We start from the raw sequence: 115,343 nt of genomic DNA, 5'->3' as shown, positions 1-115,343 counted from the left end.
TACCGTTGACTTCACCGATTTACATGCCTGGGCCGAAGTGTATATCCCGGGTGCCGGCTGGATTGGTTTAGATCCGACCTCCGGCATGCTGGCCAGTGAAGGGCATATTCCATTGGCGTGCACTGCGTTGCCCTCTTCTGCGGCACCAGTGACGGGCTTTACCGATAAGGCCGAAGTGACTTTCCACCATGAGATGACGATTACCCGCATCCATGAAGATCCGCGCGTGACCAAGCCGTATTCCGACGCCGACTGGAAGGCGATTGATCTGATCGGCCAGCAAGTCGATGCAGATTTAAAACGACAAGATGTACGGCTGACGCAAGGTGGTGAGCCGACCTTTGTCTCTATCGACGATATGGATGGTGCTCAGTGGAATACGCTGGCGCATGGTGATAAAAAACGGGAATTGGCCGGCGAACTGATGCACAGGTTGAAAAACCATTTTGCGCCTGGCGGCATGCTGCACTACGGTCAGGGAAAATGGTATCCGGGCGAACCTTTACCGCGCTGGGCTTTAAATATTTATTGGCGGATTGATGGTCAGCCGATGTGGCTGGACGCCAGCTTATTCTCGGATGAGAAAAAAGCCGATGGGTATACCAATGCCGAGGCATATCTGTTTATGACGGCGCTGGTTAAAGCGCTATCACTGCCAGAAGGTAGCCAGATTCCAGCCTATGAAGATGTGATGCAACAGGCGCAGCGCGAACAGGGTTTGCCCGTCAATTTAGATCCGCTGAAAGCTGATTTAAAAGCGCCGGAAGAACGTCGTCGTTTAGCACGTTTGCTGGAGCACGGCCTTGGCGAAGTGGTTGGTTACGTCTTGCCGCTGAAGCCAAAAGACACCGATCCGAGCATCTCTTTGGGGGTTGCCTGGCGGACCTCGCCGTGGCCAATTAAGCGCGAACATTTATACCTGATCGATGGCGATTCTCCGATGGGTTTACGCCTGCCACTGAGTGCATTGCCTTGGGTGCAGCCAGAAAAAGAAATCCATGAGTTTGATGTAGACCCGTTCGCCCCGCGCACGCCTTTGCCTTCTGCCAAAGACGACAAACCAGTGACCAGTAATAGTGCAACAAATGCCAGTGTTGCTGCTGACAAAACCAAGCCTGCTCAATCAGTGCCAACAATTGTTTCTTCAACTAAAACAGCCGCGAGCGGTACAAGCCCGGCACCGCTGACAGCCGCGATGGCAGCACATGCCGCAGTGGTAGCGGCTGCAACCTCGGCAGGAGCAACGCCAGCCGCCGTCGCTGCTTTGATGGCGAAATCTCCTGCCACTTCTTCTGCACCCGCCAAACCAGTTTCGCCAGCGGCGAGCGTAAACAAATCTGTGCCAGAGCCGCGTGATGTCATCCACACCGCTTTGTGCGTGCAGGTACGTGACGGCCGTTTGCATATTTTTATGCCGCCGGTAAAGCGCATAGAAGATTATCTGGCCTTGGTCAACGTGGTCGAATACACCGCCGCCAAGCTGAAGTTAAAACTCTGGATTGAAGGTTATCCGCCGCCACGCGACCCTCGTATCAAATTACTCAGCGTGACGCCAGATCCGGGTGTGATTGAAGTCAATATTCATCCAGCCGCAAGCTGGAATGAGCTGGTCTACAACATGTCTACGCTGTACCAGGAAGCGCGTCTGACGCGTTTGGGTACAGAAAAATTTATGGTCGATGGTCGCCACACTGGTACTGGCGGTGGCAACCATGCCACGCTCGGCGGTGCCACTCCAGAAGACAGCCCGATGTTGCGTCGGCCAGATTTGTTGAAGAGTCTGATCACCTACTGGCAAAATCATCCCGCCTTGTCTTATTTATTTTCGGGCACGTTTATCGGCCCGACCAGTCAGGCGCCGCGGGTGGATGAGGCGCGTGACGATAACTTGTATGAGTTGGCAATCGCCTTCCAGCAAATGGATCAGGCGCTGCCGACCATGCATCCGGGCGATAAACCTTGGATGGTCGATCGCTTGCTGCGTAATTTGCTGGTGGATTTGACTGGGAATACGCATCGTTCAGAATTTTCTATCGACAAACTGTATTCACCCGATGGCCCTACCGGCCGTTTAGGCTTGGTCGAATTCCGCGCGTTTGAAATGCCGCCACACGAGCGTATGAGCCTGCTGCAAATGCTGCTGCTACGCGCACTGGTGGCACGTTTCTGGCGTCAGCCTTATCAAGCCAAGCTGGTTCATTGGGGAACGTCTTTGCATGACCGCTGGATGCTGCCGCATTTTGTGGCGCAGGATATCCGTGATGTGGTGAAGGATTTGCGCGCTTCCGGTTATGCGTTTGAAGAGCATTGGTTTGATCCGTTTATTGAATTTCGCTTCCCGCGTTTTGGTACCGTGGTGTACGAAGGTGTCGAGATGGAATTGCGTCAGGCAATTGAGCCGTGGAATGTGCTGGGTGAGGAAATGACCGGTGGCGGCACTGCGCGTTATGTGGATTCTTCCGTCGAACGGATGCAGCTATTAGTTCGCGGCTTAACGGCTGGGCGTCATACGATTGCCTGTAACGGTCGTATGTTGCCGCTGCATCCGACCGGTATTCCGGGCGAATACGTGGCGGGCGTCCGCTTCCGCGCTTGGAGCCCTTGGTCGGCATTGCATCCGACAATCAAAATTCAGGCGCCGCTGACATTTGATCTGGTGGATACCTGGAGCGGCCGTGCGATTGGTGGCTGTACTTATCATGTGTCGCACCCTGGTGGTCGCAGCGAATCCAGTTCGCCGGTGAATGCCAATGCCGCAGAGGCACGCCGTTTTGCGCGTTTCTGGTCGCATGGGCATACGCCGGGACCGATGTTTGTCCATAAAGAAGATCTCAATCCTAGCTTCCCGATGACGCTGGATTTACGTCGGCAGGTATACTAAGGGCTCGCCAGAGCGCTGTCGGAGAAAGTAGAGCGAATCTACGTTCTCCGACTTGGCTGAATAGTGCAGGGAATAAACAAGATATCAGGACGAACAACAACACAATATGTTTCTGCACTTGTTAATCTGGACTAGAGTTAAATTAAATACTGGTAGTAAGTATATTTAGTTGTCCATATATTCACTGGGCTATATGGTCATTTTGTATAAAATTGAGGGGAGTATATTGCTGCGTGCTAAATTTAGAGATGATTTTCTGCATCCACGGCACCTTAAATTTTGCTCCTCCTTATTCAAAAAAAGAGATTCGTTGTGGATTGTCGATGCTGGGTAAGGTTCGCCAAAATCAGCAAATAGGTAATTTAAGTAGCTAAGTAATTCAGTAATTCAGTAATTCAGTAATTTAGTAGTAAGGAAGTGCAGATCAATACCGTCTGCGCTTTATCTCTGAAAGAAATCATTAGTCTTATGTCGAGTCAACTGCTTGCGAACTATCCTGTAGCACAAGGTAGTTTTGATGAAATGCTGGATATCACCCACCAGCCGCGCGCGCATTGGCGGATTTTGCTGGATAGTTTATCGGCAGAGCCGCCCGATATGATGCGTCAGCGCATCGAAACAGTGCAGCGTCAGGTACGCGAAAACGGTGTCACTTACAACGTCTATGCCGATGCCAAAGGCATGCAACGCCCATGGGATTTAAACGCACTTCCGCTGATACTGCCGCAAGACGAATGGGCAGGGATTGAGGCTGGAATTATCCAGCGCGCCACTTTACTTAACCGCATTTTGTTGGATGTGTACGGCGACCAAAAATTGCTCGCTCAAGGTTTATTGCCGCCAGCATTAATTCATGGCCATGCCGGATTTTTACGACCTTGCCATGGCATGCGTCACCGAGATGGCGTTGCTTTGCATTTTTATGCAGTGGATATTGCCCGTGCGCCAAATGGCCGCTGGTGGGTGGTGGGCGACCGCACCCAGGCGCCATCCGGTGCCGGTTATGCATTAGAAAATCGTGCCGTGATGGCGCGGGTTTTCCCTGATTTGTTGCGGGACCTGAAAGTACAAAATCTGGCAGGATTTTTTAGCACCATGCGCGACAGTCTCGCCCACTGGGGACGCCAGTGCGCCGCCAACACCCCGAATGCTGCACCTCTGCGCGACAGCGAACCGCCACTGATTGTGCTGCTCACACCGGGTCCGTATAACGAAACTTATTATGAGCAAACTTACTTAGCGCGCTATCTGGGTTTGCCGCTGGTAGAAGGTAGCGATCTGACCGTGCGCAATGGCATGGTCTGGCTCAAAACTTTATCTGGTATGCAAAGGGTGCACGTCATCATGCGCCGGGTCGATGATGATTTTTGCGACCCTTTAGAACTACGTACCGACTCTGCCTTAGGTGTGGCCGGACTCACGGAGGTCGCACGCCGTGGCAATGTGTTGATCGCTAATAGTTTGGGCTCTAACTTGCTGGAATCGGGTGCATTACTCGGCTTTTTGCCCTCGCTTTGTGAGCACTTATTAGGCGCGCCGCTCAAGATGCCATCGGTCGCCACCTGGTGGTGTGGTGAACCTGCTGCGCTGGAAGAAGCCATTACTAGACTCGACCAGTTGGTGATCAAACCGAGCTTCCCGCAGTTGCGTGAATTCCCTGTCTTTGGACAAGATCTGAAAGGCGAAGCGCGTACGGCATTTATCGCAAAAATGCACGCCAATCCTAAAAATTATGTAGCACAAGAATTGGTACGACTATCCCAAGCCCCAGTCTGGAAGCTAGGCACACCAGACAGCTTAAGCGCCAGCGCCGTCGGCTTGCGGGTCTATGCCTGCGCCACACCTAAAGGATATGTTGTCATGCCGGGTGGTTTGACCCGCGTGGCAACTGGCCCCGATGCGCGCGTGATTGCCATGCAGCGCGGTGGCAGTAGTAAAGACACCTGGGTGCAGGCCAATGCCCATATCGACACCCATCATTTATTAAAGCGCACTACCACTAGTCGTGATCTGATTCGTGACGATACACATTTATCCAGCCGCATGGCCGAGAACTTATTTTGGTTTGGTCGTAATGCAGAGCGTTGCGATAATGTGGCTCGTCTGACGCGTGTGTCGCTGAATTTTTTATTCAATATTTTGTTAGAAGATCGCGGTGCAGAATGGCCTGCGGTGAAAGCCTTGTGTGCATGGTTTCAACTGATTAATCTCAAGCCAGTTAAAGTCAAAGAAGTGCAGCCGGGAGTCACCTCCGCAGTAGTTAACGCACTGAGCCAAACGCTGGCTCAAGACCAAGGAAAAAGTCAGGCACAAAGCCAATCTCAAGGTCAGGGTCAGTCGCAAAGCCAGGGCCAATATGTAAACCAAACGCAAAGCCAAACCCAAACTCTGGCACTAAAACCCACCGCAGACATGGTGTTAACGGATGCCGAGATCGAAGCCGAAATGCTGCTCGGCGTGGTCTCGCCAAACGCGACTGGCTTGGCACGACAACAGCAACAGCTGTACGACATCGCCAGCAAATTGCGTGAGCGTTTATCCGTCGATAACTGGCGAGCACTCAATCGTATGGTGCAACGTGCTAGCACCGAAGGACGTGTTAACCGTACTGAGGGACGCGAAGGGAATGCCAGCACCGAAGCGCAGACACAACTAGGCCCACAAACCTTATCCCAAGCCGAAGTCATGAGCATATTGGATGACGCCGCAGCCACTTCTATGACCATGGTCGGCTTCGCCCTCGATGGTATGAACCGTGATTTGGGCTGGCGTTTTATGTCGGTTGGCCGGCGTCTGGAGCGATTGCAATTTCAGACCATCGTTTTACAACGCGCCTTGGTGATGGATGTCAACGGCGATCTTGATTGGGTATTGGAATTATCAGACAGTACCGTCAGCTACAACGCCCGCTATCAGTCGCAACCAGAGTGGTTGCCTGTACTCGATTTGCTAGTTCTGGATGACAGCAATCCACGTTCTATTGTGTACCAGGTCGACGGCATTTTAAAAAGCCTCAGAAAATTAGCCGTCACATATGGTCCCTGCGGTGCAGAACAGTTTGCCCCCATCAGAGAAGAGCTAATCGCGTTGGTGCCAGAGACTGATTTGTATTGCGGTAACGCACATTTGATCGACCTCTTATATCGCATCAAAATCGCCAGCGAAGCCATATCAGAACAGATCAGCGCACAATTTTTTAGTTATACCGGCGATCAGCAACCAAGATCCCAGACCGCATGAATACTTTAGTCGACAATAATAGTGCCCCAGTGCGCTACCGTGTAGTGCATGAGACCCGTTACACCTACCCAAGCCTGGTCACCTTATCTCAGCAGTTTTTGCACATGACGCCGCGGGATTTTGCGTACCAACAGACAGAGTTCCATCAGATCGTGATGGACCCAAGCGAAGACGACGGTGTCGATGGTGTTGATTATTTTGGTAACGGCACCCGTCACGTGACAATTACGGTGCCGCATAAAACCTTGCTCGTACATGCAGAATCTGTGGTTGCGCTCAGCCCGCGCCGCGATCTTAGCCAGATCCGAGGCACCATGGCGTGGGAGCATTTACGCGACATGATGCTGCAAGTCCGCAGCCCGGCAACCTTAGAAATTTGCCGTTATTTATATGCTTCGCCGCATATCAGCTGTGGCGATTTGTTGGCGCAATATGCGCGCGTCAGTTTTACCCCGGGAAGACCATTGCTGGATGCGGCAATGGATTTAACACGGCGTATTTTTGACGATTTTGAGTTCGACGACAAAGCTACTGAGATCTCTACAACCTTAGAAGAATTGCTGGAATGGCGGCGTGGCGTATGCCAGGATTTTGCGCATTTAATGATCGGTTGTTTGCGCAGTCTGGGTTTGCCAGCCCGCTACATCAGTGGCTACATTCTCACCCACCCGCCTGCCGGACAAGCAAGACTGATCGGTGCCGATGCATCGCATGCCTGGGTATCTTTATTTTGCCCGGGACTGGGCTGGATTGATTTCGACCCTACCAACCACTGCCTGGTCCAGCGCGAACATATCACCCTGGGCTGGGGGCGGGATTTTAGCGATGTCACACCGATGCGCGGCCTGGTGCTGGGCGGTAACGGTCAAGAACTACAAGTCAATGTCACCGTCATACCGCTAAACGAAGAGTTTGCAGAAGCCTTGCCAGCGTAGAAAACGCTCATCATATTGCTCAGATTAAGCTAGGTATTTTATTATACTGGTAGTATGTATATATAGATTGTCCAATCAATTATTGGACAATCAGCATTATTTATAAAAAATAATGGGGAGTATATGTATTTTGTATCTTATGTGTGTGGCGAAAATGACGTTGAATCAAGCTGATTTAACTCCGCTGGCTGACATGCTGGATTAATACGATTGTTTTATCCAAAACCGCCAATGCCTTCGCAATGACCTGTGATGCTTGTTGGCCGTGATTGGCTGTCGCTTCCACAATCAACCTGGCGCTGGCGCACAGGCGCAAAGCACTGACGGGCAATCCAGCCCGTTGCCCGCACAAAACCGGTTGTCCTAGCTGGCACTGCAATGCTACTACTTTACCAAATTCTTCAAGAAATTCGCCACCAAGCACGTCGCCAAATCCCAAATCAGAACGCCCGCTCAAATCAGGTAGTAACAGCCGGTACACCTGCATCGTTTGTTCCCGACTCAATAGCGTTGGATGGTCGCGATGATCCGGCGTTGCAGATGCACATAGCAAAAAAGGGAAAATAGTCTTGTATTGATCCCAACTTGTTTCACCATTCAACGCTTGTCTGTCCAATCGAGGTACTGGCACACTTTGCAGCTCCGGATGCTTCTCCAGATAGTCTGCAAATGCCGCTGAGAACTGTTCTAAAAATTGGACAATCGCTGTCTCAGGTACCGCCCGAAATGCGCGTAACTCCTCCAGCGCCGCCTCCCAGCGCAGCAATAATCCAAAGTTGGCCACATGCGCCAACGCATCTGCCGCCGCCCAATCCTGCGGCCAGTCTGCGCGACAAGAATAGGTACGCAAAGCAGGCGGCATGCTGATTCGGCGTAAGCTTTGTGCGATTTCTGGTGGGATCATTAGCACACCAGAAAACGTGGGCCCGGTTAAAAATTTAGAGCCGGTCAATGCCACCATAAAATGATGTAACAAATAGCCATGCAAGCTCGCATTCGATAATCTGAACTGGCAAGCATCCACTAATACCGTCACCGTATCAGGCAAGCGGCGGCTTAGTTGCTGTGCGCAGGCAATCGAGGGCGCTATCATTCCGGTTTTGGTGACATCAACCAAGGTCAATAAGACTTGTTGACCTCGCGTTGCGGCATGGTTGGCCAAGGATGCAACCTCGGCATCCACCTCGTCGATGGCTCTTGGTGTGCCGTCGGACAAGCGGATGGCCACCGTGACGACTTCAATCTGAGCTTCAGTTTCTACGACAGCATCGGTAACAGCATTAGCTATAATATTAGCGCCGACCGTGACCGATTCGCCCAAGGCAGAGCGGCTACTAAAGTGCCGCCCCGCAACTGCCATCGGCACGCCGCTACCGGTTTCTTCCGCTTCCATCATGATTACGAGTAGCGATGCCGCTTTGCTGAGGTCTTCGCTTTTTTCTTTATTCTTTTCTTTATTCGTTTCTTTATTCTGCCGCGCTCGTTGGGCAACAAGCTGAGCTGCAATTAAATGTAGATCGGTACCCGAAGCGGCAAAGATTAAATCGGTACCGGATACTTTATCAAGCTCACATAAGTGATTTAATTCTTGGCGTACACGATTAAGTTCATACTGGTAAATATTCTGCGGTGTTTCAGTATTCAGCGCTGCAAGCAGTCGTTGCCTTAAACCATTTGCCGCTAAAAAAGCGTGGGTAGAAATAGTCGACGCAGTCGACGAGCCATACGCCAGCAGTGCATCATTGGGCGACGATTGGCAGCCATATTTGTTAGATACACCATCCTCATCTTGCCCCACTGCGATTGCAATCCGCGCATCGCCGCCCTCCCGCAAAAGTTGCTCGGTTGGTGGCAACTTGGCAGGTGCAATAATCTGTTCAGCAACTGCTGCCAGATTCTTGGGTTTAATGGCAATAGATGGAATCATTCATTGGGCATTAATTAAAGACTCATTAAACGTTCGTGATGATCATGAACTTTGCTGGGGCGCAAGCGCCGCAGTTTTAGCAACCATAGACCGGAACGCGTTAAACAATTTTTGCATCTGCGGCTGTTTGTACGGATACAAATCAACCGGGTCCATCGAATGCACAATCATGTCGCTATCCACTTCAAAAATCAGTAACTGTCCGTCGCTGGTTTCTCCGCAATCAATGCCGACATAATCCAGACCTATGCGCTCGCTAATCGCTCTAAATGCAGCTTGATGACGCGGCACAAAATCAAACTGAAAACTGGCCATAAAGCGTTCTTCTTCCGCTCGTTTTTCCGGGCTGTCCGCCATGCCTGCATTCAGATAATGGATCATCCAATGAGAAGAAATTCCCATATGAGAAATAAATGGTTGACCATCAATCAGCATGATTCTGTATTTTCTAAAAAACCCATCCTCACTACGATAATCGACAAAACGAGCGATATAAAATTCATCGCTGAGCATGCCCATCAGATAATCGGCGATGGCGCTAGGAGACGTAATTTTTTCTAAGCCCTGACCGGCATGCGATCCCACTGGACGCACAATAATGGGGAAATCACCATCGGGTAGCAGACTGGTGATAGTCAGTTCTTCATTGGCGATCTTACGTAGAGTTTTGCGGTCTATTCGCACTGAGGTTGGCATCACAACGCCGTCTGCCGATTGTAATAAGGCACAGGCATTGTCGCGCCCCAGATGTGCAATCCGTCCGGGCATGTTCAGCACAGGTCGAGGCCAATCCAGTACGATATTTTCTAAGGCTTCTAACAGGGCGTGGTTATCATCCGACTCACCCACGGCGACAAACATCACATCATGCTCAGGCAAGGCGGGCAGGGCAGGGATACCATCGCCGACGTAGAGTAAATCCAGTGCGATATCGGCGTTTTCCAATAAAAATTCTAGCGGCGTATTCGCCATTAAATCACCGGCGGCCATCAGTGCCAGTAAACGGATTTTTGGAACAGTCGTGGTCGGCACAGAATACAGTTGCTGTATTTTTAGCGCCTCCATTTGGGTTGCTAATGCCGGTTCACTATGACCAATCAATAGCAGTAACGTCGCCAGGTCCATCATCACATTGCCGTCATTCGGATGCTTGGTTGCATACTCGATCAGCTCCGCGCCAAAGGGTTTTAAATCCACGCCAGAAAACGCTAATCGCATTAGCGGTGCCAGACCGATAAATGTATGTTGGCTGTCCTCTTGTGGCGCCGGTGCGCCAGCTCCATTTGCTGCGTTGTCTGTGTCGGGAGTTGTCATAATTTTTCGCGGATCTGATCCAAAATTAGAGAGTATTTAGTGGTATTAATTTGCGTTAGATGCTGCAAGTGAGTTACCAAACCGTATCGCTGCTGTGATGAGGGCATCGACATCTATTTCACGAGTGCGATGATTAACAATCGCTGCGCGGATGGCCAGTTGGCTGTTGATGATGGTGGTGGAAGGCGCTGCAATGCCGGACTCCTGGATGGCGACGACAATCTTCGCATTAATCTGGTCAATATTGTTTTTGTCGATATTGCTTCCGTCTGCCACATGGAGATCAAGCTCAGTGCCACGGTAGCGAAAACAAACAATATTCAACGACACCGGAGCTAGCAGTTCTAGCGCCGGGTTGGCTGCTATCTGTTGCCGCATGTATTGCGCTAATTTACAGGTGGTAGAAATCACCTGGCCTAGTCGTTCCGCGCCATACACTTGAATCGTGAACCAGGTTTTAAGTGCTCTGAATCCACGTGATAAATCAGGACCAAAATCACAAGGCCAGGGCGAACCTGCCGCCATGCCTTTGGCTTCGCGTCGCAAATAACTGGCTGGCGTGGCGAAGGTATCGTAGTGCGCCGCACCGTCACGCACCAGAATAAAACCGGCGTCATACGGCACTTGCCCCCATTTGTGGAAATCAAATGCGATCGAATCGGCGCGCTGTATTCCCACCAATTGCGGAGCAATATCGGGGGCCAACATCGCCAGCGCACCATAGGCACCATCGACGTGGAACCAAAGTTTTTCGTTTTGTGCGAGATCGGCCAGTGCCGCTAAATCATCCACCGCGCCAACATCTACGGTACCTGCAGTGCCAGCAATAAAGAACGGAGTTAATCCGGCCTGGCGATCAGCTGCAATGGCGGTTTTTAGTGCGGCAATATTTAATTGAAAATCGGCGTTCATCGGTATTAATCGCAAAGCGTTCATGCCAAGACCAGACAAATCCATGGCTTGCGCGATGCAACCATGCGCCCCGGCGGACGTGTAGGCAATCAGACGTTTCGGGCTGGCAGCGATGCCCGTATGACGAATCTCCGTGCCCAGTACACCAGTTCTGGCGACCAGCACCGCAATCAAATTTGCCATTGAGGTACCAGTGACAAATAAGCCGCTGGCGGTATCTGGGAAGCTAAATAATTCCCGCATCCACTGCACAACCTGGCGTTCTACTTCCAGCGGTATCTGGTCGCGGCCACCGAGATTGGCGTTGAGTCCGGCGGCTAGCATTTCTGCCACCGTACCGACCGGTGTGCCACCACCATGTACCCAACCCATAAAACCGGGATGCGTATTACCCACGGCATAGGGCAGTACATTTTGCATAAACGTTTGGTGTACATCGGTCAGTTCGCTGCCGTGCACCGGCAAGTTTTGCCGAAACTGCTCACGCGTCTTTGCTGGAATTGGCTGCCAGACCGGGCGATCGCGGATGTGCTCTGCATAACCCAAAATATCGTCCAGCATGCGGTGCGCTTGCGAACGGAATTCTTGCCACGCAAGCGGATCAGCAGGGTCAAGCGAATCGGGTAGATCAAGCGAATCTGCAGACATCTTTTGCATGCTTTTTCTCAGTTGTGAGGTCTGAACTTAGTTTTAACCCAGATTTTCCATTAGGCTGTTACCACTTCGCAAAAATTTAGACGGCATGCGCTATTTCAATGGAAATCTCGATTTAATTATCAATCAAAATAGAAAAGTCCAAGCAAAGAATAAGTGCTTTTTCTAAGCTCAAATCAAAAATCAACAGAAAATACGGCAGAAGAGGATGGTGAGGGAGTTGTTGCTAGGTGCAAATCAGCTTTTGAGCCAGCCTGTGCGTGGGAGGCTGTTTAGTGTTGTCGGCTTCGTGTTGTAGGTTTAGCCGACAAGGTTTGGGCTGGCGTTGGTGCTAGCGTTGATCCTAGCGTTTGTGAGGGGACGGATGTTTAGCGCTGGTTTACGCTTTATCGTTGATTAAGAGTCCCTGCAATTTAGCCAGATCTTTTGCCACTGCCAATACTTCCACTGACGGAATTTGTCGTAACACCGTGTTGGTCTGAGAATCAACGATTTTGATGACGACTTTTCCAGAGTCATTATCAATACTGAAATTGACACTATTGTCAGAGTTGATAAAGTTATTAATCGCATCAACCGATTTTTTCAGCTCCGCGCTGCTGACCGGCGCGGTGGAGGCGGCTTGATTGTCGGTGCTACTGGTCGCGGCGACAGTCGTGGCATTTGCAGATTTTGCAGCAGACGCAACGGTTTGTAGCACTGGCACAGGCGCACTGGAGACGGCGTTGCCGCTACCTGTTATTTGACTGATACTCATATCATTTCCAATACTAAATAAATACTACAAACCTGATTTGTGCCGCTGTATGCGCCACTTCATTTGCTGCATCAACGCAACTTTGTCCCTACAAAACGCAATTTTCTAGCTTGGGGCGGAATAAGGGATTACTAGGTTTATCGGTCGGTTTTCCGAAAAGTTGAGCTTATTTTTAGGTCTAAGCAAAATATTGTCTACTCAGCGATGCCGTGCAGAATCTAGCGTGCTAGTTTTCGGGTTTGCAATCTGATTTTGTGATTTTACAAATCGATTACCATGCTGATATCGGCTGATATGAATATACTCCCCATGATTTGTTAAAAAATTGGCTTATATGTGAGTAAATGTATGGACAACTTAAATATACATAAGGGGAGTATTAATTTAAGGAGGAGTTCAAGTAGTATTTCTGGTGTAATCACCAGCGTAAAGCAGCGTTACGGAAACGCTGCAGTAGCAGAATAGAGGCGCATGCACTTTTGTCATGTTTGCTGACATTTGCTCATACTGATTGACCATCTGATCGGCTAAATCTATTTAAATCAATTCAAACCAATTCAAGCCATACTCCCTCATCCACACAAACTCAGCCCCGCCGCTCTCACAAAAGAGTAAACTACGCCTCTTTGGCTGCGCATTCGCGGAGCTAGCCCTGATAAGAACTGAGAGCACTATGTCCGATACCCCAATCCCCTTATTTTCTGATTTGCATCTAAGCGAACCGCTGTTACGCGCTTTAAAAGATGTCGGTTACGAATCCCCATCACCGATCCAGGCTGCGACGATTCCGCCGCTGCTGGCAAATCGTGACGTATTGGGTCAGGCGCAGACGGGTACCGGTAAAACCGCCGCGTTTGCGCTGCCGATTTTGTCGCGCATTGATATCAAGCAAACGACGCCACAAGCTTTGGTGCTGGCACCGACCCGCGAATTGGCGATTCAGGTGGCAGAAGCCTTCCAGCGTTATGCCACGCATATTCCGGGTTTTCATGTATTACCAATTTACGGCGGCCAGAGCTATGGCCCGCAATTATCGGCATTACGTCGTGGCGTGCATGTGGTGGTTGGCACACCTGGTCGTGTGATTGATCATCTGGACAAGGGTTCGCTGGATTTATCCAAGCTTAAAACTTTGGTATTGGATGAGGCCGATGAGATGTTACGCATGGGTTTTATTGATGATGTAGAGCGTATTTTGCAAGAGACACCAGAAACTCGTCAGACGGCCTTGTTCTCCGCCACGATGCCATCCGCGATTAAGCGCATTGCCCAAACTTATCTCGACAATCCGGCAGAGATTACCGTCGCTGCCAAAACCGGTACCGCCGACAATATCCGCCAACGTTATTGGCTGGTCAGCGGCATGCATAAGCTGGATGCCTTGACCCGTATTTTGGAGGCAGAAACCTTTGACGGCATGATCATTTTTTCGCGTACCAAATTGGGTACGGAAGAATTAGCAAGCAAGCTGGAAGCAAGAGGCTTCTCGGTTGCCGCAATCAACGGTGACGTACAACAACAGCAACGCGAACGCACGATTCAACAACTCAAAGACGGCAAGATCGATATCTTGGTCGCCACCGACGTTGCCGCCCGTGGTCTGGACGTAGAGCGTATCAGCCATGTGATTAATTACGACGTACCACATGATCCGGAAAGTTATACCCATCGTATTGGTCGTACCGGTCGCGCAGGCCGCAGCGGTGAGGCAATTTTGTTCATCACTCCGCGTGAAAAAGGTTTATTGAAATCGATAGAGCGTTCTACCCGCCAGTTAATTTCACCATTAGAGTTGCCGACTATCCAGGCGGTGAATGATGTGCGGATTGCTCGTTTTAAAGAACAAATCAGTCTGACTCTGGCCTCTGGCGATTTGGCTTTATTCCAATCCGTGATTGAAGACTACGAGCGTGAAAATAATGTACCTGCGATAGAAATTGCAGCAGCTCTGGCAAAAATGGCACGTGGTAACGAACCGCTTTTACTCGATAAGAATAAGCGCCCAGCCAGCGACGATACCTGGAACAACGAACGTGCAAGCCGCACCAATCAATTTGAGCGTAATGACCGGGGTGACCGTGGTGACAGAGGTGACCGCAGCGATCGCTCTGATAGAGGCGACCGGGGTGACCGCAACGACAGAGCCGCACGACCAAGTTTCGCGCCAAGAGAACGTGTAGAACGTCCGGCCGATGCTGGTATGAAAACCTTCCGGATCGAGGTCGGCCATGCGCATGGCGTAAAGCCCGGCAATATCGTCGGTGCGATTGCCAATGAAGCGAATATCGATTCTAAACATATCGGTCGTATCGAAATCTATGACGATTACAGTGTCTTGGATTTGCCAGAAGATTTGCCGAAAGATTTGTTAGATCATTTAAAATCGGTTCGCGTCGCAGGTCAGCAATTACGCATCAGTGCTGATCGCGGCATTGGCGGTAATAGTGGCAACAGCACAAATGCAGCATACGAAAAACCAGCGTATGAAAAGCCAACGCATGAAAAACTAACTAAGCCACGCGCAACACCCGACAGCAAACTCACTGCTGCCGTCGAGCGCGCAGCCTATGCCGATAAGAAAGAAGAGAATCTTGCCGAGCGTTTTGGTGATGCCGCAGATCGTCCAGCCAAATCCAAAAAAGATCGTCCGGCCAAAGTGCAATTACCCGTGCAAAGCTACCGGATTGAAGTCGGTCGTGAGCATGCCGTCACACCAAGCAATATTGTCGGCGCCATCGCCAATGAATCTGGGGTAGAAGCCAAGCTGATTGGCCGCATCGATATTTTTGACAGTTACAGCCTGATCGATTTACCACAAGGCATGCCGAAAGAAATCTTAAAGCATCTGAAAACCGTGTGGGTCGCAGGCAAGCAGTTAGACATCAGCGAAGCAAGCGGTGACAGACCGGAGACTTTTCCAAAACCGGCAGCGAAGAAAACTGCTTATGCGGCAGACAAGCCTGAATCTAAGTCTGCCTTTAAGTCAGCAAGTGCAGCTCCTAGACGCGCAGCAGATGGCGGCAAAGCACCGTCAAAATCGCCTTCAAAGTCACCACGCAAGCCAGGCAAATTTGCCTGATCCTTGTTCAAACTTAGTTGCAACAGCTTAGCGACAACGCTACTGAGTTTGAATTCGATAAAAATAAAGGGCTACGATTTTTCGTAGCCCTTTATTTTTTCATAGCTTGTCACGAATATTTATTTTTGTACGACCAATGGCAAATCCAGATAAAAAGTTGAGCCTTCTCCCAGCTTGCTCTTGACGGTAAGTTGTCCTTGTAAAATCGATGTGACGATGTTGTAGCAAATATTTAATCCCAAACCGCTACCGCCTTGCCCAAGCTTGGTGGTGAAAAACGGATCAAAAATCCGCTTCAAATTCTCTTCCGCTATACCGACACCATTATCAGAAAAATGGATTAAAACCCGATGCGGATCTGGTTGTGATGTTGCCAGACGCATGATGCCAGGCTTGCCATGATCAAAGCCGTGCAAAATAGAATTTTCAATTAAGTTCGTAATCACCTGACCTATAGAACCCGGATAACTATCCATCCGTATCATCAGCGGTACGTCCGACAATATGGTGTGACCAGCGTGGCCGATACGAATATTTAAGGTCGCAATAATATCGTGTAATACCTGATGTAATTCAAACGGACGACGTTGCTCTGAGGTGCGGTCAACGGCGACTTGCTTAAAACTGCTGACCAAGGTAGCGGCACTGCTCAGACCGCGCATCATGATCTCTGAAGAGGTTTTGGCATCTTCACAAAACGCCACTAAATCTGAGCGGCGCAAATTTTGCTGATTGAGTTTACTGAGTAAATCAGTCGTGTTGTCTTGCAAGGTGCTGGCCACCAGCAGGCAATTGCCAATCGGGGTATTTAACTCATGCGCTACACCTGCCACCAAGGCACCTAGCGCGGCTAATTTTTCTTGTGCCACTAAGTGTTCTTGGGTCTGGGTCAGGCGCCGGTACGCATCTGCATTGGCAAGCGCAATCGCGCCATAAGCACAGAGGGTACGAAAGATCATGCGCTCTCTTTCGCCATACGCATGTTGTCTGGAGGACTGTATGGTCATCACGCCGAGTACCTTATCCGCACTCATCAACGGGGCAAATAATGTGCTTAATACCGGTTCGGTGCCAGGGAGTAAACCTGGATTGTCTTCGTCGGGCGATATCTCAACCAGAATCTCGCTACGTTCTTTGATACAGCGTGCAGAGTGCGAAATCTCGCTCGACATCAATACCGTATCATGCGCAATCGGCTCACCGTTTTCTACACCAAAGGCGGAGGTCATACTTTGCTGATCGGCGTCCATAATATAGATGACAAACGCGGTGACATGCAGCAGGCCGTGGACGTGGCGGTTGAGCGCCTGGAAGACCGCATTGGCGTCTAAACTACCGGTGATCTCTTGCCCGATCATCCCCAGGCGCTCCAGAATTTTGCTGGATTGTCGCAGCACTTCGGCGCGCTCTGCCTCAGCATCTGCCAACTGCCGCAAGTGTTCGCTTTCAGCGCGCATGCGCTCAGTCTGGTGACTAAGTTGCATGGCGGTCGCGCGGTTACTGGCTTCTTGATTATGAATTTTTTCGCGCGCGGCGATAGCAAGTCTGCCAAGCCCAAATGCATCTTCAAAATTACCAATTTCTGCCTGGGCGTCCGCTACTTCTTCCAGCAGTTCACCAGAAATAGTATAGCCAGTGATATTGCTGGCAATATCTAATGCGCGCTTTAAATAATGCAGTGCTGCGCTGGCCTCTTGCATGTCAGGCGGTGGCGGCAAGTGATGCCGCATATGAATCGCGGCCAATACCCGCAATACGTCTATCCGGCGATAACTGTCCTGACTATGCCGCGCCAGCAAGAGTGCCTGCTCGGCAATCGCCAACGCATCGGCAGGCTGACCCAGCATCGACAAGGCATGCGCTTGCCCGCGCCGTGCACCGATTCTAAAATCAAACTGATCACGGACATCAGCTTTTTCTTGCAGCAAGCGAAAACTGTCCAGCGCCTGTTGATAGTCCCCCAAATCCAGCGATAAATCACTCAGGTAACGTAGCGCCATCATGTACATGCGCGACTCTGACATCGGTGCCAGGATCGCGATGGTATCGCTTAACAATTCTTTGGCTGCCTCCAGACGACCCAGACGCCGCATGGTTTCTGCCATTTGCATCAGGCAACTGCCAACGCTGCCCGGCCAGTTAGTCGGCATCGCCAGATCGTGTCCGATCTGCATCCACTGTAATGCGGCTTGATGGTCGTTCAGGCTGTTGAAAGCATCGCCGATATTCGTCGTTAAGATGACTGCACGACGGATTTGGCCAGTTTGTAGCGCGTTCCCATAGGCTTGAATGCCGTAAGTAATCGCTTGCCCGAAATCGCTAGACAACGCTGCGGTTATACTCAAAAAATCACAGGCACAGCCGACAATATTCTGACGCGTATCCAGCATTGCTGACTGAAACTTGTCACCCCAGCGCTCCTGCGCTAGAGTCAAGTTGCTTAAGGCGGTTTGCGTCGCAAGAAAAGACTGCGCCATCACCTCGCGCTCAGCATCGTTGGCGGCCAATGCAGCGATTGTCGCCAGCTCCAGTTCAGCGACTAATAGCGTTCTGTCACCCCGCGCCAGCGCGATTGAGGCGAGCAGGTAATGCACATCACAGCAGCCTTTTTTTCCATCGTCGTTGTCAATAGCTAAAAATATCCGGAAGGCATCCGCGACTATTTGCTCAGCTTCTGTAAACTTGGCCATCAACCATTTGGCCTCCGCTCGCACTAAGAGCAAGCGTGCCCGTAATCGTGCTAACTCGCGGTGATCAATATCCCCTGAAGAAAAAGTGACCAGCAGTTGGTCGGCCTGATCTGCCAGTTGCAGTGAATAGTTAGTATCGCGCTGGCGAAATTGCCAAGCTAATGCCACCAACATCGTCAAGCGTTGGCTGCCATTTAGAAGTGGGAGTTGTTCCTCCCAATGAGTAACATCCTCATTGGGAACAAACATATCCATGGCGATATAACTATACAAATTAGTAACCTAGAAATTGGGATAAACGATATGAGGCAAAAGACTAAAGCACGAGGCTTTTTTTGCAATAGCACTTAATAGTACAGCGATTGGTAAGCTTTGCTCAAGCCAGATGGTGATGAACTGAGCGATGAATTAAGTGATCAATCAAGTGATCGCGTTAAAAAGCCTGAAACCAGCGTTGACGCGAATTAAGCAATCTATTGATTGGATTAACTCAGACATGAATAGACCAAAGTAGACCCGAATAGACCAACTAATTGGCAGCATAGAGCAACCTAGAACACCGCAAAGTTAAAAAAATGCGCCTTCGTTTTAGCAAAAAATCGAAGGCGCAATCTTGGTGTAGACCTAATATTAAATATACTCCCTACTTAAATACGATGAACTGCGCCTTTTCTCCATATTTTATATGGACGATTAAAATATACTCTATTGGAGTATATTTATTGCAAACAGTATTCTGTTACTTACTGCTCAGCTTGGGGGTATAGGCTGAGCTTATTTACTTGGCAGCAGGCAATACGGTCACGGTGATGGTTTTACTCATCTCCGGTCCATAAGACTGGTGTGCACCGTTGCCAAATTGCAGAGTCAGGGTGTGTTTGCCTGGAGGCAAAGTCAGTTCGGTTTCGGTCTGACCCTTGCCATAGAAAATATGCGTCGCGTCCATAGGGACAGAAGTACCGGCAGGGATAGCGCCGCCGTCGATGATCAAATGATGATGGCCAGTTTTCGCGGTCATATCACCCAACGGAGCGATCTTCATGCCCTCTAGACCAAATTTGACTTTAAACGGCGAGGTAACTTCGGCGTTATCCGATGGTGCTTCAAAAAAAGTCCGCTCGGCTGCATAGACGGATGAGAACGATAACAAACCGGCCAGCAATAATGGGAGCGAGGTTAGTTTGGATAATGAAAAGGATGTATTAAATAGTGACATAGTGAAGATCTCCTGAATGTTTTGACAACAAAGGGTATGAAAAAGCTTGGCGGCAGCTAACTGACCATTTGCAATAATTAAGGCAAAACCAAAACCGAATCAGAGCTAAATCAAAGCAAATTCCAAGCTTCGCATGCAAACTACTTTGCGCTCATTTCTAAAAAATTTCTGGCTCTCCCGATAATTGTTCCAAGTCTGAGCTAGCCAACGTGTATCCTTGCGCAAATCACGACACTTTTAATCCCAACCTATCATGAACAAATCCGAAGCTATACAAATCGCCAATGACTCGCTACAAGTCAAGCTGCTCAATGACAGCAATACCCAGTTCTCGCAAGTTGTGCGCTATGTCGCCGATGAAGGTTGGTGGTTAAACATTCCTTTAGCTAATTTCAAAAAAGAATGTCATTTTTTGATCTGCAATGAGAAAGCCAAAATCATCCGTCACCTGACGATCAAGCCCAACAATATCCTTAGTCCGGCGACTAAATTCCGCGTCAAAGATGGGGTAGCAGATATTTTTATTTCTGCCGCCAATGCTAAAAAACTGATTGATGTTTTACAAGGCGGGACTAAATATAGTTTTCATAAACATCTGGTGGATGAATATCGTTATTAGACGCTTCCCGTAGCCTTCCAACAGGCACCTAACTGGCGTCACTGGCGTAAATTACCCAGCATTGTCAGCCTGATCAGGCGCGACAGGCTCCAATGCCAAAAGTTGATTTTTTGCGGCAATCCATTGCGACATGTATTGGGTACTTTTATGGTGATGATGGCGCAACATGCTGCCCACAAAATTGGCCTGCCGTCCCGCCGCCCGCTGTTGATAAGCCTCTTGCAAGCGATCTAATAAAGCTGCCGCGATGACGTCACGATCAAAGCGTAGTTGCAAAATCCGGTCGCCATTTGCTTGCGCCTGCTGCCATAAGGCTTGATCCCGATACAGCGCCACGGCGGCATTAGCAAACGAGACTGCATCATCTGCCTGTGCGCCGCCCCAAGGTAAATCGCCCTGCATACCTTCGCACCCAATCGCGGTCGTCACGTTTGGCGTACCACATGCCATCGCATCTGCCAGTTTGCCTTTAATCCCCGCACCAAACCGCAAAGGTGCCAGGCAGACACGCGCCTGCAACATGGCCTGATGTGCGTCCGCTACCCAGCCCACCACATGAAAACCTTGCTTAGGATGATGCAAGGCTGTGGCTTTAGGTGGCGGGTACGAGCCGGCTACATGCAATTGTGCATCGGGTAATTGCTCACGGATTTTTGGCCACAAAGCATGTTTTAACCATAGCACCGCATCCCAGTTGGGCGCATGGCGAAAATTACCGATGCTGAAAAAATGTGCCCGCTGTTCAAATGTTGGCCGTGCCTGATGCGCTGCAGATGAGGGCATCAGCATCAAGGCGCAGTGATGCAATAACATGGCGGGAACGCCAAACTGCTGTTGCAGCAAATTGATCTCCGCATCGGAGATCATCAAGGTCAGATCGCAGCGATAAATTGCGGCAATTTCACGTTGCGCGATGCCTTGATTTCCATGCGTTCCGCCCATTTCTCCACGCAATGCCTCTGGCGAGGCTAATACAGGACTAGCCTGGTAACGCTCGGCCTCATTGCGGTAATGATGCTGGGTCGCTTTTAACAGCTGATGCCGCGCATCCCGCAGGCTATGCAGATCGGTCGTGTCCAATACGCGCAGAGCATCGGGGCATATCGCCTCCACCCGCCAGCCGAACTGTTCTTCCGTAAAAAACCGGTCAAACAACACCATATCCGGCTGATAAGCAGCGATAAAGCTATCAAAAGTAGCACAGTTGAGCGCGATACTTTTTTTCGCCACGCCCAACGCCGCCAAATCAGCACGGTGCTCGGATAAGGCGGCAGCAGAGGCAAATAACACCTCCCAATTCTGGGCGCGAAACAGCGTAATCAACTCCATCATCCGGCTACCGGCAGCGGAGGAGCGAGGTTCCGGCCAGACATAGCCGAGGATCAGGATTTTATTCATTTTATAAAGCTAATAATTTAAGAATTAGGGGAGTATTTTTAGTTATCCATGTAAAACTTGGGCAATATGCGGTTTTTAACTCATACACCCATCTAGTATGTAAAAATACAACTTGCAGGACTTACGCAAAACCACGGGCGCCTTGCAAGCCGCCTGTGTGCAATACCAAGACCCGGCGACCGCCTCGCCACTCACCTGACTGTGCCATTTGCATCAGCGCGTAAAATACTTTTCCGGTGTAAACCGGTTCGATAGCTATGCCGGTTTCTTGCGAAAATTCGCTACAAAACTGGCGCAGCGCTGGCGGTGCTTTGCCGTAGCCGCCTTGATGGTAACCGGTAAGTAATTGGTAATTGGTGTGAGCCGGATAGGTTGCCTGTTGTAGAAGACGAGAGATATCGGCATGCAGGTAGTCGGCGTTCTTTAAAACCGCAATCCCCACAGCCTGACTGCGTCCGCGCAACCCTGCCAATACGCCCGCCAGGGTTGCGCCTGTACCGCAGGCGAGTACGATGCTGTCCGGGATGAATCTGATCTGGTCAATGGCCTCGTCCACCAATTCTGCTATGCCATGTAAAGCTGCCGCGCTACTACCGCCTTCTGGCAGCCAGACATAATCTGCCCCAGCAAAATATGGCGCTGGCAAATGCTGACGCCAGCGATCGTCTGGCTGGCGCAACTGGCGATATTCCTCTCTCGTCACGCAGACGATGTGCATACCCAGTCGGCGACAATCATCTAGCGTTGCCGACTGCACCTCAGGGGCACCACGGACTAAACCAATCGCACGCCAGCCCAACAACGCAGCGGCGTGGGCAGTCGCGTGCAGATGGTTTGACCAAGGGCCGCCCATCGTTACCAGGCAAGGCGAACGTGCGGCTAAAGCTTGTAGCGGATACTTCAATTTACGGAATTTATTGCCTGAGACTTGCTGATGTAGCAAATCATCGCGCTTTATCCACACCTCTAGATCGGCGAAGAAGCGGCTTTCCAGTCGCTGACAGGGCGAGGCCGGAAAATTAAAAAGAGGCAAAGCAGACATAGAAAATTGCAGAGTGGTGATTCAGATATATATAACTCGAACCAGTATAAATGACATAATTATCTTTATTGCTATATTTTTAATTGACTTATTTGTCGTTTGCTTTACGCTCGATAAACGGCAGGTTTGCTTAGTCAAATTCATTATCCTCAAAGAGGTGAGAAATGCATTTATTGATTGATTTAGATGGCATGGTTGTTGATCGTCGCGTCACAAAAGCCAGAAGTAAAAGTATTGAGCGAGGGAAATTAAAGACGATAAACGGCATCATTGTGCATCAGACTGGTGGCGCTACAGCGCAATCGTCAATCGATAGCTATAAAAAACCCTCTGCAAATGGCGCACATTTTTTGATCGATATTGATGGACGCATTTATCAAACCGCGTCAATTTATCAACAAACTTGGCACGTCGGAAAATTAAAATCACGATGCATATGGGAAAAGCGCTGCACACCTATTGAGTTGAAACAGCTACAACATTTTCGTCCAAGCGGTGAAAACAAACGTGAAATGGCAAAGGATTTTCCTAATAGGTTTCCATCAAACCAAGACAGCATAGGGATAGAGATAGTCGGTGAGGCAACGTCTCCGGCGGGAGGTAAAGTAAACGAGCAAAATCAAGTCTATAGAACAGTAAATAAAGATCAAAATACTTCTTTACAATGGTTAGTGAGTGAGTTGAGCGCCCTTTTAGAAATACAGACCAGCGAAATTTTTAGACATCCCGATGTTTCTAGAAAAAACCCAACTGAAGCGAGCACAGCCAAATGGTAATACGTGTACTTTTGATTGTTTTTTTCTTCGTTGCATATGTTACGACAGAACCTGTCGCTGCAGCGGGTCAATGCACCAAAGGATCTGAGTTTGAACCAGCATTATGTCCGTTGAAATTGGGGAGAGTTAGCAAAATAAGCATCCTAAAAAATGCTGCTAAATCACCCGTTGAGCAAGATAACGCTGTCGTTTGCGATAACTTCTTGCTAAGCCAGGCCAGACTGCGGCAATACTGGAGCCAGGCAAAAATAATCAGGGAAGATGACCTTCACCATACTCTCGATTGGTCGCCATGTTACGCAAGTGGAGAAATACTTTTCTCCGATGGTAGCTCCGCTGAATGGACCGTGAATCAATTCCGGTCTGGCTCTTTGTTAATGAGGAATGGGAAAAAAATACCCTTATATTGTCCCACCTGCAAATTCTCTCCGTTTCAATGGTGACCGAGAGAAATTTTACAGACGCGTATAACTCGGTATGTAAAATATCCACAACTAGAAATAATAGTAGGATTGGCACGCGCAATCTTGCCAAGATATCTGGACATGGCTGCACCCGCGACGCAAGCGAGTACGATGCTGTCCGGGATGAATCTGATCTGGTCAATGGCCTCGTCCACCAATTCTGCTACGCCATGTAAAGCTGCCGCGCTACTACCGCCTTCTGGCAGCCAGACATAATCTGCCCCAGCAAAATATGGCGCTGGCAAATGCTGACGCCAGCGATCGTCTGGCTGGCGCAACTGGCGATATTCCTCTCTCGTCACGCAGACGATGTGCATACCCAGTTGGCGACAATCATCTAGCGTTGCCGACTGCATTTCTGGGGCGCCACGGACTAAACCAATCGTACGCCAGCCCAACAACGCAGCGGCGTGGGCAGTCGCGTGCAGATGGTTTGACCAAGGGCCACCCATCGTTACCATGCAAGGCGAACGCCCCGCTAAAGCTTGTAGCGGATACTTCAATTTACGGAATTTATTGCCTGAGACTTGCTGATGTAGCAAATCATCGCGCTTTATCCACACCTCTAGATCGGCGAAGAAGCGGCTTTCCAGTCGCTGACAGGGCGAGGCCGGAAAATTAAAAAGAGGCAAAGCAGACATAGAAAATTGCTGACAGAAAATATCAAAATGGTAGAGTGAGGCTATTATCGTCTGACTCATGTAATCAAATACATCATCAAACCAAATTAGATGTAAAGATCAGGAATGCCAATGGCTATTGACAACCCCAACGACCGCAATGCCCAACTTAAATTGTCCCAGGCGATCCATAGCCTGAAAACCGGTGCCGAAACAGAAGATGTTTTGCCCGTGCTGGAAACCGTTTTGTCGCATCTAGAGCGCATGACCCGGCACGACCCGTTGACGGGGGCGTTAAAACGCTCAGCCCTGGTTGATCGGCTAAATGACGAGCTGGCGAGATCGCATCGTACTGGCCACACTTTTACCGTAGCGCTGATCAAGCTGGATAATTTTCAAGCAATCATGGACCAACAAGGTCGTAGTGTCGCCGTCCAAGTATTGCGAAAATTAACGGATGAGGCGCAGTTACTATTGCGCACGCTGGATTCTTTTGGTCGCACTAATGCAGATGAATTTGCGATCGTCATGCCAACCACCTGGATAGACCAAAGCGTTAAAGCGATTACCCGCTTAAAAAAAACCTATGCGGCGGTAGACTGGAACAGCATTGCGCCTGATCTCAACATCACGTTTTGCACAGGGCTTACGACCAATGCACAAGGCGACAGCGCCGAAGTAATGTTAGAACGGGCGCGCCAGGCCTTGGTGTTAGCCCAGGCAAAAGGGGCGGATAGTCTGAGTCAGATCGAGCCAGGATTGCCGGACTTTGATCCTGACAAACTGTAGCACCTACTCATCCCGATTCTGACTCCGCATTATTCAACAACACTATGCTGCAATTGGTTTGGCACACGGGAACTTGTGATTGTTCAGCTTGTCCATTCAGCCTGCATAAACTGTTCTCAAAATCCACAATAAAGAAAAGACTATGAGCAAATCACCATTGGTATCGCTTTTGATGAGGAGCGGTTTGATAGGCGCTGTTGTGACTGTAGGCACTGCGCATATCAGCAGCTATGCAACTACCGCCAACCTCAGTAGTTACGCATCAAATACAAACGAACAAGCGCCTGGTGACGCCGATAACAGAGCTGACAATAAGGCCGAGCAGACCAAAGCAGAACAGCTAAAGCAGCGTAGCGACTACATCCGGAAAAACTATAGCAAATTTGAATATCGCATCCCTATGCGTGACGGCAAACGCTTGTTTACTGCGGTATATATTCCCAACGATGCCAGCAGCAGCAAGCGCTATCCCTTGTTGATGCAACGTACGCCGTATTCAGTTGCGCCATATGGCAGTGAGAATTATAAAAAAGCCCTGGGCTCCACAGCAGAATATGAAAAAGAAGGTTTTATTTTTGTGTTCCAGGACGTGCGTGGCAGCACGATGTCAGAAGGCGACTATGTCAATATGCGGCCACACATAGAGAATAAAACCAAGACCGATTTTGATGAGAGCACCGACACATATGACAGCATTGACTGGCTGATCAAACACATCCCCAACAACAATGGCAAGGTTGGTCAATGGGGTATTTCTTACCCGGGTTTTTATACCTCGGCAGGTGCGATTGACTCGCACCCGGCCTTAAAAGCAGTATCACCACAAGCACCGATTGCAGACTGGTTCCGTGGCGATGATATGCATCGTAACGGCGCTTTCAACTTGCAGATGGCATTTGGATTTTTTAGTAGTTTTGGCAAACCACGGCCTGTGCCAACAGACCTGAATAAGTCTAGACCATTCCCTTATGGCACGCCAGACGGCTACCAGTTTTTTATCGACTTAGGTGCGCTGTCCAACGCGAATCCTAAATATTTTAAAAATGAAATCCCGTATTGGAATGAGATTATTCAACACCCTAATTACGATGCCTACTGGCAAAGCCGTAATTTGTTACCGCATTTGAAAAATATTAAAGCTGCGGTACTGACGGTCGGTGGCTGGTACGACACCGAGGATTTATATGGTCCCTTACAAACCTATAAAGCCATCGAAAAACAAAATCCTGGCATCAGCAATAGCATCGTGATTGGTCCATGGACACATGGCGGCTGGACCCGTGGTGATGGCGATAAAGTGGGTGACGCTAACTTTGGTTTTAAGACCGCGCTGAGTTATCAGCCGGTTGAATTCGCTTTTTTTAAATACCATTTAAAGGGTGGCGACAAGCCTAATTTGTCCGAAGCATGGATGTTTGAAACCGGTGCCAACCGCTGGCGTAGCTTTGACGCATGGCCACCTAAAAATACAGAAAGCAAGTCGCTGTATTTCCAATCCAACGGCAAGCTCAGTTTTAAAGCACCTGCTGACGAGGCGATGTCCGCTTCTAGCTCTACATCAACTTTAGACGCCAGCAGCAGTACTAACACCAAGTTTGATGAGTACGTCAGTGATCCCGCCAAACCAGTGCCTTATACCACCGAGATTTCTACCAATTGGAGCAATCAATATGTGGCGGCGGATCAGCGTTTTGCCTCCCGTCGTCCAGACGTGGTGATGTATCAGACTGATGTGTTGGAACGTGATGTCACGATTGCCGGACCATTGACGGCAGATTTGTTTGTCAGTACCACCGGTACCGATGCTGATTTTGTGGTCAAGCTGATTGATGTCAATCCCGCCGAGATGCCGATAGCAGAAGGCGATATTAATCGTGGCGGGCAACAAACTCTGGTGCGGGGCGAACCATTCCGGGCGCGCTTCCGGGATAGTTTTTCCAGTCCCAAACCGTTTGTGCCAAATGAGGTCACCAAAGTAAAATTTGGTATTAATGACGTGCTCCATACTTTCCAGCGCGGTCATCGCATCATGGTGCAAGTACAGTCAAGCTGGTTCCCGTTTGTGGATAGAAATCCACAGACGTATGTACCGAATATTTTTGAAGCGAAAGATAGTGACTTTATCAAAGCCACCCATAAGATTTATCATACAAAAGTAGAAGCCAGCGCCTTGCAGGTGCAGATATTGCCTGCGATGGATGAGTAGTTATTAACCGCGCTAGGACTGATGTGATTATTGATATCGACTTAGGCTGGGTGATTTATAAATAGATAAAGCGTCTCTTTTTAGACTAAAACAGGTTTTTTTTGTGAATAAAATCCCACTTTGTTGTGGGATTTTTATTTACACCTTGCAACGGTAGTTTTTTTAACTAAGTCCCGCTATGATGGGCAAAAATAAGTTCACATCTTCGATGGGCTTAATAAAATCTTATTTAATTTACTCTACTTACTTAGCTCAATACTGTTTCGTGACCCAACAGCAAAAAAAATTAAGCCAGTCACTGCGAGTCAGTATTGACGATCTGCGTTTAGGGATGTTTATCTCTGAGTTAGATCGGCCTTGGGTCAATTCACCTTTCATGTTGCAAGGTTTTTTGCTCACAGAAATGCTGGATTTAACGACACTGCAATCACTGGTACGTGAGGTCGTGATCGATCCCAGACGCAGTAGTCCCTCATCTCTATTGCATTTGCCTTGGGATAGCCTGCATGAGTTGCCAACACAATCCGACACTGCCAAATTAATTGCAGGTGATAAACCCGCCGCAAGCAATAGTGCGGGCAAATCGAACGTAAAAACAAACAGTACATCAGACAGCAAAAATGACCTTTCTGAGTCTCCTGGTATGTTGGAATCTTTCTGGGGTTGGCTGGATGCCATATTCAAACGTCCTGATAAGTCTATCAGCGTAAGAGGTGGCTCCAAAAAACGGTCGGGCAGCAGCAAGCAACCGAAGCCATACTACTTACGCTATGCCTCCAAAGAGCGTAGTAATTCACAAAAATCAGGTGGTAAAAATACCTCAAACGGACGGGCTGATCGGACTAGCAAATTAACCCCAAGTTCAACTCCCCAGTTTACCCAGTTAATCGCTAATTTATATCCGCGTGACGTCGTCTTTGCTCCGCTGAGCTGGCTTGAACGCTGGCAAAACTGGCGTTTGCAGCAACAGCAGAATAAAACCCATGAGCGCGGTAAAAATTTTCGTAAATTAGCCGCGCGCAAACGCAAACGCGATTATTTGCCAAGCTCAATTCCGCTGGTTGTGTATCAAAGTGAAATACCGATTCAGGAGGAACTTAGTTATGCTCGGTCTGGCATCAGGCAAGCTGACGATGTATTAAAAAAATTATCCTCCGATATCCAAAACGATCACAGCATTGCGTTAGAAGAGATTCAGCCTACGGTGCAGTTATTGAGCGAAAGCGTGATTGCTAATCCATCTGCATTGATGTGGCTGGTGCGCATGCATGCAGAAGATACCAGCACCTACACACACAGTTTAAAAGTCGCTATCTATATGATGACGCTGGGTCGTCATTTAGGGTTTTCTCGCCAGCAGTTAACCGAGCTAGGTTTGATTGGCTTATTGCTTGATATCGGCAAGCTGGAATTACCCGATACTTTGTTGAAAAAACCAGACAAGTTATCTGACGATGAAAACATATTAATGCGTACTCACGTTGCCGCCAGTATTGATATTCTTGTCAGCAAAGAACCGCTAACACCTAACGTCATGCTAGGGATCAGCGAGCATCATGAACGTCTGGATGGCAGCGGTTATCCGTATGGCTTGTCTGGTGGCGGGATCAGTATTTTTGGGCGTATGGCCGCGATTGCAGATAGTTTTGCCGCAATGACTTCCGCACGTCCTTACGACATTACCCGCTCGGCTTTTGATGCAATGAAAGAATTATTCAAACAGGCGGGAGTGCAATTGCATGCACCGTTAGTTGAGGAGTTTGTTCAGGCTGTGGGGATTTTTCCGGTTGGCAGCATGATAGAACTATCGACAGGTGAGGTTGGGATTGTGCTGGAGCATAATAAAATTCGCAGACTAGAGCCAAAAGTGTTGCTACTTACGGCTGCTGATAAAAGTTTGTTGGCAAAACCAAACTTACTCGATTTGATGTTACAAGAATATACGGAAGAAAATGAGAGAATGAAGATCTTGCGCGGTTTGCCAGACGGTGCGTATGGTCTGGCTTGCAGAGATTTTTATCAGGGGTGAGACGAAGAACGTCATAAGATAGTCGTCGTCTTAGCATGAGTTTAAAGGTCGTAGATGGGCAGCATATTGACAGTTCATCAGTAGTTTGCCCCCAATTTTTAGAGTACATCCATGTTGCCGCCAGCTGTTACACCACCAGTCTCATCTCAACCGCAGCCTCAACCCCAGTCTCCATCTTCATCGGAGTTACTGTCGGTCGGTGCCTTCTTCTCAGAATTGCAAACGGTGATCGCCTCCGCTAGCGAGACTTCTTCGGTCGCTGTCTTAGTCATGTCGCTACAACGTTCAGAGCGGATTGCTGCGCTGCTACTGGATGAATACGCCGATGAGGTAAAGCGCCAATTTCTGGTTCGTGTACATCCGGTTTTACGTAGCAAAGATAAATTCGTCTTCGTCAATGAAAACGAATGCTGGTTTATTCTGCCGCAACTTTCATCCGAAGCGCTCGCCATCCTTGCGGTGCATCGTTTGTTAGGTGAACTCAGTACTCCATTGCGGGTCAATGAGCACACCGTATTTTTGATGCCCAGCATTGGTATTGCCTGCGCACCCATGCACACCCTCTCTGCGCTGGCTTTGCTGCGTACAGCAGACAATGCACAAAAACATGCGCACGCGGCCAATCTCAAATTTTTGATGGCGGCGACGGAAGATAACAATGATGTTATCGCTGCCGACTTGCCCAAAATACTAGGCGAAGTGTTGAACGCTAACAGCTTGATGGTGGTGTACCAGCCCAAGGTCGATTTAGTCACTCGCCGCATGGTGTCTATCGAGGCCTTAGTGCGTTGGCCTTACGACCATCCCCGCAGTGTTCCTACCAATATTTTGATTGATGCAGCAGAGCGCAGCGGCATGATAGAAGCACTGACCTTGCAGGTATTAAATACGGTCATGCGTGAATACTGTAATTGGAAAGCAGCCGGTCATGAGATTTTAATTTGGGTGAATTTATCCACACGTCTGCTTGAGTTGGAGCAGTTGCCACAAATTTTGCAGCGCGTATTAAGCGTCTGGGATGTGCCTGCCTCTGCGATTGGTTTAGAGATTACCGAGAGCGCATTTATTCATGATATTGAACACAGCACCGACTTGCTGTTTGAGCTGAAAAAACTCGGCTTCCATTTGTCGATAGATGACTTTGGCACTGGCTATTCTTCGCTCGCGTATTTGCGCCGCTTTCCCATTGATGAGTTAAAAATTGATCGCATGTTTGTGCATGGTATGAGCAATTCCATACAAGACAAACAGATCGTACAAAGCATCATTGACCTAGCGCATAACTTTGGTCTGCCCGTCGTTGCTGAGGGAGTAGAGACACCAGAAACGCTGGCTGAACTAGAGGCGCTGGGCTGCGATCAGGTGCAAGGATATTTCTTCGCCAAGCCTATGCCAGCTGAACAGCTATTGTCCTGGCAGGATCATTTTCATCACGCTAAAGAAAAGTAAAACTAAAAAGTAATTCCGCTTGTAGGCGATCGGTTTTGTCTATGGTTTTGCCATCGATCACAGCGTCATTTTAAAAACGAACTAAAATATACTCCTGGTATGTATTTTTTAATTGTCCATAAGATTATTGGACAATACGGCTATTTCATAATAAATAATGGGGAGTATATTTAAATCACGCTAGTTCTTCATCCAGATTAAACGTATTTGCCGGACTACTTCATGAGTACATTTAGTACATTCAACACCCTGAACACTTCAGCAAAACCCATGCGTATTGGCTTGATCGCTAACCGCAGCCATCAAGACGCCGCTGATTCCGCTTTGGTGCAATTATTGCGCGGCGCAAGGTCCGCGCTACACCAACTCCAGCCAGAAATGATTGTCGTTGGCCGCACTCTGGATGCCATCCTGACGCATGGTTTGATTGACTCTTGCCCACAATACGAACGCTTCCCCTACGGACGTGAAGGCGGTTTGATGAAGCTGGTATCGCGCGTGGTTGATCGTGATCCGGCACGTACGGTGGACGCTGTCATTTATCTGATTGATCCGGTCGATCCATCCTCTATTTTTCCGGAGGCATTGGCGTTAAAACGTCAATGCGTCATCCACGGCAAACCTTTTTTAGCGACCCTGGCCGCCGCCAGAGAATGGCTGGAGTTAGAAGCCTGTGCCATCGGCAAGCCGATTGATACTTCGCTCAATGCCAGTTTTAAGTTTGACGGCGAAGGGATCGCTCTGATCGCCCATGACGCGATGAAAAACCGTATGCTCACTTTGGCCGAAAAACATTTCGCCCTGTTAGACCAGTTTAGCTATCGTTATGCCACCGGCACGACAGGCGGCTTACTGAATCAATTAGCGCAAAAAGTCAAAGGCAAAGACGCCGGTGAAAACTGGGTCAAACCCTTTTTGTCCGGCCCGTTGGGCGGTGATGCGCAAATTGCCGAACTGGTATTAGATAAACAAATCCGCCGGATTTTATTCTTAGAAGACCCTCACGTCGCCCGTCAGCACGAAGCCGATATCCAATTACTAGAACGTGCCGCCCGTACCGTCACCGATTTCGCCAGCGTCATCAGCGATGTCGATGGCAGCGACCGTTGGCTGAGTTTGCTAACAAACCGCGCCATTCATCCTCAAAGCTGACCACTCATCCCAAATCGCTGGAATCGGCCTTGCGATCAAATTAGGATGATGTCACTGGAGGAAACAAATTATGAAAACCACTTTGACATCATCTGCAATAGTAGCTGCTACAACACTTACTACACCACTGAACACGACACCTAAGGCAAAAATTATAGCCAGTCTTACAGCCAAACTCGCTGGTGTCGCGCTCATCAGTTTATGCACAAGTACGCTCGCGATCAGTCCGGTATATGCCGATCAGGCAGATAGCAAGACAAGCACGCAGCAAGCAAGTAAATCCGCGTTTCAAGTCAATATCACTGGTCAGGGCAAACCAATGATTTTGATTCCCGGACTAGCCTCTTCAGGTGCAGTTTGGGACGATACGGTCGCGCATTACTCTGGCCAATATCGTTGTATCGTACTGACACTGTCAGGCTTTGCAGGCGCACCAGCAACCGATGGCCCATTGATCAAACAAGCCGAAGAGCAGCTCGCTAATTACATCATCACTAATAAGTTACAACAGCCAGTGATAGTCGGACATAGTTTAGGTGGTTTTTTAGCCTTAAAATTAGCCAGTGATTATCCGGCTGCGGTTGGTAAGGTCGTGATTGTAGATTCTCTGCCAGCGCTCGGCGCCACACAAATGCCAAGCATTACCACACCGCAGTTAGAAGAAATGGCCAGCAATATGCGTAATAGTATGCTGCACAGCGACGATGCCAGCCGGGCTACAATGCGGCGGCAAGCTGCTGTCAGTATGGTGAGTAAACCAGCGGATGTGGAGCGTGTCATCAGTTGGAGCGAAAAATCCGACCAGACAGCTGTTGCAAATGCCATGTATGAAATGATGTCCCAAGATATGCGGCAAGATATCAGCAAAATTAAAGCACCAACGCTGGTACTTGGTACGTGGATTGCGTATCGCGATTATGCACCGCGCTCTGCAATTGAAAACACGTTTAAAACCCAGTATGCACAGTTACCGCAGGCAAAAATTGAACTGGCTGATAACGCCCGCCATTTCATGATGTTTGACGACCCGCAATGGATGTTCGATCGTATGGACAGTTTTTTGAAGTGAAGCATAATTTGATCTTCATGCCGGAGCCTAGCTCCGGCAATCCTGATTCTGGTAAGCGCGCTTACGGCTACTGGCTATGCCAGATCAGCGGCTGGGGCTTGCTGTTTTTGGTGAATTGGAATTTTTCCAGACAAAGTGAAGTAAAAGATCTCACCGCTTTTACTTTGATTTGGGGCTGGAGTTCCATCTTAGGGATAGCACTATCCCATCTATGGCGACATTATTTATGCCATATCTTAGGTATCGGTCAGAGTAGCAAGATACCTTTATTTCGCTTGACTGCCGGTATTACCTTACTAGGAACCGTGCAGACACTGCTCATCGTCGCGGCCTTTTTTATATTGCGCCCTGCATTATTTAGCGGAAGCTGGAGTAGCGCGCTGAATTACTTGCCAGTCTGGATGACGGTATTTTTAATCTGGACCACAATTTATGTTGCGGTACATTCCGGCAGGCGTGCCCGCCGTTTTGAACTGGAAAAACTGCAACTCGAAGTCAATGTCAAAGATGCTGAATTGCGTGCACTACAGGCACAAATCAATCCACATTTTTTCTTTAATAGTTTAAATAGTCTGCGCGGGTTAATTTTTGAAGACCAGATTGCCGCTGCCAGTATGGTTGATAAATTAGCTGGCATGATGCGTTATAGTTTGCGGGCTGGTCAGCAAGACACGGTGCGTTTGGCGCAAGAGTTAGAGGCTGTGCGTATTTATCTGGCGATAGAAAAAATTCGCTTTGAGGAACGCTTATTATTTACAGAAGAAATTCAAACGAGTGTAGATGACTGCGCTGTGCCTGCAATGCTATTACAAACCCTGATAGAAAACGCGATCAAATATGGCGTAGAGCCTAGCATCCAGCCATGCCAGATACATCTGACCGTGCATCGCATAACCACAATAAAAAGCGACAGCATACGCATCGTCGTTGCCAATCACGGCAAGTTGATGTTGCCCGGAAAATCAACACAGCTCGGCTTAAAAAATACAGAGCAGCGGTTAAAATTAATTTTTGGTGATGCCGCCAGTATCGCCCTCACTGAGCAAACTGGACAAATCACAGATGACTCTATTACGCCCGAAAATTGGGTGCATGCGACCCTGATCTTGCCCTATCAACTATTGAAGGCCACTGCATGAATGCCGTGATTGTTGACGACGAGCGACTGGCCAGATCAGAATTACGCCGTCTATTAATAGCACATCCTCATATTCGTATCATCGGTGAAGCCACCAATATCATTGAGGCACAACAACTGATAGAGGCAGAAAAACCAGAGCTAGTTTTTCTGGATATACAAATGCCAGGCGGCACTGGCTTTGACCTATTGAGCAACTTGGATCATATTCCTCAAATTATCTTTACTACCGCCTACGATACTTATGCCATGCGGGCGTTTGAGGTCAATGCGCTGGATTATTTGTTAAAACCGATAGAAGCAAACCGGTTGGCGCATGCATTACAAAGAGTTCACTCCAAAAAAAATCACATCGCAGATGTGCAGAAGAGTCAAAATACTGTCGCACAAGAAGAGAAATTATTTATCAAGGATGGCGAACGCTGCTGGTTTGTCGCCATTACAGATATCGCTTTGTTTGAGTCTGAAGGGAATTACACACGTGTGTATTTTGAAGATCAACGGCCTCTATTTTTAAGGTCACTAAACCAGCTAGAGCAAAAACTGGACTCGTCGATTTTTATCAGAAGTAGCAGACAACATATCGTTAATTTACAGTTTGTAAAACAGATGTCTACAACTGCTTCTGGCGGATTGGAAATGCTGCTAAAGAATGGTCAAAAAATAGAAATGTCGCGCCGTCGTGCGACGGAATTTAAGCAAGCTAATCGATTTTAAAAGAATTAGTTTTATAAAAAAGGTATCCGGATTTAAGAGTTTCTGGCTATTCGACAAGTCCTCGTCGTCGTAGAGTAAAAAAGGATTTTGATATTGCGCCAATTTTTTTTAATGATCATTAAATTGGAGTTGCTTGTGGGAGCAAAAGCTTGAAGCCTTCAACTATATTGCACTCGAACCGTGCCACGATTCGCGGCGTGGTCGGGTCTCGTCCTGCCTGGAATCCGCGGGTGTTTTGCTCAGTCTTCCACGATCAAGACACGGACGGAAGCGGCTTGGATATCCTCATCAACCCGACGCCGGAAAAGACGCTGATGGACCTAGTCGCAGTTCAGAGAGATTTTCAACGCCTGCTGGATGTGTGGGTTGATGCGTTGATACCCAAGTCCTTGACAGACTCCTTGCACAGCCGAGTTCTTTCAGTGGAGGTGTCAGCATGAGCAAAGCTTGTCGCGTCGCTGCATATCTTTTGGCTCTTGCCTGCAGCTTTTGTTGTATGAGCGGATGTACTGTCGCAAAAGTTACTCGCGCATATTTATTACCAACATCCTCATTCTATAAATGCACTGAAGATCTAAGAATTGAATGCCAACCGGGATCGGAGAAATTGGCCCAAGTTATTCTCCCTGCTATCAACCAGGCACAACGGACTGTCGAGGAAGGGCAGTACTGCGTATTTACAAAACCAATGATCATACGTACGTATGCCTCACGCGAAGATTTCTCTCAATTCAGTGGCTCGGTAGATTACGCTGAGGGTGCGGTATCCTTCGGCATCCTACACTTATCGCCCAAGCTGCTGGCAACACCTGAGCGCATTCCCGGAATCGTTACACACGAACTTTCTCATTTGAATCTTGCGTTGACCATGGGCACATGGTCATGGGCTAGTATCCCAGGATGGTTTCATGAAGGCTTGGCGACTTGGGTATCAGCCGGGGGCGGAGCGGAGACTGTTACAAACGAGGATGCTTTGAATAGCATCAAGACAGGCCACAGCTTTTCACCGGAGAATCATGGCTCGCCGCTAACACCTAAGAGCGCCGCCTCATACGATCTCAAGCCTCACATGTATTATCGACAGGCTGCTATTTTTGTTGAATATCTGCATAGCAGTAACCCGGTAGCATTCAAGCAGCTTCTACTATCAATTGAGCATGGGCAAAGCTTTTCGCAAGCGTTTAGGGCCGCGTACGGCGAAGATGTTGATGCCTTGTGGCATGGCTTCTTGGTGAAGATTTGACTGAGGTATGGTAAGTACCATACTCAATAACTCAGATGATGGTGGCATCTACCTTAACTGCTAAAGTCACCAAAGAGCTACGGGTTTGGTATAAACACACTGAGCAACCTATTGGGGACCGGACGGCTGTAAGGCTTATAAAACAGCTCAATCTGGACTACATAAAAAATAAAGGAACCATAGAATGAGATTGAGCGATACCGTGCGGTTGATTGTGTTAGCCGCGATTTGGGGTGCCAGTTTTTTATTCATGCGCATTATCGCGCCGGTTCTTGGGGCTTTGCCGACGGCTTTTTTCCGCGTTATATTTGGCGCAATCGGATTGCTGTTGATTCTGGTGTTGATGCGGACTAAGTGGGATTTTAAAGGGAAAATCGGTGCGGCGATGGCGCTGGGGGTCATCAATTCTGGCATCCCGTTTGCGATGTATAGCTTTGCCGCAAAAATATTACCAGCGGGCTATTCTGCCATCTTCAATGCGACTACCCCATTGATGGGTGTGATTGTTGGGTCTCTGTTTTTTTCGGAGAAATTAACGCTGGCAAAATTTGTCGGCGTCTTGTTGGGTTTGATCGGTGTCGTGGTGTTGACAAAAGCTGGTTCGGTCGAAATGACGACGGAGGTGATGATGGGTGCCGGGGCGTGTTTAATCGCCACCGCTTGTTATGGCGTTGCGAGCTTTATGACTCGGCGCTGGATTACGGAAAAAGGTGGGCTCGATAGTAAATTGCTGGCATTTGCTAGCCAGTTAGGTGCTGCTGTCTTTTTAATGCCGCTATTTATTCTTAGTACCAGTAGCGCCGCAGGGCAACCTTTGACGAATTGGGGTGGCACGGGATTGTGGCTGGCGATGGCAGGGCTTGGCTTGGTCTGCACCGCGTTTGCCTACATTTTATATTTCCGCCTGATTGCGGATATTGGCCCGATGAAATCTCTGACGGTCACATTTTTGATACCGCCATTTGGTGTCTTATGGGGCGCCATCTTTTTGGGTGAGCAAATTACCTGGGGACATATTGTGGGTGGTACGTTAATTGGACTGGCGGTTTGGGCAGTGTTAAAACCTGCGGTTCAAACTAAAAAATCTGTCGTGGCTTGATCAGAATTTTCTCCTTCTTGCATAGAAAAAAATCGTATCGTCAGCACTGACGATACGATCCCTTACTAGCCAATCTCGGACTACGATCTAATCATTAAACTACTTATGCAGCAACGCTAGTTTCCGTAGCTTTGCCTGATAAACGCTGCAAGCGTTGCAGTGTCGTTTCGCCTGCTGTGTCCGCCTGACCGACTGATTTTCTGATCGCGTCAATTTCTGCTGCCTGATCCAACGGTTTTTGTCCGATATCGGCGACGATGCGCATACCTGCTGCCTCGTTGCTCACAGTTTGGGCACGCTTGGTTAAGGCGTTGAGTGCGCTGGACTGGCCTTGCATGCCGGACAAACTGCTGAGCTGGCTTTGGCGTTCTACCCGCATGGTTTGTAAATCCTTTTGCGCTTTTGCGCTGGCCAGATTTTGCATGGCTTTTTTGGCGGCAGCATCAAACTCAGCGAGTTGTTTAGAAAAGGCATCGACGATGGTTTGCAGTTCGTTCATGTATTGCTGTGCGTCGGCCTCTTCTTGCAACTCCAATGGTAAGCGAGCTTTATTGGCTTCCAGCTCGTCACAAAACAGACTGACTGTCGATTCCGATATTTTGCCAGAGGCTAGTCGGTCGGCGAGTGTGCTGGAGGCTTTTTCATCATTAGCGATGAGCTCGCGTAGTTTGATGACGTCGTTATGTTCTTTGTCAAAAGATGCGCGGGCAGTGGCCAGTTTTTGCGCGCTCTCTCTCAGCGTGGCGGCCAGACGATCACGGTCGGCCTCGGTTGCGGTTTCCGGGTCGAAATTGGCAATCGCTTCGGAGACTTTGTCGCCGAGTACGCCAAAGTGTTTGGAGATCAAGCGTGCGGTCAGGCCCCAACCATTCAAATTGCTCATTTTGCTTCCTCTCAAGGAGTTAAAGGTGCTGCGATAAATACCAAGTGGTATGACAAATCATTTGAAGCATTTACAAATTACTGACTGCTTTACTACTGTGCTGCTGATGTGACTTTTTAAGACGCATCATTGGATCAGCAACCTATCCAGCTCGACTGGAATTCCGATCATGAAATCGACATGAATCTCCCGCCTGCTGGTATCGCCGTCGCGGCTTCTGACGATTTCTGTACTGATTAAAAGACTTTCGCGCAAGCCGTCCAGCGCGCGGCTATAGGGCATGAATACAATGTCCTGCAATAATCCGTGCTGACCGATGGCGTCATCGATCCGGCTCTCTTGCGCTTTAAACGGAGCGACGAATTCGCTATTTGGATCACCGGCATCACGGCTGTAGTCGATCTGATCGCTATCGCCAAAAATACTATTTAGATTGTTAGCCAAGGTCGCCGCATCGAGTCCGTTATCCACGAATTGCGCTTCTAACTGAGCACGCCAGAGTGAGTAAGTACGGTCGCCCAGACCTGCTCCAGCTTCACCCGAAAACGCTTGCTGATCTTCTATCGTTTCTGGAACAAAACGGGTCAGGCGTTGGTAATACATGACTTCTGAGATATCGCCTTGCTCGTTTTGATATAGCTGCACAAAACTCTCATTGGCATCCTGATCACCTGTATTCAGGTAATAGCGATACAAACTACCGGCGATTTCTAGCCGTACCCGGCTGATCGCACGGATCAGGCAATTGCCGTCGTCTGGCATGGCGATCAGCGATCCTTGGCTGATGGCACGGATGAAGGGCGTTTTTTGTAATTGCAACACGCCGCCTATGCGTGCCTTTAAGGGCAAATTGGCATCGGCTTGATTTGAATCTTGATGTTGATTCGCCAGTCCATTTGCAACTGAGCTGTGTTTGCCGAGTATTTTTCCAGCGTATTGATAAGCTTCTGTCCAGGCCATGATGCGGATTAAACCTTTCCTAATGAATAATTTTGAGTACTTGCTTGGGTGCGTGCCTGATTGCGAGCTTTATGAAACTGCAGTAATTTGTAGCCAACCCAGGCAATGCCGGACAAGATGGCTGTCCACAACATCAGTCTTAGAAGACGCCAAAACCAGGATTCTGATTCTTGAACTTTGTTATTTGTTGATACCTGTGGTGTGGCGTTGCCACCATTGCTTGTATTGCTTGCATTGTCAGTCGTGCTCCCGTTGGTTGATCCAGCGTCGCGTGGACGATTGTCATAACCCGGTCCGTAATTTCCACCATAGCCACCGCCATAATTGTGATGGCTCATTGATTGACCGAGCATGAAGCCCCAGAATGCGCCGCCCATGCCACTGCTTTCTCTTTGCACAATGATGGTCGATGGTGCTTGCTGCATTGGTTGCCCATAAGCTGGCGCTGAGATTGAACCTTGTGCGATAGAACCTTGCGCAGAGTTACCAAACGTATTTGACGAGGCACCCAACGGCTTGCCGGTCACGCTGACACTGGCGGGTTGATTATTTGCGTTAGCAGCGGATGTCGAGGTGCGTGCATCTAAATTTTTTAACGCAGTGTTTTGCGAGCGGCTGCTATCCAGATCGCGATTTAGCGCAGAGTTGGATTTGCCCGCATTGTTATTGACGGTATTGTTTGTCGCCGCATTTGTTACATTCGCCGTAACAGTGTTGGATGGCGATGAAGAAAAACTACCAAAACCTGTGTTGGTTTTACCGCTGTTACGATCGTCAGAGGCGGGTAAGCTTGATTTGCCGTTGCTGTTATTCCCATTGGCATTGGTGCTGCGCTGGGAAGAGAAACCAGATTTAAAACTGCGTGAAGAGCCGCCGGAAGATCGTGCGCCTGACGATACTGCACTAGCGTTGGCGGTTTCTAACATCGGCATACACAAGGCAACTGTCGTAATTCCGACAACGAAGGTATGGATAATTCTTTTTGCGATTGACTTCATGTGCCGATCCGTAGTGAAGTGAGTAACATCTCTGTACAATCTGCACGTCATTTTTATGCGCGCTGATCTTGTGAACGGAAGCATAGTGATCAAAAACACAAAACGCATCGGTAATAAAAAGGGAAAATCACCATGACGCGCAAATACTCGAATATGAATCAGCACGATGCCCTGTATAAAGTGGCGCGTGCTTATCCCGGTGGTCTGGATGCGTTGGCAGCACGCATGCAGGTATCGGTGAATGTGTTACGTAACAAGCTGGCACCTGGCATTGAGTCGCATTACCCGTCGTTTGAAGAGTTGTCGCAAATTGTGGAGTTGTGCCGCGAGGCCGGCGTAAAAGATGCGCTGCTGCCGCTGCATGCGTTGTTGGGGCGGCATGGGATGGCAGCGTTTATCGTGCCGGAGCCAGATCACATCAGCGACGATGATTTGTCGCAAACCGTGTGTCGCGTCATGAGCCAGGTCGGCGGCGTTGCCGAGGCAGTATCCGCAGCACTGTTGGATGGTGTGATTACCAATGATGAAGCGGATTTGATAGAGCGTGAATTCCAGGGGGCGCTAACAGCGTTGGGCGAATGGCGCGCCAGATTGCGGGCGCATCACCGGCGCGAGGATAAATTGAACAACGAAAAGCGCGAACTGATTAAAAAATAACGCTCGATTTTTTAATCAATTGGTGAGGAACGTTTCACTGTTTGCGCTATCGAACCCGTGTTGGCGGGGATAATGCGCAACCACACCGGACAAATTAAGCATCATTCTTTGCCCTTGGAAGTTGAAAACGCGGTTCTGATTGCCACTTCAGACTATGACTGTACTCCCCACCAGTACTTTTTAGTTGTCCAATTAAAGTCTGGACAATTGGCATATTTATTGAGAAAAATAGGGGAGTATATTCTTTTTTGCCTAGAAAACTCTTGTCAGAAACCCGCGTCGAAGACTTCCATCACAATCGACCCTTGATCGTATTTTATGAGCACAGACCAGATCGAACCTCGCTCTGTTGCGGATCTTTTCTTCTCCTTCACCTGGTTGGCGCTGCAAGGTTTTGGGGGCGTACAAGCCATCGTGCAGATGGAGCTGGTCGAACGTAAGCGCTGGCTGACGCGGGAAGAATATATTGAAGACTGGGCCGTAGCGCAGATTATGCCGGGCCCCAATGTGGTTAATTTGTCCTTAATGATCGGCAGCCGTTCTTTTGGTCTGCCAGGTGCACTGGCAGCATTGGCAGGCATGCTGACCGTACCTTTAATCATCATTTTGCTACTCGCACTGGTGTACGCCCGGATCGCAGACCACCCCGGTGTTGCGGGTGCCTTGCGCGGTATGAGTGCGGTCACGGCAGGTTTGATTATTGCCTCCGCCTTACGCTTGCTGCCAGCGCTAAAAAGTAATCCACTGGGTTTGCGCTTATGCGGTGCACTTTGTGTCTTATGTTTTGTTGGCATTACCTTATTGCACCTGCCACTTGCTTATATTTTGCTTGGACTAGGCTCGATTGCCTGCGTCACCGCGTATAGAAAGCTCGGCAAATGAGTGCTGTAGTGACCACCGTTGTTGCTGGTGTTGCTGGTGTTGCTGGTGTTACTGGTACTGATGTCGCTAATCACCTTAACAGCATCACCATGCAAGCTAGCGATTGGCTGCATTTGCTGCTGCATTATCTGATGTTGTCATTGTTGTCGGTCGGCGGCGCGATTTCTACCTTGCCTGAAATGCATCGTTATCTGGTGATTCAAAATCACTGGTTGAGCGAAGCGCAATTTAATTCCTCGGTAGCGCTTGCCCAAGCCGCGCCTGGCCCCAATGTACTGTTTATTGCCTTAATGGGCTGGAATATCGGGATGAATACTGGCAACAGCTGGTATGCCCCGCTCGGTACCTTGATTACCATGCTGGGAATCATGCTGCCCAGCGCAACGCTGACGTACAACGCGGCTCGTTGGGGGCACAAAAATCGTAATTTGCGAGCGGTACGGGCGTTTAAGCTAGGCTTAGCGCCTATCGTAATTGGATTATTGCTGGCAACAGGCTGGATTATGGCGAGCGGATCAAGCTCGTCGTCATCTTCTTCCGCATTAGCCCACCCTGCCTGGCCACTTTGGATCATGACAGCCGTTTGCGCCTTAGTGGTATGGCGCACCAGATTACATTTGCTTTGGTTATTAGCGATCGGTGCTGGTTTGGGCTGGTTTGGATATTTGTAAATGCTTCAAGTTTCTAAAGTCGCTTTTGACACAATTCAGAAACAAAATTTGTTACAAGTGTTTAGTCACCTTTCGGTTATCCTTGCCGATTCAGAATTTTTCGTTTTTACAGTCTGGCCTTATCTATAAATGAAGTTTTACTTAGAGCACAATCAAGATGAATTGGCGGTACCGGGCGAAATTGATTTGCATATTCGCTTTCGTCCAAGAAATGGCTTAGCAATCCTGCTGGCACTCTTGATTCACGCCCTGTTGCTTTATTTTATTCTCACGCATAAGACCGTTATTCAGAAGCAAGGCGAGACAGAAACACCCGCCGCCATCAATTTGATACTGGATAAAGCCACCGTAGCCAAAATGGCTGAGGGCGAAAAGCAAAAAGTCCCGAAAAAAGCCCCGCCTAAACCAAAGCAGGCGCAACCTAATCGCCCCAATAAGGCCATCACGCAGCCCAAAGAAACACCCGTAGTTGCTGCGGATACGCCAACACCCAACCCGGTAACACCGCCGCCAGACGCCGCCCCGCAACAAGATATGATGAGCATGCTCAACGCGGCTCGTGAGCGTCGTCGTGCGACAGAAGAAGCCGCCGCGCAAGAAAACGCCGATGCCGTCAAGCAAGGCAATAAAGGCATGAGTCCGCAAGAAGTTGCCGAAGCCAATGTCCGGCGCAGCATGCAACGGGCGAACGGACGTGAAGGCACTAGCGGCGTATTCGAGATCACGCATAAAAGTGTACGCATGGCGACGTTCACCTTCCGCGGATGGAAGCCAAGCAGACAAAACAGCTTCAAAAAAACCATCGAGGTCGATGCAGGATTGGGCGGCGATATCAACATAGCCATCATTCGTCGCATGATCGTGCTGATCCGCGAAGAATACCAGGGCGATTTCAGCTGGGAATCACGTCGCTTAGGACGGATTGTCAATCTCTCTGCACGTCCACAAGATACGGCGGAGTTAGAGAACTTTATGATGAAAGAGTTTTTCGAGGATAACCGCTAGTTACTCGTTGCGGCCTACAAATTGACGAGCATTTTTATTTTATTTTAAATGTGACAGTCACCCATGTCATCGCCACAAACCAGCCTCGCCGAATATTCTAAGCGCATGAACAAGGTGCTCAATTATATTGATGCACACCTTGATGCGCCGTTGGACCTGAATACGTTGGCTGAAGTCGCGCATTTTTCACCATTTCACTTTCACCGTATTTTTTCCGCCTGGATGGGCGAGACCTTGGGCGATTATTTGCGCCGCCGGCGTCTAGAGTCTGCTGCCGTAAAGCTGGCCGCTCAGCCGCGCTTGTCTATCTTAAGCGTGGCTTTATCCATCGGTTTTAGCTCAGGCGAAGCCTTTGCCCGCGCCTTCAAACTACAATTTTCTTGCTCACCCAGCGCATGGCAACGTGACACTACTCAACGATGGGCTACCGAATTAGCCAGTATAAAAAACCAGAACCGCAATTTGAGTCAGGTCGACCGCAATCCTGATCAGGCCTTGCAACATCAATTCGACCAAGATGGTATCTCCAAACTATCAATAAAGGAGAACCACATGGACGTCAAATTAGTTGAACTACCAGCGGCAAAGATTGCCTATTTACGCAAAATCGGACCTTACGGTATCGCAGTCAGTGAGTTTTGGAGAACCAGTTTTTATCCCTGGTTACTTGCACAAAATCTTGGCCCTCAACCTATTTATGGCATCGGGCTTGACGACCCTAGCGTTACTCCGGCAGACAAATGCCGTTATGACGCCGGAGTGGAGGTAGGGGCAGACTATGTCGCTACAGGACACGCCATGTTGACGACCTTGCCAGGTGGTCGTTATGCAGTGAGCAAATTTGTCGGTACTGTTGACGAGATCAGCGACGTATGGATAACGTTATTCAGAGGCTGGTTGCCCTCCAGCGGGCTACAGTGTGATGACCGCCCCTGTTTTGAATACTATCCGGTTGGCTCCAGTTTCGATGAAGTCACTGGCGTATTTGATTGCGAGTTATGCATCCCGGTGCGACCGTTATAAGGCCTGCTGGAAGGCACTATGAGCGACCGCGTCCGACTGATTTAGTCCAGTAACTAAACTCAGCTTCATAGCAAGTGCCATCCATCTCAGTCGTCTTTTCTTGCAGATAATTTTGGGCATCAGCAATCGCCTGATTGTAGATACTGGGGCCGATTTCTTGCAGACAAAAATCCAGAAATAGTTTGGCTTTGAGATCGCCCATGTCTTCTTCCAAATTCTCTGAGGCATAGCGACGGATGGAGCCGATCAGGCGTTCTTGTACTTCTGTTTTGAGTTTGATGGTCATGGAGTGGCGTGATAAATTGAAACGAATTGGACTGAAATGATTCAATCCAAATTTTAATTCGATCAAGCTTGATTTGCACCTTCAATTCAACACAACATTTAAAATTTTTACTTCTGAATAATCAATTCAGACGACGCCTGCCGGTGCTATTTGGTATGCGGCGGATTGCAATTGCTCTTAATATGCGCCAGAACCTGACGGCTATGTTGGGCTCCGGCAGTTGCATCAAAATCTCACTACGTTGTTGTGCATGGATTTGTATCCAGCCGCTGCGCTCTACGGTATATACGCAGCCTTCCGGCAGACTGATTTGTGTTGAATATACGTAAGCGTCTATGCCTGATGGGGCAGTTTGAATGGCGATCTGACCAAGACTTAAATGTAGCAACGTACCAGCCGCGACATAAACCTGGTAAGTCTGTTTGGACTGCAAGGTGGTGATATGCATGGTATTTCCTTATCTATCAATTCTCATCGGGTGAGTAACATCAGGATAGGCCACAGCAAGCACACATAACAGACACAAGAAAGTACAGACTGCATCGGTACAAGCCAGGTTTTTGGTATCTGTTATTGTGTCTATTCACCCTAACTGTATCTGTTCAGTCTGCATGGCTGAGAGGATCATCGTTGTATGCAAAAACACAGCACATTTCAAACACACACATCGGATCAGGGCGACGATTTACCATTGCCTTTATACCGGCGATTGGCAGCGCATTATTTATCGGCGATCAAGGCGGGCACCCTGGCCATCGGCGACCGTATGCCATCGGTACGTAAGCTGATGCAATTACATACGGTCAGCTTGTCGACGGCCTTGCAAATGTGTCGTCAGCTAGAAACGGAAGGTTGGCTGGAGGCGCGCCCGCGTTCTGGTTACTTTGTACGGCAGCCAAGACGTATTAATCTGGTGCCAGCGACAGAACCGGCAATCAATGCGCCCATCGATCCGGCACAGTTTGTCGGCATCCACGAGCGTGTATCTGCCATCATCTCGCAAGGTCAGCGGCCAATTAAAATCAATCTTGCCAGAGCGACAGGTGCACCTGACTTATATCCGCAAGAAGAGTTAAAAAATCTGGCGATACGTTTGCTACGCCATCGTCCACAATTATTGACCAAGGCGATCTCACCCGGTGGCAATAAAGAACTGAAAGCGGCTTTGGCGAAGCGTGCGCTAGGCATAGGCATGAGTATCAAGCCGGATGATGTAGTGGTAACGTTGGGCTGCATCGAGGCCTTAAATCTAGCGCTACGAGCTGTGGCACAGGCGGGTGACATCATTGCGGTGGAGTCGCCCACGTTTTACGGACTGCTGCAAGTGCTGGAGAGTCTGGGTATGAAGGCGCTGGAGATTCCAACCAGTCCGCAGACCGGCATCTCGATTGAAGCGCTAGAACTGGCAATGCAAACTTACGACAATATCAAGGCCGTGGTGGTGGTGCCGCATTTGCAAAATCCTTTAGGCAGCATTATGCCGGATAGCCACAAACAGCGGTTGGTCGCCTTATGCGAAGAGCAGCAAATCCCGCTGATTGAAGATGATTCTTACAGTGCCTTGGTCAAGGCTGACGCCGCACCGACCAGCGCCAAGCATTGGGATAAAACCGGCAACGTCATTTATTGTGCATCCCTGCATAAAATTCTGGCACCGGGTTTGCGGGTGGGCTGGATGGTGGCAGGACGCTGGCATGCGCGGGTCAGCATGCTGAAATATGCTCATACCCGTTACAACGAAGAATGGTCGCAAATTGTGCTGGCGGAATTTATTAACTCCAGCGCCTATGACCGTCACTTACGCCGTTTGCGTCAAATTCTGAGTCAGCAACGCGAGCGCACCGCAGAAGCTATTGCCGCGTATTTTCCTGAAGGCACGCGCCTGACGGTACCGGATGGCGGTATCTCTGTTTGGGTAGAAATGCCGCATCAACTGTCGTCACAGGCGGTATTTGAGGCGGCATTGGAACAAGGGATATTGGTTTCGCCTGGTTTGTTGTATTCCAACTCAAATCGTTTCAACCATTTTTTACGCTTAAATTGCGGTATGCATTTCACGCAGGAATTAGATAATGCGCTGCGCCAGCTAGGGCAAATCATCACGACGCTGGCACAGCGACAGCAGAGTAAGGATCGCCAGCAGCAACATGCTGCCGCTTAGAGGCGATTTGTCGCTAAGTAATCAACCTCAAAGATGTAAATACTTGTTCAGAGTGCAATCTTGTGGAAACCCACAATTGCCACGCCCTCTGCGATTTTTGATAATGTTATGAGTAAGGATAAAAATCCTCATCATTGTCATGGCAAAATCATCCACGCCATCGACTTACTATAACAATTATTGGAGACAGCAGATGAAGAAGCCACCGCTCTACCGGTCACTCTATTTTCAAGTGATCACCGCGATTATTCTCGGTGTTTTACTAGGTCATTACTACCCAGAATCCGGCGCTGCCATGAAGCCACTTGGCGATGGTTTTATTAAACTCATCAAGATGATGATCGCACCGATTATTTTCTGCACCGTGGTCGTTGGTATCGCTGGCATGGAAGACATGAAAAAAGTCGGCAAGACCGGCGGCATGGCCTTGTTGTATTTTGAAGTCGTCAGTACGCTCGCATTGATCATCGGCTTAGTCGTCGTCAACGTCTTGCAGCCGGGCGCAGGTATGAACGTCGATCTGAGCAAGCTCAACGCCAAAGAAGCCTTGGCCTATGCCGGTCCAGGTAAGTTACAAGGCATCGTTGAATACCTGATGGCGATGATCCCGAGCACGATTTTTGATGCCTTCGCCAAGGGCGATATTCTGCAAATTTTAGTCGTTGCGGTACTGTTTGGTTTTGCTTTGCATCGCTTTGGCGGTCGCGGTACTCTGGTGTTTGATATGGTCGAAAAGACTTCCCATGTCTTGTTCGTGATTGTTGGTTACATCATGAAGGCAGCACCAATCGGCGCTTTCGGTGCAATGGCATTCACCATCGGTAAATACGGTGTCGGCTCATTGCTGTCGCTGGGTTATCTGATGGCATCGTTCTATATCACTTGCCTAATCTTTATCTTTGGCGTGTTAGGTACCGTCGCTTATTTCCACGGATTTAGTATCTGGAAATTTGTGAAGTACATCAAAGAAGAATTGCTGATCGTACTCGGCACTTCTTCATCAGAATCCGCTTTGCCTGGCATGATTGCTAAGTTAGAAAAACTCGGCGTTAAAAAATCCGTAGTCGGCCTGGTGATCCCTACCGGTTACTCATTTAATCTGGACGGTACGGCGATTTATCTGACAATGGCCGCGGTCTTTATTGCGCAGGCGACCAACACGCCGCTGACTATCGGTCACCAGATATCTCTGCTGATATTTTTGTTAGTCGCCTCTAAAGGTGCTGCGGGCATCACTGGCAGTGGATTTATCGTCCTGGCGGCAACGTTGTCATCGACAGGCACGATTCCGGTTGAAGGTCTGGCGCTGATTTTGGGTATTGATCGCTTTATGTCAGAAGCCCGCGCATTAACTAATCTGGTCGGCAACGGCGTGGCAACGATCGTAGTTGCAAAATGGGGTAATGATGTCGACAACGTCAAAATGCAAAAGCGTTTAAATAACGATATGAGCGATGATGTTGATGCTTACAACGATGTTGAAGAACATAACAGCAAGCCTGTGAATTTGCATATGACGACCGGTCGCTAAAAACCTGATTCTCATGTTTGCCAGCTTGCTGGCAACGATCAGCGTATTAAGATAAAAAGGGATGAGCGACGTTTGCTCATCCCTTTTTTATTCACGGCAGCTACGTCTGTTTTACATCGTGGCGGTCTTGAAAGTCGACGCAATATTTAATGCCGATAGTGCCACAGCAGTTTGATTACGTCCCTGTTGTTTAGCCTGATACAGCGCCGCGTCAGAGCGCGCAATTGCCAGATCGATATTCGATTCTCCGGGGTACCAGACGCTGACACCGGCACTAAACCGCAACACGGCGTTATACGGTTCTAGCGGTGTGGATTCCAGCTCATCACGGACTCGTTGCAGGATTTTTAGCGTGCTGTCTTCGCTACCGGCTGGCAAGATCAGGCAAAATTCCTCGCCGCCATAGCGCGCAAGCACATCGGTTTTGCGGATCTGACTCTGGACTACTTGGGCAAATAATTTCAACGCCTGATCGCCTTGCTGATGCCCGAGAGTGTCATTCAATTTTTTAAAATAATCGATGTCTAACATGGCGACAAAGAGTGGCGATTTCTGACGCCGGGCGCGGTCAACTTCGCGCTCGGCGGCTAGTTCAAGCGCACGCCGGTTTAGTAAGCCCGTGAGAGGATCAGACATTGCTAGACGGCGATGTTCGTGCCAGGCACGATCCTGATGCAACAGCAAGAGACCAATATTAATCAAGATACCGGTGATAAAAGCCGACATCAGACTCAGCATGACCGACGCTTGTCTGAGGCTATCGCCAGCGGCACCATCAGGTATCCAGATGCGGCCGGCACGTCCGATAGCCGTCAACGAAAATATCGCAAAGCCGAGCATCAACAGATAACAAGAACGGTGAATACCTTCCTGCGGGTTGCTCAAGATGATGAGCACGCAGCGTGCTGATTGCACCGCCAGCATGAGGTTTAGTAATAGCGATGCCAGATCAGCTTCGTAATAACCTAGCGCGACAGCCGCCAGCGCGATTGCTACCGGGGCGTAAGTCAAGGTGGGATTATCAGGCGCGGAAAAAAATTTACACAAGCTAAGCAAAAGGCAGCTGATGCCAATGACGAAACCACAAAGTGCGATATGTCCGACCAGCGCCGGACTGAGCTTGCCGAGGGCAATAATAATGACCCACATCGCAACCTCAATCGTGCCAGCTACGGTCCATTGTGCGATGCCGTCACGGAAGCGACCGAAAAAGACAACCACCCGCATGACCAGCAGCAAGGTTTGCAGGATCAGAATACATAACACCAGAGTTTCAGTTTGGATCATGGAATATCGCCTGCGTGGGTCTAGATTGCGTTTACATCGAGTCTATATTTAACCTGGTTTGCCTACATCAATTTATTTTAAAGTATTCATCAAGCAATACATTATTACAATAGAACTTAGCCGAAGTTACTCAAACTTACGCAAAACCAATTGCGATACCATACCTGCACGAGCAGTAAACGCTAACGTTTCAGCAGAGTGATATTTAATATACTCCCATTATGTATATTAAATCGTCCAGAGAATCATTGGACAATCAGCCATTATTGATAAAAATGAGGGGGAGTATATTAAATCTTAAGCCTTAAGCTTAATTCAACATTAAGGTGAAACTACTTTGGATTTAGATAAATACCGTGTTGCTAAAACCAGCGCAATTGCCTGTACCACTGCCGCCATAAAAAACGGCGCTCCCAGCAAAATACTACCTTTGGCCTGATGGCTGACCTGTCCAAGTAGCGAAGTACCGGCCAGCGTTGCGCAGACACTCATGATGCTGGCCAGCGCGGTTAGCGAGCCCATCGCCGTGCCTTGCGAACGCGCATCAACCGCACGTGAGAACATCGCTTGCAATGCCGGACCAGTCGCAAACGCCAGCACGTTACACAAAATCAGCACATACATCATCCAACCCTGCGTCACCAAACCATACAGACTCAGCGACAGGCAGGACGATGTCAGTCCAAACATCACCGCGTTAGCATCACCGACCCGTTTGATATAGCGTCCCAAAAAGACACCTTGCATAATCACGCTGGAAATTCCGACGCAAAATAAAGAAAAGCCATTTTGCATTGGCGACCAGCCAAACCGCAATTCGGTCGAAAGCACCCAGGTAGTTTGCAAAGTAAACTGAGCAAACATGGTTAGCGCATACACCCATACCAAAGGCCCCACGCCGCGTAAATGTGCCAGACCCGACAAGCCAGAAAACGGATTAGCAGATTTCAAAGAAAAAGGTTTGCGATTAGCCGGCGACAAGGATTCTGGCAAAGAGAAGTAGCCATACACCACGTTCGCCAGCGAGACGATTGCTGCCAGATAAAATGGATAGTGAATGCTGGCTTCCCCTAACACGCCGCCTAATACCGGGCCGCAAATAAATCCCAGTCCAAACATCGCACCAATTTTACCTAAGGCTTTACTGCGTTCCGACGGGGCAGAAGAATCTGCAATATAAGCGCTGGCAACCGACAGATTGCCTGCCGTGACACCACCCAAGGCACGCACAAACAGCAACCAGAAAATAGAAGTCGCCAGGGTCATCAAGAGAAAATTCAAACCCAGACCGAACACACAAATCAGTAACACCGGGCGACGACCAAAACGGTCACTCAGCGCGCCGATAATCGGGGCGCAAAAAAACTGCATCACGCCATAAATCGCCACGATCAAGCCATACCAATAGGCTTGCATATCGGGTTGCGTTGTAAAACTGGCTACCAGTCGCGGCAGCACCGGAATGATCAGGCCGATACCTAAAATATCCAAAAATACCGTAATCAGGACAAAGCGGATATTCGTCGGCAAAAAGGACGGCGCAGCAGAAGTTGGCGGCTGCGGTTGCTGTGGTGATGTAGATTGGGTGGGGGAAGTGGATTCGGTACTCATGCAGTCGGGCTTTCTAGCGATTTTACAGAGGAACAATAGTATATGATTGTCGCTGGAAATTTCAGTATCGAACCAGTTTTGGAGTAAATATGGCTTTGTTTGACCACTTTTTGATCATTGTCTTGTTGGTCGCTATCAGTGCTTTTTTTTCTATGTCAGAAATTTCTCTCGCGGCGGCGCGCAGAGTCAAGTTGCAGATATTAGAAAGCGAGGGCGAATTACGTGCCGGACGTGTGCTTGAATTACAACGGCATCCGGGACATTTTTTTACGGTCGTACAAATTGGTCTGAACGCGGTCGCTATCTTGGGCGGTATTTTGGGTGAACAAGCCTTGACGCCGTATTTTGCCAGCGTGTTTCATTCAGTATTTGGATTAAACAGCTGGGTCGACACCGCGAGTTTTTTAACCTCCTTTATCTTTGTGACCTCCTTGTTTATTTTGTTCGCCGATTTAATGCCCAAACGGTTAGCGATGACCGCGCCAGAAACTGTCGCCATGGCCGTCGTTGTCCCGATGTTATGGTGCGTGCGCTTATTCAAACCGCTGGTCTGGTTATTTAATGGCTTGTCGATTTTATTTTTTAATCTGTTTAATGTCTCCACCACGCGTGACGATCAGATTACCTCCGATGAGATTTATGCCATGGTTGATGCCGGTGCCGAGGCTGGCGTATTGCAGGCGCGCGAGCATCATATGATCGGCAATGTATTTGAGCTGGAAAGTCGTACCGTACCGTCCGCCATGACCCAGCGCGACAGTATTGTGTATTTCAGTTTGCAAGACAGTGATGTAGTGATACGCCAGAAAATTGCAGAACATCCGCACACCAAGTTTTTGGTCTGTGACGGCCAGATTGATCACGTAGTCGGCTATGTTGAATCGAAAGACATTCTGAAACGTGTGCTGACCAATCAGGCGTTTTCTAAAGTACAAGAATTGTCGTTACGTACCGCATTGGTGGTACCGGACTCGCTCACCTTATCGGACATGCTGGAGCAATTTAAAGGCACGCGGGAAGACTTTGCCGTGATTTTGAATGAATATGCGCTGGTCGTTGGCGTGATTACTTTAAACGATGTACTCAGCACCTTGATGGGTAATCTGGTGCATCCGTTTATGGAAGATCAGATCGTCCAGCGCGATGCCAACTCCTGGCTGATTGATGGCGCCACGACGATAGAGGATGTCTGCCGAGCACTGCAAATCGACACTTTACCAGAGCAGGGTAGCTATGAGACTATTGCAGGCTTCATGATGACGATGCTCAAAAAAATCCCCAAACGGACCGATAGCGTGATGGTGAGCGGATACAAATTTGAGGTAGTCGATATTGATCATTATCGTATCGACCAGTTATTAGTAGTACGCATTAAAGTAGATGCCAGCACGCCATAGCAGCCTCAAGAAGTTCAGAAAACCGCGATAGCAGTACCATCAACGACAGTCTTACAACTAGTGAGCAGCTATAGAACTAGTTAGTTTTTCATGATGATCTCTGTGTTGAATGCTCTTGAAAGTGGTGATTGCTTGCATTGATTCGCTTTAATTTATTCCCCCGTTTTTTATTCAGGATTTACATGTTGCATGCTTGTGGAGTCGATTTCGGCACATCCAATTCAACCGTAGGTTGGCACCGCGCCGGTCAGACTCAACACGCTGGTCTGCCGAGTTCATCAGCAAATTTATCCTCGTTGCTGTCGCTAGAAGACGATAAAGTGACCTTGCCCTCCGTCGTGTTTTTTAACGCCGATGAGGACGAAGTCAGCTACGGTCGCGCTGCACTTTCTACCTACTTGTCTGGTTACGAAGGTCGCCTGATGCGATCGATGAAAAGCTTGTTGGGCACCAGCCTGATGGAAGGTCAGACCGAAGTGCAGGGACGGGCTTTGCCGTTCCGCCAACTGCTGGCGCAATTTATCGGTGAGCTAAAACGACGTGCCGAAAAATCTGCAGGGCAGTCTTTTAGTCAGGTCGTGATGGGACGTCCAGTCCATTTTATTGATGATGATAAAGCAGCCGATCGGATCGCACAAAACACGCTGGAAGATATCGCAAGGACTGCCGGGTTTAAGGACATTCAATTCCAGTACGAACCGATCGCAGCAGCGTTTGATTACGAGTCGCGTATTGATAAAGAAGAGTTAGTTTTAATCGCCGACATTGGTGGCGGTACCTCAGATTTTTCTTTGGTACGTTTGTCACCGGAACGCAGCAGCCGGATTGATCGGCTGGACGATATTTTAGGTAACGGCGGTGTGCATATTGGCGGTACCGATTTTGATAAATACCTGAGTCTGGCTTACGTGATGCCTTTACTCGGTTTGGGTGGCCGCTTGGGGAATAGTGATATTCCGTCGGGCTACTATTTTAATCTGGCAACTTGGCACACGATTAATTTGGTCTATACCCAAAAAGTCAGCCGTGAACTGCAAGACGTGTACCGCGAGATCAGTGATGCAGACTTGCGGATACGGTTCGAGCGTTTGCTCAATCTGGTAGAAGAGCGTGATGGTCACTGGCTGGCGATCAAGTCAGAAGAAGCTAAAATCCTGCTGTCGGATAACGATAAAATTGAATTAGCGCTGGAGCGCTTACGCACAAAATTACCTTCGTCTGCACCCTGCATATTAACGCTGGAGCAGCATGGGTTTCAACAAGCGATTTCTCATTTGATGACGCAAATTGGTGCGACGGTCAGTCAGGTACTAGCCGATGCGGGTGTGGCTGCGGCGGATGTGGACACGGTATTTTTTACCGGTGGTTCCAGCGGTGTGCGCGGGCTGCGTGACCGGATCGCAGCGATAGTGCCGGGCGCTAAAAAAGTCGAGGGAGATTTGTTTGGCAGCATTGGCTCTGGTTTGGCCTTGGATGCATCGCGACGTTTTGCTTAAATTTTAGTTCATGAACAAGGGTTACGGATTGAGGATTGATGATGAAGGCAGCAAATTAACAAAATAAAATATTCCAGAATATGAATAAAAAAAGGCTACGCAGATATGCATCCGCGTAGCCTTTTTTATGTACTAACTAATTTTAGTCTCCACAAAAATAGTGAGCAAAAACCGTTCGATATAAACCTTACTTTGCTGGCATCGGTGGATGATCAGGCATCGTGCCGTCTGGCATAGGCGGACGGTGCATACCTCCCATATCACCCATACCGTGCTGCATTCCATGACCGCCTTTACTCCAGCGATGCATCATTTGGCGATGGCTATCATCAAATATTTTTTGCTGTTCTGGTGTCAAGACCGCATAAAAAGTTTTGAGTGATGTCAGACGCGTTTGCATCATCGCCTCATGTTCTTTCAGTTTCTCCAGCATTTTTTCCATACGGGCAGGAGTGCTTAATTTATCCATTTCTTTATGATCTGGTCGCATCGCTTGCGTACCCGGCGGCATGCTTGGTTTCATCGACTCAATGAAGGTTTTCCAGGCAGGTTCTTGGGCTGCAGTGATCTTAAGCTTGTCATGCAATTCTGCGATATGTTTTGTCATACGCTCTTGCATTTTTTCAGCCCATTTAGCCTGATCCATCCCCGCTTTTTGATGCTGTGGCGGCGGTGGTACAGCAGCAGCCGATGTTGGTGCTGCTGGTGCTGTTTGGGCAGATACGCCGATGGCAATACACATGCTGATAGCGGCAAGCGCGATGGCGATCGGATTTTTTATTGGTGCCATGATGTTCCTCTTTAGATTACTACCAAGTAGTTGAATACGTTTTTGATAAGTCGCTCGTTGTGACTTCCACATGTGAATTCCACATGTGATTTGTGCATTTGACTTGCCTATGTGACTTGCACATGCGGCTTATGTTGGCGCAGTGATGTAACTGGCAAGTGTCGGCGGCAATCTGCTTTGTATCGCTGTGTAACAATCAGTGGCGAGAATGCGATCGGGTGTGTCGCATTGTGTCGTTCTCGGTTTATCATAACAAGACGATACAAAATCACATGCCTTCTTTGCAGTCAGGACTTCATAATACGAACCATGGATACTCCAAGCAAAATATTGATCGTTGATGACGATCGCGACATTCGTAGCCTGTTGGCCGACTATCTGGATGGTCATGGTTACTCCACTTTAATGGCTGCTGATGGCAATGCAATGTGGGCGGCCTTGGATAGCAATCAGGTTGATCTGGTGGTACTGGATTTAAATCTGCCTGGCGATGATGGCTTGACCTTGTGCCGTAACTTACGTGCTAAATCTATGATGCCCGTCATTATGCTGACGGCCAGAAGTGAGCCGCTGGATCGTATACTCGGCCTGGAGATGGGGGCAGATGATTATTTGCCAAAACCGTTTGAGCCACGCGAACTGTTAGCACGCATACGCAGCGTGCTGCGTCGCACTCAGTCTATGACATTGGGTAGCAATGGCGAGCAAGTGCAGCGCTTAAAATTTTCTGACTGGACACTTGATCTGAAGGCGCGCCATCTGGTCAGCCCGGAGGGCATGGTGATCGCTTTGTCCGGCGCAGAATTCCGCATGCTGAATATATTTTTAGATCATCCTAACCGCATCCTTAATCGTGATCAGTTGTTAAACATGACGCATGGCCGTGACGCTGATCCGTTTGATCGTTCTATCGATATTCAGATCAGCCGCTTGAGGCAAAAACTGCGGGAAGACGCACGCTCGCCACAAATTATTAAAACCGTACGCAACGGCGGCTATGTGCTATCGGTCAACGTCACGATGGAGCATGGAGCATGACCATTATCAAGTCGATGTCAGGCAGGATTTTTGGCATCCTGTTGCTGGGTGTAGTGAGTTCTACTGCGCTGACCTGGTGGCTGGCGTTTGGCGAACGTCAAAAAACCATAGAGCAATTCCGTGATTCACGTGCAGTAGAGCGCGCCGAGCAATTGCTGCTAGCGATGGATGCGCTGCCAGCAGCCAATCGCGATGCTTTTTTAGCGACTGCGCCACGCCTGGGTTTGCGGGTAACTACACTACCCGCAGAAGTCTCTAATGAAGGTCCGCGCTCTGCGTATGCCGCGGCCTTGAGTGAACGTTTAGGTAAGACATTTCAGGTTTTTTCTTTACCGCCAGAGTCGGAGGGATGTCTGAGTCTTCCGGCAGAAACAACCGCGTTAAAAGGCACGTGTGAAGAGTTGATTATCAAGCTGCATGACAGTACAACACTGCGTTTGACGGTACTGCCTCCGCGTGGACCACTGCCTCCTTTGCGTCCTGACTTCATCTTTTATTTATTTTTATTCTTGAGCTGTATCGCGGTACTGGCGTTTTTGGTATCGCGCATGACAGTAAAACCATTGCGCCAATTGGCACAAGCCGCGACCGATCTTGGTAAAGATATTAATCGCCCGGCTTTGCCTGAGGTCGGCACGACAGAAATCCTGCAAGCGACCAAAGCTTTTAACTCTATGCAAGGTCGCATACGCCAACACATCCAGCAACGCACTCACATGCTGGCAGCAATTACCCATGATCTGCAAACACCGTTGACACGTTTGCGTTTGCGTTTGGAAAAAGTCGGCGATACCGAGTTGCGCGATAAGCTGATCGGTGATTTGTCGGCGATGCAAACTATGGTCAAAGAAGGTCTGGATCTGGCGCGCAGTATGGACAACAATGAATCGCTGCGCCCTCTTGATCTGGATTCGCTGCTTGATAGTGTCTGTGCCGATGCCGCCGATGCCGGACAGGAAGTCAGTTTCAACGGCAAATCTGGTATCACCGTCATGGCCAGACCACAGGCATTGCGTCGTTGTCTGACCAACCTGATTGATAACGCAGTCAAATATGGTCATCACGCCAAAGTCACCTTAGAAACCAGCAGCGATACCGGCATCAAATTGATGCACGTCTTCATCCGCGATGGTGGCGCTGGCATTCCGGCAGATCAATTACAAAAAGTGTTTGAGCCGTTTTACCGCACAGAGACATCACGTTCACGCGATACCGGCGGTACCGGATTAGGTTTAACTATCGCCCAAAACATCGCCCAGCAACATGGCGGCAGTGTGCAGTTAGCTAATTTAAGCGAAGGTGGATTAGAAGTGAAGCTGACACTGCCGGCTAAACCAGCTTAAGGATCTGGCTGAAGTGTCTGGTTTAAGTAGTCAGCTCAATTAGCCATCTAAACTAGCCCGCGTAAGCACTCATTAGTGCGTCATTCCGGCATGGGTTTAGCCGGAATCCAGTGACGTTTTTTGCGCGACCACTTGGCCTCCAAGTTGCTATCCCATTCTCAGAATAACGACACGGGATTCCAGCTAAACCCACGCTGGAATGACATTCGAAAGAATTAAGCTTTCAGCAAAAATCATCAAAATTCAATCCGAACACAAGCACGAATTAAGATTACTCCCACTGGGTATATTTTAATTGTCCAGATAAAACCTGGACAATTAGCCATATTGACTAAAAATAATGGGGAGTATATAGATCTCCTCGTTAAATCAAGCCACTACCACCGACATCATACTAATCGCGCCCAGCTCCATTCCCTCGGTCGTAATTTCCAATTGATCTTCTGCCGTTTTTGCCCCCAGCACATACAACAAGGGCAAAAAGTGTTCTGAGGTTGGTACCGACAAACTGGCGTCTTGTCCCAAGGCGGTGTAGTTCACCACCGTATCAAAATCGTCGTCCAGCATGGCTTGCTTCATCGCTTGATTAAAGCGCACGGCCCAGTCGTAACCGAGCGACTGCGGGTCCATGCGGCGCAGATTATGCACCACATTGCCGCTACCGATCACCATCACACCCTCTTCACGCAAGGCAGCTAATTTGCGTCCCAGCTCAAAATGGAAAGCCGCTGGCTGGGTCACATCCAAACTCAATTGCAGCACCGGAATATCGGCAGCGGGATAAGCTTTGATCAACACAGACCAGGTGCCATGATCGAGCCCCCATTGCTGATCTAAAAACACCGGCAGCGGTGCCAATAAAGCCGCAACCCGCGCAGCCAATGCCGGATTACCAGGTGCGGGATAACGCACATCAAACAAGGCTTGCGGAAATCCGCCAAAGTCATGGATAGTCTGCGGCGCAGCCATCGCCGTCACCGCCGTGCCACGTGTAGTCCAATGCGCCGACACCGATAAAATGGCCTTAGGACGCGGAAAACGTTGAGCAAGCGCGTACCACTCCTTGGTATAACGATTATCTTCCAATGCATTCATCGGGCTGCCGTGGCCGAAAAAAATTGCTGGCATACGAGTGCTTACGGACATCCTTATTCTCCTGAGTGTTGACTGATTTTTAGGAGTATGTCGGATTTTGAACAAGTCCGTGTGCGGGGTAGACTGATGGCGGTGTGCATGATCATCGAGTAGGCGCGTACCACTTCACTTTTTGTAGCTCAGTAATCATGCGATTACGTTCCGCTAATCGCACCTACCCGCACCTGCCACCCAGCTATTTTCTTAAGCAATTAAACGCTCAACTATGCACCCAAGCGTAACTGCAAACCCGTGTCGGTATAAATCGGTGTGGCGCTAAAACCATCGACGACGATGCTGGTAAATTTACCTTTAAAGCTTGCCGCGGTGATGATGTTCAGCGTGTCGCCGACGGCTGGTTTATAGCCGTTTTGAAATTTAATACGCAGGGTGCCGCCAGCAATAGTGATGACGCCAGTGGCGGTCAACCGGCCTTGCTGGCCGCTGCCCAAATCCAGCTCCAGAGTGGTGTTAGCCAACTGCGTATATTTTCCAGAGACGGTAGTTGCACCTGTGGCGTTGCTCACCAATGTGCCGCCGCTGACATACACATCGCCTTTGCCCAAAGCAGATACCGAGTCCGCTTCTAATACGCCTGCGTTCACTTCTGTGCCGCCAGTCCAGCTATTGTTGCCTGTCAGTTTTAAAGTGCCGCTGCCTTGCTTGAGTAATTTACCCGCGCCAGAGATGTCATTGCGCCAGCTATCCATTGCGCTGAAGCCACCCTGGCTGGCGTCCATCACAACCACCACATTGCCGGTAAATACGCCATAACCATCTGCTGCCGCGAACAAATTCAAGCGCCCCCAACCTTCTGCATCGTCCATCACCGGGTAGCCGGATGCAATCGCAGTGGTTTTTAAGACGACTCGGCGTTGCACATCGCTCAGGTACGGCAAGCGGGTTTCCAGCAAAGCTTCTGCACCTTTTGGTACCACGGCAGGCGTAGTGGTTGCAGCAATTGGTGCAAAGCTGTAAGTCATGCGGCGCAGGTAATTTGCCTTGTTCGTCGCGTAATCGGCAAAGCGATCGGTGGCAACGGTACCGGAATGGGCAAAGGCATTAAAGGTATCGCTGCTGGTGCTGGTTTGCGCCATCAACGTGGCGTGCGCCTGCGTGACGGCGGCGGCTTTTTTAGTCGCGTTGGCGGGATCGACTAAATTGGCAGCGACCACTGCCTGGCCTTGCATACGACCGCTGATGACGTCCAGCGGCGAGTGCATACCAGCGAGAATCCGGTTTTCGCCCAATTCCAGACCGCGCGTCAGAATCTCTTGAAAACGTTCCGGGACGGCGTACGCCATCGCCACGGTGTCACGCGTTGCCTCGGCTGAGTGGCCACTGGTAAAACCGCCATCAGTCGGCGGCGTGTTGCTTTTTGCCGGAACTAATGCAGGCACAACGACGACGCTACTGCTCCAGCGGTAAGGCCGGGCATACTTATAAAAGCGCTTGGCCGGTTCGGTAGAGCCATTATTACTCATCGCACTGATGAAATCGACCACGCTACCAAATGCGGCATTGGCACTGCCACCGACGCCGATATTATTCCCGGTATCGTTATACAAAACCGTTGTCGCATCGGCTGCAATTGCAGTAATACTGGTCGTTTGCTGCGCCGCTGCACGCCAGGCCGTCGTCAGCGGCCCCATACCGTCACTGACGCTATAACCCTTGCCACGTCGATCATCCAGATACGCAGCCAACTCTTGCGCTGGTGTACGCGCCATCGTTGCCGTCACCACATATTGGATATTGGCATTGTGTACGGCACTGTTCAAAATCGTGCCGCCCGCTGTGCCATCATTTGGCAGGCCAGTCCAGACCGAGGGAATCACAGCAGGGAAATTACCAACTGCCGGAGCAGAAACACCCGCATCCACAATGTCCGTCAGCGGTTGCCAGATGGTTTTAAAACCTGCCAGCACGCGCACACCCGCATTGGTATCCAAGGTCGCATAGCGCGCATCACCACGCTGATTGCTCGCCACATTATCGACAAACGCCGGCACCGACGCCAGCACCGGCGCAGTATCAACAAAACCTAAATCAGCAGGTGCTGACGGCACCACCAAAGCTACATCCGCTTGGGCAGAATTGCTAGTGCTATCGCTATTGCTACCACCACAAGCAACCAGCGCAAGCGCCGCACTAATCGCCAATACTAGCGGAAGTTGACGTGGGAAGCGACGAACAAGATCAGGGTTTTGCATGACAAGGCCTTGAATAAAATGACAGGTTAAAAACGCGTCATGGTAATTCGTAGTTATGACCTATTGATGACCTAAGGGGGTGGCGTTTGAGATTGTCGATTGCGTAGAATTTTACTTTTCTTATTAAACACATATTGATCAAAGCTAAAGATAAGAACACAAATTTAAACCGCATTTTGCATTACTCGAATGTGGCATCGAGAATAGCTTAGATGCGCCGAAACATATCAAGCATTGATAATAATTTGATAATGTTGGATAATACACGGCTACGTTTTTAGGTGGCATTAAATAACTTGGTTTAGCAAATTTACAGCTTGCAAGTGCTTCTTAGCAGTAACCTAATTTCGCGTATGGCTGAACTTAAGAAAATTATTAAAATTAAAGGACTAAATGAAACACATAGTATTTACTTTGATGAGCATTCCATGTGCCATGATTTCAATGGTTGCAAATGCGGAAGACACTAATCATTAGGTCGGAGTTGGTTTAGGTCAATCATCCTATAGCGTTGACTATGGCTACGGTATAGATGAAACAAAAAATGAAAAGTCGACAGGAGCAATTTTCTTTGCTGGAGTTGAATTTAACCCTTACTTCGCTATTGAAGGTGGCTATGGCAAGCTAGGCAACGCCACTCTCATTAAAAATGTACTTAGTGCCTCTGCTGATGGGAGATTTTCAGTGGGACCATACAAAGGTGAAACCACAGCACTCTACGCCTCCGCCAAAGCTAAGCTAAAGATAAACGAATTATTTTCCATCTACGGAAAGTTAGGGGTGTCAAGAAATAGCACGAGTTGTTTTAAGAGTGTTGATTTGCCAATGCAAGCAAATGTTGCCACAACCCTAGTTTACAGTTCAACATGCCATACAACAGGGGTTTTTTCTGCCTTTGGTGCCGAGTATAAAATAACGGAAAATACAGCTGTTGGCGCTGAGTATACTAACTTTAACAGGATTTTACCTTTCTCCAGCCATGCGAATTTACTTTCGTTAAATGTTCATTTCTACTTTTGATATCGTGTGTTTTTGCTTGTATTGCACAAGAAGTAAATTCACAATTAATGAATCCTAGTTGGTTAAACTCCCCGATTCGCGGGGGATTTAATTTTGCGAATATCGGTTCTTAACAAAAGGTAGCTAACTATTTGTCAAACGTCTGACCGGGTGTTTAATCAGCAAGAGTCTCCTGCATTTTCTTTTTGCGATTTTTAATATGTTCCTTTGCACATTTTAGGCTGCTAAAATTCCAGCACAATAAAAACTAAGGAGCTAACTTGATTAATCTGCAACTAGGCGATGTCAGCCATATCATTCAACTTGCTATTGCCCCGGTCTTTTTACTGACAGGCGTTGGTACTAATCTGACCGTACTTACTAACCGTCTGGCGCGGATTATTGACCGATCCCGTGTGCTGGAAGACTTGCTGCAGGTAAGGGGTAACGTCACTCAAAAACCAGGTTTGCGCGAGGAGCTCAACGAGTTATATGAGCGCTCGCATCTGATCAACCGGGCGATCACTCTCAGCACTTCTTGTGCGCTGCTGGTTTGTCTGGTGATCGCTGCTTTGTTCGCAGGCGATGCCACCGATTTACGCCTGGATACACTGATTGCTGTCTTATTTGTGTGTGGTATTTTGTCTTTAGTCGGTAGTTTTATTTATTTTCTGCGAGAGATTTTTGTCGCGACTAAAACCCTGACCAGGCAGCGTGAGCATGGCTTGAAGGACTGAGCTTTAAATACATTTTTTACTTCAGTTATTTCAGTTGTGTACAGATACAGCGACTGTTTTCAATCCGTAGTCCATAAAAAAACAATAGTCTGTTTTAGTGGTAACGGCAGCAGTAACAACTGCCGTTACGTGCTATTGGTAAAAAAACTTTAGGGCGTTACTTGTACGATCAAATCAATCGATGCCGTGCCAGGGTTGTCGATGGTAATTGGTTGATAGCCGGCACTAACTCTGAAAACTAATATTGTCTTAGCTGTGACCGTCGGTGCGATAAAACCCGCGTTGCTGGAGTTGGCACTTGCCAGTACGACACTTGGCCCGGATATTTGCGTCCAGCTAAAATACACGTTATGCCCTGATGCTGCTGAGGTAGCTGACACGGATAGAACGGCGCTGTATCCAGACGATATTGTTTGGGTAGGTACATAGGACGTCAATGCAATAGGTGTCAGACTATCCACAAAATAAGCGACATCTACTTGTTGTACGGGCTCGCTGGAATTGCCATTGGAATCTATTGGTGCGTTTGATGCGTTGAGGGTGAACAAGAAGGCTGTTCTGCTCACAATATCACTTGGTAGTGCGATCGTGACAATACTACTGTTGGGATTACTAATGGTTACAGTCGGACCAGATTTTTGCTTCCATAAAAAATAAATCGTACCTGTGGTGACTTGGTTACCGTTGACATCATAGCGCGTTGTTTTGCTACCATCTAAATTCACTACCGCACCAGCTTGTACCAGGCCACCGCTGTATGAAATAGGGACAATCGTTGGCTTGACCACGGGATTGATGGTGACGGTCTGTAACGCAGTTCCAGTTTTTTGTTTGTCATCGGTCACCCGGCATTGCAGTGTTACTGCGGTGGCAGTGGTGACGATGGGTGCAGTGAAATCTGTCGTTGCATTGGACGGGGCGGTGATGTTGAGGCTGAGCCCTGCCGCGTCATTTACTACCCATTGATAAGCGTATGAGCCAGTGTTGGAGGTGCCGCCGCTACCTGTGCAGCTTAAACTTGCTTTACTCCCCGATGTCACATTAGACGCACCGCCTACGGTGGCAACCGGATTGAGTGTGACGGAGGCTTCTTGCCCGACGACTAAATTTGCGCTGCTACTGGTAGTATTATTTTTTGAATCGACCACCGTTACCGTCAGTTGATACGTGTAATCAGCGGTCAATTTGGCGGGTGGCGTGATCTGTAATACACAGGTCCAGTCGTTTCCAGAAGCACTCTTGGTGACGGTTTTACAATCGGTATTGCCAGTGGCAGCAAGCGCGCTCGCACCGAGAGTCAGCGGGGTGATACGCCAGGACATGGCACTGATAGGAGCTGCACTGCTATTGGTTTGAGCAGTAAACGTGATTGGATCACCAGTAATCACTTTGGCAGGGCCGGCCACGCTAATCGTAACCGGAGAACTACCTGAAGCCGTGGTGGAAGAACCACCACCGCACGCCGATAAGACTGCGCAAAACACAGCGCAAAGCAGGAATGGGGAAAACCGGTAAAAAAATGAAGACACATTAACTCCGTGTAAAAGGAAGTTCGAAAGGACGCTCGAAAGTAAGCTTGATATCGCTTTGTTAAATACAAATAAGCGCAGAGATGCTTTAGTAAGGACAGGCGTTGCAACGCAACTGAGGCGATTTTGGATCAGTCCTAAAACATACAAATACAAGCAAAGCGCATACCTCATTGTAACTTTAGCAGTCACAAATTAAAAACAGCTTGGTACTTCTTTGCGCGCTTATACAAAAATTAACAATCTGAAGGCAATGAACAGAGTTGCCTGTAAAAATTTACGAACGACCGTGCAAAAATCAATTAGGTGTGGCACTCTAATGAAATAATAATTATTCCATTTGCATATCCTCATATTAGCAATCACACCGGAGACAAGGTATGAACACGACTCACTACGCCCATTGGCCGACTGGCTTGCCGCATTTTTTAACGGCACCAGAGACCAGCGTCTATGCCAACCTGCAAATCTCGGCGCAGCGTTATCCGAATAAGCCAGCAATTATTTTCTATGACAGTGTCTTGACGTATGCCGAGTTGCATGCGGAAGTCTTGGCGCTGGCAGGTTATTTGCAGCAAGTATGTGGCGTGCAGCGCGGCGACCGGGTATTGCTGGATATGCAGAATTCGCCACAATTTATTATTGCCTATTACGCCATCATGCGCGCCGATGCGATGGTGGTGCCAGTCAATCCTATGCTGATGACCGACGAGTTATCGCATTACATTGCGGATAGTGGTGCAAAAGTCGCGTTGGCATCACAAGAAATTTTCTCTCGTATGTTGCCACTGGTTGGCACTACGGGTTTGCAGCACGCTATTGTGGCAACTTACTCTGATCATCTGACCAAGGAAACCAGCTTGAGCGTGCCAGATTTTGTGCGCGCACCACGCGACGTGCCGGTGCAAGCGGGTGTAGTGACGTGGAAAGACGCTGTCGCTGCCCAACAACAACCTGGCGCTCATCTGGCTAGCTCTGACGATCTGGCATGTATGCCGTACACCTCAGGTACAACCGGTAAACCTAAAGGCTGTATTCACACCCATCGCTCGGTGATGTTTAATGCGGCTGCCAGTCCGGTATGGTCAGGCTCCGTGTTGCCAAACCATGTGGCCCTGGCGGTACTGCCGTTTTTCCATGTGACAGGTATGCAGTCAGTCATGAACAGCATGATTTTTTGTGGCGGTAGTCTGGTGATTTTGCCACGCTGGGACAAAGATGTTGCAGGTCAATTAATCACCCGCTACAAAGTCACTAACTGGACGGTAGTGCCGTCGATGATGATCGATTTTTTATCTAATCCTCGTCTGGCGGAATACGATATCTCCGGGTTAAACCGCGTCTCTGGCGGTGGTGCTGCAATGCCAGCGGCGATTGCGCAAAAGCTGCTGGAATTATCCGGTCAGGTATATATGGAAGGTTATGGCTTGTCGGAAACCATGGCGCCATCGCACCTCAATCCACCACAACGGATGAAGCAGCAATGTCTGGGAATTCCGCATTTCAGCACCGATTCGCGCATCGTTGACCCAACCACTTTGAAAGAAGTTAAACAGGGGGAAACCGGCGAGATCTGGATTAACGGTCCGCACGTATTCCAAGGCTATTGGAACGATCCGCAAAAAACTGCCGATTCGTTTGCCGAGCTGGATGGAGTACGTTTCTTCCGTAGCGGCGACTTGGGTTATATGGACGATGAAGGATTTTTCTTTTTCACTGATCGTCTAAAACGCATGATTAACGCCAGCGGTTTTAAAGTCTGGCCTGCAGAAGTCGAGTCGATGATGTATCAACATCCCGCCATTCAAGAATGCTGCATTATTGCTGCGCGTGATGCATATCGTGGCGAAACCGTTAAAGCGATCGTCGTCAAAAAACCGGGCACGGATGTGACTGGTGAAGACATCATGGCGTGGGCGCATGAAAAAATGGCTGCCTATAAAGTACCGAAGTTTGTCGAATTTGTAGATAGCTTGCCAAAGTCGGGAACCGGCAAAGTCATGTGGCGCGCATTGCAGGAAAAAGAAGCTGCAAAGTAAGCTTCGAACTCAGCTAATTTATACGTAAAAAACGCCGCAATGATTGCGGCATTTTTTATTGTAAGGTGATTTTGTGCCGCTATTTTATTGTTAAAATCAATTATGCCATTGTCCCCACGACGAGATCATCATGCCTAGATTGCGCCTTGCCAGTTATGCCGATATTCCTGCTATGCAGGCACTGATCGCACGTTCTGCGATTGATTTAAGTGTCTCTTTTTATACACCGGAACAAGCACAGGCCTTGTTGCAATATGTGTTCGGCGTGGATACGCAATTGATCGCAGATCAAACCTATTTTGCCATTGAGGACGAGGTAGTGAATATAAATCAGCATGATATAAGGCCGAGGCTACTGGCCTGCGGCGGATGGAGCAAACGTAATACCTTGTTTGGCGGTGATCAAGCCAAACAAGGCGTCGATAATTTGCTTGATCCTGCCATTGATCCGGCACGCATCCGTGCTTTTTTTGTTGATCCATCTGCCGCCCGTCGCGGCCTTGGCAGCATGCTGATGCGATATTGCACAGAGCAAGCACGCGCAGCAGGTTTCACCGCATTAGAACTAGCGTCCACCATGCCAGGTGAACCTTTATACCGCGCTTCAGGCTTTGAGGTAACAGAGCGTTTTGGCTTAGATTTACCTGGTGGTATTCATGCACCGCTGGCACGTATGTATAAAAAGATTGTATAAAAAATGAATTAGGCAGCTTATTTCAGTAAATTGTTTCAGCAAATATTTGAGTAAATACTTGAGTAAATACTGAAGGTCAGTAGTCATATTCAAATCACAGAAAGTACCTCAATATGAGTATCAGCAAACGTGTCATTCTCAGCTTTTTATGTCTGGTCTTGTTTGTTATTGGCGCAAGTTGCCTAATGATCGTGTTGACCTGGGCGCCCGACAAACCTGTAAGCGAGTTGACGACACAATGGGCACCTGCGCCATCCCAATTTATCGATGTCAAAGGTTTGTCGGTACATCTGCGGGATGAGGGACTTAGGACTGATCCGGTACCGATTATGCTGATTCATGGCACCTCATCAAGCTTGCATACCTGGGAGCCTTGGGTTGCTGCATTAAAAGATCAGCACCGCGTCATTACGATGGATATTCCCGGCTTTGGTCTGACGGGACCAAATGCACAAAATGATTACAGCAATGCTGCTTATACCCAATTTATTCTGAACCTGATGGATAAGCTGCAATTGTCACGCGTGGTATTGGGTGGTAATTCTCTGGGCGGTGAAATTGCCTGGCAAGTTGCAGTCGCTGCACCAGCACGGATTGATAAACTCATCTTAGTAGATGCTGCCGGATATCCCTTCACACCGGCGGCGATTCCGATAGGCTTTAAGATCGCGCGCATGCCAGAAATGGCTTGGGTGATGCAACATACCTTGCCACGGAATTTGATGGAAAGCAGCGTCAAAAATGTATATGGCAATCCAGATAAAGTCACGCCAGCGTTGGTAGATAGGTACGAGGCGATGACTTTACGGGCTGGTAATCGCCATGCTCTAGGTTTGCGTTTTATACAATTGGATGCGGGACGTACTTCCGATAAAATTAAAACCATTAAGCTGCCAACGCTGATACTTTGGGGCGGCAAAGATAAGTTAATTCCACCAGATAATGCGGAGCGATTCCATCAAGATATTACCGCTAGCAAGCTGGTCATGTTTGAGCAATTAGGACATGTGCCACAAGAAGAAGATCCGGCAATTACCATTGCAGCAGTCAAAGACTTTTTGAAATAATCGACCCGAGCGCAAGATTGCAGTAGCTGATGATCTCGTTTATTAAAGATGACGATCGCGCTAATGTTATCCTCGTTGTTAACGCAAAAAGCCCGCCAAAAGCGGGCTTACCATTCATTGCTGCGACTCACTATCCTCAATATCATCATCAATAACCCATGCTATCTGCGTGGTGCCACTGACTAAACCAACAACCCGTGCTATCTGCGCGGTGCCCCTGGTGGGATGAGTCGTTTTTACTGCTCCAACATCTCCTGATGGACATGTTTTCAAGTCGAACGAATGTTTTTTCTTCACAAATCAACTAAGCCATTTTCCAAGTGCATTGAATAAACAATGCGCTGGCCGGTTAGAGTTGATGCTCGCCGCAGAAGATACTGGCAGATGCCTGGTGAATCTTCTCGCTACGGTGATAAACACGAATGTATTAGACCATTTCCCAACAACCCATGCTATCTGCGTGGTGCCACTGGCCGGTCAGAATTCATCTATGCGTCAAAAAATAAACCTGATGGTGATTTTCTGACTTGTGAAGTTTTTGTCTTGCTGATGATATTTTCTCTTACCGCCAACCCATGCTATCTGCGTGGTGCCAGCGGCCGGTATTTAAGAAAAAATCAAACCACAACACATAAAGCTAATTCAGAATCGACAACTCACCAATACTTAAGCGTCGATCTACTCAATTAAGAGAGAATTTGGATATTGCCTGCTTTATCGCCTTTTGGACCAACAGCTGCTTCGTAAGAAACGCGTTGATTTTCCGTCAGACTCTTAAATCCAGAAGATTGGATGTCTTGGAAATGGGCGAATAAATCTGGACCACCAGCATCAGGAGTGATAAAGCCGAAGCCTTTAGCATCGTTGAACCATTTGACTATACCTGTTTGAGTACTCATGTTTTTTCCTTCAATTGTAAATAGGCGACATTGCCTGATAGGCACTTGAAACCAAGAGATGAAACCGGAGGAATTAAAACAGAACGACTAGAGGAACAACAGCCATGCAGGTTTGGGACCAACAATATAACAACTTGATGCAAGTACGGTACGGAATATACACGCTTATATCCAAATCACCTAATTTAATTTTTCGGTAAGTGTTTTCTCTTCATCTAAGATCACGTCTTAGATTTTACACCTTCGAAAAATGAGATCGTTGCGATCAGCGCGCCAGCACCCACCAAACCAAAAAATAAATCTGACAAGGTATCCGACACCCCGAGATTCATCTTGGTACCAAGCAAAAGATCGGATCCGAATTCTAAAAATTCCCAGAAAATAGCAGTTGTTGCGGTGAGCCCTAAGCACATCAGACACTGAATGAGGCCAGGAATATTACCGATCATCACTTGAGAATAGCGAGTGGCAATCAGATAAAAATAGGTGATGGCAATGCCACCAAAAAAATGTGTTGGTATATCTAGCCAAGGATAAATCAGGTAGGCGTTAAAACCTTTTGCAGCAATAATGTAAAAGGCAAAAACACATAAGGGTGCCCACGCTGCATGACGTAGCGATTTGGCTAAGCAGTTTTTCATTGAGCGCAAATTCCAAATGATTTAGAAGCTCCCTTAGACGGGACTGCAATAAAGATGGACTTGCTAGACTCAATTTGTCTTACAAGCCTCATCATCATTGCACTTATTGTTATCGTATTACTTAAGTTTCTCTGTTTGAAGAGATCAGTTCGGAGCTGGCGTTGACGATTTACCCAACTGATACCAGTCAACTTTACGAGTAATCACCATGGTTGCTGACAGTACGCTGAACAGTAAAATACTTCCCATAATTAGCGCATTATTTTCTGACTGCAGTAGGCCAAATAAGACGCCATACAGTAAGGTCAAGCCGCTGCCAAATCCCATGCCGCGCTTCCAGCTACGTAATACATGGCTCAGATAAAAGCCAATCAGTAAGATGCAAGCACCGCTCGCCAGCAAATAAGAATGTACAAAACTAATATGCTCCGACAGGCTCACCAACAATAAAAAGAACACCGTGAGTGCCAGACCGACCAAGGTGTATTGCACCGGATGAATTGGTAATTGCTTGAGCATTTCAAACAAGAAGAAAGCTGCAAACGTCAGCGCCACAAACAGCATGCCGTATTTGATCGCTCTGTCTGCCTGAGAATACACATTAACTGGCTCAATAAAAGCGACGCTAAAGTTATCTAAAATGGTCGCAGGGCTTGTATCGCCAGAGGCCGTATTTTGTCCGGTCGCCGTGCCTGTTTCCCGCATACTCATTTGTTGTTGTGCACTGCTGGATAGCGCAGAAATATTCCAGGTAGCAGAAAATCCGTTTTGATCTATCTTGCGATCTTTGGGAGAAGGTAAAAAGCGACCGCCAAATTGAGGATGTGGCCATTTAGACGCAATACTGATTTGATTATTCTTCGCAATCGGGACAAAGCTCATACGTTCAATACCGTCAATCGCCAGATCAAGACTAAATTTGATTGTCTCTGGTGTTTGTAGCTCCATCACATTGAGCGGCGCATGCAAACCAGTTTGTAGAGAACGGAGCTTGCTCTCTTGCTTAAATTCATAAGATGCTCCGCCCCAGTTTAACCTTGGGAAATTATGTAAGCCGCGTGTATCGCTCAAACCAAGTGAGATGTATGGTGTTCCCATTTTGATATGCGACGCAAGTTTATCTTTGGGTAGATTCTCCATTAAGGGCAATACAAAATCGCCAGAAATCGCGTGCTGTCCGCTGTAGATTAGAACTTTATGAATGCCACGATAATGACGATCTGTGTCGATCAGCCCTTTGATACTCAGAGTGTTGGGATAGATAAATACTTGATGAGCCAACGAATATTTACGTATCGCCGCTTTTTTAGTCGTCGCATCAATCTCTTCTTCCTCATATATTTCGCTATAAGGCAATGTCAGTACTGGCCCCAATAAGGTTTGTTCACCGACAGAATCGGCTGCAATACTTCTGACTGCTTCATCACGAAAGCGCATCCGTTCAGAAATGGTCGATTCAATCATCATGAGGGGTACGCCGATCAAGAGCATCAAAACACCGATGATGATGGCCTTGAAGAGTAAAGTTTTTTGCATAGAAGACTCCGGGTTGAGGGAGTTGCTACTGTAAAAAACTTGTGTGCGTTATTGATGCGTTTTGTGTGAAGTGAAAAATGAATTCTCTATATCTTTTCATTCAATTAGATAATTAATGCCTAAGTGCGGACTTTCGGTAATTAGCTAATGTGATATCTAAAGCGATGTATTGCTATTACAAAATTAATGCAAGTATTGATCTGGAAAACTCAAACAAGCACAAACCCCACCATCAGTACGATTGCTGACAGTCACGCTCCCGCCATGTAATAAGGCAACCTCGCGTACAAACGGTAAACCTAAGCCTGTACTCTTGGCTGCATCTGGTCTTTCCAATGAATAAAATCGCTCATAAATGCGTGCTATAGCGTAGTCAGGTATGCCTGCACCATGATCTTTTACTTGGATTTGTATCGTCTCTTTTTGTTGGCTGACATCAATAATGATAGTGCTACCAGAAGGAGAAAAAGCGATGGCGTTATCGAGCAAATTACCGATAGCCTGGCGCAATAGTAGGGCATCGCCCGTCACGGTGATCGCGGGCACATCTAATCGCAATTGCAGTAATTTTTCGGTAAGACGGGTGCTGGCATCCGCCTGCACTTGTGTTATCAGATCGGGTAAATCAATCTTGCTGACACTATCGAGTATCTGCTGTTTTTCAATTTTGATCAGGGCTAATAGTTTGTCGATCAGTTGCTTCTGACGTTGGTTTTGTTCGATGATATTGCGCAAAAAATGCTGTCGGTCTGCTTCTGGCATTGTTTCTGTTAGCAGTTCGGCCGAACCTTGTATTGCGGCAATCGGGCTTTTTAATTCGTGCGCCAGAGTGTGCATCAGTTGTTCTACATATTGTTTGCCTTCCAGCTTGTTACGCATGGATTCTAAGGCGCGGCCAAGGGCACCGATTTCGTTATTTCCTAGTTTTGGCAGGCTGACTTTTTCGTCGTTTTCTACGCTGCTGGCGTAGCGTTGTAATGTGCGTAAAGAATGGCTGAGCCAGAACGAGAATCCTATGCCGATCAGTAAAGAGCCTAGAATCAGCCAGCCACTGCGGCGCAAAATCTTACGTTGACTACGTTCGATAAATGGTGTGATGGTAGAGATGGGTTTAGCGACTGTGAGTGCTCCAATAATGCGTCCGCCGTCCAAAATAGGCGCCGCAACATGCATTACGTTGGAATTGTTATCTGCCGGATCAGCGAGCGTACTACGCGCACCGTATTTGCCCTGCAAAGTCAAGTACACATCGTTCCAGCGCGAATAGTCTTTGCCGACATCTTTATTGTCCGAATCGAACACGACGATGCCATGGATATCCGTAATATAAATACGATAATCCAGCGTTGCTTTCTGGACGCCGCTGATTTTGACATCGACACTACGATGTACATAGTTCTGTAATCTGCCGATTAAGGCAGCGTGCGGCAAATCGCCAGCTTTGACATCTTCGGCCACTAGCTGCGCCAGCAATTGTGCGGTATCGACTAAGGTATCTTCCAGTGTCGCACGGACACCGGGTTTGACTTCTTCTACAAACACATTTAGTACAAACCATGCCGCAAGACCGACGACTAAAAAGTAGCCGAATAGTATTCGTAATCCGATTTTCATATGCTTGAAAAGCTATAACCCATTCCACGATGGGTTTGTATCGGGTCATCTTCTGAGGCGATCAGACGCAGCTTGGCGCGCACCGACTTCACATGCGCATCGACCGTACGCTCTAAGGTATCGCTGGCGTCTGTCCAGACCATATCCATCAACTGCGCACGAGAAAATAATTGCCCCGGATGATCGATAAAGGTTTTTAACAGCAGGTATTCATAGCGAGTGAGAGCAAGACTTTGACCGAGATACATAATCCGCCCTTCTGCTGGTCGTACTTGAAAACGGTCGGTATGGGTCTGTGTGCCGCTCTCTCTTAGGATTTGTGTATGACCCGCTTCCAGACGGCGCAACACGGCACGGATGCGGGCTACCAGCTCTCTTGGTGAAAATGGTTTTGTGACGTAATCATCTGCGCCCATTTCTAGCCCGACTATGCGGTCAATTTCATCACTGCGCGCGGTTAAAAAAATCACCGGTATGTTGGACGACTGGTTTGAAAACTGGCGCAAGCGGCGGCAGACATCGAAGCCGCTCATATCGGGCAAGCCGATATCCAGCACGATCAAAGCGGGTGCGGGTGAATTTGGCGAGGATAATAAATCCAACGCACTTTGCCCCAAAGTGACGTGGTGTGGCGTAAAACCATCGGTGGCGAGCGCATAGGCTACATTGTCAGCAATCGCTTTTTCGTCTTCAACAATGAGGATGGATCTGGACATAAGCCTTCAATATAAATAAGTACGATGATGTAGCTGACTTGACGCGTTGCCCTCCAAAAATAGGCTTGCTGCGGGACAAGCTGATGCTAAGTTCAGCCCAAGTTTATGCTAGGTCTTTGGGTACGTTGGGCATAAACACTTTGCTTTGCAAAATGCTATACGCCATCCACAGCATGATTGCGCCGTACACAATCCGTGGCGCCCAATCGGCGGCCTGTTGCTGGAAATGTGACAAAGACGCCGTCTCCATCGCGGCGTGGCGTAACAGCATTTCTGGCAAAGTACCGCTGGCTTCGCCAGTCTGGGCCAGACTAATCACTTGCGGATTGCCGATATAAATACAATTTTCCAGCGCATAGGCGAGGGTAGCGCCTTGCTGCATGCTGGCAAGAATCCTGGCAAAGTCTGCCCGTATCATTTGATTGCTGATGGTCTTAAAGGCTTTAGGCAATGCCTCAAACATCGGCAGACCTGCTTCTAGCATCAAGCCTAGGCTTTCAAAAAAATCTCTGGCATTGCGTCGCACATGCATCGCGCCAAATAAGGGGATTTTGGTCAGCATTTTTTCTATACCTTCACGTAGCGGCGATGCTGATGCGGTTTCCAGCCAGTGGTGGAATTTTTTAAAACACACAGCGCCTATGCCGATTGCCAAAAATGGTCGCACTACGCTCCAGATGTAGCCACTCGCTGTCAGCGTACCTGCCACTAAGGCGGGTAGGGGTTGTACCAATAACGATAAACCCAAAATCATCAGCGGCAGTTTTAAGCGTGATTTAACCGCTTTGCTAAGACGATCTTTTTCGGTGTAAGTATCGGCCAGCCGCCGGTACATTGTTGCCGGGCTGCCCGCGCTCGTAGCGGCGCGGAGCAAATGCACCTCCAGATCGCTGAATAAGCCTGACTGTTGTCCGGCTGCCGGAATGTCTTTGCCGCGCGCCAGCAGTTTGCGCATCGCGACGACCCGGCTTTGTGCCGGTGCCGGCAATTCCAGCAAGCTATACGCTTTATCGGCAGGCAGACCGGCTTTTTCCATCGCGGCTAAGTGCGTGTACAAATTGGCGCGGAGGGCAAAGCTGAGCGGTTTAAGTTGTGGACTGGGCATAGCCGCATTTTAGTGGAAAGACGCTGAATAAGATGGGATTGTTGTGTCGGATTTGAGGATTGCCAGATGCCGCTAGCAAAGCTACGCACTTTTTCGCATTATTATTTGGCAAGCCTGGCTTGCAAATTAAATATACTCCTATTGGGTATATTTAATTGTCCATGTAAAACTTGGACAATAGGCCATATTTTACAAAAATGGTGGGGAGTATATTAAAAATACTGGGATTTTTATGTAATCACAAACATCATGGATGATTCTTTTACGCGTTTAAATGTCTTGGGGTAATTCTCTTTTCCTGGCATTTATGCATACAAACTCTCTTTAAAGCATCATTTTCTTGCACTTTTAAAATACTTAATATACATTGAGTGCATCAATAATTGAATTTAACGATAGTTAATCTCCAAAATGAAAACATCTAAGTCCCAGCAAGAGCAAACCCGTCGCCATGTCATACGGACTGCGGTCGATATGATTACCGAGCATGGCTACGAGGCGACGACCATGAAGCAGATCGCGCGCGCGGCTGGGATTGGTGATGCGACGATTTATAAATATTTTCCAAGCAAAGAGAAACTGCTGCTGGCGTATTACGAGTTATGCATAGAAATAGTCTTGGAACTGACGCTAGAAACGCCCGGCCTAGAGCAGTTTGGTCTGCAAGAACGTTTGCAGAGATTGGTCGATGCCTTGCTGGAGTTGTTGCTGGCAGACCGAGAGTTTGTTGAAATCACGCGCACCATCGTTGGCAAATCGCCGCTATTGATGATGCGCGACAACATGCCCGGGCAGCAGGCATTGCGAGAACAAGTGGTCAAGTTTATCGACGCGGCGGAGCAAAGCGGTGAGATTGCCGCCTGTGATTTTAAAAATTTATTGGGTGGTCTATTTGCCGATTATTTATTCGCGGTGATTGCCTATTGGCTGAAGGACGAATCCGAAGAATTTTCTGACACCACGCAGTTAGTCGATCTGACCTTGGCGGTGTTGGTGCTGGCCTTAAAGAGTGGTGTCGTCAATAAGCTGTCAGAACTGGCGGGATTTTTAATCCGCAATCAGTTATCACGCCTGATGCAAAACGGCTCAGGTTTGCTAGACATGTTGAAGCTGGCTAAACGTGGTCTTGGTGCGTGATGAATAACACACCACCAACCAGTAAGCTCAGTCGCAGCGCCATCAGTGGTTTAGCCTTAGCGCATGCCGGCCTCAACCATGTCGGGCATAGAGCACGCCAGCTGACCCGCGATGAACAACAGCAAGCAGCGGCAAAAGATCGGCATGAAGCCGAGTTAGGGCGGATTTTATTTAAAGCCTTAAATCAGTTGAAAGGTACTGCTTTAAAAATCTCGCAGTTGTTGAGTATGGAAGCCAACTTTTTGCCAGAAGGTATACGACGCGAACTGGCAAAAGGCTGTTACCAGGTGACGCCGCTCAACCGCGCTTTGGTGCATAAAGTGTTTACCCGCGAATTTGGGCAAGCGCCCGAACACCTGTTTGCGCACTTCGATCCGGTATCGTTTGCTGCTGCGAGTTTGGGACAAGTGCATCATGCCAGCTTGGCAGATGGTCAGGCGCTGGCGGTGAAGGTCCAATATCCGGGCATCGCTGCCTCAGTCAGCAGCGACATCCGCATGCTAAGTGGTCTGTTGCACACGATGGCATTTGGTTCTGATCTGGTCCCTCGTAAAGAACTGTTAGATAGCATCATGAGCGAGCTGGAAAAAAAGCTCGGCGAAGAACTTGATTATGAACACGAGGCGGCACAATTGCGCTGGTTTGGTGAGCATGTCCGTTTGCCCGGGATTGTGATCCCGGCTGTCGTGGCAAGCCACTCTAGCCAGCGGGTTTTGAGCATGCAAAAGCTGGACGGTCTGCATCTTGACCAGTGGCTGGCCACTAATCCTGGTCAGGCTCAGCGCGATCACTATGGTCAATTATTGTTCGACTGGTTCTGGCATAGCGTTTGTGATTTAGGTCGCTTGCATGCTGATCCCCATCCCGGTAATTTTTTGTTTATGGCAGATGGTCAGTTAGGCGTCATTGATTTTGGCTGTACCAAATCAATCTCAACCGGGTTTTGTACATCGATGGCTAAAGCATGGCGAGGGCTGCTGGACGCGGGTGCAGTTTCAGGTGCAGTTTCGGGTGTAGTTTCTAACTCATTTTCAGGCTCAAGCTTAGACACAAACACAAACACAAATACAAATCCAAACTCGGCAGCCTCTTTTGCTGCCGTACACCAGGCATATATCGAGCTGGGCTTAATCCGACCTGATTTGAGTTTGCATGATTGCGAAACACAGCTATTACCTGCTGCTGCAGCTTTGATTGACTGGCAACTAGAGCCTTTCACAGTGCAGCAGTTTGATTTCAAAAACAAAACACCATACCCCGCACCCCATACTGACCATGGCAAAACCTTGGTGAAATTAGCCTTAGGCTACCATGAAGATATGCCCTATTTTGATCGTGCTTACATGGGCATGATGCACATGCTGTACAAAATCGGAGCGGTGGTAGATACCAGCAATCCTTGGCTAAATGCTGACCCAGAAAGTCGATACTGTCGAAGCGCTTAGTCGCTCCTCATAAATCCTATATTGCCGCAATACGGATTATTTATTTCAGGTTTTCTCATACGGGAGTTCATCATGCAATATGCCTACCAGCAGGTTGTTGTCAGTCCCTTGCCCGAGCAATCGCGCATCACCCACCTGTACGATCAGCCGGATCTGGCAGACGCGTACTCGGTACGACTACCGCCAGATGCCAGCGACGATCCAGAAGTGCTGGCACGCTTTATCCTATCGCAACAAGCGCCATGGGCACATCAATTGATGCGCTTACGTGATGTATTGGTCGCTGGCTTTGGCATCAAAACTTCTCAGCAGCTTGTAGAGTCATCTGACAAAGATGTCAGGCGGATTTATATCTTCAAAATCTATGAAAATAGTAGCAATGAAATTGTGCTGGGAGAAAACGACAAGCACTTAGATTTTAGATTGTCTGTGATGTTGCAATCTCAGCCAAATCATCCCGAGCCAGTGCGCTATTTAACGATCTCAACTGTGGTTCATTGTCACAACCATCTGGGGCGAACTTATCTCAGATTGATTGCCCCTTTCCATCGCCTGATTGTCAAATCTTACTTGCGCCGTGCGGCAGGTTTTGGCTGGCCGCTGCAGAATTCTTAGTTAATTAATCGGCTCTACCAAATGCTGCCGGTTAGCAGGCGCCGGATAAGCCTCTGGCCAATATTCCACGATCCGGCTAATTTTCCCGTTTGTCACGGTGAAGAACGAAACGGCTCGCATACATTGCACGCCAGCCGTAATACTGACGTCTGATACGGCCTCCGATACGCTACCAATCAGACGGTTGATGGTGAATGTCCAGAGCCCGTTGGCTGGGTATTCGACATTCATCAAAGCGAAGTTATTTCCTCCGCGAATGCGTTCATTGGATTGTGGCCACTCCAGCAAAAAATCATCGGACAGGATTGCTGTCACAGAGTGAAAATTATTAGTCGCCATCAGTTGCCAGAACTGTTTGACAATGTTTATAGCAGAAGTATTGGTGCCGTTCATGAGCTAATCAAGGCAAAGGAAAAATCAAACAAGTCGTCGTTGCATGTGCATACACCTTGCCTAAAGAATCTACGATACGGCCTTCGGCAGTACCGACTTGTCGTCCGACCTGGATGACCTTACCCTCAGCGCGTACCGGTCCGGTTTTATCGGTCAGTGCGCGGATCAGATTGACTTTGATTTCTAGCGTGGTATAGCCTATCCCTTTGGGTAGCATCGATTGCACTGCGCAGCCAACGGCAGAATCAAGCAGGGTACAGAAGTAGCCGCCATGCACACTGCCCAGCGGATTGTAATGCTGACGGCCAGGCGTGCCCTGGAACACGATACGTCCTGCTTCGCCTTCGACCGGAAAAAAATCCATAGTCTCGCCGATATGTGGTCGTGGCAACTCGCCGTTGAGGATGCCTTGCAAAAACTCTAATCCGCTGAATTGCTTCATCTGCTCCAGCGGCACAACTCCGGTTGTCTGCAGTCTGGCGCGGACTTCAACTTCTTTTTCCAGCCATTGTTGTAAGACCGGGTTAATGACATCGCTCATTTTGCTTCCTTAGGAAATAACACCATTTGTGTACAACGGAACAGTGCGATGGTTTTGCCCTGATGGCTGACAGTCGCGTCCCAGACTTGGGTCGTGCGCCCGACATGGACGGCGGTGGCGACGACTTCCACAATACCATCGCGTGCCGTGCCGAGGTGGTTGGATTTAAGTTCTATCGTGGTAAAGCTACTGGCACCGGCTGGCAAGTTATTGATGCAGCCGTAGCCGCAAGCGGTGTCTGCCAGGGTGACTACGCTGCCCGCATGTAAAAACCCGTTGGGTGCCATCAGCGACGGAATGACAGTCAATTCAGCACGTACGGTTTTACCTTCTAATGCTGTGATGCGGATACCTAAATGCCCTGGCAAAAATTGACTGCCAAATTGGTTCAGACTGTCCGCGGTTAAGCTGCTAGCTGATGTACGTGGTGTGGCTGATGTTGTGCTTGGTATGCTATTCATATCGATGCAGTAATAAGATCAAGGTTAGGTAACGCAATGAGCAGATGCAATTAAGCAAACGTGAGTCTCCAAGCCGGCAATGAGGATTGAACTCGGATTGAACGCGGATTAAATCCGAATTAAATCCAGATTGAAGGCGCTTAACTTTGTTATTTCGACTTTGTTATTTTGGCTTTACTATTATAAAGGCGTCCACTGTGACTGGTTTAGTTGAGATTTAAGCGTTAGAAAATGAGCAAATTTGTGGTGCTTACCACACCTCAAAGTATCAAAGTGCAATGCAGCAATTTTTGACGTAATATGATTAACAGATATCGACGTTGTGGCAACCGACAAAAATCTCTTAATGAAAGAATAAGCTTAAGTGATTTGATTGCCATAGCTTGTTCGAAACTATTTATCTGATTCAAAATTTTCTTCATGTAAAACTCTGTTACGGTAGTTCTGTGCTATTGCTATCTGTCGTTATGGGCGATCTCTTTTTTAGGCTGTCTGCTAACAGGTCTGCTCATAGATTACTGTCTCGAATTTGCTTCAAAAGCATCGCACCGTCTGCGATGACGTCACATTCTTATCATGGGGAATCACGATGAATCTACGCAACCTGCGCATAGGAACCCGTCTCAGTATCGGCTTTGGTGTGATCTTGGCGATGCTGATTTTGTTGTTGATTACCGACAGTATTTTTAGTGCCAGCAATCGACATCAGATGATCGCCGGAGTCGAATATTCCAATAATAAAACCGCTTTAGCCGCCGCCATGAAAAGTGGTTTGTTAGAAGGCGGCCTGGCCCTGCGCAACATTGGTCTGCAAACCGACATCGCCGAAATCGATAAACAAAAAGCCATCGTCAAAGTCCAGCGTGCCCGCTTTATCGAAGCGCGCGACAAATTGGTGGCGGTTGGTTTAAGCGATAGCGAAAAAAAGATCATCGAAAGTATTAATCAGCTTGATCAACAAACGGATGAGCCTTACAAAGAGGCTTACAAGATGATTCTCAACTTCAATAGTGAAGAAGCGGTCAAAGTCATCGCCAGCAAAATCGATCCCTTGCAACAACAAGCGCTGGTAGAAATCAATAAACTGGTTGATCTGCAAAATAAAGTGGCGCAAGAACTCTCTGGCGAAACCGAGAGCAAAGGCAAGCGTCTGTCCACCCTGCTGTTTGGTATTGGCGGCGTGATGTTATTGATTGGCGCCGCGTTTTCTATCGTCCTCAGACGCAGCATCACGATACCGCTACAAGACGCACTGGTGATCGCTAAACGAGTTGCGGCTGGTGAACTCTCGTACCATCAAGAGACTTCCGGCTCAGATGAAATCAGTGAATTACTCAATGCCTTAAAAGAGATGAACGACAGCTTGCACCGCATCGTCAGCGAAGTCCGTACCGGCACCGATGCGATCGCCATTGCTTCGGCAGAAATCTCTAGCGGTAACGCTGATTTGTCTTCACGTACCGAAACTCAGGCAGGCGCATTGGAAGAAACCGCCAGCTCGATGGAAGAAATCACTGCCACCGTCAGACACAATGCCGACAATGCGCGACAAGCAAATACGCTGGTCGTGTCTGCCTCTAATTTTGCGGTCAAGGGCGGTAAAGAAGTTGGTCAGGTGGTCGACACCATGACCTCGATTAAAGAAAGCTCACGCAAGATTGTGGACATCATCGGCGTCATCGACGGTATCGCTTTCCAGACCAATATTTTAGCGTTGAATGCCGCAGTTGAAGCCGCCCGCGCCGGTGAACAAGGACGTGGTTTTGCAGTGGTCGCATCCGAAGTACGCAACCTGGCGCAGCGCAGCGCCGGTGCGGCAAAAGAGATCAAAACGCTGATCGGTGATTCGGTAGAAAAAGTCAATGCCGGTGGTAAGCTGGTCGATGCTGCGGGCAAGACCATGGACGACATCGTCAAATCGGTCAAACAGGTCGCCGACATCATGGCGGAAATCACTGCCGCCGGGCAGGAGCAAAGCTCCGGGATTGAAGAAGTCAACCGCGCCATCACACAGATGGACGAGATGACACAGCAAAATGCCGCCTTGGTAGAACAAGCCGCTGCTGCTGCCGAAAGCATGGAAGATCAAGCCGCAACGCTGGCAAAAACTGTCTCCGCCTTCAAGCTGGAACAAGGGATCATGCCGCAACGAAAAACACCAGTCTCGGCATCGCCAGCGGCCTCACGCGATGCAGAGCATTCCATAATGAATAACGTCACTAGCAAGTTTATTAAGGTATTAAAATTGAATGACGAGCGCTAAAATTTAGCGCAATCTGGTACATTTTTCAGGTATTTTGCGTAGCTTTATTTTGTTATCAATATGCGGCATATTTTATACTCCCAATGAGTATATATTTATTGTCCATATAATCATTGGACAATAAAGGATTTATGAAAAAAATAAAGGGGAGTATATTAAGCTTCCCAGTGACTTGATTCCGATAAAATTAGACATGACTTAAAAAATCAGCGCAAGTCAGTGCAAGTCAGCACAAGTCATCGTGAGCCAGCACAAGTAAATTCCATCAGCGAATTAAATGCAAAGGTAGATTGCATGAAAAAATCCGAGGCACTTAGCATCATTGCCGCACAAGCGAGCCAAGGCGAACTGGTATTCCCAACCAACGTCAATGCGTCACTGAAAATACAGCAATTACTAGATCAGCCAGACTGTGATCTGGAGGTCGCCGCAAAATTAATCGTGACAGAGCCGCTGTTATCGGCGCGGGTAGTCGCCATTGCCAATTCAGTCGCGTATTCACGTTTTGGCGGCGGCGTGTCCAGCGTGCGCATGGCTGTCACCATACTAGGCTTTGATACTCTGCGCTCGGTCATTGCCTCCGTGCTGGTGCGCCAACTCGGTTCTGAAATCAATCATCCTTTACTACGCCAGCACGCCTTACAGTTGTGGGAGCATTCCGCTCATGTCGCCGCACTGGCGCATTTGCTCGCAAGCCGGGTCAGCCATACCGATCCCGAGACGGCGATGTTTGCCGGCATTGTGCATGAGGTCAGTGGTTTTTATTTGTTGTCGCGTGCAGAAGAGTTCCCGGCGCTGATGGATGGTTATGGACATCCATCGGGCGAAGACGATTCCATTGATCTGGAAGCGAATAATGATGTAGCTTTTGCCGAACTAGATGAAGCGCCAGAAGTGATCATCGGTCGCGCCGTCCTGAAGAAATTAATGGTCCCCAAACGCATTGTTGCCGCTGTAGAAGCGGTCTGGACTGGCATCCGCGTCATGCCGCCAGAGACCTTGGGTGATACTTTATTGCTCGCCAATGACTTGGCAGCCACGCCATCGCCCTTAGACGCACGATCCACCGCAACCATAAGGCAAGACGCATCAGAAATTGACTTTGCAGTCGGGGCAGACACCGTACGTCAGATCATGGAAGAATCTGATAACGACGTTAAGGCGCTGACAGCATCACTCCTGACTTAGCCAGCATCTCTTTGTCTTTGAGCACTGGCTCAGTCTGGTGCGATTTGGTTTGCTCCCCGCTCACTCTGCTAATTCTTCCAAACATTGCCGTCAAAAGCAGAATTCTAAAAAGTTCGGCATAATGCAGCCACGCTATTTTGCGCATCTTCGGAGATAAAAACGTGACTACTGCCCGTATTTTGCGCGCCAGTACTTTGGCGCTGATGACTGCTACAGCCGCATTCACTTTAGTAGCAACAAGCACTGCCAACGCAGCTGCCCCTATGGTTAAAACTTCTGCTCCTGGTTACTACCGCGTTATGCTAGGTGATTTTGAAGTGACTGCCTTATCAGATGGCACCGTTGCCTTGCCAGTGGATAAATTATTGACTAATACCACCGCTGACAAAACCAACAAAGCGCTGGCCAAAGTACATCAGCATAGCCCGCTGGACACCTCGGTCAACGGCTACCTGATCAACACTGGCAGCAAATTAATTTTGATCGACACCGGCGCGGCTGGTCTGTTTGGCCCAACCCTGGGCAAGCTGGCAAATAACCTGAAAGCATCCGGTTATCTGCCTGAACAAGTCGATGAAATCTACATCACACACATGCATCCAGATCACGTCGGCGGCTTAATGAACGGTGATAAACTTGCCTTCCCTAACGCAGTTGTCCGTGCAGACAAACATGATGCTGACTTTTGGTTAAGCCAGGCCAATCTGGACAAAGCACCGGCTGACTCCAAAGGCTTTTTCCAAGGTGCGATGGCATCCCTAAACCCTTATATCAAAGCCGACAAGTTCAAATCATTTGACGGCAATACCGATCTGGCACCTGGCATCAAAGCCATTGCCAGCTATGGACATACCGCAGGCCACACTACTTATCTGGTAGAAAGCAAAGGACAAAAACTAATGTTGTGGGGCGATCTGATGCACGTAGCAGCAGTCCAGTTTGACAGCCCGGCAGTGACGATAGGTTTTGATTCTGACAGCAAATCCGCCGCCGCAGAACGCAAAAAGGCCTATGCCGATGCAGCAAAACAAGGCTACATGGTCGCTGCGGCACACTTATCTTTCCCGGGTATGGGCTATGTCCGTACTGAAGGCAAAGCCTACGCATGGGTGCCGTTGAACTACGCGCCAGCCAACTAAGCTTGACTTTGAGCTAGTCACTAGCTAGAGGAGAGAAGTAAGCTTTGAAGGAACCCGTCGGGTTCCTTTTTTTTCGTCTGGATTTTCTTTCTGATACCTTGGTCGATCATCACTTCTGTCTATAAACCCAGATTTTCCATTAGAGCGCTACCACTTCGCAGAAACTCAGACGGTATGCGCTCTTCAGAGGGATAGCACCACCGCGATTTAAGTGCGAGCGCTACAGCAACAATTGCACCTTTGGCGAACTTGTCGCTGTTCCAATGGAAAATCCGGGTTTAACGCAACTAGCGCACATACAAGCTGCATGCCGCTTCTATCGTCCATTCATTAAGCGGTCACATTGGGTTTTTATACTCGACCTTCAGCCTGGCACATAAGACTCAAAAGAAGTCGGGCTGATCATTTTTGGTGTCATTTATAGCGATAGCTAACCATAGCCACCTAGTCAGATAGTCAAATAACCTTGGAAATAAAATCATGTCAGATCAACTTCAAACCGGTCGTCGTAAAGCGCTTAAATTTATTCTCGGCGCGCCTTTATTACCTTTAGGCGCAATGTCCTCCGCATCTTTACTCGCTGGCTGTGGCGGCTCCGAAGCGACCGCTGTAGCCTCACCAGCAACACCTGCGGTAAGTTATGTCTCTGCGACATTTAACGCTATGTCAGCCCCCACTTTATCTAACCCGGCGGCTATGGCAGCAACCACTGTCAGCTCTAGTTTAAGCGTGACCTTGAGTGACAACAGCGTACAAAATTACAAGCTCGCTTATCAATCGTTTTTTATCACTGGCGACTCGGTGCCTGATGGCAAAGGTGGGACGATTTTAGCTGGTGGTTACTACGATATTAATAACAAGCCGATTACCGATAAATCCGTCGCAGGCAAAGAGCGCCAATTCTTCTCAGACTCGCCGGACGGAACGTCGCTGTTGTCAGTTGCCAATCCAACCGTCACCGGTATTAAAGGTAAAGCGGTGTTTGCGGTTGTTCAGTTTGAATACACCACGCGTGATCAGGCTGGCGTCAGCGCCTATGGTTTATTGCCTTCCCCGATTGCAGTCTTAACGCTAGATCAAGATCAGGCAACCGGTAAGTTGAGTCTGGTCAAATACCATAATGTTGACACCTCTAAAGTCAATGGATTGTGGATTACCTGTGGCGCGAGTTTGTCACCATGGGGAACACATTTATCCAGCGAAGAATACGAACCAGACGCGCAGTTCTCTTCGACCGATAACCAGCTAAAAGCGTATAGCAAAAATCTGTATGGCGATGAAACCAAAGCCAATCCATATAACTACGGCCACTTGCCAGAAGTCACCGTCAATCCTGATGGCACTGGCACGATCAAAAAGCATTACTGCATGGGACGTATCTCGCACGAATTAGTGCAAGTCATGCCAGACAATCGTACTGTTTTAATGGGCGATGATGCGACGAATAGCGGCCTCTTCATGTTTGTCGCTGACAATGAAAAAGACTTATCCTCGGGCACTTTGTATGTTGCCAAAGTGGGCGCTGATTTTTCTATCGATCCAGCCGCTGCCGGTGCAAAATTAAGCTGGATCAAACTCGGCAGCGCCACCAGTGCAGAGATTGAAGCGATGGCAAATACACTCAAGCCATCCGACATCATGAGCGTATCTAAAACAGACCCTGCCGATACCAGTTTTACGAAGATTTTTACTGGCGGTAAAGCCAACTGGGTAAAAGTAAAACCGGGCATGGAAAAAGCAGCCGCCTTCTTAGAAACTCATCGCTACGCCTACCTTGCAGGTGGCAGCATGGGCTTCACAAAAATGGAAGGTACGACCGTCAATATTAAAGACAAAGTAGCATACTCCGCCTTACAAAACATGGTGGATTCTATGGTGAAAAACAGCGCAAACGGCTGGAACGCACAAAGCGGGATCTCCATAGATAAAGCAGTATTTGCAGGCGGCATCATGGCGCACAGTATGACCGGCGGCCAGTCCGATACTAGTGGTATCGCAATCAAGAGTGAATGGGTGCCATACCAAACCAAGGCCTTGCTGGTCGGCGAAGATATCCCGGCTGACGCCTTGGGCAATCTGGCCAATCCAGACAAAGTCGGTAATCCCGATAATCTGAAATTCTCTGAAAAAATGCGCACGCTATTTATCGGAGAAGACAGTGGCTACCATGTGAATAATTTCTTGTGGGCCTATAACGTAGACACTAAAGTGTTATCCCGGATTATGTCTATGCCAGCAGGCGCAGAAGCCACGGGTCTGCATGTTGTAGATGACCTCAACGGATGGACCTACATCATGAGCAACTTCCAGCACGCAGGCGATTGGAGCAATTCTTTGCACGCCAAAGTACAAGCGACATTAGACCCGTTGGTACGCGCAAATTACAAAGATCGTTTTGGCGCAGCAGTAGGGTATCTGACTGCCGATGCGACTAGCGTCAAGTTAAGCAAGGCATAAGCGTTACAGTGACTGGCTTGCGCATTTATGACATTTAGCGCATTTATTTGGCTTTTAAAAGCCAGTTTTTTAAAAGAGATTTTTTAAATTTTTAAAAAGAATGTCCAATCATAATGCGGCTTCCAGGGTATTTTTGGCCTGGAAGCCGCAGAATGATTGGACTATCGTATTGAGGATTTTTATAAACCTTCTCGAACTATATTTTTACATTAATAATGCGGTGGGCGTTCATCAACAATGCGTTGTTCACTGGCGTTAGCCGCCATTTCTTTGATGCGTCCTACCAACGCATTGCAAAAGCCTTCCAGTTCTGAAATCTTTTTTTGCTGCTGATACACCAGTTGATTCAGCGTATCGACCACATCTTCCTGACGCGATATTTTGATTTCTAAGTCTTCCAGACGGTTTTCTATTGCTTGCATGTCCATGGTGTTTCCTGGGGGTGTTTCAAAATTGCGAGTATATAGATAAAAGCAGACTGCTCTGAATTTCCCATACCAGCGCTCCGATTAAAGGGACTGGTATGGTCTTTACAGATAAAGATCCGTAGCTCGCTGGTTTAGTGGTATTGACGCTCATGCTCGGGACTAAAAATCTGTTGACCGTCGTACCCAATCGCCGCATTCTCTGTCGATACTTTCTAGTTTGCCTCACACTCAATGTTATTAAACGCCATGATGCTATTTCGATTCTTTGCTCTAGTACTTAGCGCATTCTTTAGCCTATTCTTTAGTCAAAATCTCGCTTTTGCGTCCTCCGGCAAACATGTGGTGATTGGTTATTATTTCCTGGAAAATAAAGAAATCAACCATTACCCTGAGGCGGCGGAATTCCCGGTGTCGCGCATCACAGCACAAAAAGCGGCGATGCTGACGCATATTAATTTCTCTTTCATGAATATTAATCCGGCAGGCGAATGTGATCTGGGGGAGGGTATAGACCGAGATAAAGCGGCTCAGGTGTTTGCTGAACTGATGGCATTAAAGCGTCGCAATCACAATTTGCGCGTCTTATTTTCTTTAGGCGGGTGGGCGTATAGCAATGACAGCAGTCCGACCGTCGGGCGCTATCGTGATGCAGCTGCCACTGCGAAACATCGGCAACAACTAGCCCGTTCTTGTATCGCCTTAATGAAGCGCTATGACTTTGATGGTATTGATATTGACTGGGAATATCCTCGGCAGCAAGACGCTGAAAATTTCGTCGCTTTGCTCGCAGAAATCCGTGATCAACTAACACTAGAGAATAAAACCCGTGGGCAAAAAAAAGCGCAACTCACTATTGCCGGTGCTGGCGATGCAGGTAATTTGACGCGCTACTACGTGCAACTACCGGCCATTGTGGCGCAGCTCGATTACATCAATCTAATGACCTATGATTTGAACGGCGTCTGGCAAAAACAGACTAATCATAATGCACATTTGTTTGGTGATGCAGCCGAGCCGATGATGGTTAATCCACTGCGTGAACAGAAATTAGCACCGGAATTATCGTCTGAAAAAATGGAAGAGCGATTTCCATCACCGCTTGCCAATACCGTAGATGCTGCTGTCCAGTTGTATCTGCAAGCAGGCATCCCGGCAAATAAAATTGTGTTGGGTGTGCCATTTTATGGGCGTGCATTTTTTAATGTGGAACCAAAAAATCACGGCTTATATCAAGCCTTTGTGACAGAGTCGGCAGAAATATATCAGGGTGATCCTGCTCTGCTGACCGGTTGCGATACCTGCACCCAGCGCAAAGAACCACGCATGGCAAGTTATGCGGAGATTCAAACCATGCTTGCCGGGCATTTTGGCTATGTCCGCTACTTCAGTGACCAGACCAAAGTGCCTTGGTTATGGCAACCAGAACAGCATATTTTTGTCAGCTATGACGACGAGCAATCCTTGTCCTACAAAACTGCCTACATCAAGCAGCAAGGTTTGGCAGGTGCGATGTTCTGGCATCTGGCACAAGATGATGAGAAGGCGAGTTTGTTGAGGACACTAGACCGCAGCCTGAATCACGATCAGGCATGTAAGGCGGCTAAGCTGGATTTGATGGGCGGCGTGCATTATCCGGTTCAGGCTCGCCGTTCCAAGCTTAGCAAATCTGGCTGCTGACAAACTAGCCAACAGAGTAAGTTCAATCGCCAATCAAGCTATTCTGCCCCACGCAAATGCGCTTGCACCACGGGTGATAAAGACGCCATAAATTTTTCGACTGCAGTGGTGTAGTCGCCATCTAAACCTAGCTGGAAATTAATCTCGCCGTGACTTTTTGCTTGCGGTAATAAACTCGCCCGCATCCCCATGCCATTGGCTTTTTGCACAAAGCTGCTGGCTTGATCGCAAGGGCGGTCAGGTCGCTTGCTAGAGCACACGGCCAAAAACGGTACGCCTGGTACTTCTAATTTATGCAATGGTGAACTGGCGCGCCAGTAGCCGGGATCTTTGCCGAAGGCTTTATCGTAAAAGCCATAGTGTTTGGTGGACATGATTGCGCTTAGATCGTAGGCTGCGCTGTCTAAGGCAATGGTTCCCAGCCAGGGACGCACGCCAAACTGCAATGTCACGTCGGGCGAGGCCGCAAGCAAAGCAACTAAATGCGCGCCGGCAGAATGTCCCATGACGATAAACTGGCTGGGATCGCCGCCCCATTCTTTGGCTTTGGATTGCGCAACTGCCAGCGCCAAGGCAACGTCTTCCGCCTGCTCACGCGCTTGCAAGGTTGGCAGCATGCGGTAATCGGTGGAGATAAAAATAAAACCTTTAGGCAGCCAGCGCGCCGCTTTGTTTTCGACCACGCGCCCCATCGCCTTGCCACCATTAGCCCAGGCACCGCCGTGTACCATAAAGATCACGGGCATGGCTTTGTTGTCGTGGCTGCTGGGATTGCTGGCGTTGTCTGGCGTGGTTGCGGGGATATAGACATCAAACTTTTGCTTGGCGTCGCTGCCGTAGGCGACATCTTTGATGATGCGGGTGCCTTTGGGTAAACCATTTTGGCTAAGCGCGCTGCTATCGTCCTGCTCCATCTCAGACTGCTGCGTGCGCCGCTCGATCAATTTATCCCGCAGCGTACCTGCCGAGCTGGTTTGGCACAGCAGGCTAGCAATGCTGCCCACCATGACGACGAGCAGCCATTGAGCGATAGTGCGGGTTCTGAATAAAGCGTTCATACGATGTCCTTTCAAAAAACTACATTTTCTTGATGAATTGACGCTTTCTTACATTTTTACTTTGTCCGGTATCGGGTGCTGGCGGTAATAAGGCTACACTGTGTTTGACCATATTGTGCAGGTTTTCAAGACCAAGATTGCTAAGAATAACGATACAGATAACGACACCGAAAGGGACATTGTGCAGAATCCTCTCTCCAGCTTTCTGAAGCGGCTATTTAGCACGAATGAAAAGCCAATTCAAGCAGCAATCAAGCGACCCGCACCTCCTGAGCAAGCAACCGCAACCGCGGCAATACCAAAAGCCACTACCCCTATTATCCTACCTGAAACCTCGGCAACAGCAGCAACGCCGCTCAGCACTATTACACCTGTTACAGCTACAACAGTGGATGTATCCATGGTGAAAATCGAGCAAACATCGCAGCCGTCAGAAGCGCCACCGTTGCCACCCACTTTTACCGCATGGCGACCACAAATTCCGGTTGATGCTTTGTATTTTGACTGGTTGATGGGGCATCCCGGCGAAGGCATCAGTATGGAAACCGAGCAAAAAGTGTTGCAAGCGCTTTATGCTTTGCTCGCCTCGGATTTGACCGACGCCGTGGTCGTGCCACGTGTGCCGACCGTGATTCCACAATTGTTGGGTAGTTTGCGCAATAAAACCGTATCTGCAGGTGAGTTGTCGCGTCATATCGTTAAAGACGTAGTGCTGGTCGGCGAGGTAATTAATGCTGTCAACAGCGCACTGTATAACCCAGCCGACCGGATTAACAGTCTGGAGAAAGCCGTGATGATCTTGGGTGAAGACGGTTTGCGCCTGTTGATTGCCAAGGTCGCGTTCCGTCCGATTATTAATCTGAACGCAGGCAATTACACACGTCGCGCTGCACCGCATATCTGGACACAATCAGAGAAATGCGCGGTCGCTTGTCACCAGTTGGCCAGCAGTATTGATAGCGCGATTGACCCGTTTCAGGCTTTCCTCACGGGCTTGATGAAAAACGTGGGTTTGATTATCGCGTTCCGTCTGATTGACCAGATTGCGGATCAGACCAAGTTTAAATATTCCACCAGTTTTTATCATGCGTTTAGTTCAGTCGCCGTCACCTTGTCTTACCGGATTGCACAACGCTGGGAGTTTCCGCAAGCGGTTATCCAGGCCTTGCAGCAACAAGCCAGTGGTAGCAAAGCGCCGGTCTGGACGCCACTTGGGCACTTGCTGCATACCGCTGATCTGCTCGCCAAAATGCGGGTTATGGTCAACCATGCGCAACTACGGTCGAACGACGAAAAAATGCTGCTGGGCTTAACGCCACAAGCAGCAAGTTGTTTTGAAAATCTGAATTATGTGCAGTTATATGACGCAGCGGTGGCGACTAATCCCGCCTGAGCGGGATTAAACTTGGTGGACATTCTCATGTCCAAGTCAAAGGCATCTACGATGTGGAATTAAATGCTTTTGATTTGGATACGAAGCATAGAAATAAGGGGAGTATTTTTAATCGTCCAATTAAAACTTGGACAAAAAGCGTAATTTAGCTTGTACTCCTTACCAGTATCTATCATAAATCAACCATTGTTCTGAGCTAAACGAACTGCTTTGATCGCAACGCCATGTTGCAAGGCTTGGTCTTCTTGCGCCATGATCAATTTTTGTTCTGGGCTTAAACGTTTTGCGCTGATGACGACAGTCTGGATGCCATTAGCTTGTGTATCGAAGGCCAGTTTTTCATCCGCGCTCATGCGTTTTGCGACGATAGTGACGGTTTGTATTTGGGCTTGGGCAACTTGTGTATTCACGTTAGCGTTGCTGGAAACGGGTTGGAACGCAGCACCGACTGCGAACACGCCAGCGATCAATGCAGCACTGAAAATTACTGGTGTTTTGAATGATGTTTTCATTTGATTTTCCTCTTTTTGCTAGTTAAGTTTTGGTTCAGTTCGTTTCAACTTGCAAGTCGTTTTGCTTTGTTGATGTATGCACTGTAGGCCATGCATTTGTCGACTGCGAGCGGGATGCGATGAAACGCAAAAACGCGAGGATGAACGTCATTAAACTAGCGCCAAAGTGTTTTGGTTTCGATGTCTTGATGCTCACTTTTAGTAACTGTAAGGTGCTGCTGATAGCTTGATGGGCAGAGTAATTCCGCTCGTTTTAACTTCGCCCTACTTGTGTTTTAGCGCTGTTCCAATAGAGCTTGTTGCGTGGCGTCGTACAATACGGCTCTATCGTTGTTTTATTTTCGCTGTTTTTGCCGTCTATACACCCCATGACCATTCTGCTTTCTACCCTCAATGCCCGTTATGCCCACGCTTCTCTGGGTTTGCGCTACCTGCTCGCCAACATGGGGCCGCTGCAAGCACAAACTCAGTTGCAAGAATTTGTGACGGGGGCAAAAACGACCGAGATCGTAGAAAAATTGCTGTCGCACAAGATTGCCGGAGAAAAACTGATCGTCGGGTTTGGCGTGTACATCTGGAATATTGAAGAAATCACGAAAGTCGTCGCCTTATTAAAACGGGTCGCGCCAGAAGTGATCGTGATCCTGGGTGGACCAGAAGTATCGTATGAAACTGCCGAACAAGAAATCGTCAAATTATCGGATTACGTCATCACCGGTTGGGGCGATGTTACCTTCCCTGGTCTGTGTCGCCAAGTCTTGCAAGGCCCTAAGCCGCTGATGAAAATCCATGCCGGTGTGCAAGCAGCGATGGCTGACATCAGCTTGCCCTACGATTTGTACAGCGATGAAGACATCAAACATCGCACCTTATATGTCGAAGCCTCACGCGGTTGTCCGTTTAAGTGTGAGTTTTGTTTGTCTGCTTTAGATAAAACGGCATGGCCGTTTGAGATAGACCGGTTTTTAGCCGAGATGGAAAGTCTGCATGCGCGCGGCGCACGGCTATTTAAATTTGTTGACCGTACTTTCAACCTCAACATTAAGACCAGCCTGAAGATCATGCAATTCTTTCTGGATAAGTTGGAGGCCAATCCTGATGATCCCGTATTTGCCCATTTTGAAGTAGTGCCAGATCATTTGCCTGACGCGCTGAAAGAGGGCATTAAAAAATTCCCGCCAGGCACTTTGCAGTTTGAACTCGGGATTCAAAGTTTTAACCCCGAAGTACAAGCACGTATCAGCCGCAAACAAGACAATCAGAAAGCCGCCGACAATATTCGCTGGTTATGTGAGAACTCACATGCTCATTTGCACGTTGATCTGATCGCTGGATTGCCGGGCGAAACGGTAGAGAGCTTTGCTGCAGGTTTTAATAAGTTGTACGCATTGCAGCCGCATGAAATTCAGTTTGGCATCTTAAAGCGTCTGCGCGGTACGCCGATTATCCGGCATACCGAAGAGTGGAGCATGGTGTTTGATCCGTATCCGCCTTACACCATTCTTGCCAATAGTACGATCGATTTTTCTACCATGCAGCGCCTGGTGCGCTTTGCTCGTTACTGGGATCTGGTCGCCAACTCCGGGCGGTTTAGTCACACTCTACCGCACCTGCTGGCAGAGACGCCGTTTGAAAACTTTATGGCGCTATCAGATTGGCTGTATGCAAAAACCGATGCGACCCACAGGATTGCGCTGGAACGTTTAGCGGCCTTAGTCGGCGAGTGGTTGCGCACAGAACGTCAGATGGACGACGCTCTGGTCACAGAGATTTTGGGTAGTGATTACGCCGGGCAAGCTAATCGTAAAAACGTCAGCGATAAATCAGCGGCAAAGCTGGCAAAACTACAGAATCATTCGCAGGATAATCCGGTGGAGAAGAAGCCAGAAACTAAATCTTTGCCACAACGTCAGGCAAGGCATATGGCCGCCTGATGTTGTGGTTGGGCTGCAGCTGGTTTGTATTTATATTATTGCTGCTTAACGTTTTACTTTTCCAAACGTATCGCCTGTTTTCCAGGTCGCCATACCAGTTGCGTTTGCCACCGCATAACCAAGATTCAGTGTGAATTGCGCCTGCTGCACCATGCCGGATAAATCCCAGTTTGGGTCATAGCGGTCAGTTTCTTGATGGTAGTGTTTGGTGAAGTTATGCATGACGCTATTCGAGACTTGATCATTTTTTTCAAATTCAAAATGTCCGTCGCCCGAGAACACGGCAGAGCCTACGTTGAATGCCGGTATGCCAGCACGGGCGAAGTTGAAGTGATCTGCGCGGAAAAAACTTCCTGATAAATCTGGCACTTGCGGTGCCAGATGCATGCCCATTTTTTTGGCAACCACGGCGGCGGTTTGGTTCAGGCTGCTGTGCTCGCTGCCAGCCACGCCGATATCCAGTGTTTTGCCGACAAAGTTCATACTGTCCAGATTTAAATCAGCACTAGTTTTCGCCAGCGGCCATAGTGGGTTTTTGACATAGGCAGCGCTGCCCAGCAAATATTGCTCTTCAGCGCAAGGCCATAAAAAAATCAAAGTACGACGGGCCGGATGGTCAACCGCGGCTTGTGCCATGGCGATCAGTGAGGCGGCGCCCGAGGCGTTATCAATTGCACCGTTCCAGATGTGATCTGCTTTTTCAGTGCCGGAGGCGGCGATCTTGCCCAGATGGTCCCAGTGAGCCGAATAGATCACGGCTTCTTCTTTCAGCTTGGGATCGGTACCCGGCACCATGCCGACAACGTTGAATTGTTCGACCCTACGCACAGTGGTTTTCAAATCAACTTGCGCTATTGCGTTGATGAAGACCGGTTGGAAATCGCGGCTTTCGGCTTTGGCGCGTAAGGCATCCAGATCTTGACCAGCAGCGCTCAACAAGGCTCTGGCGGTATCGTCATGCAGCCAGCCTTCAATCGGATTGCCAGCACCGTCCAGATGGAAGCGTTCGTGACTAAAACTATTCACCGGCACGCTCCAGCCATAGGAGGCTGATGGCGTGGTGTGGATCAGCAAAACGCCTGCGGCACCTTCGCGCAAAGCTTGTTCGTATTTATATGTCCAGCGGCCGTAGTAAGTGAGCGATTTTCCGCCAAAACGGTTTGGTTCCTCGGCGGTGGGTTGCGGATCGTTGACCATCATGATCAGCAATTTGCCTTTGACATCGACGTTTTTATAGTCGTTCCAACGTTCTTCTTCTGAGCGGATGCCGTAGCCTACAAAAACCACGGGTGCGTTAAAAGCGATATTGCTTTGGTTGCCACCCGTGCCGTACACCGCTTGCGTGCCAAATTCGGTTTTCATGACCTTGCCACCAACCTCAAACTGCAGGCTGCTAGTGGGCTGGGCTGTGACACCGACTAAGGGGACGGATTGGCGATAAGCATTGCCGGATAAGGGTTTTAAGCCAATGGCTGCGGCTTGGGTTTCCAGATAACGCACCGCCAGATCGCCACCGCGCTGGCCGGTGCCGCGACCTTCCAGTAAATCGTCTGCCAGAAAACCCAGATGGGCGCGTAAGGGCGCTTCTTTGATTGTTTGTGCCTGGGCGGAGACGCTTGTTACGGATAACGCTGCCAGCGTTGTGCTGCATAAACCCGCGCGCAAAAACGCCACGGGGAATTTAAAATTGATCATTAAAACCTCGTGGCGTTTTCTATTGTGTTGCTATTTTCTTGCTGCTTAATTGCGGCTTAATTTTTGTTGCAGACCGATAGGGTCCGCCAACATTTTTAGGCGAATTTATCCAGGAATGCAGCCAGATATTTTGCACGGGCATGAGCTTCTTCTACACTCGCAGATTTTTCAGAATGTGTCAGCATCGAGCTAGTCAGCAATGTCACGAAAGAGCGATCCAGAGCTTTGCGTGCTGCGGACATTTGTTGTGCAATACCATCACAATCATCAGGCTCAGCGGCTTTGGCGATCAGCTTTTGGATGCCACGCAACTGACCTTCTACCCGCGCCAGTCTATGCAACAAATCTTTTTTCTGTTGGTCGGTTAATGCTGTGCCTTGAACGATCTTTAGCGGGGGAGTATCTGCCATGGTGTTGCTCCTGTGATGAATTAAATTGGGGGATTACAATAAATATACTTATACCCTACTGAGTATCGTACAACATTTAAATCCTGAAGTGCAATAAATTCGGCTTAAATAAGCGGAAATTAGCGAATTTTTTGCTTATAAAGTAGGCAGATATGAGACAAATGTGAGGTAAAACAACAGCAAGCGTAGCTTGCGTCCGTTTACGCCGCGCACCGCTTCACGGAATATATTCACTTTCTAAGCCGTTCGCTATTCCATCATTGGTGCGTATGACGCACCCTACGTCACTGACAACATAGCCTGGACGTCAGCAACGTCATCAGTTATACGATGAAAAATGTGTCGAAGGAAAACGTATTTTTTTGGGCTGCAAACAGAGGATAAAAAAGGCAATGCCAGCGTTGCCAGTTATCCCTTACCCTGAGCTTGAGTAGCGTATTAGTTTTTCATTACAGCAACACCAAGTTTCTGCCGACGTGGGCTAAGACGTTTACTTTATTGTGGATTTTTTTGTCGTTGAGGGACTAAAAATATAGCCTCAACGTTTGAGTTGAGCGGCGCGCGGAGGCAGGACGGCTTTGGACCAGAATGAAATGAAGGCCAAAGCTGGCCTGCCGGAGTGCGCCGCTCGAACGAAGGGTTAGGCGCACCCGTTACTGAGCACTCAGGGGAGGATTGAACTCAATAGCTCTAGATCAGCCCGAACGTAGTTTTGACGGTTTACGTTGGAAGTAAATCGTGGCCGCCAAGCAGCGGGTCTTCGGGAAGCGTAACCGCAGCTAAGGTATTGGAAGTCTTTGTCACTGTAGTCTCCGCGCTCACCAAGCAGCGCGTGCATGTAATTTCCAATGATTCCCCCGCCAAAGACATGTTCCGACTGCGATTGGACCGACTGGTTAGTTGTGGCGGATACGACAGAGTAAGTGACTTGAAATAGGGGCCCGTGCCAGCGATTGGGGACGGATTCAATCGGTGCAACGCGAAAGGCGTATTCGCTCGGTGGCTCGGCGACATTGCTATTGCTTTGCTTCGACTGGCGAAAGATGGCCCTCTGGCTGACGCCAAAGCCGCCGACAGACACCTGATCAAAGTATGTCAAACTGCCTTGATCATAGAGATACGCTGCTATTCCGACCGTTTTCCTTGCGTCGAAGTTTCGCAAGTTCGTATCGTCAATAAGAAACCCGGTCTGTGGATGACGCTCACCGTGCTTCTGGAGACCGGTGGGTGTGCTGTTGCACAGCCGCTCGAAGTCTTTGTACGCGAGGAGGCCCCATAGAGCTGGAACTCCGACCATGGCAGTAGGAAGCAGGTATTTGACGAAGCGAAAAGAGTTACGACCGTCAATCGCACGACCAATGATGTAGGCAAGCCAGAGCAATATAGCCATGGCAATCCAAGGAGCCAGGAAAGCAAGGCTTGCTGAGAGCGCGGTGACTAACAGCAGGGCACCGAAGACGATCAATAGGAGGATGGTCAAAGCTGCCCGGCACGCAGCAATTGCCGCGCAGCGGCATCCTGCTGCTGCGTGTCCGCGCCGAGCGAAATGTTAAGTACCAACACTGTGGCTCCAGTATTGTTCAAGAGCTTTGGTTGCATGAGGTCGTTGCAAATAGTCTGCGTTGGTGGAAACGAAATAGAGAAACTGAACAATAACGCACTTCTGGCTACTGCTAAGTGACGAAAACTGAGCAACTTGATAGGCATAGCCACCTGGGTCTTTTGTGCTCGGGCTCAATGAAAACACGACGCTCCCGATTACATCGGTTTCCCAAAGCGGCTTGTCGAAATGTTTGACCGCGTATCGCATGTACGCGGGCAAGTAGTACTGAAAATCTTCTGCCTGCATATGTGCCAGAAGACAGTCGCATTCTTGAATTTCAGAGTCAGGGATGTCTTGCCAGTTTGAATCGACTCTTTCTCTTGCAGCTTGCTCCCATTCTCGGTTCGTAATTTCTCGTGACATGCCATAGCGATCAGTCAGAAGAAATTGCCGCAAAGAAGTCGCAGGTCGCACGACATCGGTGAATGCGAGTTCGATCTCGCTTATTAGCTCGACTGCTTCCATGGCGAAATTGAAACTTAACGTATGAGATAAGGGGCTGCGCTGAAAGCACAGTCCCGCTTGATGGATGGGTTATGCACTACAGACCCGCCTTTAATTTTAAGTTACGGAGCTCTTTAAGCTTTTCAGGTCTATCGTATATTGTTGCTGCCAAAGGATGCGTACCAGAGCACATGCCCACCTCTTGCTCTTCATTTACGAAAAGTACGAATTCGATGCCAGCACTCAAGAAAGAAGAGCACATGCCCCCTTCAGAAATTTCGTCTTTTACCTCCATACGACGCACTACTTTTCCTTTGATTGTTTCTCGCACTTCAATGACCGCACGAACATAGCCTCCACCAAAGACTTTTTGGTCTTCGATGTAATGTGTTTCGCGGACGACCCCGACCACTACTGCTTTTGCATCTCTGAACTGCTGAGCTTCGGTACGTTTCACACATGAGCATGCGTTAGCATGCTGGATGCTGAGAGTCAGAGAAAAAATGAACAGGACAATTCTACGAATCATATGCATAACGTGATTTGATTTTCATTTTGCAATAATAACCGACGGAAGAAAAATAACAAGCTTGCTCTATATTTCTTGAAACGCTGATGAGCATTAGCTATATTTGGTTATACTGATTAAATACACAGTATAACCAAATGGACAAAAACGTCACGCCTGTAAAACCGCGTTTATTTGACCAAGTGCGTGAACGCTTTAAGCATTACAGCTTGTCAACAGCAAGGGTACGCTATGCGCACCGATTCATATGGTAATGTTTCTTTCTAAGTTCATTGTTTTTTCATCGTTGGTGCGTATGACGCACCCTACTCAGCATTTGAGCGATCTTAGTCGCTTTGCTTACTGGTTTTAGCGGCGCTTTTAAGCGCTTTGAGTTTATGTCCCAACCATGAGTCGCGCACCGCCCAGCGGGTACGCAGGTAGCTGATGCGCGCTTTCCGTATCAGATCGGGATTGGCAATCGCGCCTTCGCATAAAGCAACGCTACTGGTCGCAAACCGGGTTTTGTAGGCTTGTTCGCCGCGTCCCAGATCTATGCTTGAAATGCCTAAACTTTGTGCATGGCTGGCACACTCTTTTAGCAAGATAAGGCCGACTGAGTAGACGGCATAATCCACTCGGTACCAAGGGAACCAGAAGTGTAGAACCCCGCCGGAGCGCAGCCCAAAATGCGCTGCGACAAGCTCATCACCGACATGCAGGGTAGAGAGCAGTCCGCCGAAATCGGAGCTAACGTGAGCCCGGAGACAATCCAGCATTTGCCGCACCCAAGGGATCGCAAAGGTATCGTGCCCTTCGCCTAAAGTGCGATTAAATTGCTCAGATTTACCTTGTAAAAGCTGAGCGAAATCATGGTCGCTTGTACTTTGCATGGTAAAACGCAACTCACCTTTTTCACGCGCTACTTTTCGCTCCATCTGCTTGATGGTTTTTAGGACGCCCGCTTGTTTCACGTTTTGCAGCAAGGCCAGTCTGTCGGCATATACTTCAAATCCGCCCTTGAGGTCTAGCACTTGTGAGCGGCTATGTGCCCAGGCATAGGGCGTAAAATCCGTACGGCTTTGTGGCATGTGATCAAAGCCCATATAGCGCACGCCCATCGCTTGCAATAACGTTTTTGGTGAGAGCTGGATACCGTTATCTGTGATTGGCCCTTGATAATCGGCTAAGAACAAGCCGACGGAGCGCGCCTGATATTTTGATAGACGATGGAATGGCAGCACGCCAACGATTTGTCCCGCATCTTCACAAACCACAATCCGCGTATCATCCCTGATGCCTGCGGCAATCTGTGTAAACGTTGGGTGATAATAGGGACTTTGGTAGGTGCTTTGAGCCTGGTTTTGGCTTGAATTTTGATCTTGAGTCGAGCCATCTCGTATTTGCAGCCAGCGTGCAATTAATGCGGCATCAAGTTCTTTACCGTGTATGAGCTTGTATTTCATCTAAATAAGGGTAAGTGGAACTTCTAAAAAAACATATCTGAGCAAAATGTGACCCTGCATATTGATCTAATGCTTGTTGTAAGTTCTCAGAGTTTTGATTCGTTGATACCATTAAGTGTAGCATCGCTGATGCTGGTACCGGTGTTTAGTCTGCTGTTGAAGAAGGCGCTTGGCCGGGTAATAATATCAACCGAGTTTCCACAGGTCTGCTTGATTGGCATTTTATCCCTGCCCATACGCATTCTGTCTCAAGGAGTTTTCTTTTATTAAATAGCTGCCGTATGCTGGCATCTTTCCATCTTTCTACCAAAGAGACATCATGTTAAAGCGCACAAGTTTAATTTTGCTACTCGCCCTGGGTGGCTGCAATGTGGAATTTAGTGACAACACCAACGCTGCTAACAATGGGCCGGTCATTCAGGAAAAGCGCGATGTCGCTGAATTTACTGAAATCGATATGACAGGTCCTTATGATGTTGTCGTCACCGCAGAGGGCGGGCCAGCCTTAGAGATCATCGGTAACGAAAAACTCGTTAAGGAAGTTGAAACCGTCGTCACTGGCAATACTTTATACATACGCTCAAAGAGTAAAACGATTATTCATTTATCGACTAACTTTACGCCGACACAGCTGACCGTGAAGGTCGCCGCGAGCAAACTTAACCGCATTAAAGTCAACGGTAGCGGTGATCTGGTTCTAGATCGGTTTAAAGGCGACAAATTAGAATTGGCGATTAATGGTTCTGGCGATGTACGTGCCAACGGCACGGTCGGCGAGCTGCAAGCCAATATTAATGGCAGCGGTGATATGGACGTAAGTCAATTACAGGTCGCTAAAGCACATGCCCAGATCAATGGCTCTGGCAATTTAAAACTAGGTACCGTCACAGAAGAATTGCAGTCACAGACCAATGGTTCCGGTGATCTGGATGCGAACAACCTGAAGATGGCTGCGGTTAATACCACGATTCGGGGATCCGGCGATGTTTCTATTACTGGCGATATCAAGCAGTTCTCGGCCGAAATTAACGGCTCTGGCGATATGGAAGTTCGTGGATTAAAAGCCGCTGGTACCAAAGTCCGTATGGGCGGCAGTGGTAGCTTGACCTTAGATGGCACAACCACCGATCTGGATGTTGTGGTCAACGGCTCGGGTGATTTTGACGCCAGTAATTTACGATCCGACAAAGCGCAATTCACTGGTCATGGCACAGGCAATATGCGATCAAACAGCGTTTCGGATACATTAAAAATAGACTTACTCGGTTCTGGCGATCTGGAGGCTAGCGACATAAAAACACAGCAGATTGAAATTGTAATGGACGGCACCGGTAGCGTAGAACTATCTGGTCAAGGCAAATTGCTCAGCGCCAAATTGCATGGCAGCGGTGATTTAAACGCCAGCAGTTTATTAGTAGAACGCGCCAAGATCAGCGCCAGCGGTACTGGTGTGGCAGAAGTGAATGTAAAGCAAAACGCCACTAATGGTAGCAGCGACAGTAGCAATTCACGTATTGTTAAAGTTGATAAAGATGGCGTAGTGCGCTAACAGCAGAATAGTAACGCAGCCGAAATGCAGTAACAACGTAGCAAAAATTCAAAAGGGTGCAGTTATAAAAACTACACCTTTTTCGCTTTGCTAATCTCAGGCCGGGGGCTATTTCATTCTGAACTTATGCCCTAGCACCAGCCAGCTTGAGACAATCAAACTATTCAAGCCCAGTACCAGTTGCGTCAGCACATGTGCTGGCAAAATCCAGACTTGCCCGCTTGGCGTGGTGATCTGTGTCACCGCGCTGATTACAGGAATGACCCAGTCAGCTTCTGGTGTTACGTCCAATAAAACATCTCCGTCTGAGTTGGTGTGAATAAACACATCGCCGCCTAAAGCCAAACGTAAGGCAATACCCTGACCGCTACTTGTGGAATAGGTAGAAATTGTTCCTATGGCTTCTTGTAATTCACGATTTTGCAAATCCATCCATGCCTCCACATCTTGCGGTGTTTCTAAGGAAACCCAGGCATGTTCTGGAAAGTCTGGAATGGTTGTCATTGGAGTGGCTTGCATGGAGGTCAAAAAGTGCAATAAAGAATGATGAGAGCGCAGATTCATTGCTCGCAGAGCGAAGTGCAGCGTTAATTATTCTCTGAGAGCCAAAAAGAAAAATGCCGTTTAGTTTTCACTAAACGGCATCATCAAGCAAATTGACTAAATAAGCCAGCTTGTTATTTTTTTGTGCTGCGTTGGCGTACTGCTGCTAAACCAAGCAAACCTAAACCAAACATAGCGATCGTTGCTGGTTCTGGTACCTCAGCTTGGCTAGCACCGTTGGAAACGAAGAAAACTTTTTCGAAAGATGTTGAACCGTTCAAGCCTGTGTTGTTACCGATTCTGTAGCCGCCTGCACCATTAACTGTATGCAGACACATTCTATCCGCACCGGATTTCCCGTCACATTCGTTTAACGATACGCCAGAGCCTACATCAGTGAAACCCCATGACCAGTTAGACGCGAAATACCAGTCAGAACCATTCGATGTGTGAACATTTTGTGTGCCTGTGCCAGTATTGAAAGTAGCATCAGAAAATGTTGTTTCTGCCAGCAATTGGAACACGTCACTACCAGTCGCGCGTCCTGCCATCATCAGATAGCCGCCACTGCATTGAGATAAAACGTTTTGCGCGCTGTTGCCGACAAATGTACTCATTGTTGCGGAATAACATTCAGTCCAGCCACCATCCAAAATTGTGGACATAGTTACATTTTGTTGTGGACCGAACGGGTTGTAAAACGCTGCGTTGGCATTAGATGCAACCGCACTGCCAAGCAAGCAAAGAATTGCTGCGAATTTTTTTATGGACATTATGATTTTCCCTTAGATTTAAATATATACTTACTACGGATTCTTATAAGCAAATTTAGTGCCAATAAAAATATCGTTTTAATTCATGGGTTTATATCGATTAAAGTTTATGAATTGCAATAAGTGTAAAAAAAACCGACAGATATTCAGAGGCCTTAAATATATAGATTCGGCAGATTTTTTAATTTGTATTTACAAACCAAATAGATAATAATTTGTCACTATATTTTCATCTTCAGTTTGACGTTAGTTGTGCTCAATGCGCAGCACTGATTTAAATGGATGCATCACCCAAATTACTATTAGGCAGTGCTTTATAGGCTCTTAGGTATGCGCTTGCTACTGACCATGCGGCCATACCTACCAGGCAGAGCACGCAGAGCCAGCCAAACAGATCACCGATAATCGAATATAAAGTAGTTAAGCGCGCAGCTATGTTTGTTTTGACCAACAGTGTTTGCCCAGGCATGCCACTACTAGGTTTTTCTGCAAGCACCCGACCATAGGCATCACTCACGGTTAATAAGCCCTCACGTGCGGAGCGCACAACGATATAACCACTTTCTACACCGCGGATGAGCGTTATTCTGGACGCGATCCATTGGTCAAAGTAAAAGTCCCAGGCGGGAACCAACATGACGCCAACGTTTCTCTTAGCATAGGCGCGACCTAGGCTTGCAAAATGCATGTCTTTGCAAATAGCGAGGCCGTATAACGTAGCGTCGATCACCTTCGTCTGATAGTCGACTCCGGTGGCGTAATAACGTTCTGGTGGTGCCAGGTGATGTTTTTGGTAGCTATTGGTGAGTATGCCTAATGGTGAAAACATCCAGGCCAGATTGCTACGCCTTGATCCGTCGTCAATCGCACTGCCTGCTGTTATCCAGACGTGGTGTGCTTTGGCGAGCGAACTTAAATAGCGTTTCAGTTGTTCTGCGTTGGCAGGCGTCAGCATCGCGATTTTCTCTGGTAAAACGATAATCGTCGCGCCCTGTGCTGCCAGTGTTGCGACATGTCGATCATATTGTTGCCAAATGCTCGCGGCATAGGTCGCACTTGCTTGCAGGCCGATGGCATCGTCAATACTGACCAATCCAAATACAACTTGCTGCTTGCCGGACGGAGCTTGCAAGCGGAATTCGCCATATGTAAAAGTGGCGATCAAGAGCAAGGTCGTTAACCCGTATGCCCAAGGCGCATGATGCAAACGTCTGCCATACACAAAAGCAAGTGCAATGGCGGATGGAAATAATGCCAGCAAAAACAATAAGCCTGCCACACCAAGCAAGGAAGTCACTTGCAGCATCGGTAAAAATTCTGTCTGCGAATAAGCAAGACTGCCCCAATTGCCATCGGGCAAACAATGCGCCATTAAGGTATCCACGGCACACCACACCACGGGATAGACCAGCACCGTCCACCATGATTGGTAGCGCAGCACAATACGCCGCGTGGTCATGATGACCAATACCCAAAGCCAGCTTTGTGCCAATAGCACCAGCACAGCAATTGGCGCTGGCATAACCAACTGGTAGTAGTGCAGATTACTGCTTAGACCAACCGAAGCGGCCACGGCAGTTATCCAGAAAGTATCCCGCTTATTGGAGCGCAAAGCGATGACTAACAAAGGCACCGGCGCAATCCACATCAGCCACCAGACAGGCGTTAAATGGATCACAAAACGCAGCATAAAACCGATCAGTAGCGCAGCGCCAAACTGAAGAATGAAGCTTCGAATTGATGGCTTGGTGATCAATCTGAACAAGGATTGCATTACATTTCTTTCAAAAAAACGCTTCGTAGTTAGCCGTGTCTTGCAATTATTAAACAGGGTATTGATAAATAATTAACTTTATAATAACCTAGGCTGATGTTTGCATTGACTAAACATTAGTCGATATCTATCAATCCTACCTCTAGGCTAATATGAATCCATCTCAATTACCGCCCTTACGCCGGGTATTCGTACTATTACTGCTCAGTGGTGTTTTGTAGCCGTTTGCGCAGACGCTAGCTGCAGATCATACGACCGCTGGTACCGATTCTGGTGTCGCCAGGATGGACATTTTACTGGCGCAAAATTATTCAGATAAATTTGATCCCACACTGTATCTGGTGAGCGAAAAACTCGATGGCGTACGCGCCTTGTGGGACGGTCAGCAGTTACGTTTTCGCAGTGGCAAAGCTATCCACGCACCTGCCTGGTTTATCGCGGCTTTACCCAAGCATGCAGTTGATGGCGAATTATGGATGGAGCGACATAGTTTTGACCGGTTATCTGCCGCGGTACGGTGCCAAGAGCCGGTTGACGCTGAGTGGAAAAAAATCAGCTATCAGCTGTATGAGTTGCCAAACGGTGAGGGCGATTTTGCTCAACGCTACGCTAGCCTGCAAGCCAGCGTAGCGCAAGCGGGCGTTGCCTGGTTGCAGGTGGTGCCACAAGTGCGGGTCGCTGATCAGGTAGCATTACAACAAAAACTCAATCAAGTGGTGCGTGATGGCGGCGAGGGCTTGATGCTCCATCGTGCCGACGCGCTATGGCAGACCGGACGATCAGATGTATTACTCAAACTAAAACCGCAGCTAGATGCCGAAGCCATCGTCGTCAGCCACGAACCAGGAAAGGGCAAATATCAGGGCATGCTCGGTGCGCTGGTAGTGCAAACGCCGGAGGGCGTGCGTTTCTGGCTAGGTACGGGCTTTAGTGATGAGCAAAGGCGTAATCCGCCAGCGGTGGGCAGCACGGTGACTTACCGTTACCGCGATATAACCTCAACGGGTTTACCAAAGTTTGCTAGTTTTTTGCGGGTGCGGGAATCCGAATAAGCCGAGTCTTTAATCTTGCTATAAGAATATACTCCCAACATGTATTTTTAGTTGTCCATATGTTTACTGGTTTATAAGAATATTTTTGGAATTTACAGGGGGAGTATCTGGTTTTTATTGATTTTATCTGACTAAAAATAAACCCGTACACGCGACCAGTATAGATCAGCCAAGTGGGACGATAAAACGCTTACCATGATTCAAATTGCTGGAAGCATCTTGCCGTCCGATAAATTCCAATTGCCTGTCTTTGGCATTCCAGATCATGGCTGAACTGTCGTAAGGGCTGCGGAAAGGCTCCGGTGCCTTTGCGACAAAATCAGCGATAGCGGTTTCAGCAATATTCTGTTGACGGAGTTTGATTTGCAGACCGACCAGACGTAAATAGCCGTCAGTGTCGGCACCTTTTTCCATGTAGTTGATATAAGGATCGGGTGTGTATTTGGTGAGGTCAATTAGTATTTTTCCGATGGGATTGTAGACATAATGCAGTTGCTTTAGGACAGGTAGTTCTGTCGTATGATTAGCTGCCAGATTGGCTCTGATTTTTGTATAGGTTGATGCCGATTGATTCGCTGTGTTTATTTGTTGTTGCCAGTACGCCGAGAGTTCATTGATCGTTGCATTGGGATGCAAAAATAATTGACAAACATAATCACAGGCGTCCATCAATGGTAAGTCACTACTGCTGTTTTCACCATTTGCGCCAATCGCAGAATTGGAATATTTACTCGCCATACCTAGATAGAAATTAACGTAGCGAGCTTCGTTTACAAACGCACTTTTAAAATTTATTTCGGTAGGTTGGACAGACCGCACTAACGTACTAAATATATCGCCGCGCTCTCGCGCCAGTTGGGGATACTTATTGACCAGTTCGCTAACTACTCTGGCTTGTTTTCGCATCATCGACAGACTTATCATCTTCGAAATCAAAGTGCTGCTATTTTTCATAAACAGACGCATGTAACGGTCATTTTCTTGCAATCTGGTGATTCCTTTTTCAATATTTCCGTCTGCGATATCTAACGCAGCTTGCGTCATCAGCAATTCTGCTGCGTGAGTAAGTGCGGGATAGTAAGGAACTACGGCAGTGAATGCTGGGATAATTCTTTCTTCAAAGCCGGGCAATGCCCGCATTTGTGCATAACGCTGTAGGAGCAAATCATTTGCCTTGATTCGTTCCGTTACCTTCTTTCTGTTACGTAAATCTTCTTCCACGCAGCTTTGTAACGTCTCCTGACATCGACGTACATTCCAAACAGATGCCGGTAATGTTTTGTAGTTATCGGGGGTATAGTTTTGAGTGAGGTGGGGTGGATCTGTAAGATAACGTGCGGCTTCTTCTTGCACCTGTTTTTTACCGACGCTAAAAGCATCCAGACTGGCATCTGCGTTAATTGCCCTCAAGATGAAGAATCCACTTTCCGCATCGGGAACAAGGTAAGTTGGTTCTTTTAATAAGACCTGTGCCGCCGGAGTTAGTTGCTCATCTCGTAGGTTGATGAGTATCAGGATCGTCAGTAGTACGATGATCAGCATCAGCAAGCCACCGGTAATACGCCAAAACCAGCGAAGTATTTTTTTGAATGTCGATGGCGTAGATGTGGAAGATACGGGGGCTGCGGCAGTGACGATCGGTGGCATAGAGTTGGGCATGATGGCGTTGTTGAGTCAGCGGGATGCATTGTGGCGCAAAGTCTGCATCGTCTCAACAGCCGGAGAATATTTCTACGGTAATTGCTGGATCATATTGCCATGGCGTTTGCGCCTGAGACGTGCCCAAAACCTGGGAGTTTATGCCAAGCCAGACTCGAACAGCTTGATCGACCTCGTACAAGATGTGAATATACTGGTAATAGGTATATTTTTATTGTCCATATAATCATTGGACAATAAGACATATTTGTAAAAAAATAAGGGGAGTATGTTGACAGTAGCTTAAATGAATGCGCCGCACTGGGATTACACGTACCCCGGCGCGGCGAGGTTTGCATCAGCGTCAGCATCAGCATCAGCATCAAAATTACAAGTCTCCCAAAAATGCTTTACGAATTTGTCGGCCGCAGAGTACCGATACGGCGAACGAGGTTGGATCAGTATCATGTCTGGAAATGATGCCGTAGTATTTTTTGTCGCCAGAAATCCAAGGATAGAAACCCCATTTGCCCGGGCTGGAATAGGCGTCGATGGTGCCATTACCGTATTGCGACTCTACCCAATGGTTGTACGAATAAGTCCAGGGTTCTTGCAGCGCGACCACGGGTGAATAAGCGACTTTGCCCGGGCAGTTAGAAGGCAGCGTGCAGGTCGCATTGTCACCAAGGTAGCTGCCGATGACCAATTCCTTATTCATGATTTTGCGCAGAAACAGGGCGTAGTCAGTTGCCGTGCCCATCATGCCGCCTGCCATGAGCGGATCTAGCGGTGCCATATTAAATACTTTGCTCAGCCCCAAAGTATTTTGGTATTCGCTTGTCAATTGTGCTGAGCTGAAATTACCTAGTCCCATATCGATTGCTGCCAGCTTTTGGTCGTGCCCGCTGTCGTAGTCAAATTTGCCGACGGTGGTGGGATCGGGCTGGCCGGTATTGCCGTTCATACCCGCTACAAAACAGGCATTGATAGTCGCGGTACCGGCACAGGCATTATCGTTGAGGCCGGTATAGCCGGATAAAAATCGCAAACCATCGCTGAGCGACGCGGTACTACGCACCACATCGATCCCTTTTTTCTCTAACACGTAAGCGCCAAAAATCCATTTAGAAGAAGAGGCGATGTTGAAGTAGGAGGAGGCGACCACGCTACCAGTACCGATGGAGCCGGACGCAATCGGCGTGGTGCTTGTGGCGTTGCCGATTTCCCAATAAAAATCCCCTAGTTTGGATACCGCACATAAGGGATCAGTGGCGGCAGAGTTTTGCGCCGCTGCGATGGCCGCAGCGGTATTGGCGCTTGGCCCGGTAGGTGGTGTGGGCGTAGTTGGCGTAGTTGGCGTAGTTGGCGTGACGGGTGGGGTGGGTGTTGTTGGTATTGTCGGAGTACCCGAAGAGCCCGTGCCACCAGTGGAGGTTGAACTGGTCGGTGCATCGCTTGATCCGCCACCGCAAGCACTTAATATTAAGGCGGCGACCAGGCCGAATAGCCTCGATTTGTTGCGAGCTGCTGTATCAATAAGAGGATGCATGGTGTTCTCCTTGCGGTAGTGAAGTAGATATCAGACTGATCCGGATTTGCAGAATAAATTTGAGCTTGAAATGGATTGTAGCGACCAATTCTGTAATTTTTGTGGAAGCGGTTTTGGCTCGGTTGGGTATGGCAAAATGGTTTGGTTCGGGTTGTTGCCGTGGGATGCTTTGTTGAGTATTTTTTGTCAGTCCTGTCCATTTGGGCTTTTTAATTCGATTAACTTAATTCATTACGCTACTTCACGATGACTTCTGCGCACCAAGTACTGCTGGTTGAAGACGATCCCTTAATTGCACGCACGCTGATGTTGGGTTTGCGCTACGAGGGATTTGAGTTAACGCTGGCGTCCAGTATTGCTCAGGCAAACAATTTGTTGACGCAGCGTCCACTTCAATATCCGGCATCACCGTTTGAGTTGCTGGTGCTGGATGTGGGTTTGCCTGATGGTGATGGCATCAGTCTTTGTCGTCAGTTGCGTCTGAGTCAAAGCCTAAGTCAAAGTCTCAGCCTAAGTCAAAACCAAAGCCAATCTCAATCTCAGTCCCAATCCCAATCTCGCAGCAACACGTCAGACATTCCCATTTTGATTCTTTCTGCACGCACTGACGAGGCAACGGCGGTCGCTGGTATTGAAGGCGGTGCAGATGATTACATCCGAAAACCTTGTGGCTTATTAGAGTTAGCAGCACGGATGCGCCGTCTGCTCAGACATACTGAGGCCCGACAAAAAGATCGTGCGGTAATGGTATTTGGCGATATCAATATGGATTTACAACGCCGTACAGTTGGCGTTAGCGGGCTTGCACTGGCCTTGGGTAAAAAAGAATTTGAAGTGCTTTTACTGCTAGTCCGTGCAGCCGGTGATGCGATCACTCGCGAGCAGATTCTGGATCAGTTTCAGGAGAGTAGCGCCGCTAATGACAGGGACGTCGATCATTCAATTTATGACCGTACGATTGATTCCCACCTCAGCCATTTACGACGCAAACTCAAAGATGCCGGGTCTGATGTGCGTATCGTCGCGATCTACGGTGTTGGCTACAAACTGGAGTCCGCATGAACCGATCATTGTGGTTGCGATTTTTTGGTATCAGTATTTTTTTCGCCTGCGTGTTGAGCACGGGCTATGTGCTCGTGCTGCGCGAAATCACAGGTCGCCCAACAGAAGAAGTACAACGTAGCGTCTATCTGTTTATTGCGCAGATCGTAGAGCAGCAATCCAATTCTGGTCTGGCATATCAAGATGCTCTTGCACAAGTACAGCGCTACCGGAGTGAATCACCTGCTATGCCGCTGGAGCTATGGGTCATCAACGCGGAGAATCAAATTATAGCTAGCAGTACCAATGCGGCCCCACCGCTTGGATTGCTGCAACGAGCCAAGCCAGTGCAGGTGCATGAGCTGATCACGCGAGGTCGCTTTTTTTCTGGCAGCCCTGCTACGGCGATCATTCGCTTGAGTGCCAGCCAACCCGCTTACCTTCTGGTACGCAATCCTGGCAGTGCCGCACGGGGCACGTTTTTCAGTATGTCTTTATTGTTTGTCACGACGCTAATAGGCGCAATTTTGCTGGGTCTATTGATGACCATGCTGTACTTGCGCGGTCGCTCATCCGAGGCAAAACAAGTGATACAGCAAATGGAATCCGGCAACCTGAGCGCACGTTTTCAAGCGGGTAAACTGGATGCTGTGGGTGGCCTGATGTTGAACTTTAATCAGATGGCCGACGAGATTCAGCGTCTGGTCACGCAATTGCAAGCCATAGAACGTACCCGGCGCGAACTCTTGCAAGAACTAGGTCATGATCTGCGTACGCCGCTGACCAGTTTGCGTACCTCAATCGATACGCTCTCGGTGCATGGCGAGAATATGAGTGAGGATGAACGCGCTGAATTTTTTGCTGTTGTCAGTAGTGAGATTGATTACTTCACCAAGCTGATTGACGACCTGTTTTTTATCGCCAATATTGACGAGCCACGTTATCGCAAACAAGCCAGCAGCGTCGATTTGTTTGAACTGGCTACGATAGAAATGCGCAATGCCCAAAACAGTAACCGCAATCGTGGCGGCACTATTTTGTTTGAGATGGAAGCCATCCCGGCGGGTGTTGCTGTAGTTGCTGGCATAGTGTCCACCGCAGTATCTACGACAGCGCAGGATTATCACATCATCGGCGACGCCTATCTGATATCGCGGCTATTTCATAACGTGTATGAGAACGCCGCCCGCTACGCAAGATCAAGTGTGCGTACCCACATCATCCGTAAGGCGGATCGCATAGAGATTACGGTGCAAGATGATGGCGACGGAATGTCAGAACAAGTGATACGTAGCTTTGGACAACGCCGCGATCAGCGTGTGCTGGTCGCTCCGGGCAAGGCAGAGATTTCTCTGGGATTGGGATCGGTGATTATTAAAACCATCGTTGAACTACACGGCGGACATTTTACGATTCGCAATTTGCAGCAAGTATCTGCCGCTAAGGGAACTTGTCTGAGTTTTTCTTTCCCTGCGCGCTAAGTTGATTGGTTGTTTCGATTAAGCGGCCACCGCATCCAGCTTGTTCAAACCGCAAACACTCGCCGCAATTTCATACGACCGCAAACGTGCTTGATGATCAAAAATCTGTGAGGTCATCATCAACTCATCAGCACCGGTACGCTCAATAAAATCGCGGATGCCTTGAGCCACAGTGTCTGGCGCACCGATCGCAGAGCAAGACAGAATTTGATCGAGCAAGGCATGTTCTTGCGGACCGATCAGCTTATTGTAGTTTTCTATTGGTGGCGGCAGCTTGGCAGGACGACCGCTACGCAAATTAATAAAAGCCTGCTTCATCGAGGTCGCACGGAACTGCGCCTCTTCATCAGTGTCCGCGGCAAAGACATTAAAACCCAGCATGACATACGGTTTTGCCAATTGCGCAGACGGACGGAAGTTGGCGCGATACAGCGCAACCGCCTGCATCATTTGCTGTGGCGCAAAGTGGGACGCAAATGCATACGGCAAGCCCATCGCCGCTGCCAGTTGCGCGCCGAACAGGCTGGAACCTAAAATCCAGATTGGTACTTTTAAACCCGTACCGGGTACCGCTCGCACCGCTTGTCGTGGTTCAGCAGAAAAATAATCCATCAGCTCCGCCACATCTTGCGGAAACTCATCCGCATCCGATCCCAAATTACGCCGCAAAGCCCGCGCAGTCAGTTGATCCGACCCTGGCGCCCGCCCTAGACCTAAATCAATCCGGCCGGGGAATAATGATTCCAAAGTGCCAAACTGTTCCGCAATCACGAGCGGTGAGTGATTTGGCAACATAATCCCGCCCGCGCCGACACGAATGGTTGAGGTACCCGCCGCCACATGCCCGATCAACACCGCTGTCGCCGCGCTGGCAATTCCCGGCATGCCGTGATGTTCCGCCAGCCAATATCGCTTAAATCCCCAGCGCTCACCATGCTGCGCCAAATCCAGCGAGTTACGGAACGACTGCGCTGCATCGCTCCCTTGGGTGATGGGGGAAAGGTCGAGAATCGACAGAGGTGTCATAGGTTTCATAGCATTCAAATTGGTACTAAAGCAGAAAACACAAGCGGCAAAGCATACTTGGTTGGACTTGAGTTGATGCCGGACTTCAGCTTACTCAAAGTGCGAGCAGATAGTGTAGTCCTTTTGCGTTGAGTCGGTTTTGCCGGGGCGAATGGAGTTGTGGTAACGGTAAGACTGACGATATGGCGAGTGTTACAACCTCAAACTAGGTAGCTAAATCATCCCAGCGTGCTTTTAGCCGATGTTCTGTTCAACACCAAAATGGATATTGATTGAAGATGTCTTAAATATACTCGCAACTAGTATATTCAAGTAGTCCATATATTAACTGGACGATAGGCGATATTTTTTATAAAAATAGGGGAGTATCCATATTTTCAAGTTTTTTAAGACTTTGTTATTCGCTCTGGAACATCCGCTCTGGAATACCTGCTCTGGAATAACTTAGCGCATTAGTATTTTGAGCTACTTTTAACCCGCAGCATAAGCCCGCTGCCCAGCTACAAATGTCATCGCCACGCTGCGATCATCGCCCAACAAGGCCATTGCAAATAGTAACTCTTCAAGATTATTTGCTTGCACGCTGCGGCGTGCCAGTAGTGGCGTTGCCTGCGGGTTGAGGACGATAAAGTCCGCCTCCGTATTAGCGGCAAAATTACCGATGGTGCCTTGCAATTGCATGCTGCGCGCACCGCCCAGTGTGGCCAGATAAAACATGCGGGTAGCGGATAAATAGCTGCCGCCCATGCGAGCTACTTTGTAGGTTTCGTTCATGGTTTGTAGCATAGAAAACGTCGTACCGCCGCCCACATCCGTAGCCAGTGCCAGTGGTACGCGTGCTGCATCGGCTTGTTTAAAATCGAATAAACCGCTACCCAAAAACAGATTGGACGTCGGACAGAGTGCTACCGCAGATTGGCTTGCTGCCATGCGGGCGCGGTCTTGGTCGTCCAGCCAGATGCAGTGACCGTACATGGCGCGCTCACGCATCAAGCCGAAGCGATCGTAGATGTCCAGATAGCTGCGTGCTTCGGGGAAGAGTGATCTGGCCCAGGCGCATTCATCCTTATTTTCTGCCACGTGCGATTGGATAAAGGTGTCTGGATATACTTGCGCTAATTCACCTGCCAGTTGCAGTTGTGCCGGTGTTGAAGTCGGGGCGAAACGTGGGGTAATGGCATAGAGTTGGCGACCATTGTTATGCCATTTTTTGATCAGTGCCTCGGTATCACGTGCACCACTTTCTGCCGTGTCTTGCAGGAAGTCGGGGCAGTTTCTGTCCATCAGCACTTTGCCCGCGATCATGCGCAGATTGCGTACCTGGCTTTGCTCAAAAAAAGCATCGACGGATTCTGGATGTACCGTGCAATACACCATCGCCGTGGTGGTGCCGCAACGCGTTAGTTCATCCAAAAAAAACGCCGCGACATCGCTGGCATGTTGCGGATCCTGGAAGCGTCTTTCAGCCGGAAAAGTGTATTGCTCCAGCCAAGGCAACAAGCCTGGTGCGGGCGAGGCGATGATGTCGGTTTGTGGATAATGGACATGGCTATCGATAAACCCGGGCGTGATGATTTTACCGGGGAAGTGCTGTATCTCAACATCAACGGGCAAACTGGCTTTGAGCGCAGCGTAATCGCCGGCTGCTTGCACTCGCCCGTCGGTGACGATCAATAAGCCATCCTCATACCATTGGGTGGCTTGCTCGTTATGCAGCGGATCATCTGTAAAGTGCAACAGACTGGCGCGGTAGGCTTGGGTTGGATTACTTGGCTGTGTCATTTGTTATGTCTGTGTTGCTTTGTTATTCATTGGTTTCAATAGCTTAGGCGTCAGTTTCAATTGAAGGCTAAATGTAAGGAAAAAACAAATTGTGAAAAACTATTTGTCTGCTCGTCGCTCCTGCGCAGGCAGGAATCCAGAGACGGTCGTTGATTCAGTGAAGCCTCAGGATTTCTGCTAGCGGCACGCAGGAATGGCATGCGTTTTTAAGGCTTCATTTAATTGTTTAGTTAGTGATTGAAAAAGCTTGCTATAAACTTCTAAACAGAGTGTCCAATCATTATGCGCCTTCCAGGCCAAAATCGGGCTGGGAGCCGCAGAATGATTGGACGTCTATTTATCTCAGCTAATCGCCTCTACCGCCTTCAATATCGCCTCGCTAGTCGCTGGTGCCTGCAACGGTGGATTGAGCCGGTAATCGGCGACACTCGCGATGGCATCACGGATGGCGAAGAATACAGAGAACGGTAGCAATAACGGCGGCTCGCCAGTAGCTTTGGAACGATGGATACTGTCAGCCACATTTTGGTTTTTATACAGCGCCACGCGAAAATCCTCCGGACAATCCGAGATCGCCGGAATCTTATACGTTGACGGCGCATGCGTGGTCAGTTTGCCTTTGGCATCCCAGCATAATTCTTCCGTGGTCAGCCAGCCCATACCCTGAATGAATGCTCCTTCTACCTGACCGATATCGATGGCCGGATTGAGCGAATTGCCCGCGTCGTACAACAGATCGGCGCGTAGCAATTTCCATTCGCCAGTCAAGGTGTCAATCACGACTTCAGACACCGCAGCACCGTAGGCGTAATAAGAGAAGGGATTGCCGGTCATGGTTTTACCATCCCATTGCAAATGCGGTGTCGCGTAGAAACCGTCTGACCACAATTGGACCCGCGCCAGATAAGCTTGTTGCACCAGATCGGCAAAAGCAATGCTGGTACCGTTGCAAGTCACTTGCCCCGCAGAGAATAGGACTGGCTCAGTGCTTAGCGACGAAGCAAATTTGCTGAGGGCGAAGACCGCCAGACGCGCGCGTATCTGGCGTGCTGCATCTTGTGCGGCTTTGCCGTTTAGATCGGCACCGGTTGATGCGGCAGTGGCAGAAGTATTCGCGATTTTGCTGGTGTCCGTTGCAGTGACTTTGACCATAGATAGCGGTACACCCAATTCATGTGCCACCACTTGCGCTACTTTGGTATGTAAGCCTTGTCCCATTTCGGTACCGCCGTGATTGACCAGAATGGTGCCATCGGTGTACACATGCACCAAGGCGCCTGCCTGATTGAGATGCGTGACATTGAAGGCGATACCGAATTTGTGTGGCGTCAGCGCCAGTCCTTTTTTGAGTATCGGACTGGAGCGATTGAATGCTTGTACCGCGGCACGACGCTGTTGATAATCGCTAGTCGTTTCTAACTCTGCAACCAGTTCGTGAATAATGTTATCGACAATTTTTTGTCCGTAATGGGTTACATTGCGACCTTCAGTATCGTTGCGACCATAGAAGTTGAGCTTACGAATATCCAGCGCATCTTTGCCCAGATTGCGGGCGATATCATCAATCACATATTCGATGGCCAACGCACCTTGCGGGCCACCAAAACCCCGGAACGCCGTATTCGACTGGGTATTAGTTTTGCCGCAGAGCGCCTTGATTTCGACATCCGACAAATAATAGGTATTGTCGAAATGGCAGACAGCGCGGGTTGCGACCGGGCCAGATAAATCAGCAGAGAAACCCGCACGCAAGACCATCTCAATTTTGGCTGCCAGAATTAATCCGTGTGCATCGTAGCCGACTTCGTATTCGTAATAAAACTCGTGGCGTTTGCCGGTCACCATCATGTCGTCATCACGATCAGCGCGCAATTTAACCGGACGTTGCAACTGCATGGCACACAAAGCAGCGCAGGCGGCCCACAATGCGGATTGAGACTCTTTACCGCCAAAACCGCCGCCCATGCGGCGACATTCAACTTGTACCTGATGCGCAGAAATCGCTAGCGCA

General features: G+C 48.6%; 92 protein-coding genes and 2 pseudogenes (2 of these 94 cut by a window edge). 48 read left to right on the top strand and 46 right to left on the bottom strand.

Annotation, left to right across the window (positions count from 1 at the left end; translation table 11 throughout):
* From AAKU64_RS00965 to AAKU64_RS00955, 3 genes are all read left to right on the top strand, one after another.
* Window positions 1–2,881 carry the 3' portion of a transglutaminase family protein gene (locus tag AAKU64_RS00965; protein WP_354360933.1) on the top strand. 674 nt of this gene lie to the left of the window's left edge, so only the last 2,881 of its 3,555 coding nucleotides appear in the window; its start codon lies off the left edge, out of view; its stop codon occupies window positions 2,879–2,881.
* A 468-nt stretch (window positions 2,882–3,349) separates the two neighbouring features.
* A complete protein-coding gene (locus AAKU64_RS00960; RefSeq protein WP_354360931.1) occupies window positions 3,350–6,121 on the top strand; it encodes a circularly permuted type 2 ATP-grasp protein in 2,772 nt (923 codons plus the stop codon).
* A complete protein-coding gene (locus tag AAKU64_RS00955) occupies window positions 6,118–7,056 on the top strand; it encodes a transglutaminase family protein (protein WP_354360929.1) in 939 nt (312 codons plus the stop codon). The genes AAKU64_RS00960 and AAKU64_RS00955 overlap by 4 nt, the downstream gene beginning before the upstream one ends.
* 175 nt (window positions 7,057–7,231) lie before the next feature.
* Here the strand turns inward: AAKU64_RS00955 and AAKU64_RS00950 are convergent, their stop codons facing one another.
* The 4 genes from AAKU64_RS00950 to AAKU64_RS00935 all read right to left on the bottom strand — a co-directional run bounded on the left by AAKU64_RS00950 (window position 7,232) and on the right by AAKU64_RS00935 (window position 12,620).
* Window positions 7,232–8,983 (bottom strand): hypothetical protein, encoded by a 1,752-nt coding sequence (locus tag AAKU64_RS00950; protein ID WP_354360928.1) that lies wholly within the window; start codon window positions 8,981–8,983, stop codon window positions 7,232–7,234.
* Window positions 8,984–9,025: 42 nt separating this feature from the next.
* The gene (locus AAKU64_RS00945; protein ID WP_354360927.1) at window positions 9,026–10,297 is read right to left on the bottom strand and encodes an ATP-grasp domain-containing protein; all 1,272 of its coding nucleotides are present in this window, start codon (window positions 10,295–10,297) and stop codon (window positions 9,026–9,028) included.
* Between the two features lie 45 nt (window positions 10,298–10,342).
* The gene (locus AAKU64_RS00940) at window positions 10,343–11,866 is read right to left on the bottom strand and encodes a pyridoxal phosphate-dependent decarboxylase family protein (protein WP_354360925.1); all 1,524 of its coding nucleotides are present in this window, start codon (window positions 11,864–11,866) and stop codon (window positions 10,343–10,345) included.
* Between the two features lie 376 nt (window positions 11,867–12,242).
* Complete coding sequence (locus AAKU64_RS00935) at window positions 12,243–12,620, bottom strand: flagellar protein FlaG (protein ID WP_354360923.1); 378 nt, start codon at window positions 12,618–12,620, stop codon at window positions 12,243–12,245.
* A gap of 673 nt (window positions 12,621–13,293) precedes the next feature.
* Here AAKU64_RS00935 and AAKU64_RS00930 point away from each other — a divergent pair.
* Window positions 13,294–15,699, top strand: coding sequence for a DEAD/DEAH box helicase (locus tag AAKU64_RS00930; RefSeq protein WP_354360921.1), 2,406 nt, complete (start codon window positions 13,294–13,296; stop codon window positions 15,697–15,699).
* Between the two features lie 119 nt (window positions 15,700–15,818).
* Here the strand turns inward: AAKU64_RS00930 and AAKU64_RS00925 are convergent, their stop codons facing one another.
* Window positions 15,819–18,644 (bottom strand): ATP-binding protein, encoded by a 2,826-nt coding sequence (locus AAKU64_RS00925; protein WP_354360920.1) that lies wholly within the window; start codon window positions 18,642–18,644, stop codon window positions 15,819–15,821.
* A gap of 523 nt (window positions 18,645–19,167) precedes the next feature.
* Window positions 19,168–19,605 (bottom strand): DUF4399 domain-containing protein, encoded by a 438-nt coding sequence (locus tag AAKU64_RS00920; RefSeq protein WP_354360918.1) that lies wholly within the window; start codon window positions 19,603–19,605, stop codon window positions 19,168–19,170.
* Between the two features lie 253 nt (window positions 19,606–19,858).
* Here AAKU64_RS00920 and AAKU64_RS00915 point away from each other — a divergent pair, with 253 nt between their 5' ends.
* Window positions 19,859–20,224, top strand: a complete 366-nt coding sequence (locus AAKU64_RS00915; RefSeq protein WP_322120785.1) for a hypothetical protein — start codon at window positions 19,859–19,861, stop codon at window positions 20,222–20,224.
* 51 nt (window positions 20,225–20,275) lie between these two features.
* Here the strand turns inward: AAKU64_RS00915 and AAKU64_RS00910 are convergent, their stop codons facing one another.
* Together AAKU64_RS00910 and AAKU64_RS00905 are read right to left on the bottom strand one after the other, a co-directional pair.
* Window positions 20,276–21,622 (bottom strand): glycosyltransferase, encoded by a 1,347-nt coding sequence (locus AAKU64_RS00910; RefSeq protein ID WP_354360915.1) that lies wholly within the window; start codon window positions 21,620–21,622, stop codon window positions 20,276–20,278.
* Between the two features lie 121 nt (window positions 21,623–21,743).
* Window positions 21,744–22,664, bottom strand: a complete 921-nt coding sequence (locus AAKU64_RS00905) for a 1-aminocyclopropane-1-carboxylate deaminase/D-cysteine desulfhydrase (protein ID WP_354360913.1) — start codon at window positions 22,662–22,664, stop codon at window positions 21,744–21,746.
* Between the two features lie 164 nt (window positions 22,665–22,828).
* Here AAKU64_RS00905 and AAKU64_RS00900 point away from each other — a divergent pair, with 164 nt between their 5' ends.
* Window positions 22,829–23,440 carry a peptidoglycan recognition protein family protein gene (locus tag AAKU64_RS00900; RefSeq protein ID WP_354360911.1) on the top strand — a complete coding sequence of 204 codons (612 nt, stop codon included), beginning with the start codon at window positions 22,829–22,831 and terminating at the stop codon, window positions 23,438–23,440.
* Between the two features lie 433 nt (window positions 23,441–23,873).
* Here the strand turns inward: AAKU64_RS00900 and AAKU64_RS00895 are convergent, their stop codons facing one another.
* The gene (locus AAKU64_RS00895) at window positions 23,874–24,545 is read right to left on the bottom strand and encodes a pyridoxal-phosphate dependent enzyme (protein ID WP_354360909.1); all 672 of its coding nucleotides are present in this window, start codon (window positions 24,543–24,545) and stop codon (window positions 23,874–23,876) included.
* 111 nt (window positions 24,546–24,656) lie between these two features.
* Here AAKU64_RS00895 and AAKU64_RS00890 point away from each other — a divergent pair, with 111 nt between their 5' ends.
* The 10 genes from AAKU64_RS00890 to AAKU64_RS00845 all read left to right on the top strand — a co-directional run bounded on the left by AAKU64_RS00890 (window position 24,657) and on the right by AAKU64_RS00845 (window position 37,415).
* Complete coding sequence (locus AAKU64_RS00890) at window positions 24,657–25,313, top strand: GGDEF domain-containing protein (protein ID WP_354360907.1); 657 nt, start codon at window positions 24,657–24,659, stop codon at window positions 25,311–25,313.
* A gap of 142 nt (window positions 25,314–25,455) precedes the next feature.
* The gene (locus tag AAKU64_RS00885; protein ID WP_354360905.1) at window positions 25,456–27,519 is read left to right on the top strand and encodes a CocE/NonD family hydrolase; all 2,064 of its coding nucleotides are present in this window, start codon (window positions 25,456–25,458) and stop codon (window positions 27,517–27,519) included.
* 265 nt (window positions 27,520–27,784) lie between these two features.
* Window positions 27,785–29,548 (top strand): cyclic di-GMP phosphodiesterase, encoded by a 1,764-nt coding sequence (locus AAKU64_RS00880; protein ID WP_354360903.1) that lies wholly within the window; start codon window positions 27,785–27,787, stop codon window positions 29,546–29,548.
* A 111-nt stretch (window positions 29,549–29,659) separates the two neighbouring features.
* Window positions 29,660–30,997, top strand: coding sequence for a bifunctional diguanylate cyclase/phosphodiesterase (locus tag AAKU64_RS00875; RefSeq protein ID WP_354360901.1), 1,338 nt, complete (start codon window positions 29,660–29,662; stop codon window positions 30,995–30,997).
* A 222-nt stretch (window positions 30,998–31,219) separates the two neighbouring features.
* Window positions 31,220–32,149, top strand: a complete 930-nt coding sequence (locus tag AAKU64_RS00870) for a methylglyoxal synthase (RefSeq protein ID WP_503012682.1) — start codon at window positions 31,220–31,222, stop codon at window positions 32,147–32,149.
* Between the two features lie 70 nt (window positions 32,150–32,219).
* Window positions 32,220–33,218, top strand: coding sequence for an alpha/beta fold hydrolase (locus tag AAKU64_RS00865; protein ID WP_354360899.1), 999 nt, complete (start codon window positions 32,220–32,222; stop codon window positions 33,216–33,218).
* A complete protein-coding gene (locus AAKU64_RS00860; protein WP_354360897.1) occupies window positions 33,182–34,357 on the top strand; it encodes a sensor histidine kinase in 1,176 nt (391 codons plus the stop codon). Before AAKU64_RS00865 ends, AAKU64_RS00860 begins: the two co-directional genes overlap by 37 nt.
* Window positions 34,354–35,073 (top strand): LytR/AlgR family response regulator transcription factor, encoded by a 720-nt coding sequence (locus AAKU64_RS00855; RefSeq protein ID WP_354360895.1) that lies wholly within the window; start codon window positions 34,354–34,356, stop codon window positions 35,071–35,073. Before AAKU64_RS00860 ends, AAKU64_RS00855 begins: the two co-directional genes overlap by 4 nt.
* Before the next feature lie 436 nt (window positions 35,074–35,509).
* A complete protein-coding gene (locus AAKU64_RS00850; protein ID WP_354360893.1) occupies window positions 35,510–36,316 on the top strand; it encodes a peptidase MA family metallohydrolase in 807 nt (268 codons plus the stop codon).
* Between the two features lie 184 nt (window positions 36,317–36,500).
* Window positions 36,501–37,415, top strand: a complete 915-nt coding sequence (locus tag AAKU64_RS00845) for a DMT family transporter (RefSeq protein ID WP_354360891.1) — start codon at window positions 36,501–36,503, stop codon at window positions 37,413–37,415.
* Between the two features lie 103 nt (window positions 37,416–37,518).
* Here the strand turns inward: AAKU64_RS00845 and AAKU64_RS00840 are convergent, their stop codons facing one another.
* From AAKU64_RS00840 to AAKU64_RS00830, 3 genes are all read right to left on the bottom strand, one after another.
* Window positions 37,519–38,298 carry a hypothetical protein gene (locus AAKU64_RS00840; protein ID WP_354360889.1) on the bottom strand — a complete coding sequence of 260 codons (780 nt, stop codon included), beginning with the start codon at window positions 38,296–38,298 and terminating at the stop codon, window positions 37,519–37,521.
* 126 nt (window positions 38,299–38,424) lie between these two features.
* Window positions 38,425–39,258 carry a hypothetical protein gene (locus AAKU64_RS00835; RefSeq protein WP_354360887.1) on the bottom strand — a complete coding sequence of 278 codons (834 nt, stop codon included), beginning with the start codon at window positions 39,256–39,258 and terminating at the stop codon, window positions 38,425–38,427.
* 8 nt (window positions 39,259–39,266) lie between these two features.
* Window positions 39,267–40,256 (bottom strand): hypothetical protein, encoded by a 990-nt coding sequence (locus tag AAKU64_RS00830; RefSeq protein ID WP_354360885.1) that lies wholly within the window; start codon window positions 40,254–40,256, stop codon window positions 39,267–39,269.
* A 132-nt stretch (window positions 40,257–40,388) separates the two neighbouring features.
* Between AAKU64_RS00830 and AAKU64_RS00825 the strand changes: the two genes are divergently transcribed.
* The 5 genes from AAKU64_RS00825 (at window position 40,389) to AAKU64_RS00805 (ending at window position 44,494) form a co-directional block, all read left to right on the top strand.
* Window positions 40,389–40,913, top strand: coding sequence for a phage regulatory CII family protein (locus tag AAKU64_RS00825; RefSeq protein WP_354360883.1), 525 nt, complete (start codon window positions 40,389–40,391; stop codon window positions 40,911–40,913).
* 318 nt (window positions 40,914–41,231) lie between these two features.
* Entirely contained in the window at window positions 41,232–41,795 is a 564-nt protein-coding gene (locus AAKU64_RS00820) for a chromate transporter (protein WP_354360881.1), read from the top strand.
* Between the two features lie 89 nt (window positions 41,796–41,884).
* Window positions 41,885–42,466: a chromate transporter gene (locus AAKU64_RS00815; protein ID WP_354360952.1), complete on the top strand. Its 582-nt coding sequence runs from the start codon at window positions 41,885–41,887 to the stop codon at window positions 42,464–42,466.
* A 129-nt stretch (window positions 42,467–42,595) separates the two neighbouring features.
* Window positions 42,596–43,471: a hypothetical protein gene (locus tag AAKU64_RS00810; RefSeq protein ID WP_322120767.1), complete on the top strand. Its 876-nt coding sequence runs from the start codon at window positions 42,596–42,598 to the stop codon at window positions 43,469–43,471.
* A gap of 63 nt (window positions 43,472–43,534) precedes the next feature.
* On the top strand, window positions 43,535–44,494 hold the full coding sequence (locus AAKU64_RS00805) for an AraC family transcriptional regulator (protein ID WP_354360880.1): 960 nt from the start codon (window positions 43,535–43,537) through the stop codon (window positions 44,492–44,494).
* A 16-nt stretch (window positions 44,495–44,510) separates the two neighbouring features.
* On the opposite strand, the gene AAKU64_RS00800 is transcribed toward AAKU64_RS00805, so the two are convergent.
* Together AAKU64_RS00800 and AAKU64_RS00795 are read right to left on the bottom strand one after the other, a co-directional pair.
* Complete coding sequence (locus AAKU64_RS00800) at window positions 44,511–44,780, bottom strand: DUF2164 domain-containing protein (protein ID WP_354360878.1); 270 nt, start codon at window positions 44,778–44,780, stop codon at window positions 44,511–44,513.
* A 121-nt stretch (window positions 44,781–44,901) separates the two neighbouring features.
* Window positions 44,902–45,228 carry a hypothetical protein gene (locus AAKU64_RS00795; RefSeq protein WP_354360876.1) on the bottom strand — a complete coding sequence of 109 codons (327 nt, stop codon included), beginning with the start codon at window positions 45,226–45,228 and terminating at the stop codon, window positions 44,902–44,904.
* Between the two features lie 186 nt (window positions 45,229–45,414).
* Between AAKU64_RS00795 and AAKU64_RS00790 the strand changes: the two genes are divergently transcribed.
* Window positions 45,415–46,941, top strand: coding sequence for an aminotransferase-like domain-containing protein (locus AAKU64_RS00790; RefSeq protein WP_354360874.1), 1,527 nt, complete (start codon window positions 45,415–45,417; stop codon window positions 46,939–46,941).
* A 193-nt stretch (window positions 46,942–47,134) separates the two neighbouring features.
* Entirely contained in the window at window positions 47,135–48,472 is a 1,338-nt protein-coding gene (locus AAKU64_RS00785) for a dicarboxylate/amino acid:cation symporter (RefSeq protein WP_322121665.1), read from the top strand.
* A gap of 111 nt (window positions 48,473–48,583) precedes the next feature.
* Here AAKU64_RS00785 and AAKU64_RS00780 read toward each other — a convergent pair whose 3' ends face one another.
* Window positions 48,584–49,759, bottom strand: coding sequence for a GGDEF domain-containing protein (locus AAKU64_RS00780; RefSeq protein ID WP_354360872.1), 1,176 nt, complete (start codon window positions 49,757–49,759; stop codon window positions 48,584–48,586).
* A gap of 321 nt (window positions 49,760–50,080) precedes the next feature.
* Window positions 50,081–51,370 carry a TCR/Tet family MFS transporter gene (locus tag AAKU64_RS00775; RefSeq protein ID WP_354360870.1) on the bottom strand — a complete coding sequence of 430 codons (1,290 nt, stop codon included), beginning with the start codon at window positions 51,368–51,370 and terminating at the stop codon, window positions 50,081–50,083.
* 89 nt (window positions 51,371–51,459) lie between these two features.
* Between AAKU64_RS00775 and paeA the strand changes: the two genes are divergently transcribed.
* Both paeA and AAKU64_RS00765 read left to right on the top strand, forming a co-directional pair.
* Window positions 51,460–52,767, top strand: coding sequence for a polyamine export protein PaeA (paeA, locus tag AAKU64_RS00770; protein WP_354360868.1), 1,308 nt, complete (start codon window positions 51,460–51,462; stop codon window positions 52,765–52,767).
* Window positions 52,768–52,949: 182 nt separating this feature from the next.
* Window positions 52,950–54,263 (top strand): Hsp70 family protein, encoded by a 1,314-nt coding sequence (locus AAKU64_RS00765; protein WP_354360866.1) that lies wholly within the window; start codon window positions 52,950–52,952, stop codon window positions 54,261–54,263.
* Window positions 54,264–54,450: 187 nt separating this feature from the next.
* Here AAKU64_RS00765 and AAKU64_RS00760 read toward each other — a convergent pair whose 3' ends face one another.
* Window positions 54,451–55,053, bottom strand: a complete 603-nt coding sequence (locus AAKU64_RS00760; RefSeq protein ID WP_354360864.1) for a Spy/CpxP family protein refolding chaperone — start codon at window positions 55,051–55,053, stop codon at window positions 54,451–54,453.
* A 309-nt stretch (window positions 55,054–55,362) separates the two neighbouring features.
* On the opposite strand from AAKU64_RS00760, the gene AAKU64_RS00755 reads away from it, so the two are divergent.
* A complete protein-coding gene (locus tag AAKU64_RS00755) occupies window positions 55,363–56,091 on the top strand; it encodes a response regulator (protein WP_354360862.1) in 729 nt (242 codons plus the stop codon).
* On the top strand, window positions 56,088–57,434 hold the full coding sequence (locus AAKU64_RS00750) for an ATP-binding protein (RefSeq protein WP_354360860.1): 1,347 nt from the start codon (window positions 56,088–56,090) through the stop codon (window positions 57,432–57,434). The genes AAKU64_RS00755 and AAKU64_RS00750 overlap by 4 nt, the downstream gene beginning before the upstream one ends.
* A gap of 369 nt (window positions 57,435–57,803) precedes the next feature.
* Here the strand turns inward: AAKU64_RS00750 and ygiD are convergent, their stop codons facing one another.
* Together ygiD and AAKU64_RS00740 are read right to left on the bottom strand one after the other, a co-directional pair.
* The gene (ygiD, locus tag AAKU64_RS00745; RefSeq protein ID WP_354360858.1) at window positions 57,804–58,580 is read right to left on the bottom strand and encodes a 4,5-DOPA-extradiol-dioxygenase; all 777 of its coding nucleotides are present in this window, start codon (window positions 58,578–58,580) and stop codon (window positions 57,804–57,806) included.
* Window positions 58,581–58,792: 212 nt separating this feature from the next.
* Window positions 58,793–60,781: an acid phosphatase gene (locus AAKU64_RS00740; protein WP_354360856.1), complete on the bottom strand. Its 1,989-nt coding sequence runs from the start codon at window positions 60,779–60,781 to the stop codon at window positions 58,793–58,795.
* 489 nt (window positions 60,782–61,270) lie between these two features.
* Here AAKU64_RS00740 and AAKU64_RS00735 point away from each other — a divergent pair.
* Together AAKU64_RS00735 and AAKU64_RS00730 are read left to right on the top strand one after the other, a co-directional pair.
* Window positions 61,271–61,801: pseudogene (locus tag AAKU64_RS00735) on the top strand (outer membrane beta-barrel protein); the annotation flags it as partial.
* A gap of 263 nt (window positions 61,802–62,064) precedes the next feature.
* Complete coding sequence (locus AAKU64_RS00730) at window positions 62,065–62,517, top strand: DUF2721 domain-containing protein (protein WP_354329363.1); 453 nt, start codon at window positions 62,065–62,067, stop codon at window positions 62,515–62,517.
* Between the two features lie 149 nt (window positions 62,518–62,666).
* Here AAKU64_RS00730 and AAKU64_RS00725 read toward each other — a convergent pair whose 3' ends face one another.
* Complete coding sequence (locus AAKU64_RS00725; protein ID WP_354329303.1) at window positions 62,667–64,046, bottom strand: hypothetical protein; 1,380 nt, start codon at window positions 64,044–64,046, stop codon at window positions 62,667–62,669.
* Window positions 64,047–64,426: 380 nt separating this feature from the next.
* On the opposite strand from AAKU64_RS00725, the gene AAKU64_RS00720 reads away from it, so the two are divergent.
* The 4 genes from AAKU64_RS00720 (at window position 64,427) to AAKU64_RS00705 (ending at window position 68,536) form a co-directional block, all read left to right on the top strand.
* Window positions 64,427–66,085 (top strand): long-chain fatty acid--CoA ligase, encoded by a 1,659-nt coding sequence (locus AAKU64_RS00720; RefSeq protein WP_354329301.1) that lies wholly within the window; start codon window positions 64,427–64,429, stop codon window positions 66,083–66,085.
* A 130-nt stretch (window positions 66,086–66,215) separates the two neighbouring features.
* Window positions 66,216–66,779 (top strand): GNAT family N-acetyltransferase, encoded by a 564-nt coding sequence (locus AAKU64_RS00715; RefSeq protein WP_354329299.1) that lies wholly within the window; start codon window positions 66,216–66,218, stop codon window positions 66,777–66,779.
* A 113-nt stretch (window positions 66,780–66,892) separates the two neighbouring features.
* Entirely contained in the window at window positions 66,893–67,846 is a 954-nt protein-coding gene (locus AAKU64_RS00710; protein ID WP_354329297.1) for an alpha/beta fold hydrolase, read from the top strand.
* A gap of 336 nt (window positions 67,847–68,182) precedes the next feature.
* Entirely contained in the window at window positions 68,183–68,536 is a 354-nt protein-coding gene (locus AAKU64_RS00705; RefSeq protein WP_354329295.1) for a hypothetical protein, read from the top strand.
* Here the strand turns inward: AAKU64_RS00705 and AAKU64_RS00700 are convergent.
* The 6 genes from AAKU64_RS00700 to AAKU64_RS00675 form a co-directional block, all read right to left on the bottom strand.
* A complete protein-coding gene (locus AAKU64_RS00700; RefSeq protein WP_322120747.1) occupies window positions 68,533–68,745 on the bottom strand; it encodes a cold-shock protein in 213 nt (70 codons plus the stop codon). The genes AAKU64_RS00705 and AAKU64_RS00700 overlap by 4 nt on opposite strands.
* 221 nt (window positions 68,746–68,966) lie before the next feature.
* Window positions 68,967–69,386, bottom strand: a complete 420-nt coding sequence (locus AAKU64_RS00695; RefSeq protein ID WP_354329293.1) for a DUF2238 domain-containing protein — start codon at window positions 69,384–69,386, stop codon at window positions 68,967–68,969.
* 144 nt (window positions 69,387–69,530) lie between these two features.
* Window positions 69,531–70,922: a cell envelope integrity protein CreD gene (creD, locus tag AAKU64_RS00690; protein ID WP_354329291.1), complete on the bottom strand. Its 1,392-nt coding sequence runs from the start codon at window positions 70,920–70,922 to the stop codon at window positions 69,531–69,533.
* Window positions 70,923–71,105: 183 nt separating this feature from the next.
* The gene (gene creC, locus AAKU64_RS00685; protein WP_354329289.1) at window positions 71,106–72,536 is read right to left on the bottom strand and encodes a two-component system sensor histidine kinase CreC; all 1,431 of its coding nucleotides are present in this window, start codon (window positions 72,534–72,536) and stop codon (window positions 71,106–71,108) included.
* Window positions 72,533–73,252 carry a two-component system response regulator CreB gene (gene creB / locus AAKU64_RS00680; protein ID WP_354329287.1) on the bottom strand — a complete coding sequence of 240 codons (720 nt, stop codon included), beginning with the start codon at window positions 73,250–73,252 and terminating at the stop codon, window positions 72,533–72,535. Before creB ends, creC begins: the two co-directional genes overlap by 4 nt.
* Window positions 73,253–73,355: 103 nt before the next feature.
* Complete coding sequence (locus AAKU64_RS00675; RefSeq protein WP_354360854.1) at window positions 73,356–74,357, bottom strand: type II secretion system F family protein; 1,002 nt, start codon at window positions 74,355–74,357, stop codon at window positions 73,356–73,358.
* A gap of 411 nt (window positions 74,358–74,768) precedes the next feature.
* On the opposite strand from AAKU64_RS00675, the gene AAKU64_RS00670 reads away from it, so the two are divergent.
* From AAKU64_RS00670 to AAKU64_RS00660, 3 genes are all read left to right on the top strand, one after another.
* Entirely contained in the window at window positions 74,769–75,494 is a 726-nt protein-coding gene (locus AAKU64_RS00670) for a TetR/AcrR family transcriptional regulator (RefSeq protein ID WP_354329284.1), read from the top strand.
* Window positions 75,494–76,939, top strand: a complete 1,446-nt coding sequence (locus tag AAKU64_RS00665; protein WP_354329282.1) for an ABC1 kinase family protein — start codon at window positions 75,494–75,496, stop codon at window positions 76,937–76,939. The genes AAKU64_RS00670 and AAKU64_RS00665 overlap by 1 nt, the downstream gene beginning before the upstream one ends.
* A 72-nt stretch (window positions 76,940–77,011) precedes the next feature.
* Window positions 77,012–77,554, top strand: a complete 543-nt coding sequence (locus AAKU64_RS00660) for a DUF2867 domain-containing protein (RefSeq protein ID WP_354329280.1) — start codon at window positions 77,012–77,014, stop codon at window positions 77,552–77,554.
* Here the strand turns inward: AAKU64_RS00660 and AAKU64_RS00655 are convergent, their stop codons facing one another.
* From AAKU64_RS00655 to AAKU64_RS00645, 3 genes are read right to left on the bottom strand one after another with little or no spacing between them, the layout of a single operon-like run.
* Entirely contained in the window at window positions 77,555–77,947 is a 393-nt protein-coding gene (locus AAKU64_RS00655) for a nuclear transport factor 2 family protein (RefSeq protein WP_354360852.1), read from the bottom strand.
* A gap of 7 nt (window positions 77,948–77,954) precedes the next feature.
* Window positions 77,955–78,488: a PaaI family thioesterase gene (locus AAKU64_RS00650; protein ID WP_354329276.1), complete on the bottom strand. Its 534-nt coding sequence runs from the start codon at window positions 78,486–78,488 to the stop codon at window positions 77,955–77,957.
* Complete coding sequence (locus tag AAKU64_RS00645; RefSeq protein WP_354329274.1) at window positions 78,485–78,949, bottom strand: PaaI family thioesterase; 465 nt, start codon at window positions 78,947–78,949, stop codon at window positions 78,485–78,487. Before AAKU64_RS00645 ends, AAKU64_RS00650 begins: the two co-directional genes overlap by 4 nt.
* A 589-nt stretch (window positions 78,950–79,538) precedes the next feature.
* On the opposite strand from AAKU64_RS00645, the gene AAKU64_RS00640 reads away from it, so the two are divergent.
* The 4 genes from AAKU64_RS00640 (at window position 79,539) to AAKU64_RS00625 (ending at window position 85,996) form a co-directional block, all read left to right on the top strand.
* The gene (locus tag AAKU64_RS00640) at window positions 79,539–81,212 is read left to right on the top strand and encodes a methyl-accepting chemotaxis protein (protein ID WP_354329272.1); all 1,674 of its coding nucleotides are present in this window, start codon (window positions 79,539–79,541) and stop codon (window positions 81,210–81,212) included.
* Window positions 81,213–81,506: 294 nt separating this feature from the next.
* Window positions 81,507–82,400 (top strand): HDOD domain-containing protein, encoded by an 894-nt coding sequence (locus AAKU64_RS00635; RefSeq protein WP_354329270.1) that lies wholly within the window; start codon window positions 81,507–81,509, stop codon window positions 82,398–82,400.
* Window positions 82,401–82,603: 203 nt separating this feature from the next.
* Complete coding sequence (locus AAKU64_RS00630; protein ID WP_354329361.1) at window positions 82,604–83,539, top strand: MBL fold metallo-hydrolase; 936 nt, start codon at window positions 82,604–82,606, stop codon at window positions 83,537–83,539.
* Window positions 83,540–84,019: 480 nt separating this feature from the next.
* A complete protein-coding gene (locus tag AAKU64_RS00625) occupies window positions 84,020–85,996 on the top strand; it encodes a PhoX family protein (protein ID WP_354329268.1) in 1,977 nt (658 codons plus the stop codon).
* Window positions 85,997–86,205: 209 nt separating this feature from the next.
* Here the strand turns inward: AAKU64_RS00625 and AAKU64_RS00620 are convergent, their stop codons facing one another.
* Window positions 86,206–86,424, bottom strand: coding sequence for a SlyX family protein (locus AAKU64_RS00620; protein WP_354329266.1), 219 nt, complete (start codon window positions 86,422–86,424; stop codon window positions 86,206–86,208).
* A gap of 246 nt (window positions 86,425–86,670) precedes the next feature.
* Between AAKU64_RS00620 and AAKU64_RS00615 the strand changes: the two genes are divergently transcribed.
* Entirely contained in the window at window positions 86,671–88,101 is a 1,431-nt protein-coding gene (locus tag AAKU64_RS00615; RefSeq protein ID WP_354360850.1) for a glycoside hydrolase family 18 protein, read from the top strand.
* 38 nt (window positions 88,102–88,139) lie between these two features.
* Here AAKU64_RS00615 and AAKU64_RS00610 read toward each other — a convergent pair whose 3' ends face one another.
* On the bottom strand, window positions 88,140–89,159 hold the full coding sequence (locus AAKU64_RS00610; protein ID WP_354360848.1) for an alpha/beta hydrolase: 1,020 nt from the start codon (window positions 89,157–89,159) through the stop codon (window positions 88,140–88,142).
* 100 nt (window positions 89,160–89,259) lie between these two features.
* Between AAKU64_RS00610 and AAKU64_RS00605 the strand changes: the two genes are divergently transcribed.
* On the top strand, window positions 89,260–90,552 hold the full coding sequence (locus AAKU64_RS00605) for an HDOD domain-containing protein (protein WP_354360846.1): 1,293 nt from the start codon (window positions 89,260–89,262) through the stop codon (window positions 90,550–90,552).
* Window positions 90,553–90,731: 179 nt separating this feature from the next.
* On the opposite strand, the gene AAKU64_RS00600 is transcribed toward AAKU64_RS00605, so the two are convergent.
* A complete protein-coding gene (locus AAKU64_RS00600; protein WP_354360844.1) occupies window positions 90,732–91,064 on the bottom strand; it encodes a hypothetical protein in 333 nt (110 codons plus the stop codon).
* A gap of 368 nt (window positions 91,065–91,432) precedes the next feature.
* On the opposite strand from AAKU64_RS00600, the gene AAKU64_RS00595 reads away from it, so the two are divergent.
* The gene (locus tag AAKU64_RS00595) at window positions 91,433–92,998 is read left to right on the top strand and encodes a B12-binding domain-containing radical SAM protein (RefSeq protein ID WP_354329256.1); all 1,566 of its coding nucleotides are present in this window, start codon (window positions 91,433–91,435) and stop codon (window positions 92,996–92,998) included.
* A gap of 45 nt (window positions 92,999–93,043) precedes the next feature.
* On the opposite strand, the gene AAKU64_RS00590 is transcribed toward AAKU64_RS00595, so the two are convergent.
* The 6 genes from AAKU64_RS00590 to AAKU64_RS00565 form a co-directional block, all read right to left on the bottom strand.
* Window positions 93,044–94,693 carry a M28 family peptidase gene (locus AAKU64_RS00590; RefSeq protein ID WP_354329254.1) on the bottom strand — a complete coding sequence of 550 codons (1,650 nt, stop codon included), beginning with the start codon at window positions 94,691–94,693 and terminating at the stop codon, window positions 93,044–93,046.
* 95 nt (window positions 94,694–94,788) lie between these two features.
* On the bottom strand, window positions 94,789–95,103 hold the full coding sequence (locus AAKU64_RS00585; protein ID WP_354360841.1) for a metal-sensing transcriptional repressor: 315 nt from the start codon (window positions 95,101–95,103) through the stop codon (window positions 94,789–94,791).
* A gap of 664 nt (window positions 95,104–95,767) precedes the next feature.
* Window positions 95,768–96,583 carry a hypothetical protein gene (locus tag AAKU64_RS00580; RefSeq protein ID WP_354329252.1) on the bottom strand — a complete coding sequence of 272 codons (816 nt, stop codon included), beginning with the start codon at window positions 96,581–96,583 and terminating at the stop codon, window positions 95,768–95,770.
* Window positions 96,584–96,652: 69 nt separating this feature from the next.
* Window positions 96,653–97,171: a DUF6714 family protein gene (locus AAKU64_RS00575; protein ID WP_354360839.1), complete on the bottom strand. Its 519-nt coding sequence runs from the start codon at window positions 97,169–97,171 to the stop codon at window positions 96,653–96,655.
* A gap of 76 nt (window positions 97,172–97,247) precedes the next feature.
* Entirely contained in the window at window positions 97,248–97,607 is a 360-nt protein-coding gene (locus AAKU64_RS00570) for a hypothetical protein (protein ID WP_354329248.1), read from the bottom strand.
* Between the two features lie 398 nt (window positions 97,608–98,005).
* Window positions 98,006–99,124, bottom strand: a complete 1,119-nt coding sequence (locus tag AAKU64_RS00565) for a GNAT family N-acetyltransferase (RefSeq protein ID WP_354360837.1) — start codon at window positions 99,122–99,124, stop codon at window positions 98,006–98,008.
* Window positions 99,125–99,443: 319 nt separating this feature from the next.
* Between AAKU64_RS00565 and AAKU64_RS00560 the strand changes: the two genes are divergently transcribed.
* Entirely contained in the window at window positions 99,444–100,673 is a 1,230-nt protein-coding gene (locus AAKU64_RS00560; RefSeq protein WP_354360835.1) for a GIN domain-containing protein, read from the top strand.
* Between the two features lie 108 nt (window positions 100,674–100,781).
* On the opposite strand, the gene AAKU64_RS00555 is transcribed toward AAKU64_RS00560, so the two are convergent.
* From AAKU64_RS00555 to AAKU64_RS00545, 3 genes are all read right to left on the bottom strand, one after another.
* Window positions 100,782–101,177 carry a hypothetical protein gene (locus tag AAKU64_RS00555; protein WP_354360833.1) on the bottom strand — a complete coding sequence of 132 codons (396 nt, stop codon included), beginning with the start codon at window positions 101,175–101,177 and terminating at the stop codon, window positions 100,782–100,784.
* A gap of 173 nt (window positions 101,178–101,350) precedes the next feature.
* Complete coding sequence (locus AAKU64_RS00550) at window positions 101,351–101,989, bottom strand: PEP-CTERM sorting domain-containing protein (protein ID WP_354360831.1); 639 nt, start codon at window positions 101,987–101,989, stop codon at window positions 101,351–101,353.
* A gap of 274 nt (window positions 101,990–102,263) precedes the next feature.
* Window positions 102,264–103,763, bottom strand: a complete 1,500-nt coding sequence (locus AAKU64_RS00545) for a nitrilase-related carbon-nitrogen hydrolase (RefSeq protein WP_354360829.1) — start codon at window positions 103,761–103,763, stop codon at window positions 102,264–102,266.
* A 275-nt stretch (window positions 103,764–104,038) separates the two neighbouring features.
* On the opposite strand from AAKU64_RS00545, the pseudogene AAKU64_RS00540 reads away from it, so the two are divergent.
* A pseudogene (locus AAKU64_RS00540) lies at window positions 104,039–104,815 on the top strand (DNA ligase); the annotation flags it as partial.
* A 165-nt stretch (window positions 104,816–104,980) separates the two neighbouring features.
* Here AAKU64_RS00540 and AAKU64_RS00535 read toward each other — a convergent pair.
* Window positions 104,981–106,357: a hypothetical protein gene (locus AAKU64_RS00535; protein ID WP_354329235.1), complete on the bottom strand. Its 1,377-nt coding sequence runs from the start codon at window positions 106,355–106,357 to the stop codon at window positions 104,981–104,983.
* Here AAKU64_RS00535 and AAKU64_RS00530 point away from each other — a divergent pair.
* Window positions 106,347–106,700 carry a hypothetical protein gene (locus tag AAKU64_RS00530; RefSeq protein ID WP_354329234.1) on the top strand — a complete coding sequence of 118 codons (354 nt, stop codon included), beginning with the start codon at window positions 106,347–106,349 and terminating at the stop codon, window positions 106,698–106,700. The genes AAKU64_RS00535 and AAKU64_RS00530 overlap by 11 nt on opposite strands.
* Window positions 106,701–106,841: 141 nt before the next feature.
* On the opposite strand, the gene AAKU64_RS00525 is transcribed toward AAKU64_RS00530, so the two are convergent.
* Window positions 106,842–108,002 (bottom strand): hypothetical protein, encoded by a 1,161-nt coding sequence (locus tag AAKU64_RS00525; RefSeq protein WP_354360827.1) that lies wholly within the window; start codon window positions 108,000–108,002, stop codon window positions 106,842–106,844.
* A gap of 246 nt (window positions 108,003–108,248) precedes the next feature.
* Between AAKU64_RS00525 and AAKU64_RS00520 the strand changes: the two genes are divergently transcribed.
* Together AAKU64_RS00520 and AAKU64_RS00515 are read left to right on the top strand one after the other, a co-directional pair.
* Entirely contained in the window at window positions 108,249–109,064 is an 816-nt protein-coding gene (locus AAKU64_RS00520) for a response regulator transcription factor (protein ID WP_354329231.1), read from the top strand.
* Complete coding sequence (locus tag AAKU64_RS00515) at window positions 109,061–110,524, top strand: HAMP domain-containing sensor histidine kinase (RefSeq protein WP_354360825.1); 1,464 nt, start codon at window positions 109,061–109,063, stop codon at window positions 110,522–110,524. The genes AAKU64_RS00520 and AAKU64_RS00515 overlap by 4 nt, the downstream gene beginning before the upstream one ends.
* Before the next feature lie 18 nt (window positions 110,525–110,542).
* Here AAKU64_RS00515 and AAKU64_RS00510 read toward each other — a convergent pair whose 3' ends face one another.
* The 3 genes from AAKU64_RS00510 to xdhB form a co-directional block, all read right to left on the bottom strand.
* Window positions 110,543–111,550 carry an LLM class flavin-dependent oxidoreductase gene (locus AAKU64_RS00510; protein WP_354329360.1) on the bottom strand — a complete coding sequence of 336 codons (1,008 nt, stop codon included), beginning with the start codon at window positions 111,548–111,550 and terminating at the stop codon, window positions 110,543–110,545.
* A gap of 471 nt (window positions 111,551–112,021) precedes the next feature.
* Window positions 112,022–113,332, bottom strand: coding sequence for a guanine deaminase (gene guaD, locus AAKU64_RS00505; protein ID WP_354360823.1), 1,311 nt, complete (start codon window positions 113,330–113,332; stop codon window positions 112,022–112,024).
* A 342-nt stretch (window positions 113,333–113,674) separates the two neighbouring features.
* Window positions 113,675–115,343, bottom strand: partial view of a xanthine dehydrogenase molybdopterin binding subunit gene (xdhB, locus tag AAKU64_RS00500; protein WP_354360821.1) — the 3' portion only. Its footprint extends 653 nt past the window's final position; the window shows 1,669 of its 2,322 coding nt (coding positions 654–2,322); the start codon falls outside the window, past its right edge; the stop codon is at window positions 113,675–113,677.

This window comes from Undibacterium sp. GrIS 1.8 (assembly GCF_040544445.1).
Taxonomy (GTDB): Bacteria; Pseudomonadota; Gammaproteobacteria; order Burkholderiales; family Burkholderiaceae_D; genus Undibacterium.
Note: the sequence above shows the minus strand (reverse complement) of the source record. Positions and strands in the feature narration are given on the sequence as shown.

Coding starts and splice junctions, on each gene's coding strand:
- AAKU64_RS00535 (WP_354329235.1), bottom strand. CDS start 106,357: ATGCTGATCATCGTACTACTGACGATCCTGATACTCATCAACCTACGA.
- AAKU64_RS00930 (WP_354360921.1), top strand. CDS start 13,294: ATGTCCGATACCCCAATCCCCTTATTTTCTGATTTGCATCTAAGCGAA.
- AAKU64_RS00660 (WP_354329280.1), top strand. CDS start 77,012: ATGCAATATGCCTACCAGCAGGTTGTTGTCAGTCCCTTGCCCGAGCAA.
- AAKU64_RS00895 (WP_354360909.1), bottom strand. CDS start 24,545: ATGTCTGCTTTGCCTCTTTTTAATTTTCCGGCCTCGCCCTGTCAGCGA.
- AAKU64_RS00845 (WP_354360891.1), top strand. CDS start 36,501: ATGAGATTGAGCGATACCGTGCGGTTGATTGTGTTAGCCGCGATTTGG.
- AAKU64_RS00890 (WP_354360907.1), top strand. CDS start 24,657: ATGGCTATTGACAACCCCAACGACCGCAATGCCCAACTTAAATTGTCC.
- AAKU64_RS00715 (WP_354329299.1), top strand. CDS start 66,216: ATGCCTAGATTGCGCCTTGCCAGTTATGCCGATATTCCTGCTATGCAG.
- AAKU64_RS00950 (WP_354360928.1), bottom strand. CDS start 8,983: ATGATTCCATCTATTGCCATTAAACCCAAGAATCTGGCAGCAGTTGCT.
- AAKU64_RS00515 (WP_354360825.1), top strand. CDS start 109,061: ATGAACCGATCATTGTGGTTGCGATTTTTTGGTATCAGTATTTTTTTC.
- AAKU64_RS00810 (WP_322120767.1), top strand. CDS start 42,596: ATGAAGTTTTACTTAGAGCACAATCAAGATGAATTGGCGGTACCGGGC.
- AAKU64_RS00665 (WP_354329282.1), top strand. CDS start 75,494: ATGAATAACACACCACCAACCAGTAAGCTCAGTCGCAGCGCCATCAGT.
- AAKU64_RS00795 (WP_354360876.1), bottom strand. CDS start 45,228: ATGCATATCACCACCTTGCAGTCCAAACAGACTTACCAGGTTTATGTC.
- AAKU64_RS00920 (WP_354360918.1), bottom strand. CDS start 19,605: ATGTCACTATTTAATACATCCTTTTCATTATCCAAACTAACCTCGCTC.
- AAKU64_RS00940 (WP_354360925.1), bottom strand. CDS start 11,866: ATGCAAAAGATGTCTGCAGATTCGCTTGATCTACCCGATTCGCTTGAC.
- AAKU64_RS00635 (WP_354329270.1), top strand. CDS start 81,507: ATGAAAAAATCCGAGGCACTTAGCATCATTGCCGCACAAGCGAGCCAA.
- AAKU64_RS00910 (WP_354360915.1), bottom strand. CDS start 21,622: ATGAATAAAATCCTGATCCTCGGCTATGTCTGGCCGGAACCTCGCTCC.
- AAKU64_RS00815 (WP_354360952.1), top strand. CDS start 41,885: ATGCAAGCTAGCGATTGGCTGCATTTGCTGCTGCATTATCTGATGTTG.
- AAKU64_RS00775 (WP_354360870.1), bottom strand. CDS start 51,370: ATGAGTACCGAATCCACTTCCCCCACCCAATCTACATCACCACAGCAA.
- AAKU64_RS00525 (WP_354360827.1), bottom strand. CDS start 108,002: ATGCATCCTCTTATTGATACAGCAGCTCGCAACAAATCGAGGCTATTC.
- AAKU64_RS00610 (WP_354360848.1), bottom strand. CDS start 89,159: ATGAACGCTTTATTCAGAACCCGCACTATCGCTCAATGGCTGCTCGTC.
- AAKU64_RS00905 (WP_354360913.1), bottom strand. CDS start 22,664: ATGTCTGCTTTGCCTCTTTTTAATTTTCCGGCCTCGCCCTGTCAGCGA.
- AAKU64_RS00720 (WP_354329301.1), top strand. CDS start 64,427: ATGAACACGACTCACTACGCCCATTGGCCGACTGGCTTGCCGCATTTT.
- AAKU64_RS00790 (WP_354360874.1), top strand. CDS start 45,415: ATGCAAAAACACAGCACATTTCAAACACACACATCGGATCAGGGCGAC.
- AAKU64_RS00805 (WP_354360880.1), top strand. CDS start 43,535: ATGTCATCGCCACAAACCAGCCTCGCCGAATATTCTAAGCGCATGAAC.
- AAKU64_RS00915 (WP_322120785.1), top strand. CDS start 19,859: ATGAACAAATCCGAAGCTATACAAATCGCCAATGACTCGCTACAAGTC.
- AAKU64_RS00900 (WP_354360911.1), top strand. CDS start 22,829: ATGCATTTATTGATTGATTTAGATGGCATGGTTGTTGATCGTCGCGTC.
- AAKU64_RS00650 (WP_354329276.1), bottom strand. CDS start 78,488: ATGAGCGATGTCATTAACCCGGTCTTACAACAATGGCTGGAAAAAGAA.
- paeA (WP_354360868.1), top strand. CDS start 51,460: ATGGCTTTGTTTGACCACTTTTTGATCATTGTCTTGTTGGTCGCTATC.
- AAKU64_RS00655 (WP_354360852.1), bottom strand. CDS start 77,947: ATGAACGGCACCAATACTTCTGCTATAAACATTGTCAAACAGTTCTGG.
- AAKU64_RS00565 (WP_354360837.1), bottom strand. CDS start 99,124: ATGAAATACAAGCTCATACACGGTAAAGAACTTGATGCCGCATTAATT.
- AAKU64_RS00700 (WP_322120747.1), bottom strand. CDS start 68,745: ATGAGTACTCAAACAGGTATAGTCAAATGGTTCAACGATGCTAAAGGC.
- AAKU64_RS00575 (WP_354360839.1), bottom strand. CDS start 97,171: ATGGAAGCAGTCGAGCTAATAAGCGAGATCGAACTCGCATTCACCGAT.
- AAKU64_RS00820 (WP_354360881.1), top strand. CDS start 41,232: ATGAGCACAGACCAGATCGAACCTCGCTCTGTTGCGGATCTTTTCTTC.
- AAKU64_RS00840 (WP_354360889.1), bottom strand. CDS start 38,298: ATGAGCAATTTGAATGGTTGGGGCCTGACCGCACGCTTGATCTCCAAA.
- AAKU64_RS00585 (WP_354360841.1), bottom strand. CDS start 95,103: ATGGCAGATACTCCCCCGCTAAAGATCGTTCAAGGCACAGCATTAACC.
- AAKU64_RS00865 (WP_354360899.1), top strand. CDS start 32,220: ATGAAAACCACTTTGACATCATCTGCAATAGTAGCTGCTACAACACTT.
- AAKU64_RS00780 (WP_354360872.1), bottom strand. CDS start 49,759: ATGATCCAAACTGAAACTCTGGTGTTATGTATTCTGATCCTGCAAACC.
- AAKU64_RS00620 (WP_354329266.1), bottom strand. CDS start 86,424: ATGGACATGCAAGCAATAGAAAACCGTCTGGAAGACTTAGAAATCAAA.
- AAKU64_RS00645 (WP_354329274.1), bottom strand. CDS start 78,949: ATGAATAGCATACCAAGCACAACATCAGCCACACCACGTACATCAGCT.
- AAKU64_RS00740 (WP_354360856.1), bottom strand. CDS start 60,781: ATGCAAAACCCTGATCTTGTTCGTCGCTTCCCACGTCAACTTCCGCTA.
- AAKU64_RS00675 (WP_354360854.1), bottom strand. CDS start 74,357: ATGCCCAGTCCACAACTTAAACCGCTCAGCTTTGCCCTCCGCGCCAAT.
- AAKU64_RS00850 (WP_354360893.1), top strand. CDS start 35,510: ATGAGCAAAGCTTGTCGCGTCGCTGCATATCTTTTGGCTCTTGCCTGC.
- AAKU64_RS00545 (WP_354360829.1), bottom strand. CDS start 103,763: ATGCAATCCTTGTTCAGATTGATCACCAAGCCATCAATTCGAAGCTTC.
- creB (WP_354329287.1), bottom strand. CDS start 73,252: ATGTCCAGATCCATCCTCATTGTTGAAGACGAAAAAGCGATTGCTGAC.
- AAKU64_RS00710 (WP_354329297.1), top strand. CDS start 66,893: ATGAGTATCAGCAAACGTGTCATTCTCAGCTTTTTATGTCTGGTCTTG.
- guaD (WP_354360823.1), bottom strand. CDS start 113,332: ATGACACAGCCAAGTAATCCAACCCAAGCCTACCGCGCCAGTCTGTTG.
- creC (WP_354329289.1), bottom strand. CDS start 72,536: ATGAAAATCGGATTACGAATACTATTCGGCTACTTTTTAGTCGTCGGT.
- AAKU64_RS00885 (WP_354360905.1), top strand. CDS start 25,456: ATGAGCAAATCACCATTGGTATCGCTTTTGATGAGGAGCGGTTTGATA.
- AAKU64_RS00835 (WP_354360887.1), bottom strand. CDS start 39,258: ATGGCCTGGACAGAAGCTTATCAATACGCTGGAAAAATACTCGGCAAA.
- AAKU64_RS00765 (WP_354360866.1), top strand. CDS start 52,950: ATGTTGCATGCTTGTGGAGTCGATTTCGGCACATCCAATTCAACCGTA.
- AAKU64_RS00825 (WP_354360883.1), top strand. CDS start 40,389: ATGACGCGCAAATACTCGAATATGAATCAGCACGATGCCCTGTATAAA.
- AAKU64_RS00590 (WP_354329254.1), bottom strand. CDS start 94,693: ATGATCAATTTTAAATTCCCCGTGGCGTTTTTGCGCGCGGGTTTATGC.
- AAKU64_RS00615 (WP_354360850.1), top strand. CDS start 86,671: ATGATGCTATTTCGATTCTTTGCTCTAGTACTTAGCGCATTCTTTAGC.
- AAKU64_RS00935 (WP_354360923.1), bottom strand. CDS start 12,620: ATGAGTATCAGTCAAATAACAGGTAGCGGCAACGCCGTCTCCAGTGCG.
- AAKU64_RS00785 (WP_322121665.1), top strand. CDS start 47,135: ATGAAGAAGCCACCGCTCTACCGGTCACTCTATTTTCAAGTGATCACC.
- AAKU64_RS00510 (WP_354329360.1), bottom strand. CDS start 111,550: ATGACACCTCTGTCGATTCTCGACCTTTCCCCCATCACCCAAGGGAGC.
- AAKU64_RS00600 (WP_354360844.1), bottom strand. CDS start 91,064: ATGAAAACATCATTCAAAACACCAGTAATTTTCAGTGCTGCATTGATC.
- AAKU64_RS00695 (WP_354329293.1), bottom strand. CDS start 69,386: ATGAAAAACTGCTTAGCCAAATCGCTACGTCATGCAGCGTGGGCACCC.
- AAKU64_RS00800 (WP_354360878.1), bottom strand. CDS start 44,780: ATGACCATCAAACTCAAAACAGAAGTACAAGAACGCCTGATCGGCTCC.
- ygiD (WP_354360858.1), bottom strand. CDS start 58,580: ATGTCCGTAAGCACTCGTATGCCAGCAATTTTTTTCGGCCACGGCAGC.
- AAKU64_RS00925 (WP_354360920.1), bottom strand. CDS start 18,644: ATGGATATGTTTGTTCCCAATGAGGATGTTACTCATTGGGAGGAACAA.
- AAKU64_RS00750 (WP_354360860.1), top strand. CDS start 56,088: ATGACCATTATCAAGTCGATGTCAGGCAGGATTTTTGGCATCCTGTTG.
- AAKU64_RS00560 (WP_354360835.1), top strand. CDS start 99,444: ATGTTAAAGCGCACAAGTTTAATTTTGCTACTCGCCCTGGGTGGCTGC.
- AAKU64_RS00705 (WP_354329295.1), top strand. CDS start 68,183: ATGCGCTGGCCGGTTAGAGTTGATGCTCGCCGCAGAAGATACTGGCAG.
- AAKU64_RS00875 (WP_354360901.1), top strand. CDS start 29,660: ATGTTGCCGCCAGCTGTTACACCACCAGTCTCATCTCAACCGCAGCCT.
- AAKU64_RS00640 (WP_354329272.1), top strand. CDS start 79,539: ATGAATCTACGCAACCTGCGCATAGGAACCCGTCTCAGTATCGGCTTT.
- AAKU64_RS00755 (WP_354360862.1), top strand. CDS start 55,363: ATGGATACTCCAAGCAAAATATTGATCGTTGATGACGATCGCGACATT.
- AAKU64_RS00550 (WP_354360831.1), bottom strand. CDS start 101,989: ATGTCCATAAAAAAATTCGCAGCAATTCTTTGCTTGCTTGGCAGTGCG.
- AAKU64_RS00630 (WP_354329361.1), top strand. CDS start 82,604: ATGACTGCTACAGCCGCATTCACTTTAGTAGCAACAAGCACTGCCAAC.
- AAKU64_RS00555 (WP_354360833.1), bottom strand. CDS start 101,177: ATGACAACCATTCCAGACTTTCCAGAACATGCCTGGGTTTCCTTAGAA.
- AAKU64_RS00860 (WP_354360897.1), top strand. CDS start 33,182: ATGGATGTTCGATCGTATGGACAGTTTTTTGAAGTGAAGCATAATTTG.
- AAKU64_RS00870 (WP_503012682.1), top strand. CDS start 31,220: ATGAGTACATTTAGTACATTCAACACCCTGAACACTTCAGCAAAACCC.
- AAKU64_RS00955 (WP_354360929.1), top strand. CDS start 6,118: ATGAATACTTTAGTCGACAATAATAGTGCCCCAGTGCGCTACCGTGTA.
- AAKU64_RS00530 (WP_354329234.1), top strand. CDS start 106,347: ATGATCAGCATCAGCAAGCCACCGGTAATACGCCAAAACCAGCGAAGT.
- creD (WP_354329291.1), bottom strand. CDS start 70,922: ATGCAAAAAACTTTACTCTTCAAGGCCATCATCATCGGTGTTTTGATG.
- AAKU64_RS00520 (WP_354329231.1), top strand. CDS start 108,249: ATGACTTCTGCGCACCAAGTACTGCTGGTTGAAGACGATCCCTTAATT.
- AAKU64_RS00855 (WP_354360895.1), top strand. CDS start 34,354: ATGAATGCCGTGATTGTTGACGACGAGCGACTGGCCAGATCAGAATTA.
- AAKU64_RS00945 (WP_354360927.1), bottom strand. CDS start 10,297: ATGACAACTCCCGACACAGACAACGCAGCAAATGGAGCTGGCGCACCG.
- AAKU64_RS00760 (WP_354360864.1), bottom strand. CDS start 55,053: ATGGCACCAATAAAAAATCCGATCGCCATCGCGCTTGCCGCTATCAGC.
- AAKU64_RS00670 (WP_354329284.1), top strand. CDS start 74,769: ATGAAAACATCTAAGTCCCAGCAAGAGCAAACCCGTCGCCATGTCATA.
- AAKU64_RS00625 (WP_354329268.1), top strand. CDS start 84,020: ATGTCAGATCAACTTCAAACCGGTCGTCGTAAAGCGCTTAAATTTATT.
- AAKU64_RS00830 (WP_354360885.1), bottom strand. CDS start 40,256: ATGAAGTCAATCGCAAAAAGAATTATCCATACCTTCGTTGTCGGAATT.
- AAKU64_RS00595 (WP_354329256.1), top strand. CDS start 91,433: ATGACCATTCTGCTTTCTACCCTCAATGCCCGTTATGCCCACGCTTCT.
- AAKU64_RS00960 (WP_354360931.1), top strand. CDS start 3,350: ATGTCGAGTCAACTGCTTGCGAACTATCCTGTAGCACAAGGTAGTTTT.